We start from the raw sequence: 113164 nt of genomic DNA, 5'->3' as shown, positions 1-113164 counted from the left end.
CCGGCCTCGGTCTGCTGCACCATCTGTCGGAAAACAACTGGGCCGACGTTCACCCGCTCAAACCCCGCACCCGTGCCGCCGCCATCGGCTGGCTGGTGCCGCGTCTCGAGCAGGTCATCACCGAAAACATTGCGATCAAAGAGCAGTTGCCGATGTTCCGGCAGCTCTCCGAGCACCTGTCCGGCCTCGAAGCGGCTTGCGCTGAGCATCTGGGCGATGACTCGCCGTTGCTGCTGCCGATCTCCCGTCGCCTGAAAACCATGATCCAGCGCGCGGCCGACAACCAGCCGGCCCCCGGTGTGGTCGGTGCGGCGGTGGCGCAGGTCAAACAGGCGGCGAGCCAGTTGCTCACCCCCGGCGCACCGATCGACAACGAGCGCGAGGCGCACAAAGCCCTGCGCGCGCAACAGGAAAGTGCCCGTCCGTTGTGCGCCTGGTGGCTCAAGCAGAAAGCCACCGACCTGCGCGCCCTGCGCCTCAATCGCACACTGCTGTGGATGACCATCGACGCGGTGCCGGAGCGCAACGCCGAGCAGATCACCGTGTTGCGTGGTCTGCCGCTGGAAAAACTCAAGCTCTATCAGGACCGTTTCGATCAGGGCAAGTACGCCGACCTGCTGGTGGAACTGGAGGCGAGCCTGGCGAAGGCGCCGTTCTGGTTCGATGGCCAGAGGATGGTCTGGGAATGTCTCCAGAACCTCAACGCCGAGCTGGCAATGCGCGAAGTGGAAATCCACTTCGCGCTTTTGGTTCAACGGCTGCCCGGTATTGTCGAGTTGCGTTTCCATGACGGCGCGCCGTTTGCCGATCCGTCCACCCGGGCGTGGATCGCCGCCAACGTCATGCCGCACCTGCAAAGCGCCAGTGCGCCGCGCAAGGTCGAAAGCGAAAACGTTGAAACCCAGCCAGCCTGGGAAAAGGCCCTCGAAGAAGTTCTGCCGCTGCTGCGCAAGGAAGGCCTGAAGCCTGCCGTGCAGACGCTCAAGCAAGGCTTGCAGTCGGCCCACGGCGGTCGCGAACGCTTCTTCTGGCAGTTCGCCCTCGCGCGCCTGTGCTTCATGGCCAAGAAATACGAACTGGCCAAGAACCAGCTGGAAACCCTCGATCAGACATTACAGGACTCAGGCCTGCACGCCTGGGAGCCCGATCTTGCATTGGAAGTGCTGCATCTACTGCATAGCTGCTGCGAGTTGTTGCCGCAGAACCATGCCGTACGTGAACGCAAGGAAGAGATTTATCGCAGGCTGTGCCACCTCGATCTCGAAGTGGTACTCGAATAGGCCCCAGGGCCACAACCGCAAGGAGAAAAGCCATGGCCAAAGAAGGCTCGGTAGCCCCCAAGGAACGCATCAACGTCACCTTCAAACCCGCCACCGGCGGTGCTCAGGAAGAGATTGAACTGCCGCTGAAGCTGCTGGCAATCGGTGACTACACCCACCGCAAGGACGATCGCAAAATCGAAGATCGCAAGCCGATCAGCATCGACAAGATGACCTTCGACGAAGTGTTGGCCAAGCAAGAACTGGGTCTGACGCTGAGCGTGCCGAACCGTCTGCAGGAAGATGGCGAGGCCGACGAGCTGGCTGTGCAACTGCGCGTCAATTCGATGAAGGACTTCAACCCGGCCAGCCTGGTCGAGCAAGTGCCTGAGCTGAAAAAACTGATGGAACTGCGCGATGCGCTGGTGGCCCTCAAAGGCCCGCTGGGTAACGCACCTGCGTTCCGTAAAGCGATCGAAGGCGTGCTCGCCGACGACGAATCCCGCGGTCGCGTACTCGGTGAGCTGGGCCTGAACGCCGCAGCCCCGGACGCCTGAGACTCCAGCCAAGGAAGCCAACACAATGAGCACTAGCGCAGCACAAGAGAAGAGCGCCGGCAACGGCGAGTACAGCATTCTCGACAGCATCATCGCCGAAACCCGTCTGACTCCGGACGACGAAGCCTACGACATCGCCAAGCGCGGTGTGTCGGCGTTCATCGAAGAACTGCTCAAGCCGCAGAACAACGGTGAGCCGGTCAAGAAGGCCATGGTTGACCGCATGATCGCCGAGATCGATGCCAAGCTCAGCCGTCAGATGGACGAAATCCTGCACCACCCGGATTTCCAGGCGCTGGAATCGTCGTGGCGTGGTCTGCAGTTGCTGGTCGACCGCACCAACTTCCGCGAAAACATCAAAATCGAAATCCTCAACGTCTCGAAAGAAGACCTGCTGGACGATTTCGAAGATTCGCCGGAAGTCATGCAGTCGGGTCTGTACAAGCACATCTACACCGCTGAATACGGCCAGTTCGGTGGTCAGCCGGTGGGCGCGATCATCGCCAACTACTACATGTCGCCAAGCTCGCCAGACGTGAAGCTGATGCAGTACGTGGCCAGCGTTTCCTGCATGTCCCACGCGCCGTTCATCGCTGCTGCCGGCCCGAAATTCTTCGGTCTGGAAAGCTTCACCGGCCTGCCGGATCTGAAAGATCTGAAAGACCACTTCGAAGGCCCGCAATTCGCCAAATGGCAGAGCTTCCGTACTTCGGAAGACTCCCGTTATGTTGGCCTGACCGTGCCACGTTTCCTGCTGCGTAACCCGTACGACCCGGAAGAAAACCCGGTCAAATCGTTCGTGTACAAGGAAACCGTTGCCAACAGCCACGAGCACTACCTGTGGGGCAACACTGCTTACGCATTCGGTACCAAGCTGACCGACAGCTTCGCCAAATTCCGCTGGTGCCCGAACATCATCGGCCCACAGAGCGGTGGCGCGGTTGAAGATCTGCCTCTGCACCATTTCGAAAGCATGGGCGAAATCGAAACCAAGATTCCTACTGAAGTTCTGGTTTCCGACCGTCGTGAATACGAACTGGCCGAGGAAGGCTTCATTTCCCTGACCATGCGTAAAGGCTCCGACAACGCGGCGTTCTTCTCCGCCAGCTCGGTGCAGAAGCCGAAGTTCTTCGGCATCAGCGCAGAAGGCAAGGCGGCAGAGCTGAACTACAAGCTCGGCACTCAACTGCCGTACATGATGATCGTCAACCGCCTGGCTCACTACTTGAAAGTGCTGCAGCGCGAGCAACTGGGTTCGTGGAAAGAGCGTACCGACCTCGAGCTGGAACTGAACAAGTGGATCCGTCAGTACGTTGCCGACCAGGAAAACCCGAGCGCCGAAGTCCGTGGCCGTCGTCCGCTGCGCGCTGCGCAAGTGATCGTCAGCGACGTTGAAGGCGAGCCGGGCTGGTACCGCGTGAGCTTGAACGTGCGTCCGCACTTCAAGTACATGGGTGCCGATTTCACCCTGTCGCTGGTTGGCAAGCTGGACAAAGAGTAAGAGCGACTCATGGACGGATACGGCAGCCTGTTCGAACGCCTCAATGGCGATGCGGAACTACGCAAGGGCAACAGCCTTGAGGCTTGTGCCATGGCGTCAGTGGCTGCCCATCTGGCCAAAATGCTCAGCACCCGGGCCGGCAGCGTGCAAACGCTGGCCGACTACGGGTTGCCCGATCTCAATGACATGCGTCTGAGCCTGCACGACTCCCTGAGTCAGGCCCGTCTGGCCATCGAAAACTTCATCGAAGCCTACGAGCCGCGCCTGAGCAATGTGCGTGTCATTTCCCTGCCGCGTGACCACGATCAGCTTCGCCTCGCCTTCAGCATCGAAGGCCTGCTGGAAGTTGAAGGGTTCAAGCGTCAGGTCAGTTTTTCCGCGCGCCTGGATGGCAGCGGTCAAGTGAAGGTGAATTAGGACCATGCGAGGGAGCGCCGTGAATCCGGGTGCGTTGGCGAAGTGGGGGCGTGGCGTGTTGCTATTTCTCGCCCTGACGGCTGCTGCCCTGGTTTCAGCTGCCTGTTACGTGAAAACGACGGCGGCACGGCTGGCTCACGAGTACTCCACCGACTGGAACGATGCGGGTACGTGCTTCATCCGCTCCTACATTCCGCAGTATTCGGCCCTCGGCATACCGGGAATGATTTTCAAGCTGTTTGCCAGCGAAGCCTTTTTCCGGGTCTACGCAAAAGACGGCACGTTGCTGAAGTCGTCCGAATGGCTGCTCTGGCAGAACGAGTTCACCACCGATGAACGCTCGCAATGGGTATACGGTCACGCGATCTACCCGACAGTTACGGGTTACGAAGGCTGGAATATTCCAGCGTGTGGTCAAGAAATGAACAGTCCTCAAGCCAAGGTCAACTAAGGAGAACCCCGATGTCTGGCAAACCCGCAGCACGTGTATCCGACCCCACCGCTTGCTCGCTCCCCGGCCACGGCACCAATCCGATCGCCGCCGGTTCCGGCGACGTGTTCTTCGACGGCCTCGCGGCCGCCCGCGAAGGTGATGCCTCCGCGTGTGGTGGTGCGATGGTCGGCGGCTTGGCCACGACGGTAAAAATCAACGGCAAGTCTGCTGTCACTGTTGATTCCATAGGCTCCCACGGCAACAAAGTCACCGCCGGTTCCGGGACGGTGATTATCGGCAATTCGCATTCACCAGCGCCGTTTGTGCCGCCGTTGCCGGTGGAGCTCAGTTGGCCTTTTACCCAGCACTTCGTCGCACGCAATCCGAGAACCGGTGCTCCGGTCGCAAACCGTGCCTACACCCTGAGAACGGCCTCTGGCAAAGAGATCAAGGGCGTTACTGATGCACAGGGTAAAACGGCGCCGATTGCTTCCAATTTGGCTGAAAGCGTCACGCTTACCTTCGAACCGCAGTCTTCGCTCGTGATTGCATAGGGTTTATGACATGACCGCACCGGCACCACTCACGACCCAGCTCACGCCTTCTTCTGACAAGACGCCAGTAGAAGTGCCCGTGGACGAATTCCAGATCACAGATATTCCTGGCGCGATGAGAAAAATGGGCTGGGTGCAGGCCGCTCGACTGATGCAGCGCTGGTTCGATGGCAAGCCTTACGAAATGACTATCGACGAAAAAGAAGGGCGTCTTGACGTTAAACAACTCACTCCAGAAAAACTGTTTGATGATCTGGAGTTCGATTGGTTGAACAGTGCGTCACCGCACACAGGTGAAGATGTAAAAGCGTTGCTCGAAAAAGCAGCGTATGCCAGTCAGTACAACGAGCTGATCGGGCGTGCCAAAGGATTGAATCAACTGGCGCCTGGTCTTTTGCAGTTTATGACGCGTCTGAGAGATCTCGGGATTCTTGATCAGGCAAGCATGGATCTGAAAACAGGCGAATATGATTTCAGTTCTATGAGCGCCCAAGAGTTGGAAGTAACATCGCAGTACAATCGCAGGTCTATCGGAACTGATAAGTGGGCAAGAATTACTGATCCACTGGATGATGTTTACGGAACTTTGGGTGGGTTTTCCGTAAAGTTTGCTGTTGCCAAATTTTCAACGGTTTCGAAAACCAAAAAAACACCGGCCACTTTGCATATCGAAGAAATTGGTTGCTACATACGTGATACGTATGAGTTTTTGAATGACAGCAGTAATAATCAGCCGCTTGGATACTGGAGCTTTGAAAGTGGCGTGAAAGGATTTAGTGCGTTGGGTCGAGATACATTTGAGGCCGATGGCCAGTTGTATCACAAGGTAACTAACGATAGCTTCAATCAGTACCGTGCTCTACATGGTAAAGGTGGCGATTTGTTTGTTTATTCAACCGTGAAGAAATTGCCAACATCCATTGACTTTCGTTTCATGAGTGCCGATTTCGGTGAGTTCGTGGCGAGGGCAAAGCCGATGGTAGCGTCATGATCAGTGCTAACAGAAAACGAGGCGTTTATCTGCTGCTGGCTGTGTCATTGCTTCTGGCGATGCTTCTCGCGCTAAAAGTTCACAGTTCTCTGGTTGCAAAGCCATTAAAAACTTATGTGAGTGAATCTGGTAAATGCTACATCGCCAGATATGCAGCTGATTATGGATTTTTGGGAATCGCAGGAAGTTTGTTAGAGCTTTTCAGCAGTCAATCCTTCTATCGGGTCTATTCAATGGATGGGGAACTTCTAAAAACATCTGAGTGGTATCTATGGATGCGAGAGGGAGATCCAGGGGCTGCCCCGGAATTTCATGGCGAGATGATCTTGTATCCGGGTTCTGAAGGCTGGGAAAGTTGGATAATTCCAGAATGTCGGTAATAGGTTTTTTTGGGGCTGAAGGCACGTCCTCATTCCAGAGTGCCGATAAAGCCATGACCGGAGTTGCACATGAATAGCCGTCACGCCATCGGTCTGGCTGTGCACTCGCTAGCCTGTGTGATTTATATCGTTATGAATGGCTATGCGGTTCCTGCCTATAAACAACTGGTCGGTGGATTGACCTCGCACGGTGTCGCCATCGGCATGGCGATGTATCTGATTTTCTATTTTTTCGTTTTCATGAATTTGATTTTGGTCTTCATCCAGCGTCAAGCCATCCAGTTTGGCCTGGTAGTTTTGATGATGTTGACGATTCTGTTTTATCTGCTGCCGCAGTACCCCATTCGTGGCTTGGCCTATTGCGCGCTTACAGGTGGTTTGACGGTTTGCGCCATCCTGCTGACCAACGTCATCCACACGGCTTATACCCGCTGGCGCAAGCACGCGGCACTGCAACCGCTGGAGGCTCAGAAACGTCTAGCATTGCCGCGACTGTTGCTGGCTCCGGCGCTGACCGGTGTGTCCATATGCACCGTCTTGCTGGGGTTGAAGATTTTCGGTGGCTTAACGGCGCAGGCCTTGGCGCGACACTGGAGCGAGTCGGGCGAGTGCTACCTCATCACATACGCACCCGGTTATCCCAAGCTGGGATTGATCGGGCAAGTGTTTGGGATGTTCAGCAGCGGGTACTTTTTTCGGGTGTACACCAAGGACGGCGCGTTGCTCGAATCCTCGGAATGGAATTTCCGGGTGACTGAAATTTTTGCAGTTGCTCCCGAATTCAACGGCTCGACAGTGCTGTATCCCGGCACGCAAGGCTACGAAGACTGGTGGGTGCCGGAATGCGCCTGATCGCCAGAAGCTCTCTCATGCAGAAAACACACGGTATGCAGCATGACGCAATGGATGCGTGTGTTTTCGAGGATGGAGGCTTGCCCGTGATAGGTGTATCGAACGAGATGGCCCTGCTCAGTCGCGCGCAACTCAGTTTTTTCATGGGAGCCTTGTGGACGCCATTCTTGGCTATGCTGGCGTTTTCATCCTATGGCCTGTGGATTGGCGAGTATTCGACATTCGACTCGTCCGAGACCCACTGGGTGTATCTGTTGTGGTTCGGCATGCCCGGGTTGCTGTTGTTTGCGCTATGGGGCTCGCGGGCCGCGAAGAGCCGCAATGAGCAGCAGGCGCTGCGAATGGTCTGGCTGGCGCCGTTGAAAATCATCCCTTTCTACGCGGTGCCCTGGATGCTTTATGGCTTGTGCAGCCTGGTCGCCGGGCCATTCGACAATGCTTTCATGGCCTACGGATGGATCCTGCTCGTGCCCTACCTCCTGATCGCCGGTTACTTCTGTGCCGGTCTGACGGTCGCGCTCTACAGGATATTTTTTTGATGAGTTCCACTACCAGGCAGGTAACCCGTGTCCTTTAACCACTACTACCAAAGCGAACTCACCGCACTGCGCCAACTCGGTCGCCGTTTCGCCGAGCGTAGTCCGGCGCTGGCACCGTATCTGGGGCAGGCCGGGCGGGATCCGGATGTGGAGCGGTTGCTCGAAGGCTTTGCGTTTCTGACTGGGCGTCTGCGCCAGAAGCTCGATGACGAGCTGCCGGAACTCAGCCATTCGCTGATGCAATTGCTGTGGCCCAACTACATGCGCCCGCTGCCGGCGTTCAGCATTTTGCAGTTTGATCCGCTCAAGCGCTCCGGGCCGGCGTTGCGCGTCGAGCGCGATACGCCGATTGAAAGCAAGCCGATCGAAGACGTGCGCTGCCGCTTCCGCACCTGCTACCCGACTGACGTGCTGCCGCTGGATCTGGCTGCGCTGAATTACTCGGTGAAGGGCGACGGCTCGCTGCTCAGCCTGCGTCTGGAAATGAGTGCCGACGGTCACCTCGGTGAGCTGGAACTGAGCAAGCTGCGTCTGCACTTTGCTGGCGAGCGCTACATCAGCCAGATGCTTTACCTGAGCCTGCTGCGTAATCTCGAAGGCATCGAACTGATCCCGCTCGACGGTGCCGGCAAACCTATCGATGGCGTCAGCGGCAAACCGATGGCGTTCAAGATTCCCGGTGATCGGGTCAAACCGGTGGGCTTTGCCGAAGAAGAAGCGTTGATCCCGTATCCGTTGAACACCTTCCGGGGCTATCGCTACCTGCAGGAATACTTCGCCTTCCAGGACAAGTTCCTGTTCGTCGACGTCAACGGTCTGGACATCATCAACGCGCTGCCGGAAGACACGCTCAAGCAGATGCGCGGCCTGGAATTGCGCTTTGATATCCGCAAGAGCGGCATCATGCGCATGCGGCCGACCCTGGATAACGTGAAGCTGTTCTGCACGCCGATTGCCAACCTGTTCGCCCACGACGCGCTGCCGATTCGCCTCGACGGCAAACAGGACGAATACCTGTTGCTGCCGGCGGAATTCGATCTGGAAAACTGCGGCGTGTTCTCGGTGGAAACCGTGACCGGCTGGAAGCCCGGCGGTCTCGGTTATCAGGAATATGTGCCGTTCGAATCCTTCGAGCACGACCCGAGTTTCGACGTGCCCAACAGCCGTCCGCATTACAGCATCCGCCAGCGTTCGTCGTTGTTGCACGACGGCCTCGACACTTACCTGAGCTTCGGCATTCGTCACACCGAAGCCCACGAAACCCTGTCGATCGAGCTGATCTGCACCAACCAGAACCTGCCGCGCAAGCTCAAGCTTGGCGACATCTGCATGGCCTGCGAAGAGACGCCGGAGTTCCTCAGTTTCCGCAACATCACCCCGGCCACTTCCAGCTTCGCGCCGCCGCTGAACCGTGACTTCCTGTGGAAGCTGATCAGCAACATGTCGCTTAACTATCTGTCGCTGGCCGACGTCAATGCGCTGAAGGTGATTCTCGAAACCTACGACTTGCCGCGCTACTACGACCAGCACGCGGAGAAGGTCAGCAAACGCCTGCTCGGCGGCCTCAAGCACATCAAGCATCACCACGTCGACCGCTTGCACCGTGGGTTGCCGGTGCGCGGTTTGCGCACCGAACTCACCATCGACCCGGAAGGGTACATCGGCGAAGGCGACCTGTTCGTTTTCGCTTCGGTTCTTAACGAGTTTTTCGCGCTTTACGCCAGTCTCAATTCATTCCATGAGCTGCGCGTAAAAAGCACACAGGGAGAGGTGTACCAATGGACACCACGTATGGGCCTGCAGCCCCTGCTTTAAGCGGGCTGACCAAGGTAATACGCGAGTACTCGCTGTTTCAGGCCGTGCTGCTGGTGATCGACCGGCTGCGCGAGGCACACCCGCACCTGAGCGAAGACGATCTGTACGACCACGTCGAGTTCCAGGCCAACCCGAGCCTGGGCTTTCCGCGCAGCGACGTCGATCGCGTGGAGTTTTTCGAAGAACACGGGCAGATGCGCGCGCGCATGCGTTTCAACCTGATCGGCCTGGTCGGCTCGGGTTCGCCGTTGCCGGCGTTCTACGGCGAACAAGCCCTGGGCGACAGCGAGGACGGCAACCCGACGCGCAACTTCCTCGACCTGTTCCATCATCGCTTGCAACGGCTGATGCTGCCGATCTGGCGCAAGTACCGCTACCGCGCGAGTTTCCAGAGCGGCGCGCTCGATCCGTTCTCGTCGCAGCTGTTTGCGCTGATCGGCTTGGGCGGCGACGAGATCCGCAAGGCCAAGGAACTCAACTGGAAGCGCTTGCTGCCGTACCTCGGCTTGCTCAGCTTGCGGGCGCACTCGGCAGCGTTGATCGAAGCCGTGCTGCGTTACTACTTCAAGCACGAAGACCTGGTCATCGAGCAGTGCATCGAGCGCCGCGTAGAAATTCTCGAAGAGCAGCGCAATCGTTTGGGCCGCGCCAACAGCCTGCTCGGCGAAGACCTTGTGCTCGGCGAACACGTGCGCGACCGCAGCGGTAAATTCCGCATTCACATCACCGAACTCGACTGGCAGCGATTCCATGAATTCCTGCCGATCGGTTTCGGTTACCAGCCGCTCTGCGCGCTGGTGCGGTTCACCCTGCGTGACCCGCTCGATTACGACATCCGCCTGGTGTTGCGCCAGGAAGAAATCCGCGAACTGCGCATCGGTGAGCAGAACGCCTGTCGCCTCGGTTGGACCAGTTGGCTGGGCCGCGAAAAAGCGGACGGCGTGGTGACCCTGGGCAGCAAAATTCATTAAGGACGTGAGCCATGATCAACGTAGACCTGCAACAACTCATCCAGGCGCTGGACGCCGAAACCCGTCGTGATCTGGAACGTTCGGCCGAGCGTTGCGTGGCCCGTGGCGGCAGCAAGATCCTCGTCGAAGACCTAATGCTCGGCCTGCTCGAGCGTCCGAACGGTTTGCTGTCGCGCGCGCTGCAGGATGCAGACGTCGACGCCGGTGAACTCAGCGCCGCGCTGCAATCGCGGGTCGAGCACAGCGCCTCGCGCAATCCGGTGTTCGCCCCGGAACTGGTGCAGTGGCTGCAAGATGCGCTGCTGGTGGCCAATCTCGAACTGGGCCAGACCCAGGTCGAAGACGCCGCGCTGATCCTTGCGCTGCTGCGCAACCCGATGCGTTACGCCGGCAGCCGTTATCAGCCGCTACTTGCCAAACTGAACATCGATCGCCTGAAGGAATTTGCCCTGTCGCAACAGGAGCAACCGGCTGCCAACGGCAAACCAGCCGCGCAGGGCGAATCGCTGTTGCAGCGCTTCACCCACAACCTGACCCAGCAGGCCCGCGACGGCAAACTCGACCCGGTGCTGTGCCGTGACGGCGCGATCCGCCAGATGGTCGACATCCTTGCTCGTCGCCGCAAAAACAACCCGATCGTGGTCGGTGAGGCCGGTGTCGGCAAGACCGCCATCGTTGAAGGTCTGGCGTCGCGCATCGCCGCCGGTGAAGTGCCGCAAGTGCTCAAGGGCGTTGAACTGCTGTCGCTGGACATGGGCCTGTTGCAGGCCGGCGCCAGCGTCAAAGGTGAATTCGAACGTCGCCTCAAAGGCGTGATCGACGAAGTCAAAGCCTCGCCGAAACCGATCATTCTGTTTATCGACGAAGCCCACACCCTGATCGGCGCGGGCGGCAATGCCGGCGGTTCCGATGCGGCCAACCTGCTGAAGCCAGCGCTGGCCCGTGGTGAACTGCGTACCATCGCGGCAACCACGTGGGCGGAGTACAAGAAATACTTCGAGAAAGACCCGGCGCTGGCCCGTCGTTTCCAGCCGGTGCAACTGCACGAACCGACCGTCAGCGAAGCGGTGACCATCCTCCGTGGTCTGGCCCAGGTTTACGAGAAGAGCCACGGCATCTATCTGCGTGATGACGCGGTGGTCTCGGCCGCTGAACTGTCCGCACGTTATCTGGCTGGCCGGCAACTGCCGGACAAAGCCGTCGACGTACTCGACACCGCGTGCGCCCGCGTACGCATCAGCCTCGCCGCCGCCCCGGAAAGCCTTGAGCGCCTGCGTGGCGAACTGGCTGAAGGTGGCCGTCAGCGCCAAGCCCTGCGCCGCGATGCCGAGGCCGGCCTGCTGATCGATCACGAAGCGCTGGATGCACTGGAAGCACGTCTCGACGAAGCCGAAGACGAAATGGTTGCGCTGGAAACCCTGTGGACTGAGCAGAAGCAACTGGCCGAGCGCCTGCTGGATCTGCGTCAGCAACTGGCCAAGGCTCGCGAAGCTGCGGCGGTCGAGCCGACCGTCAGTGTTGAAGAAGACGCCGAAGGCACCGTGATCGAAACCATCGCTGCCGAGGTGGAAGAAGGCCAGAGCGTCGAAGCGCTGGAAGCCCAGCTCAACGAAACCCACAGCGCGCTGACTGCGGCCCAGGTCAAAGAACGTCTGGTCAGCTTCGAAGTGTGCCCGCGTCTGGTCGCCGAAGTGATCAGCGCCTGGACCGGCGTGCCATTGGCGCAACTGGCCCGCGAACACAACGCCAAAGTCGCCAGCTTCGCCACCGACCTGCGCACGCGCATCCGTGGTCAGGAACAAGCCGTGCACGCACTGGACCGCTCGATGCGCGCCACCGCTGCCGGCCTGAACAAACCGGACGCACCGGTCGGCGTATTTCTGCTGGTCGGCCCGAGCGGCGTCGGTAAAACCGAAACTGCGTTGGCCCTCGCTGACTTGCTGTACGGCGGTGATCGTTTCATCACCACCATCAACATGTCCGAGTTCCAGGAGAAACACACCGTTTCTCGTCTGATCGGCGCGCCACCGGGCTACGTCGGCTACGGCGAGGGCGGCATGCTCACCGAAGCCGTGCGGCAGAAACCGTACTCGGTGGTGCTGCTCGATGAAGTCGAGAAGGCTGACCCGGACGTGCTCAACCTTTTCTACCAAATCTTCGACAAAGGCGTGGCCAACGACGGCGAAGGTCGTGAGATCGACTTCCGCAACACGTTGATCCTGATGACCTCGAACCTCGGTAGCGACCGCATCAGCGACCTCTGCGAAAACGGCGCACGCCCGACCGCCGAAGTCCTCGAAGAAACCATTCGCCCGGTCCTCAGCAAACACTTCAAACCGGCGCTGCTGGCGCGGATGAAAGTGGTGCCGTACTACCCGGTCGGCGGCCCGGTATTGCGCGAGCTGATCGAGATCAAACTCGGTCGCCTCGGCGAACGCCTGAACCGTCGTCAGCTGGATTTCAGCTGGTGCCAGAACCTCGTCGATCACCTGTCCGAGCGTTGCACGCAGAGCGACAGCGGTGCGCGCCTGATCGACCATTTGCTCGATCAGCACGTGCTGCCGCTGGTGGCGGATCGTCTGCTCGACGCCATGGCCACAGGCGAAAGCCTCAAGCGTGTGCATGCCACGCTCGACGGTGAAGCCAGCGTGACGTGCGAGTTCGCCTGAGGTGGGTGTGATGTTCACTCAGGTGCCGCAGCCACTGGTCTATGCCGAAGCGTTGCTGGCGCAGTTCGCCAGTCTGTCGCGTGCGGCGGACGGTGCTGCGTTGCTGGGTGACTTCGTGCGCGGTCTGGCCGAGCTGAGTGGCTGCGAATTGACGCAGCTGTATCTGCTCGACGCCACCCACACCTGCCTGGGGATGAACGCCGAATGCCTCGACGGCGCCTTGCAACCGCGCGAAGCGGCGAGCCTGCCGGCGGATTACAACGGTGAACAACTGCTGCAATTCGCCCTGTGCCAGAACCGCGTGGTGTGCCTCGACGACTTGAGCGGCAGCCTGCACGAAACCAGTTTCCTTCCGGCGGCGACCTCGCCGTGGCAGTCGCTGCTGTGCGTGCCACTGGTCAATCAGCACAAAGCTGTTGAAGGTTTGCTGCTGTGCGCCAGCCGTCGTCGTACCCACCTGCAAGGCTTCGCCGATTCCCTCGGCCAGCTCGGCTCGTTCGTGCTTGGCCAGTTGCATTTGTTGCAACGCCTGCGTCAGCCGCTGGCGGAATCGGCAACAGTGGCGCGCAGCGTGCCGAGCATCAGTGGGTATGGGCTGATCGGCAAAAGCGCGGCGATGCGCCAGACCCATTCGCTGATCAGCAAAGTCCTGCACAGCCCGTACACCGTGTTGTTGCGCGGCGAAACCGGTACTGGCAAGGAAGTCGTCGCGCGGGCGATTCACGATTGCGGCCCGCGTCGTTCTCAGGCGTTCATCGTGCAGAACTGCGCGGCGGTTCCGGAAAATCTGCTGGAAAGCGAGCTGTTCGGCTATCGCAAAGGCGCCTTCACCGGCGCCGATCGCGACCGCGCCGGCCTGTTCGATGCGGCCAATGGCGGCACGCTGTTGCTCGACGAAATCGGCGACATGCCGCTGTCGTTGCAGGCGAAGATCTTACGTGTGTTGCAGGAAGGCGAGATCCGTCCGCTGGGTTCCAACGATACGCACAAGATTGATGTGCGCATCATCGCCGCGACCCACCGCGATCTGTCGACGCTGGTCAGCGAAGGCAAATTCCGCGAGGACTTGTATTACCGCCTCGCGCAATTCCCGATCGAGCTGCCGGCGCTGCGTCAGCGCGAAGGCGACATCCTCGAACTGGCCCAGCACTTCGCCGAGAAGACCTGCACGTATTTGCAGCGCGATCCGGTGCGTTGGTCGAGCGCGGCGTTGGAACATTTGTCCGGCTACAACTTCCCCGGCAATGTGCGTGAACTCAAGGCTTTGGTCGAACGCGCGGTGTTGCTGTGCGAAGGCGGCGAGTTGCTTGCCGAGCATTTCTCCCTGCGCATGGAGGCAATGCCGGAAGACAACAGCCACCTGAATTTGCGCGAGCGTCTGGAGCAGGTCGAACGCACGTTATTGCTCGACTGCCTGCGCAAGAACGACGGCAACCAGACCCTCGCCGCCCGCGAACTGGGCCTGCCACGGCGCACGCTGCTGTATCGCCTCGGTCGCCTGAACATCAATCTGGGAGATTTCGATGGGTAGGCAAAAGGTCATCGATTTTCCCGCAAAACCCCATTTCAGCGCCGCCCGCAAGGGTCGGCGCTTTGTGCTTTGTCTACACCTGGAGACCCTCTGATGTCTGTTCGTCACTGGCAAGCTGCCCTGCTGACCCTCGTCGTTCTATGCGGCCTTGGCGGCTGTAGCGGTAATTACAAATTCAACGACAACGACTATCGCCCGTTGGGTGATCCGCAAGCGGTCAATCGCGGCAAGTGACCGCAAGGAGCATCAAACATGGAATTGGTTTTCGAAATGCTGAACACCAAGCAGTTCGTGCCCACCGAGTTGTGCCAGAAGACCTTTAAACAGGCCGGCGGCGTGATCGGGCGGGGCGAGGACTGCGACTGGATCATCCCTGACCGCAAGCGTCACTTGTCCAATCACCACGCGATTGTCAGCTACCGCGAGGGCACGTTCTTCCTCACCGACAGCAGCAGCAACGGTGTCCAGGATGGCGAGAGCGGTGCACGCCTGAACAAAGGCGAACCGGTGCGCATCGAGCACGGCAGCACCTACGTGCTGGGTGACTTCGAGATTCGCGCGCGGCTGGTGCGCGACCCGGCGACCTTCGACGGTGAAGTCGGCCGCCCGCGAGCTGCTGGCAGCATCATTCCCGATGACGCCTTCCTCGATCTCGACCCGCTCAATGCCCTCGAGCAGCAAGAGCGCGTGTATTCGGAAATCGACGAACTGCTGGCGCCGAACACCAAGCCTGAGGACTCCCGTCAGCGCGCCGACTACGCGCGCATCGACATGGAAAGCCTGATGGTGCCGGAGCTGATCGCCGCCCCCGTCGAACCTGAGCCCGCTCCGGCGCCGAAAGCCGTTGAGCGTCAGAGCGAAGGTTTCTGGGATCACTTCGGTGCAGCCCTTGGCGTCGACGTCAAAGGCCTCAGCCACGACGAACGCGAAGCTTTGGCACTCAATGCTGCGCGCTTGCTGCGGCAGAGCATCGGCGGTTTGCAACAGAGCCTGCGCACCCGTTCCGAGCTGAAAAACGAATTGCGTCTGGTCCAGACCACCGTGCAAGGCACCAACAAGAATCCGCTGAAATTCGCCGTCGATCCGAGCGAAGCCCTGCAGATTCTGTTGCAGCCAAGCAAGCCCGGCCATCTGCCGGCCGAGCAAGCCATCTCCCGCGCGTTCCGCGATCTGCAGGCGCATCAAGTGGCCTTGCTGACCGCCAGCCGCGCCGCTGTGCGTGGCACGTTGGAGCACTTCTCGCCAGAACAACTGACCCTGCGTTTCGAGCGCGACAACAAGCCGTTGATCGCCACCTCGGGCGGACGCTGGAGAGCGTTCGGCCGTTATCACCAGGCGCTGCGTCAGGACGATGACTGGAGCGAGCGTCTGCTGGCCCGCGACTTTGCCCAGGCCTACGAAGAACAGATTCGCCTGATCTCCACCCTCCACACCGACCACCAAGGATGATGCGCATGTCTCGCCGCTCGACCGCTTTTTTCAAGACGCTGACTGCGCTCACCGTGCTGGTGTTGCTCGCCGGTTGCGCGTCGCTGTCGCCATACTCGAAAGTGACCAAGATCAACCTGAAACTGACCGGCAGCGATCAGCTCAATCCGGACCTCAACGGTCGGCCGTCGCCGATCGTCGTGCGCCTGTTCGAACTCAAGCACCCGGTGACCTTCGAGAACGCTGACTTCTTCAGCCTGTACGAACGCGCCAAGGAATCCCTCAACCCGGATCTGGTGGCCAGCGAAGAACTCGAACTGCGCCCAGGTGAAACCGTGGAGATGAAACTCAAGGTGGAAGAGGGCAGCCTTTATGTTGGCGTTCTCGCCGCTTACCGCGACTTGCCGGAAACCCAATGGCGCCACACCGTTCAGATCACTCCGCTGGAAGTCACCGAAGTCGATCTGACTCTGGACCAGACCGGCATCCGCAACACCAATCAAGTGCTCGCCAAGGCGGATGACTGATCATGAATACCCATAAAGTCATTTGGCAGGAAGGCATGCTGCTGCGTCCGCAGCACTTCCAGCACAACGATCGCTATTACGATCACCAGATGAAAACCCGCACGCAATTGCTGGGTGGCTACACCTGGGGTTTCCTCAATCTGGAGATCGACTTGCAGTTCCTCAACATGGGCAAACTGGTGATCAGTGAAGCCTCGGGGATTCTGCCGGACGGCAGCCTGTTCGAACTCGGTGGCAACACCGAGCCGCTGGCGCTGGACGTGCCGCCGAACACCGGTAACACGCCGATCTATCTGGCGCTGCCGCTGGTCACCGGTAACCACATCGAGTCGCGCCGTCCGGAGCAATCCGACGTGCTTGCGCGTTACACCGCGTACGACGCCGAAGTGGCCGACTCCAACGCCGGCGACGATTCCGCCAGCCAGGTCAGCTGCGGTCGCCCGGACTTCAAACTGCTGCTCGGCGAGCAGCAGAGCGATCAGGCCTACGTGAAGCTGAAAATCTGCGACGTGCTCGACACCACGCCGGACGGCGTGATCAGCCTCGACCCGGACTTCGTGCCGACCTACATTCAGGCCCACGCCTCCAGCTACTTGCTGTCGTGCCTGAAAGAAGTCATCAGCATGCTCAACCACCGTGGCGACACGATTGCCGAGCGGATTCGCTCGAACGGCAAGGTTGGCGGCGCGGAGGTTGGCGACTTCATGATGCTGCAACTGATCAACCGCACCGAGTTGCTGCTGCGCCACTACCTCGGCCTGGAGCAAGTGCACCCGGAAGAGTTGTACCGCACGCTGCTGACCATGCTCGGCGATCTGGCGACGTTTTCCGGCGAGAGCAAACGCCCGCGTCTGGACAGCCGCTACTCCCACGCCGATCAGGGCGGCAGCTTCCGCAAACTGATGGAAGCGATTCGTCAGGTGCTGTCGATGGTGCTCGAACAGCACGCCATCGAACTGATCCTGCAAGCACGTCAGTACGGCATCATCGTCTCGCCGTTGCACGACCACAAACTGCTCGGCTCGGCGTCGTTCGTGCTGGCAGCCAGTGCCAACTGCGACTCCGAAGAACTGCGCCACCGCTTGCCGGCGCACCTCAAGGTCGGCCCGGTGGAGCGCATCCGCCAACTGGTCAACCTGCACTTGCCGGGGATCAAGGTCAAACCGTTGCCGGTGGCCCCGCGGCAGATCGCGTTCCATTCGAACAAAACCTATTTCATCCTCGAACTCAGTTCCGAAGACCTGGCACAACTCGAGCGCTCCGGCGGTTTCGCGTTCCATGTGTCCGGCGAATTCGCCGAGCTTGAACTGAAATTCTGGGCCATCAGGAACTGACCGACATGATCAAGGAAACGGATTACAACCAGGACGACAAAACCGTCCTGCTCGATCGTCAGGGCCACGGACCGGCATCGAGTCCGCTGACCGACTTCGCCGCGCCGCCGCGTTTCGAGCAACTGGAAGAACGCATGATCTACGCCGCGCGCCTGCGCCCGGCGGAAGCGTTCAACATCAGCCTCAATTCGCTGGTGGCGGCCTCGTCCGAGCTGCTTTCGGAAGTGGTGCGCCTCAAGCACAGCGAAACCCGCGAAGACTTGTACGCACTCAATGAGCGTCTGACTGCCGGGCTGAAATTGTTTGAAGTACGCGCCCTGCACAATGGCGCCGAAAGCAGCCAGGTGATGGCCGCGCGTTACGTGCTCTGCACCGTGGTCGACGAAGCTGTCGTGACCACGCCGTGGGGCAACGAAAGCGAGTGGTCGCAGATGAGCCTGCTGAGCAGCTTCCACAACGAAACCTTCGGTGGCGAGAAGTTCTTCCAGTTGCTCGATCGCCTGTCGAAGAACCCGGTCAAGCACTTGCCGATGCTCGAGCTGATGTACCTGTGCCTGTCCCTTGGTTTCGAGGGCAAGTACCGCGTACAGGCACGTGGCATGCTCGAACTCGAAGGCATCCGCGACGCCTTGTACCGGCAGATTCGTCAACTGCGTGGCGACGTGCCGCGCGAGTTGTCGCCGCACTGGGAAGGTCTCAACGATCAGCGTCGCAACCTGGTGCGCATCGTGCCGGCGTGGATGGTGGTGTTGTTCACTTTCGTCTGTCTGGTGGTGATGTATTCGGGCTTCGCCTGGGTCTTGGGCGAGCAGCGCGACACCGTTCTGCAACCTTATCAGCCGCTTGATCCGGCCGCGGTGCAACCGCAGTCGCAGCCGTAAACAGGGACGTGTGATGAAAAAGTTTTTCAAGAAAGTCGGCGCCTTCCTGCGCCAGACCTGGGTCTGGACCTTGCTGCTGGTGCTGTTCGTGGCGCTGCTGGTGTGGTTCGTCGGCCCGTTGTTGGCGGTTGATGACTACAAGTTCTGGGAGAGCGCGACCGCGCGCCTACTGACCATCGCTGTGCTGTTCCTGATCTGGGGCCTGACCATGGTCTTCGTCAGCTGGCGCTCGGGTATCCGCAAGAAAGCCGAGGAAGAAAGCGAGGACGGTCAGGATCGTATCCGCCGCGAAGAGCTGATCGACGAAGAGCAGAAAGAGTTGAAGGCGCGCTTCAAAGACGCGCTGAAAACCCTGAAGACCTCGAGCCTGTATCGCGGCCGCAGCGAACGCTGGCGCAGCGACTTGCCGTGGTACCTGCTGATCGGTCCACAGGCCTCGGGCAAGACCAGCCTGCTGGACTTTTCCGGTCTGGAATTCCCGATCAACAAGATCGACCGCAAACTGACCCGCGACACCCTCGGCACCCGTCATTGCGACTGGTACTTCGCCGACCACGGTGTGTTGATCGACACCGCCGGGCGTTACACCACGCAACCGGATGTGGAAGTCGACGGCGGTGCCTGGACGACGTTGCTGGAGCTGCTGCGCAAGCGTCGTCGCGGCCGTCCGTTGAACGGCGTGCTGGTGACCATTCCGGTGGAAACCCTGCTCGGTGGCAGTGAGCAGGACATCGAAACCCTCGCGCGCCAGATTCGTGGCCGTCTGCAAGACGTGCATCAGAAACTGCACGTCGACGTGCCGGTTTATCTGGTCCTGAGCAAGGCTGACAAGCTGCTCGGCTTCGACGAGTTCTTCGATCAACTGACCCGCGAAGAAAGCGATCAGGTACTCGGCACCAGTTTCCGCAAGGATCAGGTCGGCACTGACGTGGCTGTGCTGCGCAACGAGTTCGAAGAACTGCTGCGTCGCCTCAACAGCCAAGTGATCATGCGCATGCACTCCGAGCGCGACACTCAGCGCCGTGGCCGCATCCTCGACTTCCCGCATCAACTGGGGCAGATCGGCGAGCGCCTGTGCCTGTTCGTCGACATGGCGTTCACCGGCAACCGTTATCAGCGTGCCACGCAACTGCGCGGTTTCTACCTGACCAGCGCGCCGCACCTGACCCAAGAGATGGACTCGACCACCGCCGGCATCGGCGCCAGCCTCGGCATGAGCGCCGGTGTGCTGCCGACCCTGCGCAGCGGCCGTTCGCGGTTTATTCATCACTTGTTCAGCCAGGTGATTTTCCCTGAATCCGACTTGGCCGGTCTGGACAGGCGCGAGCGCAGCCGCATTCATTGGGGCCAACGGGCGTTGTACGTTGGCGCACTGGCTGCACTGGCGTTGTTCGGCATGCTTTGGGCGGGCGGATTCTCGGCCAACTACGAGCGCTTGGAAAACCTGCGCAATCTGGCGCAGAACTGGACGCAGCAACGCACGGCACTGTCGCCGCGTGATGACGCCATGGGCGTGCTGAAAACCCTCGACAGCAGCTACGCCGCAACGCAGGTGTTCCCGAAGAAGGGCGACGTTTCGTACCACGAACGCGGTGGTCTGTATCAGGGCGAAGACGTTAATCCAGTGGTCAAAGAGGCTTACGAGCGCGAGCTTGAAAAGCAACTGCTGCCACGGGTTGCGACCATGCTCGAAGGGCAGATCCGCGCCAACATGAAGGACCGCGACCGCCTGCTCAACAGCCTGCGTGCGTACCTGATGCTGAACATGAAAGACCGTCGCGATGCCGCGTGGCTCAAAGACTGGGTCGGCACTGACTGGTCGACGCGCTACACCGGCAACACTGCCGTACAGAACGGTCTGAATGCGCATCTGGAGCGTCTGCTGAAGCAGCCGTTTATCTACCCGCTGAACGATCAATTGGTTACTCAGGCGCGTCAGGTCTTGCGCAGCGAATCGCTGGCCACGGTGGTTTACCGCATGCTCCGAGAGCAGGCGCGCAATCTGCCGGACTATCGTTTCAGCCAACACCTTGGCCCACAAGGCTCGCTGTTTATCGGCACCGAATACGTGATCCCGGGTTTCTACACGCAAACCGGTTATCAGCAGTATTTCTCGGTGCAGGGTTCGGCGCTGGTCACCGACATCCTGCGTGACAACTGGGTACTCGGCGAAGGCGCGGGCATCAGCGACATGGACTTGCGTCGTCTGATGGTCGAGCTGGAGCAGCTGTACTTCCGCGACTACGCCAACTATTGGAGCGAAGCGGTTGGCCAGGTTGCCCTGCCGCCGATCAGCGACGCCGGTGAAGGCGCCGAACAACTGGCGGGCCTGACCTCGGCCAACTCGCCGGTGCTGGCATTGCTCACCGAAGTGCGTGAGAACACCCGTTTCCAGGCGGCAGCAGATCCTGTCGAAGAAGCTGGCGACGCTGCTGATGCGCTGGCCGGGCAGAAAGGCAAACTGGGTAAGGTTGGCAAACTTGCCGCCGCCGCAGCGGACAAGGCTTCGGCCCTGAACGTGGCGAAGACCCTGCCGGACACCGCGAAGAAATCGCTGCAACGCCGCTTCGAACCGCTGCATCGCTTGCTCGATGACAACAACGGCCCGGCGGCGGACCTGACGCCTGCACTGAGCGCGCTCAACGACCTGCAACTGCAACTGGCCGGCCTGGCCCGTTCCAGCACGCCGGAACAAGCCGCGTTCGAAATGGCGAAAACCCGCATGAGCGGCCAGCGTGATGCGCTGACCAACCTGCGCAATGCGTCGAGCCGTCTGCCGCGTCCGCTCAGCGTGTGGTTCAACGTGCTGGCTGAAGACTCGTGGCGTCTGGTGCTTAACGATGCTTACCAATACCTGAACGGCCGTTATCAGAACGAGCTGTACAGCGTGTATGGCAAAACCATCAGCAAGCGTTATCCGTTCAGCGCCAGCAGCACCAGCGACGTGGCGATCAGCGATTTCCGCGAGTTCTTCCGCGCTCAAGGCACCGTCGACCGCTTCTTCGACAGCTACATGCGTCCATTCGTCAGCGGCGATCCGGGCAACTACCGCATGCGCAGCGTCGACGGGCACAGCCTGCCGGTATCGAAAATGTATCTGGACCAGATGGCGGCAGCGCTGACGATTCGTCAGAGCTTCTTCTCGATCAACCCGGCCGAACCGACCGTGCAGTTCAAACTGGAGCCGTACACCCTCGACCCGGCGGTCAGCCGTTCCGAGTTCAAGTTCGGCGACAAGACCATGGAATACCGCCACGGTCCGATCCTGCCAATGTCGTTCAAATGGCCGACCGATGCTGAAGACGGTCGCACCAGTCTGGTCATGGACAAAATGGCCGGTCGTCCGATCGGCATCGAGAAGAACTCCGGCCCATGGTCGCTGTTCCGTCTGTTCGACCTGATGCAGACCGAGTACCTGACCGGTCGCGATGTACTGGTGCTGAAAGCCGACGTAGGTGGCCTGCGCGCCAACTACCTGCTGACCAGCCAGCGCACGCCGAACCCGTTCGACATGGGCGTGCTGCGCACCTTCCGTATGCCGGTGCAGCTCTGATGCTGGTGGCCAGTGCCTGGCGCAGCGCGGCGCGTACCGACCCGGGCAAGGTGCGGGCGCGCAACGAAGATGCTTTCCTCGACTCGCCGCAGCAGGGGCTGTGGGTGGTCGCGGACGGCATGGGCGGTCATCAGGGTGGCGACATCGCCAGCCAGTTGATCGTCGCCAGCCTGGCTGAACTGCCGCAACACGAGGACTTCGACGAACGCCTCAAAGCCATCCGCCAGTGCCTGCACTGGCTGAACCGGCGCTTGGGCCAGGAGTTGACGGTTACCGCCGGGCGTCACGACAGCATCATGGGCAGCACCGTCGTGGCGTTGCTGGTGGAAGGCAATCGCGCGGCCTGCATCTGGGCCGGTGATAGCCGTTGCTATATGTGGCGTGGGCAGCGGCTGTATCAGCTGTCCAAGGACCACTCGTTGCAACAGCAATTGATCGACGAGCAGCAAATGAGCGTCGAACAAGCGGCGGCGCACCCGGCGGCTCAGGCTTTGACTCGAGCCGTCGGCGCCGCTGAACAACTGACCCTGGACGTCCTTGAACTCGAGGTTTATCCGGGCGATGCGTTTTTGCTCTGCAGCGATGGTTTGTATCAGGGCCTGAGCAGCGATGCCCTCGGCAACGCCCTCAGCCTCAGCGCGCCGCACGTGGCGCTGGAACGTTTGTTCGACGGCGCCCTGCGTGGCGCGGCGCGCGACAACCTGACAGCCGTGGTGATCCGCCAATGACTGAAATCGAATCCTCAGTCGACGACTTGCTGATGAGCGAAGAACAGGCCAGCAACCTGACCTACTTCGCCTTCGCCAAGGAAAACAAAGCAGAGCCTTTGCTGGCGCCGACCAAGGCCAGCATCGGTGCACTGCCGGATGTACTCGCCGGTCGCTACCACCTCGAGCGCCTGCTCGGGGCCGGTGGCATGGGCGCCGTTTACCGGGCGCGGGATCTGCTGCACGAACAGTTCGGCGATCCCGACCCTTACATCGCGCTGAAAATCCTCAGCGAAGAATTTGCCGAATCGCCGGACGCCAGTGCCTTGCTCTACAGCGAGTTCGCCCTGACCCGACGCCTGCGCCACGACAACGTCGTGCGTGCACACACCTTTGAAGTAGACACCGACTGCCAGCGGGCCTTCATCACCATGGAATACATGCGTGGCCTGACCCTGGACAAATTGCTCTGCGAGCGGCCCCTCGGCCTGCCGTGGCAAGAACTGCGCGACATCGTCCTGCCGCTGCTCGACACGTTGGCCTACGCCCACGGTCGTGGCGTGCTGCACGGTGACATGAAACCGAGCAACGTCATGCTCAGCGAAGACGGCTTGCGCCTCTTTGACTTCGGCCTCGGTCAGGCAGAGGAGGGCGTGATGCCCGGCCTGCCGCACCTGAGCCGCGAACGCTTCAACGCCTGGACCCCGGGCTACGCCGCCCCCGAACTGCTTGAGGGCCAACCGTTGTCGGCCAGCGCGGACGTGTACGGCGTGGCCTGCGTGATCTACGAACTGGCGGGCGGCAAACACCCGTTCCGCCGCTTGCCCTCGACCCAGGCCCGCGACGAGCACCTGGAGCGCGAACTGCAAGCCCCGGCGAATTTACCGAAACACGGCTGGCCAGCGCTGCGAACCGCGCTGAGCTTCGACCCGGCAGAGCGCACCATCACTGCCCAACAATTGCGTGACGCCTTGGGCGCCACTTCGTCCTGGCTGCAACGTCTGCGACTTCGGGCGTAACGGATGACATTCGAACAGGGAGCACTTTATGTTCAACCCAGCTAACGAAACCCACTTCAGCCTCAAGGTCGAAGACTACGTCGGCGACCTGCAAGTGCTGTCGTTCACCGGCACCGAAGGCATCAGCCAGCCGTATCGTTTCGACCTCGAACTGGTCAGCGAAAACCCGGATCTGGACCTCGAACAACTGCTGCACAAGCAAGCGTTTCTCGCATTCGATCCACAAGGCTCGGGCATCCACGGCCAGATCTACCGCGTCGCCCAAGGCGATGCCGGCAAGCGTCTGACTCGCTACAAAGTGTCGATGGTGCCGCAGTTGCAATACCTGCATCACCGCACCAACCAGCGCATCTACCAGCAGATGTCGGCGCCGAAAATCATCGCGCTGATCCTCGAAGAACACGGCATCAAGGGCAACGCCTACAGCTTCCAGTTGAGCCAGCCGTGCCCGGATCGCGACTACTGCGTGCAATACGACGAAACCGACCTGCACTTCGTCCAGCGCCTGTGCGAAGAGGAAGGGATTCACTACCACTTCCAGCACAGCGACAAAGCCCACCTGCTGGTGTTCGGCGACGACCAGACCGTGTTCCCCGACCTCGGCCAGCCGACCGCGTACGTGCAAGGCAGCGGCATGGTCGCCGAAGAACCGGTGATCAAAGGCTTCAAACTGCGCCTGGAAACCCGCACCAGCCGCACCACGCGCCGTGACTACGACTTCGAAAAGCCGCGTCTGCAAATGGAAGCCGCATATAAGCCGGACGGCGAAAGCACGGAGCCAGATCTCGAAGACTACGACTACCCAGGCCGCTTCATCGACCGCGCCCGTGGCAAGTTCCTCAGCCAACGCGCCCTCGAACGCCATCGCGCCGACTACCGCCAGGCCGAAGGTCGCGGCGACCAGACCAAACTGGTCAGCGGCCACTTCATGGCCATGTCCGACCACCCGCGCAGCGAGTGGAATGACCTGTGGTTGCTCACCGAAATCTTCCACGAAGGCAAGCAGCCGCAAGTCCTCGAAGAAGGCGTGACCAGCGACACCACCGACAACAAAGACGACTTCCACCAAGGCTACCGCAACACCTTCCTCGCCACCCCGTGGGACGTGTTCTACCGCCCGGCCCTCGAACACCCGAAACCGCGCGTCCTCGGCAGCCAGACCGCCATGGTCACTGGCCCCAAAGGCGAAGAAATCCACTGCGACCCATACGGCCGCATCAAAGTCCAGTTCCACTGGGACCGCGAAGGCCGGGCCGACGACAAAACCAGCTGCTGGCTGCGCGTCTCCAGCGCCTGGGCCGGCGACCGCTACGGCGCCATCAGCATCCCGCGCATCGGCATGGAAGTCCTCGTCACCTTCCTCGAAGGCGATCCCGATCAACCGCTGGTGACCGGCTGCCTTTACCACAAGGAAAACCCGGTGCCGTACGCCTTGCCGGCGAACAAGACGCGCAGCGTGTTCAAAACGCTCAGCTCGCCGGGTGGTGGTGGGTACAACGAACTGCGTATTGAAGACAAGAAAGGTGCGGAGCAGATCTACATTCATGCCCAGCGCGATTGGGATGAGAACGTTGAGCACGATCAGAAGATTCGTGTCGGCAATGAACGTCACGACACGGTGGTGAAGAACACCTATACCGAGCTGAAGGCTGAAGAACACCGCACCACTATCAGCGACCGCAAGATTGAAGCGAAGCTGGATGATCACCTGACGATTGGGCAGAACCAGCATGTGAAGCTGGGCACGGCGCAGCTGACCAGCGTGGGGAAAGAGATACACCTCAAGGCTGGGGACAAGATTGTTATTGAGGCCGGGACGGAGCTGACCATTCTTGGGGGTGGGAGCTTTATCAAGCTGGATGGCGGTGGGGTGACGGTGGTTGGGCCGGTGATCAAGATCAATGCGGGTGGTTCTGCGGGATCGGGGACTGGCATCGGGATTAAACCGCCGGTGCTGCCGGGGGCGGCGGATAAGGATAAGGCGGGGAGTTTGATGGATCAGGCGTTGTTGAATGCGCCGCCTGAGAAGGTTAAGCCGAAGGCTTTTTTTGTGTTTTCTGAGTGATCGACATGAATGGAGTTTTGAAGAAGAGCAATGGCATCGCGATCGCGGTTTTCACCGCGTCGCTGTTGAGCCTGTTTCATGGCAGCGCTTATGCGGATGAGTGTCCGTCCGAGGATTTTTCCCGGTTTCTGCCGGCGTTTTCTGCGAATGCCGAAACTCAGCAGCGGTTGACTGCGATGACGGTGAAGTCGCTGGTATTGAAACCGGTTGGTGAGCACGGGGTTTTTGAACCGCAAACGACGGGAGTCAACAGCTCCAATCTGGCGTTTCCGTTAATGGCGCCTGTAGGCATAGAAAAGACTGAAGGCGTTGAGGTTGAAGCGATTGACGAAAGTCATTTCAACGTAGTGGATAAGCGAGCGGGTAATAGCAACATCAAGATTTTTAACTTTTCTCGCCAAGCGTGTTGGGTGCTTGAGGGGGTTGAGGATTGGTCGATCAGTGAGAAAAACCTTTTATTGGCGAGCAAATCTCGCTTGAGCCAAGCAGAGAACTTCTGCTTTCAACGTGCGGAAGCTTTTAGAGGTTTGGGGGGGCTGGAGCAGTATCGACTCACAGGCGAGTTGTTTGAAGCCTCACTGGAAAACTATCTATGCGCAGCAGCTTCGGGTGATCCTCAGGCCAGTCTGAGTGCCGCTAGTTTGAGTCTTTCCGGCATGGCTCCGCAGTTGGAAACCGAAAAAGTTGAGAAGCTATTCAAGGCAGCAGCGACCACTTTGCCGGAGGGGGCGATGAGCCTGTCGTTGTTTTATTGCGACGGTAACAACATTTCTTCTGACGGTCCTTGCCAGCGTCCAGCACAGGCTGAGGAAGCGCTGACGCAAGCTGCCCGTATGGGAAGTGCTTTTGCAACAAATGCACTTGGTCGAGCCTTTGAGACTGGAAAGTTTGTAACAAAGGACATGTCCAGGGCGTTAGCTTGCTACCAACTGGCTGCCAAACACGGCAGTAAAGGGTCGATCGCACATCTAGAACGTTTGGATAAGCAGCCAGCTGGTATTCAAGCCAGTTTTTGCTATTGATTATTGCAGGAAGCAGAAATGACAGAACCACTTGATTTGTCGAGCAACTATACCAGTGCTAACTATAGGTATAAGGAGGGCGGGGATGGTTATGCCGTAGAGAACGGTAAGAAAATTGTCGACTGTTCTCATATGGTTAACCTGTTGCTTACAGGTGCTGGCTACGAAGTTCCTTATCAAAATACAGCGGGCCTCAATAGTTCGGCAGCCCTTCAATACTATGATGTAATTAGCCCTGTTAATGTAAAACGTGGAGATATCGTACTCTGGATTAACAAAACGTCAAATCGGGATAATAAAACCTTAAATCATACGGGTATAGTGGAGTCGTATGACAGTACAGTGGACTCTGAGTTTGGTGAGTTTTTTGGAGCGCAAAGTTCTGGTCCAGCCACTGCGAAATTTGGCTCCTATGATAATGCCCATTTTTGGCCAGTCCCTACAAAATTTTTAAGGGTCAAAGAGTCGACGAGGTCTGCTTCTCCAAGCACTCCGGCAGCAGCTCCGTCAGCTGTTCCAGCGGCGTCACCGTTAATGAGTTTCCAATATCCATTTAGAAAATCAGACGGAAAACAGTTTAATGATTCTAATGAAATATACAAAGCGTTAGAGGCTGAGAAGTCTGGTCATTATCTGTTGGGTAGTAATAAATTCTGGCATGGCGGTATTCATATAAGTGAATTAAGCGCTCCTCAGAGCATTCGCGATCAGCCGATTCAGTGTATGGCGGATGGTGTGGTTGTTGCTTATCGGCTGAATGACAAATATTTGACGTCTCGGTTTGGACAGGATAAGCCGGCAAAGCCCGCAACGGAAAGCACACCTGCGGTGGAGCAGAAGAAGGCTCCAGAGTTAGAGTATTCAAATTCATTCTGCTTAGTTCGGCATGACTATAAGTCCCCTCTGAATCCAGAAGTTGGCGGAAATAAAGACAAATTTAATACGCTGACGTTTTATAGTCTTTATATGCACCTGCTGCCTTTTAATAGTTATCCCTTGGCACCAGAGGAAACACCGAAGGCAAAGGTAAAGATGATTGTCGGTGATTTTCAGGGCCACAGTAGTGCGCCATGGGAGCCTGGAAATGAGCCTCAGGGGAAAATAGCAAAAAATACTGAGCTTGAGATACAGGATCAGAAAACCAATGAAGGAAAGACTTACGCCAAGGGAAGAATCCTCGCTGGAAAAGTCACAAAAAATGGATCAACAACAAAAGGAGTTGGTGACGAAATCTGGTTTGCTTACAAGGAAAATGGAGAGAGTTACAAAAACTCAAAAGGAGATTCAATTTACGTTGAAACCCCAATTCCTGAACGTATTAGACCGGGATATTGGAAAGGGCAGGTTGAAGGGCACGTTAAAGGAGCGGGTTTGCCTCTTTTTAATGCGCCTGCTGTTTTGGAAAATGACTCTGCGGCTGGACCGCCCAAGGGTAGCGCTACTTTATGTGCGGATAGCGTTGTGCAGTTTGATAGCGGAAAAGTTATAAATTTGATGGTCGGCAACACAAAGCGGAGTATGGCTGAGTGTGTATTCGTTCCTGGAGTTATTAGTAGTGCCACGGGGCTTAAAGGGGGCGGTTCCGTCCCCGACATATTCTGGGCGTGCGTTGATGACCCTAACCTATATTGGCATAGTGTCACGCCATTAGACTTCAATAAAGTTGAAGCAGTTAAAACATCGATAAAGGCCGGGGATCCAATTGGCTATTTTGGTTTGAATCAAACAGTTTCTGGGCCGAATGTTGGTGTTAATAGTAAGCGTAGCGTTCATGTGGAAATTTTTTCAGCCGATCCAAAAATTACAGATTTCCTCGACAATAAAGCGCAACTGAAAATTGGCAAACAGTTCTTATATGTTCCCAAGGGGACTGAATTGCGTCTAAAGTCTCCTTTGGTTGGAACTTTAAATCTGAAGGAGGAGCACCACGTAGAATTGAATAAAGCCAAGATATTCAAAGATACTGAAGAATGGTATGACCTAACTCTTGTCGAAAATGGTCAAGCTGTATCAGGATTATTCAAAAAACAAGGTGCTCCAATTATTACTCAGCACGATTGGGCGAAGTTGGGATTCAAGATTGTTAAGGAAGAAAATTCTGAGGCAGATGGGTTTCTTGATCCAGATAATCTTCCGGATTTTTTCAAAGAGATTTACGCGAAAATCGATAGAGATGGAAATGGTGATGTTACAGCTGATGAGCTATCTGACGCTCAGAAAAACCCTGATCTTCGTGAGCGCTGGTCAAGGGTAATCGCATTGCATCCGACAGAGTGGAAGGATGAGTCGGCTTCGCCTAAATGGAGTCGCCTAAAGGATGTCTTAAAAGACTCTCTTGATAACCTAAATCATGAGAGTGAACGCATTGATAATTTAGTTTTTTGGAACGATCTTCCCGCAATAGAAAAAAATGCTCTGTCTAATGGGATGATTTATCATTTCCACCCTGTTGAATTTATTGCGAACGCCAAAGCGCAAAACTCTATGATTATTACTTTGACGATGCTTAAGGCGATTTTCAAAAGTGCTGATGATCCTTCCCAGTTACAGCTATTGGCGGATGAGCTGAATCCGAGGCTTTCGGAGTATAAACTCGATACCCCTTTAAGGTTGAGCCATTTTTTTGCTCAAGTGCGCGTTGAGGTCGGCGATAGTTATGCTCTTGTGGAATCGCTAAAATATCGTCCGCAAGTGTTGATTAATAACTTCGCATATTTTAAAAATAGGCCGGACGAAGCTGATCTCTATGGGTTTAAACCTAATGTGCAAAGTGCGAATCAAGTTGAAATCGCTAATAGAGCATACAATGGTGTTACTGGTAACTCTGATCTAGGCAATGGAAATATTGCAAGCGGAGATGGTTGGAAATATCGAGGTCGTGGGCTGAAGCAGCTAACTGGTCGGTATAACTACAATGATTTCACTAATAAGTATCCAGGGCTTTGGCCGGGCGAAAATTTAAATTTTATAAATAATCCGGCTTTGCTGGAGCAACCTAAGTATGCTGCTAGGTCGGCAGTTTATTTTTGGTTAAAAAATGAGCTGTATAATATTGCGGATAAGGGAGATTCTGAATCCTATGTTAACGATATTACAAAAGTTATAAATCTTCATACGGGTAGTTATGCTGAACGTCGCGCTCAATTTACAAGGATATGGGAAAATGAAAAAATTTTTAGATAGCTTGATTTTTTGCTTGTTTATTTTTAGCTTCGCCGGCAGCGTCAGTGCAGGGGATTATCTCGTTATTAATGCTGACGTGACGGGGGATGGGCAAGCAGACGTCATAAAGTTGACCAAAGGAGGGGCTGATTTCTTTGTTCTTGTGGTCACTTCTGGTGGGAAAGAAATTTTTAAAAATGACAGTCTTGTTCCAACGAAAAAAATGAACAATAGCGGAGGACTGGATGTATCGCATGGCTTATCTGTGGTAGACGGAAATTTGGTGATTCAGTATTACTTCTGTGAACCATCAACCAGTGTTTGCTACAGCAGAAATGTTGTGGGTACTTATAAGGATGGAAGCTTTTTGTTTTCTCGTGAAGAAATTGTCGCTTCAGCTGAAAAAACGATAACGCGTGACGTTTTTTACCAACGCCCTGCCACGCCTCTGAGTGATCTAACCTATCAAAAGTTTCTCGAGAACGATGGCGATGCAAAGAAGTTATTTTCTTCTGCGTTTGGTACGTGTGTTCAAGAGCTAGGAGGGGATTCTCTGATGAAAATTTCCGATGAGTTGGAGAAAGAAAGTCCCGCGGAGTGGGTCCGGAACACTGGTTGTGTGACACCTGCTTTGGTATTTAGTTTACAGGGTCAAGGATTGCTCACTATGGAAGCTGCTTTGCGGTATGTCAGCTCCTTAGCTATTAAGTGAAGCTTATTTAACTGTTGCAGGGGAATGGGAACAGACCACGGTTTGAGTAATTACCCAGAAAACGTGGTCTGTCCCATTTTTTCTACCACGCACAGCCGCCATACAGTCGGTAGCGCGAGCTGGGATATGCCCGATCAGCGACCAATGACGTTGCGAGTCGTCTTTTACCCGGACTTGCACGTCCGTGTCACCGTTTTTTGCGGTGACAAATCAAGGTTAGCGGTGAATGCAAGGGGTGGATAGTTCATGGATGGCTCGGCGTCTTGCGGGAAATGTCCGACGAACATGACATCCGTTTAGCAGTAGATCGAAAGATCGTGACTTCTGTTTAAGTGGTTGCGACACAGTGAGGATCGGTCTGACAACAACGGCCTATCCACGTAACCGACGCCTATCGATGATAGATTTTTTGCTGGAGAAAGCCGGGAGTTAAAGAGCAGTGAACTCGACTCTCATAAGGAAATGAACATGAATAAAACCCTTCTTTTGCTGCCCAGCCTCTTTCCACTGATGGCCCACAGCGCAGTCACCAGCGAATCACTCTGTTTCGAACTCTCCGAAACCAGCCCGGTAAAGTTCGAACTCCGCACTTACTACGACGAAGCCAGCAAATGGTCTGGTGGCTTCGTCAAATACGCCAAGTCAAACGAGCCAATTTCCATTGTGCTGACGGATTCCGAGAACGAAATTCTCGACCCGGACGCCCCTTGGCAGCGCACCAGAACCTGGTCCGAAGTCGTCAACGGCAAGGTCACGGGCACTTATGAGTTGATGACACAAGGCTCACAGATGGTCTCGATGTCTTACACAAAGCAGTCCAACGGTAAGGCTTATAGCTTCGGAATCAGCACCAGCATCGACTCCTCCCTAGAGTCCGGATGCAAGTGGGAATAGGGCAAATACATTCAATTCAAACTCTAGCGGTATCACTGCTCGGCCTGATGTGGACGATCCCGGCGTTAGCCGAAACCACTACATTCAGCCCAACCAAAGGCGTCGACGCGACGCTGGTTCTAGAAGGCTCCAAGCTGAACATCGCGGTTAAAAGCGAAACGCACAGCGAGTCGCGGACAATCGCTTTTGAAGCCGAGAACGAACTCCACATGCAGCTCGACGATTTCAATTTCGACGGCACCAAGGATTTTGCGATCTGGCGGCTTGATGACGGCATGGGTACTTACGATTACTACCGAGTGTTCGTTTATCAAGCGAAAACCGGCACGTTCGAAGAGTTGCAGCCGGACTGCGGCGATGGCTTCGTTAACCTGCGCGTCGACAAAAAACGCAAAGCGTTGCTCAGCACTTACTGGGAAATGAACATACCCAAGCAATGCATCACCCGATTCACCAAACGCAAAACCTGAATGACTCAAGGATGAACACAGTGAACCGTTTTGTTTTAACCCTGCTGGCCGTACTGCTGCCGGCTTCAGCTGCCTACGCGCAGGACGACTGCAGCCATGTCACCTCAAGCCTGGAAATGGTGCCCTGTTCGGAGGCGGCGAAGAAGGCTGCCGATGCGCAGTTGAATGTCAGCTACAAGCAGTTGATGTCGCGACTTGAGTCTGACTATCGAGCAGATCCGGCGTTGGGTGCGGAGTACGCGGCGAAGGTTAAAGAGTCGCAACGTGCGTGGCTGAAATTGCGCGATGCGAATTGTCCGTTGGAGGCGTTCGAGATCGAGGCGGGGATGCCGGCGCATGTGTTCGCCGTTAACTCGTGTATCGCCAGAATGAGTCGCGAACGCTCGGCGTATCTGGACAAGATCGTCCCTGCTCTTGCATCCGACAAGAGCACTTCGACGGCACCCACCAGCGACGCTTGTCCCTCGGAGGAGTTCGCGCCTTTCCTGACGGCGTTTTCCGCCAACAGCGAATCACAGCGCCGTCTGACTGCGATGACAGTGAAGTCGCTGGTCTTGAAACCGGTAGCTGGGAAGGATCGAAGTACATTTGAGCCTTCGACCTCGGGTGTTAGTGGAGCAACGTTCACCTATCCGCTGATGGCTGCAATCACGCCCGGCAAGACAGCAGGAGTCGAGATCGAAGAGGTCGACGACAGTCACGTCCACGTTGTGGATAAAAGGGCAGGCAACAGCAATGTGAAAATCTTCAACTTCTCTCGTCAGGCGTGCTGGGTGCTTGAGGGGATTGAGGATTGGTCGATCAGTGAGAAGGATCTTGTCGCAACACGTAATCCAGGAATGAGCCGCGCCGAGAACTTCTGTGATCAGCGTGCTGAAGCTTTAGGTGGGCTTGGGTTGCTTGAGCAATACCCTCTAACGGTGGAACTGGTTGAAGCGTCCCTAGAAAATTATGTATGTGCTGCGGAGTCAGGTGATGCAGAGGCAAGTCTTTCGGCGGCAAGCCTGAGTCTTTCTCAAATGGCATCCCAGTTGGAAACCAGCAAAGTAGAGGCGCTGTTCAAAGCGGCCTCGAAAATACCGAGTGGCGCGCTGGGCTATGCCACGTTTCTTTGTTCAGGAAACTCCACCGACTATAACGGCCCTTGCCTCCATCCCGAGCAGGCAAAAGAGCAGGTTGTTCGTGCTATTTCCATGGGCTCCACAGACGCGATGAATTATCTGGCCTCTACCTTTGAAGGTGGCGAGCTTGGAACGAAGGATATGTCCCGAGCGTTAGCCTGTTATCAGATGGCGGCTGACAAAGGTAATCAGTTGGGCATCTTCAACGTGGGGCGATTGGAATCGCAGGGCGCTGAACCGATCAAGGCCAGTCACTGCATCTGAAATGCCAGGTCATGTCTGATGCGTTTTCGCAGTCGTTGGGTCTGAATCCGTCCGGTAAAACGTTTAGTTTTTGAGCGTCTGACGACTGCGATTTTCCTTTAAACTCCCCACCCCCAAGGAATGCGCTCAGGACACGGAATGCCAGCCCCCTCTACCTCCCTTCGCCCGGCGTTAGTGCTCTGGCTTTACGCCGCCGCAATCGTGCACATTCTCGCCGGACTCACCCTGACCTGGGCCGGGCATTCCGGTTTACTCGACGGCTATCTTCAAATTCTCGAACTCGCATTCTGGGGTGCCGATGCTGTACCCGCCGCCGGCCACGAACAACAAGTCTGGTGGCTCGCGCTGTTCGGCGCGACGCTGCAAAGTTATTCGTTGTACATGCTCGCGCTGGTGCACTTGGGCAATCGCTTGAAAACCCCGGCAGTGTGGGGCTGGTTGATCGCGGGCATCCTGTTATGGGCGCCGCAGGACATGTGGCTCTCAGCGCAACAGCAGGTCTGGTCGCACCTGTGGCTCGACGGTTTTGCGTTGCTGGTGTTGTTGCCGCCGCTGTTCTGGTTGTATCGGTATGACCGCCGAAAATCCCCTTCAGTAAAGGCACTGAGCCAATCCAACCCGTTTGCCGATGGCGCCTACAAGCGAGTGCTGATCACCGGCGGCACCGGGTTTATCGGTGAAGCCTTGGTCAACCAACTGCTCGACTCAGGCCATTCGGTCAGCGTTCTAACGCGCGATCCATTGAGCGCGGCCAATCTATTCAACGGCCGCGTCCGCTGTGTGCATTCACTCAACGAACTCAGCCACGACGAAGCCTTCGACGTAGTGATCAATCTCGCCGGCGCCCCCGTCGCCGGCCCACGCTGGACTCCCAAACGTCAGGCGCAATTGCTCGCCAGTCGAGTCGGCACCACCGAAGCGCTGATGACCTGGCTGAAGAACACCAAGCACAAACCCACCCTATGGATTCAAGCCTCGGCCATCGGCTTCTACGGCGTGCGCGACGCCAGCGAAAACCTCGACGAACACGCCAACAAGGGCGACGGTTTCATGGCCGAACTCTGCGCGCGCTGGGAAGCCGCCGCGCAACCGCTCACGGAGTTCGGCGTGCGTCAGGTGGTGCTGCGTCTCGGCGTGGTGTTCGGCCCCGGCGGTGCGTTGACGCCGTTGCTGATGCCGTTCCGCCTGGGTTTCGGCGGGCGGATGGGTGACGGTCGGCAAATCATGAGCTGGGTGCATCGCGACGATGTGCTTCAGGTGATCGCGCGGGCTTTCAACGACGAAAATCTGCGTGGCACCTACAACATGGTCGCGCCCGAAACGGTCAGTCAGGCCGCGTTCGCCGAGCAGGCCGGCAAGGTCCTCAAGCGTCCGGTGTGGTTGCACATTCCCGCCGCGCCAGTGCGTGCATTGGCGGGGGAGATGGCGCAGCTGTTTTTCGACGGTCAGCGCGTGGTGCCGCAGCGTTTGACCGAGGCCGGCTACACATTCCGCTATCCAACCCTCGACGCCGCTCTGCGCGATCTGACCTGAGGATCGCTCATGAGCAAGCCGTTGATGTACCTGCTGGCCGGCAACGGCAGCGCCGCCGATTGGTGGGATGACGCACTGCCGCACTTCCAGCGCTACGACGCGGTGCCGCTGGAGTTGCCGGGCTTCGGCACGAATCCGCAGCCGCCTTGCGAGGATCTCGCGGACTATGCGCAGACCTTGTTGGCGATGACGCAGAAGGGCAGCGCGATCATGGCGGTCGGGGTCAATGCCTTGCTTGTATTGCATGCGTTGCAGCGTCGGCCCGGGCACTTTTCCCGCAGCGTTTTGTTGGCGCCGGTGGGGGCGTTTTTGTGGCAGCGGCGGTTACCGGCACTGATGTCGCCACTGCCGATTCGTAAGACCATTCACTGGCTGCTGTCGAACAAACCCACGCTGTTCGCGCGCAAGTTTTCCAACCAGACCTGGACGCCCGCGCAGTACCAGCGCATGGGCGCCGGATATGCGCGCTGCCGTGCGTTTGTGCCGCATTGGGATCTGGTGAGGGCCGACACCGCGTTGCCACTGCTGGAGTGGATCACCGATCCGGTCGAGCTGGTATGGGGCGATCAGGACGCTGTGCTCGGTATCGAGCAAGCGGCGGCATGGTCGGCGATTCTCGCCCGCGCTGATCTGACCATAAGCCTGAAACCCGGCTGGGGTCATTACCCTTGGATCGACTCGCCCGCCGAATTCGCCGAGTGGCTGGAGTCGGGCGAGCGCGGATTTGTTGCGCACACCAAGGGCGGGCGTTTGCGCCTGGCTGAATTGGCGCGGCAAGCGGTGCCGGCAGCGCTGACGCTCAACGATTGTGCCGATCCGCGTCTGCCGGCATTTCTCGCAGCTCAACCTGATGTGACCTGGGCGGTGCGCTCCTCCAGTTATGGCGAAGATCAGGCCGACTCGGCCAACGCCGGTTTGAGCACAACCTATCTGCGCGAGCCAACCGCCAATGTGCCGAAACGTATCGCCGAACTCACGGCCGAAGGCGTCGAGGAAGTGGTGGTGCAACGCTTCATCACCCCGGTAGTGTCCGGCATCGCTTTCGTGCGCCATCTCTCGGTAGAACTTGAATGGGTGGAAGGCCATCTCGAATCGCTTGCCGACGGTCATGTCAGCCCCTCTCGGGCAACGCTTTCGCAGCTCGGCGATGCCTGGCGCAGCGGCACGTTCACGCCGTCCCATGGCTTGACCGAAGACCTGCTCTGGCACTTTCTGCAAGACGTGTTGCGCGTGTTCCACTACGTGCCCGGCGACATCGAATGGGCCTGGGACGGCGCGCAATTGTGGCTGCTGCAATACCGACCGATCAGCGACTACGGCTGGCGCCGGCACCTGACCGCCGCGAACATCGCCGAGATCCTGCCGCCGCAACCGAGCGTTCTGGTGGAATACGCCCAACGCCGCGCAGCAGCGAGTATCCCGGCGATCATGGCGCGTTGGGATGCACGGGTGTTGCAGGACAACGAGCCGTTCACCGCCGTGTTCGGCGGCGCGTCCTACATCAACAATGATCTGTTTCTTGCCCGGCTGGCCGACTGGGGCATCAGCGCGAGTAACTACGCTGGTGAAGTCGGTGGCGCGACTCCGCATCTGCCGTGGCAACCGCTGAAGATGCTGCGTTCGTTGCCGCTGTTTTTGCGTATGCAACGCAAGGCTCGCGGGCATTTGCTGAATCTTGAAAACGGCTTGCAGCGCTTCGATCAGGAACTCGCCGAACTCGTCGCCCAAGGTGCCGATGGCCAACAACTCGCGGACTGGTTCACCCGGTTTTACGTGTTCGTAGTGCAAGGCAATCTGTGCATCGCCACGGCGCTGGCTAGCAGCGGCGGCGACTGGCTTGGGCGCCCGCCGACCGCGTACGACAACCTTGAAAACAGTCCTCACCGCTTGCCGTGGGAAACCGATCCGGCCACGCCTCGGCCCGCGTCGAGCGATCTGCCGCTACAGCCATTCCCGCAATGGTCAGGGCTGATCCGCCTCGCGCATTCGACCGGCCTGCCGGGCCTGCGCGGCTACTACCTGCAGGTGCGCGAGTGGTATCGCGACAACCTCATGCGCATCTTCTTCCGGCTTCATCACGCCATGCCACTGGCGGACCGCGAGCATTGGTTCGCGCCGCATCCCGACGTGCGCACCCGCGACGGCAGCTTCTGGCAGGACGGTCGCAAAGGTGCGGAGTTGGCCACCGGGTTCATGATTTATCCGGGGCAGGTGCAAGGCATCCTCGGCGCCGACATCCTGCTCGAAGACACCCTTGATCCCGGGCGACATGCGCACTATCAAACAGCGCGGGCGGTGATTGCGCGAATGGGCGGGCGCTTGTCGCATGGCTCGACGTTGTTGCGCGAGTTGCGCAAGCCGTCGGCGGTGATGCCGCAGGTAGATCCGGCGTGGGTGGGGTGTGAGGTGTTGTATCGGGATGGTGAGTTGGAATTGATTAATTCGAGGGATACGAAGTGAAACGACTGTTGTTGATTTGTTTGGCCTGGTTGCCGATGGTGAGCATGGCGACGGATCTGTGCAATTCGGAGACCGATACGAAGAACTTTCTCTCGCAATGGGTGGAAAGATCCGATTACGTCTTGGACATACATTCAAGTTTTCAAACTGATGGATTCAGTCTGGAGGAGGGCAAAGTTGTGTATCGCGGCGATCTCAACGGCGACAGTCAGGAGGACTTCATTTTCACCTCCTACTCAAGCCGCGGTTCAGCGGGTGACTCGACCTTCGCCTTTCTCATCCAGTGCCACGGTTACTTGAAGCATGTAGGGGGCGATTATTTCGCCGAGGTCAAGGTTCTGGACGGTCCGCCCAAGAACGGCGGCGATGTAAAAGACATCGAGATCTACTCCTACATCCGCGATAAGCGCGACCAGATCCGCTACAAGGGCAAAGAGGCCATGACCCGACCCCATCTGTGGCAATTCAACCCGCAAACACAGCTTTATGAAGGGCAGTCAGAGTAATGGACGTTGTAAAACGCTGTTTCCTGAGCGGCTTGTTGACTGGTTTTTTTGCGCTTATGCAGGCAGGTCATGCGGGTGCCGCAAGTGACGTAATGGTCGGCAATGCGACAGGTCAATTACCGGTCGTGCAAGGGCCAACCGAGGCCTCGGTCGACATGACCCCTTGTCGTTTTTCCATGACGCTTGCGCAGGATCAATGGTTGCAGTTCAACGCGCCCGATCTGATATTCATCGCCTCCCAACAACTGCCCGATCCCTCCAGCGCACCACACTTATGGCAAGCGCCGAGATCCAGCAGCTATGAATGGAATTTTGAAAACTCGGCCAACATGACCCATCCATGGTTCGGGATCATGTGTGAAAACGTCGGCAGTTTTTCTTCCCTGACGACGCAGCCGCCGGCAGATGACACGATCGAGCTGCAACAGCTGCGTGAGGCCAATGATCGCAAATGTCCGGCGACCCTGACCGAAGTCGGCTGGCGACCAACACCGCTGGCAGGTGACCCGCAAACCTATGCCTTTGAGTCACTGGAAGGGGCGAAGTCGTCAGGGTTTATCATCGGCTACCACCACAAGCATCAACCTCAATTCAGCCGTATCGCCTTCTGCCTGGTTCAGGGCGAGCAGGTGCTGATCGGTGCTGCCGAATCGGGCTCATCCATCCCGTTGGCGATCAGTGCCGAAGGTTTCGAACACATCAAGACCGCCGTGCGCAGCATTGCTTTCCAATGAGCATGCCGGCGATGCCTCACACCGAATGGAGTCACCCCGTGAAAGGATTTGCCGCTGTGTTTGCCAGCCTCCTGGCTGCTTCCACATCCGTGTTCGCTACCGAACCGGCGTTCAAGGACTACAGCGTTTCAGCCGTTTTCAGCGGATCGCACCATGGACTCGTGCCGCAGGAAAACAGCAGCCCGATGATGGACAGCACCCGTGCCAACGCCCTCAAGGGCAAGGTCAATTTCGCCGGTCATTACATCCTGTACCGCTTCGGCTGTGGCGGCGGCGCGCTATGCGGCGAAGTGCTGGATGCCCAGACCGGTGAAGTGGTTGGCGGTCTGCCGAATGCTTACGACGGCAGCACCGTCGGCATGGTTTACCAGCCCGATAGTCGTTTGATTATCGTGTCCGGCATCACGCTCGACGGCGAAGAAGACGCCCAAGGGAATGCACTGGAAAGCGGTAACCGGGACCGTTACTACGAGTTTGTGAACAATGAGTTTCGGCTGCTGAGCATGACCGACGTGGCATCGCCGCCGATGGATGAGGAGTGAGTGGATGAACCGATTTTTCATTCGGCCCGTGCTGATTGCGCTTTCGCTATTACCTCATCCACTGCCCGCGATTGCCAGCGAAGGGAGTTGCTACGGCTACCTTACTGAGCTTGTCAGGAGCAGCGATTTTCCGTTTCGTTATGTCGGCAAGGACAAGGTCAATTTGCTGATCGACGAGGATGACGGTGAAGTAGTGCGCGCTCAGCTGTTTTTCGACACCGACGGCAGCGGCACGATTGGCTGGATCAAATACACCCCGGCTACCCACGAATTGCTCAACACCTCGGCCGAGTTGGATGAACCGGTGGCGTTGTCATTCGACGCCAAGTTTGCGGACGGCTATGCAAAGTGCCTTACAAAACAAAAGGCCGGCTAACGGCGAAAAGGATTAGCTATGGCCAGCCTTAAGTGGGTGTTGATGATCGGCAGCTTGTTCAGCGCTACCAATGTCTTTGCCGTTGACCCGCCAATAGTGGGAGCCGCCGGAAACACAGTGACGTTCCAGGCAAAAAAATGGACATCACCCGTCGTGGAATCTACCACTGCCTGGTTCACCGCGAATGGAAAAACGTTCCCGTTGTTTCATGCCGGCATTGGTGCCCAGGCTTATCCTGAATGGCTCAGCCCTGACAAAAAATTTCTACTGGCGACTGCGGTGGAGTACGGCGTAGTCATAGGTGAGAACGGTGAAGAAATAGCAACATCACAAGGGCATTGCGATGTGATATCGATGGAAACCGGTTGCGTGCTTGCTGAGAGTTACGAGCGGTTTTGTGAGGGTAAATGGGTAGGCAAGCAATGGGTTTCCGAAGAGGGCGGGGTGCTCAATCCTGTCCTGGAGACTAAGCCACCCAAGGACCTGCTGAAATATGCTTCGAGTATCGAGCCGGCACAGTCCCGCGCAGAGTCCATCGAATCGAGCCTGACCTTTCTAAGTCCAGAGTCCTACATGGCGTGCCATCCCCCGGCGCAAAATGTTCGGGTCTACAACGACCTCGGTTTTTATCTGGCCGAGGGCGGTAGAGATGAGCTGGCGCTGAAGTTTTATCGCGGCGTTGAGGCCGTTGGTAAACGCACGGTACTGATGTTGAACATAGCCGACTCGCTCTGGCGCCTTGATCGCAAAGATGAAGCGCAGCGCTATTACAGCCAGTACCGCGACGCGATGAGCGCCGATGGCAAGACGCAGAAAATACCTCAACGTGTCGTTGAGCGATCCGCCATTCAGGGAATGAAAAATTGAACAGGTTTGTGCGTTTTATCGCGTTGTCCTTTGGATGCCTGTTTGCCTTTTTTGCGATGGCCGAGGACGACTGCAAAGAAATCACCGTGAGTGCTCAGGTCGATCGGTGTGTGGAGGCAGCTCGCAAAGAAGCCGACACGCAACTCAATGCCAGCTACAAGAGACTGCTGGGACGGTTTGAGACTCAACAACGGCGTGACCCTGAGCAGGGTAAGGCGGTGGGCGCCATGGCCAGAGAATCCCAGCGCGCCTGGATCAAGCTACGCGACACCACATGCCCGCTTGAAGCCACGGAAATCGAGCCTGGGGTGGCAGCGCATGTCACGACGATCAACAACTGCATGGCCAGAATGAGTCTGGAGCGTGCGGCTTATCTGGACACGATCGTCGCTGATGAGCCGGGTAATGTGGTCGATCTCAACAAGGTGTACCTGTCCGGCTCCCAGCGCTTCGGCGATGTCGTGGCACGTTATGTCAGCACCTTTGGCAGCCCATGTCTGACGTTGCAGATACTGGCGCCCAACGGCGGTTGGAGAGTGCTGTCCTCCAAGCGGTTCTGTAGTTTCGAGGGCAAGGCATTTTGGACAGACTATGCCGATGCCGGGTTTGAGGATCATGTGTTTGCCGAGGATGGGTTGCACGTGACGCTCAGTTTGACGGAGCTCCGTGGGCTCGGAGAGAAGCGCCTTGCTTGTGTGATTCCGATCAAGAACGAGCAAATCAAAGAGCTGAAGTGCGGCGCACCTGAGTCATCGTAAAACCCTCCGCCTAAACATTTGAAGATTGATTAACAGGGAAGTGAGTGGAATTGGCCAGGCTCTTAAGTTGTATGAGTGCGCTCGGATTCGTGGTTGCCTTGTTGGCTCAGCAGGCAATAGCTAGTGACCCACAAACCATCGGTGAGGTGCATCCGCCTGTAGTTGCCTCGCTCGGTGATCAAAAAATCACAGTGTTCTTTTTGAAGAACAACCTCAAAGGTCAGGTGAGGGAAGGGCATGTTCCTTACGCCGAGATCTTCTACACCACCACGAATGCGGTGAAGCCTTCGCTGAATTATGTGTGGAAGGTCGAAGGTGAGCAGATCGCCTCGGTGTTCTTCTTCGAGCGCAAATTCCCGGAGCAAGCGGGGAAGTCCATGTTTGTTCTGATAAAACAAAAAGTCTCGCATAGTCAATTCGAAGGTGATTCCTATTCGGTGCTGGAATTGCCACTGGTTAAGGACGGCGATCAGTTGGCTTTGCGGTTTTTTAGCGGCGACCCACCAGATCCCGAGCTTGAGAACTGCCTCGACGGTCTAAATCTGGCGGATGATGTAAAGGTCGAATGTGCTTACAAGGATGCAGTCAGTATTAAAAAGCGCTTGGCAGATTTGGATGCAAAGATAATTGCGGATTCAAAACTGCATCAGGACAACCGTCAGAATCCACTCAAAGCCAAGGGTGATACGTCTAACGTTGCGTGCCCTTCGACCGACTTTTCAGCGTTCCTCTCAGCTTTCTCCGAACGCGCAGATGTGCAAAAAGCCTTCGTACAACAACCGCTGAAAATGGTCACGACCGTGGGCGGCGATCCCGAACCCGAGATGGAAAAGCGCAGTCTCAGCGGCGATCAACTTAAGTTTCCTGTCATTCCGGATCAAGCAACGCGAGAGGCCCAGGGCCTGACGTTGACCGTCAAGGAACAGCGGGGTGACAAGGCGATCGCGATTCTGCAGAAGCCAGATACCGACTACGTCTTCGAGTATCGGTTTGTCCGTGGACAATGCTGGCAGTTGGAAGAAGTGATGGATTACTCGCTTTAAAACGCAGAGAACTGGGCTGAAGAAAGACGTCTGTTCAATCAGATCCGTAAATCATGAGCAGGGAAGCAAGTTGAAAAGATTAGGCTTGATCGCGTTACTGCTGTGTTCTTTCTCTGTAGTGGCAGGGCCGATGTTCCCGTCACTCGAGTCCTGCATGGCCGCCGACAGCGACTGTGCGCTGGCGCTGAAAGACGATTTCCTGGTGGACGCTAAGTCCGGGCAACGTCTCTCCGAAAGGCCGGTATCGGCCGGAGCGATGAGTGTTTTCTGGCTGTATCGAGATGGCGAGCGCTACATCCTGGAGGAGGAAAACTCCTCACAGGCGAAGTCGCGTCGCTGGCTGGTATTCACCTACGACAGCGGAAAAGTGGTGCTCGACGGCGCTTATGTTTTCTCGATCGACATTGATATGAACACCGGGCCCTATTGGCATGGCTACGACTGCCGAGGTGATGCCAAGCCGTTCGCCGTGCCCACGAAAGATCCGTTCAATGAAGTTGCTTTGGAGGCGTTGTGCGGGGAGGCCGAAGGCTGGGTCGTCTCGGGTCGGGACACCGAGGTGCCGGTGTCTGCCAAAGGGCTGGCCGTCAGTGTTCCCGTTTACCACGCCCGCAACCGTGACGGTTCAGCGACGTACCTGTTTACTGAAAGTGAGGTTCCGGATCTTTCGAAGCTGGTGTGTTTGTCCAATTGCGCCGATGTCACTCAAATACCAGAACGCGTCTCGCAAGAAACAGCGCCATTGCAGGGCGGGCAGGATGGAACGTTGTGTTCAGATGACGAAGACATTTACTTCAGTTGCCCGTTGGAGGGTGGTAAGACGGTTTCCGTTTGTGCACGGGGAAACAACAAGCCCACGGCCGGTTTTGTTCAGTACCGTTACGGCGTGCCGAGCAAAATAGAGATGATCTATCCGAAGACGGCTTTGCCGCCCAAGGGCAAATTCTTTGTCGTGAACGCTTCGGAAGGCAGCGTGAACTTGAACATCATCAAGTTCAAAAACGGTGCTTATACCTACCTCGTTAATCAAGCCTTTCTGAGTTATCTGACGGTGCTCAGGGACGACAAGGCGGTGTTCCGGCAGTATTGTGGTGAGGGAGGGAATGCCTACATAAACCGGGCGGCGCTCCAGGGCTTGGAAGCGCGCCCAAAAAGCGCAGAGGACTTTCGCTAGTTTTTGTTATCGAGATTTAGAAAAGGGGACTTAACGTCCCCTTTTTTCATCCGCAAATCTCGCTACGGCTTGGCTGCCACGCTTCGCACTTCAATCTGGTCGAGTGTCCCTTCCACCATCAATCTCACCCCGTCCGCCATTCTGCTCAGGGCCAGTGCCACCGAGCGGCGGGAGCCGTGGAGGTCGTCGGCGAGGTCGCAGGCGATGACGCTGATGGACAGGAGGTCTTCGGAGGCGTTGGCCATGAGGGCTTCGGCGTCGGTGCCGGGGGAGAGTTTGAAGAGGCCGTTCTCGCGTTTGGGATGTGGATCGACGGCTGGTTTGAAATGGTGGTCGAGGGCGCGCTCGGCGGCTTCGTGGAATTTCTTTGATTCCAGGGTTTCGTAGGGCGAAACGTCTGGGTTTTCTGGGGGATTGGGTGTTGGTTTGATCATTCGGTCTTACTCCAGTTTAAGGAGCCGACACCGTTTCGCTCGCACTTCGAAAGTGGTGGCAGCTGTGCATAGGTGTGCAAGACCGGTGGAGTAACCCGGCAGACCCGAAGGCCTCCCATACACAGCCGCCATAACGATCCGCGAGCATAGGAAAACGCTCGGCGAATTGCCATAACCAATGTGTACTCCAACCGGACTTGCACGTCCGTATCGCCAATCTGCGGCGACACACAGAGCCTATCGATCGTTAGCCAACTCGCCTAGTTCACGCACAGCCCCGCACTTTGCAGGAAATTTCCCATAGATTCGCGGGGCGGAAGATCAAAAGATCGCAGGCTTCGCCCGCTCCTACAGGGATGTGTTTCAACAGGTGTAGGAAAGGTGAGTGGTGAGACGCGGAGCGGCTCGGGATGCATTCCCACGCGGAGCGGGGGAACGATCAGTGGGCGAGCGCTGAACCGTGACTTGGCAGTCATCGTGCGGGAAATGGTCTGCATCCTCTTCCAACAGAGTCAGATACTGGCGTTATCGTCCGAATCCCTTACACTGCCCCGGCCGTTCATTTTCCTTTTGAGGCTGTGCGCATGAAATTTCGTTTTCTTCTGTGGATGATGGGTTTGTTGATGGGTAAGGCCAGCCGGACAAATCCTGCGTTCCAGCAGCAGTTGGGTGACAAGGATCTGGTGTTTCAACTGCAGACGCTGGACGGGAAAGTGGCGCGGCATTTTGTGGTCAAGGATCAGCGCATCACCAGCAAATCCGGCGTGGTGGTGGAGCCGGCGTTTGCGATTGCGTTTAAAGATGCCGGTTATGGCTTTGCCACGATGCAGGCGAAGAACAAGCAGTTGGCATTTATGCAGGGCATTCAGGACAAGTCGATCCAGCTCAAGGGTAATCCGGCGCTGGTGATGTGGTTTCAGGGGTTGATGAAGTATTTGAAGCCGAGGAAGGCCAAGCCTAAGGCGTGAAGCGCCATTTTTTACAACGCGGTCAGTAATTGGTTTGGCTCGATAAGTCGGTAAATTGGCGCGTAATACCACGAACACCTGTCAGAAGTGACAGGTGTTTTTTTTTGGATGTTGAGGCTTCATTGGGGGCGTCCAGTAGTAAAGGGACTTATCCGGATTGGAGAGCTATCAACATGACCTTACAAGCAGGCGAACCTGATTCAACATTCGCCAATGACGGCAAACTCGATTGGGCGTTTCCTGAGTTTGTCAGCATTGCCCCGCAAGTTGTCCTCCCTTTGCCTGACGGTCGGCTGCTCGTTGTGGCGAACGAGGCAGGTGTTTCCCCTGGCTTCGTAGTCGCACGGCTGACTGAAAAGGGGCAGCTTGATGTCGGCACCGGGTTTGGCGAGAACCAGCAAGGTTTTGCGCAGATTTCGACAGGGGAAAAACTTTTATCAGGGAAATGGGGCGCAAGCCTGCTCAGTAATGGTGGTTTGCTGATTACGGTCGATTACATGTCGCAGCCGCCGAGTTATGAAAGTGGTTTCATTGCCATCCAGTTGCTGCCGGACGGTCGACTCAACGATGAGTTTGGTGAGGACGGTGTGGTCACGTTCCCGTACGGTTCAGTACCCGTAACACTCAGTCGAGCGGCCACGGTTGCACGCGCACGCCAAAATGTATCTCGAAATATTAGGCCCGCTGTTCAGAGCAGCGCCAATTCCGGAGCGTCCGGTATCGAGTTGCCAGACGGCAAAATAGCGCTGGTCTCATTTGGCTTTGATCCTGCGGCGCAGCAAACCAAAGGCTTGGTCATGCGACTCAATCCTGATGGCACTTTTGACGACACCTTCAACAAGATCGGTTCGGCCACTGTTGAACTGGCTGAGTTGAGTCCGGCAGGTGATAACGCCGCCCGTGGAGTGGCTGTGCAAGCGGACGGTAGCTTGGTGGTGTATGGCGACTTTCATGATGAAGGCACCTTCGGTACCTATGCCGTGCGCTTCACAAAAGATGGAATGCGCGACGACAAGTTCAAGACGGCCATTGTGTCCTCTGATCGGCTGCCGATTTTTCGCGATATTGCCGTGAGGAAAAAGGACGGAATAATTGCTTTGATAGGAGGCCAGAACGGTGAAGGCTTCCTCGACGGGGAAGGAGTGATTGTCGTACTCAGTGCGGATGGCTCACCTCATCCCCTTTTTAACAATGGCCAACCGTTGCATACCAAAGTTGTGCCTGAGATTGGCCAGAATTGGTCGAGCTGCGCGTTTGGCGATGCGGATGAAAGCAAGTTGATGGTTGCTGGCACCAGTGGTGGCGGGTTTGCTACTGATGAGATGCACGCCGTCTGTGCACGTTATCGCCTTACCGGCGAGCTCGATCCGACGTTCAACGGTAGTGGGTGGGTATCTTTTGATCAGGCAGAGAAACTGGAAAATAGTTTGGATCTGCACGTCACCGCGCAAAATAAAATCGTCATCTGCGGTGAGTATTGGAAAGACCGGTTGAGTTTTGCTACAAGCGGATGGATAGCACGCTTCATTGCCTGATCAATAAACAACGCTCTCATGGCCCGCTCTCACGAATGAAAATGATCTCGTGAGAGCGGGTTTTTTATGCCTGGCTGAACTGCGAGGCCAGTTCGCGCAGCAGAACTTCGGCTTCGAGGACTTTGCTGACCACGTCGTTGGCTTTTTCGCGAGTCAAACCCACACGCTCCAGCAACGCATCCGGAATGTCTTCATCCGGGCCGGAGCCGATGCCGCGGCTGCGCAGCAAGCGCACGGCCAGGCAGACCAGGTTCGGGTATTCGGCGTAGGCGCCGTCGTAGCTTGGGTCGTGCTGGAAGCGCAGGGCGGTGGCCAGTTCGTCGGGCATGTCCCAGTAGCGCATCAGCCACGAGCCGATCTGTTCGCGGCTGATACCGAGCAGGTGTTGCTCGATGTAGCTGTGGCACAGGTGCGGGTTGACCTCCAGGTGGCGGCAGATCAGCGAGAAGTGCGGCGGGAACACGTGGGCCAGCAGCAGGTAACCGAAGTTGTGCAGCAGACCGGCCAGATAGGTCAGGCCGGCTTCCGGGCGCTGGGCGCGCGGCATGGCGCGGGTCAGGCCTTCGATGACCGCGGCGGTGTAGATCGACTGCTGCCAGTACGGCGTGGTGTGTTGCGGGTGGTCTTTCGGCAGGCTCAGGGTTTTGCCGAGGGCCAGGCCCAGCGCGAGATTGATCACCAGATCGAAGCCGAGCACGCGGACGATCGCGTCTTCCACCGAACGAATCTTGCCCGGCGAAGCGTAGTACGGCGACGCGGCCCAGCTCACTACTTGCGCAGCCAGCGCCGGGTCGGTTTCAACGACGCCGGTGATGTCATCGATGGTGGCGTTGGGATCTACGCGCAGTTTGATGATTTTTTGCGCGGTTTCGGCCAGCGGCGGAATCTCGATGGTCGCTTCCAGGCGTTGTTGAATGCGCCGCGCGGTGAACGCTTGCACAGCCTGGGTGATTTCCTCGCGGTCATCGTCCGGGCGGTCGAGGTTCGGGCGGATGCTGCTCAGGGCTTCGCCGAAGTTGGCGGCGCTGGCCTTGGTCAGCATGGTCTTGAAATCTTCGCTGGTGATTTCCAGCAGCAGGCCCGGCTCGCCGGAGTTGATCAGCAACTTCGGTTCGCGCAGCAGGCTCTCTTCGTAGAGGCATGGCGAACTGGTCAGCGCCGGCAGGCCTGGCAACAGGCTCAGGCTGTGTTTGCCGAGCATCTTTTCCAGGCGCTCGGTCGACACGGCAGTCAGACGACGGCCCGTCAGTTCGGCGAGGCGGTTGAGATCCAGCAACTGGCTCTGTGGAAACAGCACCATCAACGCGCCGACGGCGTCGTCCAGCAACACGGCCTGTACCTTGCGCGAGGCATTGAGGCCGTGGTGGTCGAGCACTTCTTCGTAGGCAACGCCCAGCTTGTTGAGCAGCAGCCGAATAACAGACGGAGCGTGCGGAGATTCGGGGGCGAGAGCAGCTTCGGTCATGGTCTGTATCCGTTTTTGAAACAATGGCAGGAGTATAACCAGCTCTGTCGGAACGATCCTTCAGAAACTGCGACGGTGCTCACACTTGGCCGTATTGCTGCCCATGGCGCAGCCAGCGGTCGAGCAATGGACTGACGTGGGTCGGCCAGCGTTCCAGCAAGGCTTGCGCGGCGTCGCGCACGGCGGGCAGCAGGTCGGCGTCGCGCATCAGGTCGGCGACTTTGAATTGCAGCAGACCGGTCTGGCGGGTGCCGAGCATTTCCCCGGGGCCGCGCAGTTCGAGGTCTTTTTCGGCGATGACGAAACCGTCGTTGGTCTCGCGCATGATGCCCAGGCGCTGACGACCGATCTGCGACAGTGGCGGATGGTAGAGCAGCACGCAATGGCTGGCGGCACTGCCCCGACCGACACGGCCGCGCAACTGGTGCAGTTGCGCGAGACCGAGGCGCTCGGGGTTTTCGATGATCATCAGGCTGGCATTGGGCACGTCGACGCCGACTTCGATCACCGTGGTGGCGACCAGCAGTTGCAGATTGCCGGCCTTGAATTCGGCCATGACGGCGGCCTTCTCGACGGGTTTCATGCGCCCGTGGATCAGGCCGACTTTCAGTTCGCCGAGGGCGAGGGTGAGGTCTTCGAAGGTGGTTTCGGCGGCCTGACAGGTCAGCTCTTCCGACTCTTCGATCAGCGTGCACACCCAATAGGCCTGACGGCCCTCGGCGCAGGCGCTGCGCACTCGTTCGATGACTTCGACGCGACGGGTGTCGGTGACCAGCACGGTGTTGACCGGGGTGCGGCCGGGCGGCAGTTCGTCGAGGATCGAGGTGTCGAGGTCGGCGTAGGCGCTCATCGCCAGCGTCCGTGGAATCGGCGTGGCGGTCATGATCAGTTGGTGCGGGCACATGCGCCCGCCGACGCCTTTCTGCCGCAACGCCAGACGCTGCTGTACGCCAAAGCGGTGCTGTTCGTCGATGATCACCAGCGCGAGGTTCTTGAACTGCACTTCGTCCTGGAACAGCGCGTGGGTGCCGACCACCATCGGCGTACCGCTGGCGATCTGTTCCAGCGCGGCGACGCGGTTCTTGCCCTTGAGCTTGCCGGCCAGCCACGCGACTTCAATGCCCAGCGGTTCGAGCCAGCGCTTGAAGGTGATGAAGTGTTGCTCGGCGAGGATCTCGGTCGGCGCCATCAGCGCGACCTGATAACCGGCCTCCAACGCCTGCAACGCAGCTAGGGCGGCGACCACTGTTTTGCCCGCGCCAACGTCGCCCTGAATCAGGCGCAGCATCGGTTCGTGCTGACTGAGGTCGTAGGCGATTTCGTTGCCGACCCGCTGTTGCGCGCCGGTCGGGCTGAAACCGAGGTTGGCCAGGTATTTCGGCGGCAGCTTCGTCGCTTTCGGCATCGCTGGCGCGCGCAAGGAGCGCATGCTTTCGCGCAGACGTTGTTGCGACAGTTGATGGGTCAGCAGTTCTTCGAAGGCCAGGCGATGCTGCGCCCAGTGATGGCCGAGGGCGAGTTCATCGACGTCGGCATCGGCGGGTGGGTTGTGCAGGTAGCGGATCGCATCGGCCAGCGGCGCCAGTTGATAGTCGCGGGCCAGTTCGGTCGGCAGCCAGTCGGGCAGGGTATCCGGCTTGAGCAGGGTCAGCGTCTGCATACACAACTGGCGCAGGCGCTGTTGCGTCAGGCCTTCGGTGAGCGGGTAGACCGGGGTCAGGGTTTCATCCACTGGCGGCGGTTCGTCACCGGTGATGGCGCGGTATTCCGGGTGGTAGATTTCCAGCCCGGAGGCGCCGGGCCGGGCTTCGCCGTAGCAGCGCACCCGCGTGCCGCGCTTGAGGCCTTCTTTCTGCGCGTTGCTGAAATGGTAGAAGCGCAGACTGAGTCCGCCGGTGCCGTCCTGCAAACGCACGACGAGGCTGCGACGGCGCCCCATGACCACGTCGGCGCCGCTGACGGTGCCTTCGACCACGGCGTCCTGCCCCGGTCGCAAATGGCCGATTGGCACCACGCGGGTGCGATCCTGATAGCGCAGCGGCAGGTGGAACAGCACGTCCTGAAGGTTCTCAAGACCCACCTTGGCCAGTTTCTCGGCCATGGCTTCGCCGACACCCTTGAGTGCCGTCACCGACACTTGCGACAGCTCCGTCATGACGCTCGCTTAACCGGCCGTAACCGGTGCCGCTGGCTTGGCCACCGAACACAGGCGAATGGAGTCGGCGAGGATCTCGATGGCTTTCGGCCGCGGGAAACTTGCGCGCCAGGCGATGGCCACGGTGCGGAACGGCACCGGCGGCGACAGTGGACGCACTTCGATCACGCCCGGGGCGTAGTGATGGCTGTCGACGGCCGACAACGGCAGGATCGAGATGCCCAGACCGGACGCAACCATGTGCCGAATGGTTTCCAGCGAGCTGGATTCGACCGTGGTGTGCTTGGCGCCGTCGTTGCCCTTGGTCAGGGTCGGGCAGGCTTCCAGTACTTGATCGCGGAAGCAGTGGCCTTCGCCGAGCAGCAGCAGGCTCTTGTCGTTGAGCAGGCCCGCGTCGATGGTTTCCTTTTGCGTCCACGGGTGCTGGGCCGGCATCAAGACGTAGAACGGCTCGTCGTACAGCGGCAGGGTCAGCACGTCGGCTTCGTTGAACGGCAGGGCGATGATGATCGCGTCGAGCTCACCGTTGCGCAGTTTGTCGCGCAGCACGTGGGTGAAGTTTTCTTCGATGTACAACGGCATCTGCGGGGCGACCCGGTGCAGTTGTGGAATCAGATGCGGGAACAGGTACGGCCCGACGGTGTAGATCGCGCCGACTTTCAGCGGCGCGGTCAGCTGGTTCTTGCCGGCCTGGGCCAGTTCGCGGATGCCTTGCGCTTGCTCCAGCACTTTCTGCGCCTGGGCGACGATGCCTTCGCCGACCGGGGTCAGGCGCACGGCGCTTTTGCTGCGCTCGAAAATCAGCACACCGAGTTCGTCTTCAAGTTTCTTCACGCCCACCGACAGGGTCGGCTGGCTGACGTGGCAACGTTCGGCGGCGTGGCCGAAATGCTGCTCTTGGGCGAGGGTAACGATGTAGCGTAATTCTGTGAGGGTCATAGCAAGCGTCCATGAAGATGCGGGCCAAGCATACCGGCTGCAATCGATAGACGCACGTTATCAGACTGAGCGCTCAATGCGACACCGGGCAATCTCGGTTTGCCGCAGGCAGATACGTAAAAGGCACCTTTCGGTGCCTTTATTTCGATCTAACGTCCAACACATAACCACTGTGGGAGCGAGCCTGCTCGCGAAAGCGGTGGGTCAGACAAGCATGTGCTGACTGACACGACCTCTTCGCGAGCAGGCTCGCTCCCACAGGGTATTGCGGTGTTGCTTAGCGGCGGCGTTCGAGGGAGTAAACAAACGGCGCAACAATTTCGATCGAGCCGTTGTTCAACATGTCGGCCGGTGGCTTGGGCAGCGGCTGTGCGCGGCGGATCATTTCCAGGGTGGCCCGGTCCAGATCAGCGTTGCCAGAGCGGCCCACCAGTTCGAACGACAGCACGTTACCTTCGGCATCCACCACAAAGCGCAGGCGGTTCAAGCCTTCCTTGCCCCGCGCTTGAGCGCTGGCCGGGTACTTTTTGTACTTGGCCAAATGCGCGAGCAGGGTGCCTTGCCAGCTGGCCTTGGCAGCCATTTGAGCTGGCGACGGACCCGGTGCAGGCTGGGCGGATTTCTCCGTCGGTGCCTGAGTCGGTTGCGTATCAGCCGGTTTCTCCTCGGAAGGCTTTTCCTTCGGTGGATCAGGCAGCTTCTTCTCGACCGGCTTCGGCGGTTTAGGCTTTGGCTTCGGCTTGGGTTTCTGCACCGCGATTTCAGCTTTCGGTGCTTCGGCCAGCTTCGGAATCGGCAACTCTTCAACCGGAGCCGGTGGCTGCGGCGGTGTGACGACTTTCGGCGGGGCAGGCGGTGGCGGGGCCGGAACCGGGGCCAGTTCGACCATCATTGCCTGCGGCGGCAATTCGATGGGCGGGCGGGCGGTCCAGTTCAGTGCCAGCGCGATGGCCAGCGCGTGAACGCCCAGCACCACGGCCAGGCTACCGCTGTAACGCGTCAGCTTATGGCGCGTCGTGATCATTTCTTGGCTGCCGTCTCAAGTCCGACCAGACCGACCTTCAGGTAACCGGCGGAGCGCAGTTTGTCCATCACGCTCATGAGGTCGCCGTAATCCACGCCTTTGTCGGCCTGGAAGAAGATGGTGGTGTCTTTCTTGCCCTGAGTCTTGGCGTCGAGCACGGCGCCAAGGGTTTCGGCTTTCACTTCGTCGTCGCCGATGTACAGGCGCTGGTCAGCTTTGACGCTGAGGAACACCGGCTTCTCTGGCCTTGGCGCCGGTTTGGCGGTCGAGGCAGGCAGGTCGACTTTGATGTCCACAGTAGCCAACGGAGCGGCCACCATGAAGATGATCAGCAACACCAGCATCACGTCGATGAACGGCGTGACGTTGATTTCGTGGTTCTCGGCCAGATCGTCGTCTGCGCCTTCTTTCAAATGCAGGCCCATGGCCGATTACCCCACTTTGACCATGTGCGGCTGCGAGCTGCGCTCAGGCTGGTGGTCGAGGTCGCGGCTGACCAGCAGCAGAACTTCTGCCGACGCATCGGAAACCTGCGCCTTGTAACCGGCGATGGAGCGGGCGAAGACGTTGTAGATCACAACGGCCGGGATCGCGGCAACCAGACCCAATGCCGTGGCGAGCAGCGCTTCAGCAATGCCGGGCGCGACGACAGCAAGGTTGGTGGTCTGGGTTTTGGCGATGCCGATGAACGAGTTCATGATGCCCCACACGGTACCGAACAGGCCCACGAACGGTGCAGTGGAACCGATAGTGGCGAGAACGCCGGTGCCGCTGCTCATGTTGCGACCGCAGGCTGCAACCAGACGCTCGAGACGGAAGCTGACGCGTTCCTTGATGCCTTCTTTCTCGCGGCTGTTGACCGACAGGCGCATTTCTTCGAGGGCGTCGTGCACCAGCAGATTGGCGAGGGTGCCTTCTTTGCCGGCGGTGGCGCTGGCTTCTTTAAGGGTGGTGGCTTTTTTCAGGGCAGCGATTTCACCACGCAGACGACGCTTGGCGCCCATTAGCTCGAAGCCTTTGGCGATCCAGATGGTCCAGGTGATGATCGAAGCGATGGCCAGACCGATCATCACGATTTTCACGATGATGTCGGCGTTCTGGTACATGCCCCACGGCGACAGGTCGTGGGCCATGCCCAGGGAATTGTCGGCTTCGAGCACTTCAGGGACGTCGGCAGCGTCGACTGCTTGTACTGGATCGGTCGCAGCCGGAGCAGCGGCAGCAGGTGCGTGCTGTTCGGTCGCGGCCGGTGCGGCTGGCGCCTGGGCGTCGGCGAATGCAGCGGTCGGTGCCAGCATCAGGCTGAGCAACAGAGCCGCCACCGCGCTAAAAGCGCGAGGTCGTTTGGTTGGCGAAGCGGGGATTTGATTACGTGTCATGCTGGCCGGACCTGAGATAGAAAAACGGTGATGCTCTACCAGGCCTCGTGAGGCCGAGAACAAAAGTGGCGTGCATTATTGCAAGTAATTCTTGTTAACAAAAGTAATAGAGTATCTTTTTTTCTACCATTGCTAGCCGTTCGTCCTGTGCCAGAGCTAGTCTGTGCCTTTCCGATAGGAGTTTTTTGATGTCCGCGCCTTCTGTATTGATTGCCGGTTGTGGTGATGTCGGCAGTCGTCTGGCCAAGCAATTGCTGGCGGCTGGCTGGGAAGTTCATGGTCTGCGCCGGGATGTAACGAAGCTGCCGGATGGTGTGATCGGCGTTGCCGGCGACCTGTTCAACGAAGACTGCCCGGCGACCTGGCCGGTGGGGGCGGTTGACTATCTGGTGTATTGCGCGGCAGCCACTGATCACGACGAGGCCGGTTATCGCGCGGCTTACGTGCAGGGTCTGCAGAATGTTCTGAGTTGGCTGGAGGATTACGGTCAAGTGCCGGAGCGGCTGATCTTCGTTTCCAGCAGCAGTGTTTATGGACAGCAGGAGGGTGAGTGGGTCGATGAGAACTCAGAGACCATCGCTGCCGGTTATTCCGGGCGATTGATGCTGGAGGCTGAGCAGGTCGCGCTTAAAAGTGGCATTCCTGCGAGCATTCTTCGTTTGACCGGGATCTACGGGCCGGGCCGTGAATGGCTGCTGACTCAAGTGCGTCGCGGTTATCGCGTGGCGGTCGAACCTCCGTTGTACGGCAACCGGATTCATGCCGATGACGCAGCAGGGTTGTTGGCGTTTCTGCTGGAAAAGGCTCGGCAGGGCGTGAAACTGGACGATTTCTACATCGGTGTCGACGATGCGCCAGCGCCGTTAGCTGAAGTCGTAGGTTGGTTGCGTGAGTATCTGGGCGTTACCGAATGGTCGGAAGACGCCAGCGTGCGCCGCACCGGCAGCAAGCGCTGCAGCAATGCGCGGGCTAAAGCGTTGGGCTGGACGCCAACGTACCCGAGCTACCGCGAAGGCTATGCCGCGATTTTAGAAGGGCGTTGCTGACTTCCAAGCACCACAAAACAACTGTGGGAGCGAGCTTGCTCGCGAAGACGACTTAACATTCAACATCTCTGTTGGCTGTTGCACCGCATTCGCGAGCAAGCTCGCTCCCACATTTGATCTTCACCGGTTTTAGAGGTGGGTTACTGCTTCTCCAGCAACCACTTGCGCTCACCCGCGGTGAACTGCGGTTGTTCATCCGCCAACGCAGCATTCACCGCCTGGAGGATTTCCAGCTCTTTGCCCTTGCGCACAAAGATCCAGTTATTGCCCTGACCGTTCTGCTGCAACCACATGCTGTCGTTGCCGTTGCTCATCGACGCGCAATCACCCGCCAGGCACAACGCATAACGGTCGGCACCCGGTAAGCCGGAGACCTGACCATCCGCCTGAAATTGCACGGTGCTGCCTTCGCCCTGGCCGTTGGTGATTTTCCAGTCACCGCCCAGATAGGCCGAATACAGCGCACGTTCGAAGCTGGCGCCGATCGGTGCGCCTTCCGGCACCGGAATCTGTGCGCGGTCGAATAGCTGCTCCGGCTCATTATCGCTGGCGGCTTGCTGCAGTTGGCCGCCGTCACGCTTCAGCTCACTGGCGGAGCTGCCATAGAAATCGACTTTCCAGGCGCCGGATTTTTCGCCCAGCAGCCGTCCTTCGACGTTCTCAAAACCGTTGGTGTAGCGGGCCTGACTGGCCTTGGTATTGACGTCCCACTCCAGATTCGGGCCGTAAGCCTGAAGCGCTTCGCGCAGGGGGCCGCCCTTGGCTGCGGCATCGATCGCCACCTGGTTAATCCAAGTGCCGCTGATGTCGCGATCGGCAGGGTTGCTGGCGCAGCCGCCGAGGAAAATGGCGAGCAGCGGGAGAGCTAGCGCTTTGCGCATGGTGGAATCCTTTCAAAACCTTTTCTTGCAGCAATCGGCGCGGCGTTTGAAGGCCGCGCCGTGCGCATCACTCGATGACCAGAATGGCATCCATTTCAACCTGCGAACCCTTTGGCAGGGCAGCCACGCCGATGGCGGCGCGAGCCGGGTATGGCTGGTCGAAGTACTTGCCCATGATCTCGTTGACCTTGGCGAAGTGGCTCAGGTCGGTGAGGAAGATGTTCAGTTTGACGATGTCCTTGAACGAACCACCGGCAGCTTCGGCCACGGCTTTGAGGTTCTCGAACACCTGGACGGTCTGGGCTTCGAAGCCTTCAACCAGTTCCATGGTTTTTGGGTCCAGAGGAATCTGGCCCGACATGTAAACGGTGTCGCCTGCCTTGATCGCCTGGGAGTAAGTGCCGATGGCGGCCGGGGCTTTGTCGCTGGTGATTACGGTTTTGGTCATGAATGACTCCTTGTAATAGGCAGGTTATGCACGCATGCGGGTGATGCGGATCACCCCGGTCAAGGCGCGCAGCTTCTTGATCACGCGGGCCAGGTGCACACGGTCGTGGACGCTGACCACCAACTGGACCACGCTGATGCGACCATCGCGTTCGTCCATGCTGATTTTCTCGATATTGCCGTCGGCTGCGTTGACGCTGCTGGCCAGCAACGCGATCAGGCCGCGTTGGTGTTCCAGCTCGACGCGCAGTTCGACGTTGAATTCGCCGGTGACATCCTTGGCCCACGAGAGCTGGATGCATTTTTCCGGGTTGTGCCGGATTTCGCTGATATTGCGGCAGTTGTCCAAGTGCACGACCATGCCTTTGCCCGCCGACAAGTGCCCGACAATCGGGTCGCCCGGGATCGGCGTGCAGCATTTGGCGTAGCTCAGCACAAGACCTTCGGTACCGCGAATCGCCAGCGGGCCTTCAGGACTTGGCAACTGTTCGCCTTCGCCAAGCAGGCGGCGGGCGACGACGTAGGCCATGCGGTTGCCCAGGCCAATGTCTTCAAGCAAATCTTCAATCAGTTCGAGGCGGTACTCGGTGAGCATCGCCTTGACGCGTTCGGCCGGGATCTTCTCCAGCGAACTGTCGAAACCGTTGAGGACTTTGTTCAGCAGGCGTTCGCCGAGGCTGATGGACTCGGAGCGACGCTGCAGTTTCAGCGCGTGGCGGATGTGCGTGCGCGCCTTGCCGGTGACCACGAAGTTGAGCCATGCCGGATTCGGCCGCGCGCCGGGGGCGCTGACGATCTCGACCGTGGAGCCGCTTTGCAGCGGTTCGGACAGCGGTGCGAGACGACGGTTGATCCGGCAGGCAATGCAGCTGTTGCCGACGTCGGTGTGTACCGCGTAGGCAAAGTCGACCGCCGTGGAGCCTTTCGGCAGCTCCATGATCCGGCCTTTTGGCGTGAACACGTAGACCTCGTCCGGGAACAGGTCGATCTTCACGCTCTCGATGAATTCCAGCGAGTTGCCGGCACGTTGCTGCATTTCCAGCACGCCTTTGACCCACTGACGGGCGCGGGCGTGAGTGCCTTTCGGCTGTTCGTCACCGCTGGATTTGTACAGCCAATGGGCAGCGATGCCGTTGTTGGCCATCTCTTCCATTTCGCGGGTACGGATCTGGATCTCGATCGGTACGCCGTGCATGCCGAATAGCGTGGTGTGCAGCGACTGATAGCCGTTGGCCTTGGGGATCGCGATGTAATCCTTGAAGCGCCCCGGCAACGGTTTGTACAAATTATGCACAGCGCCCAGTACGCGGTAGCAGGTATCGACCTTGTCGACGATGATCCGGAACGCATAGACGTCCATGATCTCGTTAAAGGCCCGACGCTTGCCGCGCATTTTCTTGTAGATGCCGTAGAGGTGTTTCTGGCGACCGCTGACTTCACCCTGGATGCCGTCGATAGCGAGGCAATGGCCGAGGGATTCTTCGATCTTGTTGACGATTTCCTTGCGGTTGCCCCGGGCGCGTTTGACTGCCTGGTAGATCCGCGCGGAACGCATCGGGTGCATGGCCTTGAAGCCGAGGTCTTCGAACTCGATGCGGATCGCATGCATGCCCAGCCGGTTGGCGATGGGCGCGTAGATTTCCAGGGTTTCCTTGGCGATCCGGCGGCGTTTTTCGCCGGACAGCACTTCCAGCGTGCGCATGTTGTGCAGGCGGTCGGCGAGTTTGACCAGGATCACGCGAATGTCGCGCGCCATGGCCATGGCCATTTTCTGGAAGTTTTCCGCCTGGGCTTCGGCCTTGGTCTCGAAATTCATCTGGGTCAGTTTGCTGACCCCGTCGACCAGTTCGGCCACGGTTTCACCGAACTGCGCTTGCAGCGCTTCTTTGGCGATACCGGTGTCTTCGATCACGTCATGCAGCATTGCGGCCATCAGGCTCTGATGGTCCATGTGCATGTCGGCAAGAATATTGGCCACGGCAAGAGGATGCGTGACGTACGCCTCGCCACTGCGACGGCGTTGACCGTCATGGGCTTGTTCGGCGTAGAAATACGCTCGGCGGACCAGGTTGACCTGGTCGTTGCCGAGGTAGGTCGATAAGCGATCGGCGAGGGCGTCTATGCTCGGCATGATGACTCCTGCCGTAGGCTGTGTTCCCGCGCCGTGCTACGTCGACCAGGCATAGGCTTAGACGGCCTCGTTGGACTCGTCCTCGAACGCTGCGAACAGCGGCTCATCCTGGACGATTTCCTGCTCGGCGATGAACTCGTAGCTCATCAGGCCTTCAGCGATTTCACGCAGGGCGACAACAGTCGGCTTGTCGTTTTCCCACTGGACCAGTGGCTCTTTGCCGCCGGTGGCCAGTTGACGGGCACGCTTGGTGGACAGCATGACCAGTTCAAAACGGTTTTCCACGTGGTTCAGGCAGTCTTCAACGGTTACGCGGGCCATGGTATTCCTCGGAGCGAATGCAATATGCGCGCTGCCCGGGTGGGCGAGCGGACTGAGCAGTTTAAAAAATCACCAGCGATTAGGGAAGCGCTGATTTTTTGACCAGACCCTTCGACGCGCTGCAAGTACCAATGTAAAGCGCTTGCAGCGGTTTTGGGAAGTGCTGATTAACCGAGCAATTCGGCCAGCAACTTGCCGAAACGTACTTGCTGGCGTTTCTGCTGGAGTTGATTGGCGCGGAAAATCGCCTTCAGATCGTCAAGTGCATGAGCAAAATCGTCGTTGATGATCAGGTAGTCGTACTCGACATAGTGACTCATCTCGCTGACCGCTTCGCGCATCCGGCCGTCAATGATCTCGTCGCTGTCCTGGCCACGGTTGGTCAGGCGCTGGTGCAGTGCCTGAAGCGACGGCGGCAGGATAAAGATCGAGCGTGCTTGCGGCATCAGCTTGCGCACTTGCTCGGCGCCTTGCCAGTCGATTTCCAGAATCAGGTCGTGACCTTCGTCCAGCGTCTGCTGCAGGCGGCTTTGCGAGGTGCCGTAGAAGTTGCCGAAGACTTCGGCGCGTTCGAGGAAGTCGCCGTGCTCGCCCATCTTCACGAACTCTTCGCGGGTCACGAAGTGGTAGTTCACGCCGTCCACTTCACCCGGACGCATGGCGCGGGTGGTGTGGGAAACCGAAACGCGAATTTCCGGTATGGCGTCGGTCAACGCCTTGACCAGACTGCTCTTGCCCGCGCCCGATGGCGCGGAAATGATGTACAGGGTGCCGGTGCTGTGGGTCATGTCGGGGTTGCCTTACTCAATATTCTGCACTTGTTCGCGCATTTGCTCGATCAACACCTTGAGGTTGACGGCGGCCTGGGTGCTGCGCGGGTCGAAGGCCTTGGAGCCCAGTGTGTTGGCTTCGCGGTTGAGCTCCTGCATCAGGAAGTCCAGGCGCCGCCCGGCCGCACCGCCGGATTTGAGCACCCGGCGCACTTCGATGATGTGGGTGCTCAGGCGATCCAGTTCTTCGGCCACGTCGCTCTTTTGCGCGAGGATGACCATTTCCTGTTCGAGACGCTGCGGATCCAGCTCGGCCTTCATGTCGGCGAAGCGGTCGAGGACTTTCTGGCGCTGGGTCGCGAGCATTTGCGGCACCAGTTCACGCAGGGTTACGACGTCCTCTTCGATAGAGGTCAGACGCTCGTTGATCAAACGTGCCAACTCCGCGCCTTCGCGCTCGCGGCCAGCCTTCAACTCTTTCAGACCTTGGTTGAAAAGGGTCAGCGCGTCGGCATTCAGCGCCTGCGGGTCGGTCGCATCGCCCACCAATACGCCGGGCCAGGCCAGCACTTCCAGCGGATTCAATGCGGCAGGATTCTTGATCAGACCAGCGACCGTCTCAGCGGCGGCGACCAACTGCGCGGCGCGCTCGCGATCGATTTGCAGTGCTTTGCCGGTGCTTTCTTCGGTGAAACGCAGGGTGCATTCGAGTTTGCCTCGTGACAGGCCCTGACGCAGCGCTTCACGCACCGCGCCTTCGAGGTCGCGAAACGACTCCGGCAAACGCAGGTGGGGTTCAAGGTAGCGGCTGTTGACCGAGCGCAGCTCCCAGCTCAGGGTGCCCTGGGCGCCGGCTTTTTCGACGCGGGCGAAGGCGGTCATGCTGTGCACCATGGCGGTGACCTCGCAATGCAGATCGGCGCCGCAGGGATGTTCCGCAGGCTCGATATCAATGAATTTAAGCCGACTGGCAGCAAAGGCGCAGGATTGTAGCGCAGTGCGGCGAATGCGCCCAAACACACGGTGTGACAAAGGGCTGCAGCCCGTCGGTAATGAGTGTTTCAGGGCCTTCAATCGTCGCCCGGATTTTTTAACGAGTGCCCAGTCGCGGTGCAGCGCTCTATAATGCTCGGCAGTTTTCCGTCCTCAGTACAGGTATCTCCTATGAAACGTCCAAGTGGTCGCGCTGCCGATCAGCTCCGCTCGATCCGCATTACCCGCAACTACACCAAACACGCCGAAGGATCGGTGCTGGTCGAATTCGGTGATACCAAAGTCATCTGCACCGTCAGCGTCGAAAACGGCGTGCCGCGGTTTCTCAAAGGCCAGGGCCAAGGCTGGCTGACCGCTGAGTACGGCATGCTGCCGCGCGCCACCGGTGAGCGTAACCAGCGTGAAGCGAGCCGTGGCAAGCAGGGCGGCCGCACCCTGGAAATCCAGCGTCTGATCGGTCGTTCCCTGCGCGCTGCGCTGGACATGTCCAAGCTGGGCGATGTGACCCTGTACGTCGACTGCGACGTGATCCAGGCTGACGGCGGCACCCGCACCGCATCCATTACCGGCGCCATGGTTGCTCTGGTTGACGCACTGAAAGTGATCAAGAAGCGCGGCGGCCTGAAAGGCGGCGATCCGCTCAAGCAAATGATCGGTGCGGTATCGGTCGGCATGTATCAGGGCGAGGCCGTGCTGGATCTGGACTATCTTGAAGATTCCGCCGCCGAGACTGACCTCAACGTGGTGATGACCAGTACCGGTGGCTTCATCGAAGTGCAGGGCACGGCCGAAGGCGCGCCGTTCCAGCCTGAAGACCTGAACGCGATGCTGGAACTGGCCAAGCAAGGCATGAACGAAATCTTCGAACTGCAAAAGGCTGCACTGGCCGACTGAGCAGGTTCATAACCGCAAGGAGGACGCGATGAGTGACGAGCAAGAGTTGCTGCCCAAGCCGAGCCAACAGGTTCGCCAATGGGCGATGTTTTGTCACTTGTCCGCCTTGCTGGGGATCTGGATTCCGTTCGGCAATTTGATCGGACCGTTGATCCTGTGGCAGATGAAGCGCGAAACAGATCCGTTCATTGATGCTCAAGGTAAAGAGGCGCTGAATTTTCAGATCACCGTCGCCATCGCCTCGTTGATCTGTTTCCTGCTGATGGTGCTGATCATCGGATTTTTCCTGTTGGGGATACTGGCCATTGGTGCGCTGGTATTGACCATCATTGCGGGAGTGAAGGCTAACGAAGGCTTCCCGTACCGATATCCGTTTACCTGGCGGCTGATCAAATAAACTGCTCGCAAACTTTCAAAATAAATGCCCTGACATATCAGGGCATTTTTTATTTGTGCAACAAAATTAATCTCTGCGGTATGTAGGAATAATCTGGCTGCGATAAGTGGTACATAAAATTCAACATGAAAGTCGCGCTTACACTTTTGGTCACAACTGAGGTGCCTTAGTGTTGAGCTATCTCCTTGGAATCGGGGGTGGCGATTGTTAAAGTTCTCCGACTAGTATTTCTTCTGAAATATCAAGATATATTCAAGCCATCGAAGGCTCTTGAATTCCACAGTAATCAGTGTTGAGACAATCAGCCGGTTCACGAGGCGGGTGCAGGTAAAAATTCGCCTCTGAATATCTAGCCAAGAATAATCCCAATGATTCAGCTCGATTTTTACGGAACACTTGTGGCCGCTTCCTTAGTACTTCTACTTGGGCGCGGGCTCGTTATGCGTGTTGGTTTCATGCGCAGTTACAATATCCCTGAACCTGTTGCGGGCGGCTTGGTAGTTGCCCTGATTTTATTGTTGCTGCGAACGTTCAATATTGAAATTCGTTTCGATACTTCGCTGCAGACACCTTTGATGCTGGCTTTTTTTGCCACGATTGGTCTAAGTGCAGACTTCGCCAGCTTGAAGAAAGGCGGGCGCGTTGTCGGGATATTTCTGTTGGCCGTCACCGGATTGTTGGTGGTACAGAATGCGATGGGGATCGGGCTGGCAACAATGCTCGGGCTCGATCCGCTGATGGGGCTGCTGACCGGATCGATCACCTTGGCGGGCGGTCACGGCACAGGGGCTGCGTGGGGCACGGTATTCAGCGAGAAATACGGTCTGGCCTCCGCTTCCGAACTGGCGATCGCCTCGGCGACGTTTGGTCTGGTGCTGGGTGGTTTGATCGGCGGGCCGGTGGCGCGGTTGCTCATCAAGCGTGTGGAAGTGCCGGGTTGCAATCAGCAGGATGCGCCACGATTGCCTAAAGGTTTTGAGCAGCCGAACAAGGAGCGCTCAATCACGCCTTTTTCGTTTGTCGAAACCCTCGCGTTGATTGCAGTGAGCTTGCTGGCCGGCAACCTGCTGAATGGCCTGCTGCAGGGGACTGCGTTCGAGTTGCCGACGTTCGTTTGTGTGCTGTTTGTCGGCGTGGTGCTGCGCAATGGTCTTTCAGCGCTGGGCTTGTATCAGGTGTTTGAGCGTGAGGTCTCGGTACTGGGCAATGTCAGCCTCTCGCTGTTTCTGGCGATCGCCCTGATGTCGCTCAAGTTATGGGATCTGGCGGCGCTGGCGCTGCCAATCTTCATCATTCTGGCGGTGCAGGCGCTGGTCATGGCGCTGTTCGCGATCTTCGTGACATTCCGGGTGATGGGCCGCAACTACGATGCCGCCGTGCTGGCTGCGGGGCATTGCGGCTTCGGGCTTGGCGCGACGCCGACCGCCATTGCCAACATGCAAGCAGTGACGCAGCGTTACGGGCCCTCGCAGATCGCGTTTCTGGTGGTGCCGATGGTGGGTGCGTTCTTCATCGACATCATTAATGTCGTCGTGATCAAGCTGTACTTAATGTTGCCGTTCTTCGCCGCCGTCTGAGTTTGAATCTGTTTTGAGCCGAGGCATAAAAAATGCCCGTATCTTGCGATACGGGCATTTTTTGTACTGCGAAACGACGCTTAGATGGTCAGCGTCCAGTCGTAGTCGACGATCAGCGGCGCGTGCTGCGAGAACCGTGGTTGACGTGGCAGACGTGCGCTGCGCACGAAGCGCCGCAGGCCCGGGGTCAGGATCTGGTAATCGAAGCGCCAGCCCAGATTGAGCATCTCGGCCTGTTCGTTATCCGGCCACCAGCTGTACTGGTCGCCTTCGCGGCTGACTTCGCGCAACGCATCGACATAGCCCATGTTGCCGACAATCTCGTCCATCCAGGCGCGTTCTGGCGCCAGGAAGCCCGGGGATTGCTGGCTGTCGCGCCAGTTTTTGATGTCGAGCTTCTGCTGCGCCACGTACAGCGAGCCACAATAAATGTACTCGCGACGTTTGCGTCGCTGTTTGTCCAGGTACTTGCCGAAGTCGTCCATGAGCTTGAACTTCTGGTTCAAGTCCTCATCGCCGTTCATCCCCGAAGGGAGCAGCAAGGTGGCAATACTGACTTTGTCGAAATCTGCTTGCAGGTAGCGCCCGTAGCGGTCGGCCGTCTCGAAACCGAGACCGCTGATGACAGCCTTCGGTTGCAACCGCGAATACAAAGCCACGCCACCTTGGGCAGGGACTTCAGCATCGCAGGCATAAAGGAAGTAGCCATCCAGTTGGAAGGCTGGGTCATCCAGTTCAAAGGCGGAGGCACGGGTGTCCTGCAGGCAGATGACGTCGGCATTCTGTGCTTGCAGCCAACTGAGCAAACCACGCTCGACTGCAGCCTGAATACCATTGACGTTCACACTGATGATCCGCATAAATGGCCCCAAAAATCGCGTGCGTGTATGATACACGGCGTCAAGCTAATTAGCTAAATCCGTGGTATTTGGGGTTTTTTTCATGCAAGCGTATCAGCGCGATTTTATTCGTTTTGCCATCGATCGCGGCGTTTTGCGCTTCGGTGAGTTCACCCTGAAGTCCGGGCGCACCAGTCCTTACTTCTTCAATGCCGGCCTGTTCAACTCGGGTTCGGCCCTGGCGCAGCTGGGGCGTTTCTACGCTGCAGCCATTGCCGAAAGCGGCATTCCTTTCGACGTATTGTTCGGCCCGGCCTACAAAGGCATCCCGTTGGCGGCGACCACTGCCGTCGCGCTGGCCGAGCATCACGACCGTGACCTGCCATGGTGCTTCAACCGCAAGGAAGCCAAGGCCCACGGCGAAGGTGGCAGTCTGGTCGGCGCGCCGCTGACCGGCGACGTGCTGATCATCGACGACGTGATCACCGCTGGCACCGCGATCCGTGAAGTGATGCAAATCATCGCTTCCCAGGACGGTGCCAAGGCTGCTGGCGTGCTGATTGCCCTGAACCGTCAGGAGCGTGGCAACGGTGAGTTGTCGGCGATTCAGGAAGTCGAGCGCGACTTCGGTATCCCGGTGATCAGCATTGTTTCGCTGAATCAGGTGTTGGAATTCCTCGCTGACGATCCGCAGCTCAAGCAACACTTGCCAGCCGTGGAAGCCTATCGCGCGCAGTTCGGCGTTTAACCGCAGAGCACTGTGGGAGCGAGCCTACTCGCGAAGAGGCCTTCACATTCAATATTGATGTGATGCAAACACCGCTTTCGCGAGCAGGCTCGCTCCCACAGGGATTGCAGGGCAAAAAAAGACCCCGCTCAGTCAGGCTGAGCGGGGTCTCTTTGTTTGCGCTAGCGCTTAAGGACGCTTGCGATTGCTGATCAGCGTACCCACGCCGGTGTCGGTGAAGATTTCCAGCAGGATCGCATTCGGTACGCGACCGTCGATGATCAACGAGCTGCCCACGCCGCCCTGAACCGCTTCCAGCGCGCAGCGGATCTTCGGCAGCATGCCGCCGTAGATGGTGCCGTCGGCGATCAGATCGTCGACCTGCTGCGTGCTCAGGCCGGTCAACACGGTGCCCGACTTGTCCATCAGGCCAGCGATGTTGGTCAGCAGCATCAGCTTCTCGGCTTTCAGCGCTTCGGCCACTTTACCGGCCACCAAGTCAGCGTTGATGTTGTACGACTCGCCGTTGGCACCGACGCCGATAGGCGCGATCACCGGGATGAAGTCACCTTTGACCAGCAGGTTGAGCAAGTCGGTGTTGATCCCGATGACTTCGCCAACGTGGCCGATGTCGATGATTTCCGGCTGGGTCATTTCCGGGGTCTGGCGGGTGACGGTGAGCTTCTTCGCACGAATCAGCTCGGCGTCTTTACCGGTCAGGCCGATGGCGCTGCCGCCGTGGCGGTTGATCAGGTTGACGATGCTTTTGTTGACCTGGCCGCCGAGGACCATTTCCACCACGTCCATGGTCGCCGCGTCGGTGACGCGCATGCCGTCGACGAAGTGGCTTTCGATCGACAGGCGCTTGAGCAGATCACCGATCTGCGGGCCGCCGCCGTGCACGACCACCGGGTTGATGCCCACGGCTTTCATCAGCACGATGTCGCGGGCGAAGCCGGTTTTCAGCTCCTCGCTTTCCATCGCGTTGCCGCCGTATTTGATCACCAGGGTCTTGCCGACATAGCGTCGGATATAAGGCAGCGCTTCGGACAGGACCTTGGCAGTGTTGGCGGCGGCATCGCGTTCGAGGGTCATTCAGGGCTCCGGGTGGATCAGAACGGTAGTTGGAGATCAGGTGCAACACGTTTCAATTGGGCGTGGAACACGTCCTTGATGCGCTGCAATTCAGCCTCGTCATCGGCCTCGAAGCGCAGCACCAGCACCGGTGTGGTGTTGGACGCGCGCACCAGGCCCCAGCCTTTGGCGTAATCGACTCGCACGCCGTCGATGGTGGTCAGGTCAGCGCCTGCGCCCCACTGTGCGTCGTGCAGTGCATCAATGATGCTGAATTTGCTCTCTTCGGTCACATGGATATTGATTTCCGGCGTAGAAATATCGTTCGGGAAGGTCGCAAACAGCTCTTCCGCGGTGGATTTTTCCTTGCTGAGGATCTCCAGCAGCCGTGCGGCGCTGTAGATACCGTCGTCGAAACCGAACCAGCGTTCCTTGAAGAAGATGTGCCCGCTCATTTCACCGGCCAACAGGGCGCCGGATTGTTTCATTTTCTTTTTGATCAACGAATGACCAGTCTTCCACATTAGCGGCCGACCACCGTATTCCTTGATCAGCGGGACCAGGCGACGTGTGCATTTGACGTCGAAGATGATTTCCGCGTCCGGGTTGCGCGCCACCACATCGCGGGCGAACAACATCAACAGGCGGTCGGGATAAACGATGCTGCCGGTGTTGGTCACCACGCCGACGCGGTCGCCGTCGCCGTCGAAAGCCAGGCCAATGTCGGCGTTGGTCTCTTTAACTTTGGCGATCAGGTCGACGAGGTTTTCAGGCTTGCCCGGGTCCGGGTGGTGGTTCGGGAAGTTGCCGTCGACTTCGCAGAACAGCGGTATGACTTCGCAATTCAGTGCTTCGATCAGTTGCGGGGCGATCACGCCGGCCGCGCCGTTGCCACAATCGACCACGACTTTCAGGCGTCGCGCCAGTTTGATGTCCTGGACGATTTCGGTGTTGTAGCGGTCGAGGATCTCGACCTGGGTGACGCTGCCCGTGCCGCTGCTCAAGTTGTTGGTCTTGAGGCGCTCGTGCAGGGCCTGGATCTGTTCGTTGGCGAGGGTGTCGCCGGCGATGACGATCTTGAAGCCGTTGTAGTTCGACGGATTGTGGCTGCCGGTGAGCATGACCCCGGACTTGCCGGCCAGCACGTTGGCGGCGTAGTACAGCGCCGGCGTCGGCACCAGGCCGACATCGCTGACGTGGCAGCCGCTTTCGGCGATACCGCGGATCAGTTCGGCAACCAGTTCCGGGCCGGACAAGCGGCCGTCGCGACCGACGGACACGTTCGGCTCACCCTGGGCCAGGCTCTGCGAACCGATGGCGCGGCCGATCCAGTAAGCGGTTTCGGCATTGAGGAATTCCGGCACGGTGCCGCGAATGTCATAGGCGCGGAAAATGCTGTCGGGCAGCTTCGGGGCAATCTTGGCTGGGGTGCTCATCTACGGAAATGCTCCATCTCGAAAGTGGCGGGACAGACCGACGAATCGTTCGACGGCAGGCTCAAACTGAAGGGTATGACGGCGTTTTCCACAGAGAGTTCGTGGTATGAAAGGGCCATGACGCCTCGGCTGGCGTGGCTTTCGGCCGGCAAAACCTTGATTTTCGGTGTTAAAACCTGTCGCTGAAACTGCACAAACTTCCCCCGTAGGAGCTGCCGAAGGCTGCGATCTTTTGACTTTGTTTTTTAAGATCAAGATCAAAAGATCGCAGCCTTCGGCAGCTCCTACAGGAGATGTATTCCGTTATTTGGTGCCGGTGTGGCCAAATCCGCCGGTGCCGCGTTCGGTTTCGACGAACTCTTCAACCATTTCGAAGTGCGCTTGCACCACTGGTACCAGCACCAGTTGCGCCAGACGTTCGCCGACGGTCATGGTGAAATCGGTCTGGCCACGGTTCCAGCACGAGACCATCAGCGGGCCCTGGTAGTCGGAGTCGATCAGGCCGACGAGGTTACCCAGCACGATGCCGTGTTTATGGCCCATGCCCGAGCGCGGCAGGATCAGCGCGGCGAGGTTCGGGTCGCCGATGTAAACCGACAGACCGGTGGGGATCAGTACGGTTTCACCCGGTTTGATCACGATGTCCTGTTCCAGCATGGCGCGCAGGTCGAGGCCGGCGGAGCCCGGAGTGGCGTATTGCGGCAGCGGGAAATCAGTGCCGATGCGTGGGTCGAGGATCTTGGCTTGCAAAGCGTGCATGTAAATTAAACCTGGTTCAGACGTTCGGCGATAAAAGTGACCAGTTGGCGAGCGATCTTGCTCTTGCTGGTCTGGGCGAAAACCGTGGCGTGCAGCTCACGGTCAATCACGCTGCAGGCGTTTTCTTCGCTGTTGAAACCGATGCTCGGGTTGGCGACGTCGTTGGCGACGATCAAATCGAGATTCTTGTCCTTCAGCTTGCGTGCAGCGTAGTCGAGCAGGTGTTCGGTCTCGGCGGCAAAGCCGACACTGAACGGACGGTCGGGACGGGTCGCGATGGTGGCCAGGATGTCCGGGTTACGCACCATTTGCAGGACGAAGCCGTCACCGCTCGTAGGATCTTTCTTGAGTTTTTGCGGGGCGACGACTTCCGGGCGGTAGTCCGCAACGGCCGCCGAGGCGATGAACACGTCGCAGGGGATCGCCGACTCGCAAGCGGCGAGCATGTCGCGGGCACTGACCACGTCGATACGCGTGACGCGATCCGGCGTTGGCAGGTGCACCGGGCCGCTGATCAGCGTGACGCGGGCGCCGGCTTCAACCGCAGCTTCTGCGAGGGCAAAGCCCATTTTCCCGGAACTGTGGTTGGTGATGTAGCGCACCGGGTCGATGTTTTCCTGAGTCGGGCCGGCAGTAATCACCACGTGCTTGCCGGTTAGCGCCTGACGCTGGAAGCAGTCCGCCGCGCATTGTGCGAGGTCGGTGGCTTCCATCATGCGGCCCATGCCGACGTCGCCGCAGGCTTGGCTGCCCGAGGCTGGGCCGAAGGTCTTCAGGCCACGGCTTTCGAGGAGTTGCAGGTTGGCCTGGGTCGCCGGATCGCGCCACATCGCCTGATTCATCGCCGGAGCAACGGCGACGACAGCGTCGGTGGCCAGCACCAGCGTGGTCAGCAAATCGTTGGCAATGCCTTGGGCAAGACGGGCGAGCAGGTCGGCGGTGGCCGGGGCGATCAGCACCAGGTCGGCCCATTTGGCCAGCTCGATGTGGCCCATTGCAGCTTCTGCGGCCGGGTCGAGCAGGTCGAGGTGCACCGGGTGGCCGGACAAGGCCTGCATGGTCAGCGGGGTGATGAACTCGGCGCCGCCATGGGTCATGACCACGCGCACTTCGGCGCCCTGGTCGATCAGGCGACGAACCAGATCAGCGCTCTTGTAGGCCGCGATGCCGCCGCCGACGCCCAGAACGATGCGTTTCCGATACAGCCGCTGCATAGGTCTGCCTTTCATTTCGTGGGTGACATACGTGGCGAAACCCCCTCCCCAGGGTGAATTCGCCCGCAAAAAAGATGGGCTAAGATATCACAGCGACCGCTACGGAACAGCGGCGCCCACAGACAGGGAATGTGTATGAGTATTCGCGATTGGCCTGCGGCGGAACGCCCGCGGGAAAGGTTATTGGAGCACGGGGCAGCGAGTCTTTCGGACGCTGAGTTATTGGCGATTTTTTTGCGTACCGGATTGCCTGGATTAAGTGCTGTGGATCTGGCACGCAACCTGTTGACTCAGTTCGGCAGCCTGCGTTTGCTGCTTGAGGCCGATCAGGACGCATTCAGCAAACAATTGGGTCTCGGGCCGGCGAAGTTTGCGCAACTGCAAGCTGCTCAGGAAATGAACAGGCGGCATCTGGCTGAGAAATCACGGCAGAAACCAGCCCTGGAAAACCCTCAGGTGGTTCGCGATTATCTGAAATCGATGCTGCGTCACGAGCCGCATGAGGTGTTTGGTTGCCTGTTTCTCGACTCCAAACATCAAGTATTGAATTTTGAGATACTGTTTCGCGGCTCGATCGACAACACCAGCGTGCATCCTCGGGAAGTCGTTAAGCGTTGTCTGGCCAACAATGCGGCAGCGGTGATCCTGTGCCACAACCACCCGTCGGGGAACACCGACCCCAGTCAGGCAGATCGATTGCTGACCAAGCGTTTGCAGAAGGCGCTGGAGCTGATTGATGTGCGGGTGCTCGATCACTTCATCATCGGTGATGGTGAGCCGCTGTCGATGGCGGAGTGTGGCTGGATGTAAAAAAACAGCGGCCAGCGTCGAGCTACAAGCCGCAAGCTAGAGCCCTGCGCGGACAGCTCTAGCTTGCGGCTTGCGGCTTGCCGCTTATGGCTTGACGCTGGTTTTGGAATAGTCCTGTCGGCCAAACGGGCTCACCGAATAACCCTGCACGTCTTTACGCGTCAATGCGTAAGCCGTCGGGTGCGCCAGCGGCAACCACAGCGCCTGCTGCTGAATCTGCGTCTGCGCCTGCTCATACAGCTTGGTGCGCACACCTTGTTCGCTGGTGGTCTTGCCGGCGCTGATCAACTTGTCGAGATCGGCATTGCAGTAGCGGGCGAAGTTGGTGCCCGACTTGACCGCAGCGCAGGAAAACTGCGGCGTGAGGAAGTTATCCGGATCGCCGTTGTCACCGGCCCAACCCATGAACAGCAGATCATGCTCGCCGGCCTTGGCGCGACGAATCAGTTCGCCCCACTCGATCACGCGGATTTCCGCCTGAATGCCGATTTCCGCCAGATCCGATTGCAGCATTTGCGCACCCAGGCTCGGGTTCGGGTTCAGCAAGCTGCCCGACGGGCGCGTCCAGATTGTGGTCTGAAAACCGTCTTTCAAACCGGCCTTGGCCAGCAGCGCCTTGGCTTTGGCTACGTCGTGCGGGTAACCCGGCAGGTTCTTCGCGTAGCTCCAGGTGTTCGGCGGATAAGGGCCGTTGGCCGCTTCCGCGGTGTCTTCAAACACTGCCTTGATGTAGTTGGCCTTGTCGAACGCGAGGTTGATCGCCTGACGTACCTCTGGCTTGTCCAGCGGCGGATGCTGGCTGTTGATGCCAACGAAAGCGGTCATGAACGCGTCAGTCTTTTCGACTTTCAGCGTCGGCTCTTTCAGTGCGGCCTGTACGTCCAACGGTTTCGGCGACAGAGCGATCTGGCATTCATTGCGCCGCAGTTTTTGCAGGCGCACGTTGGCGTCCGGGGTGATGGCGAAAATCAGCGGGTCAACCGAAGGCTTGCCGCCGAAGTAATCCGGGTTGGCCTTGTAGCGGATCGCCGCATCTTTCTGGAAGCGGCTGAACACAAACGGGCCGGTGCCGATCGGCTGGCTGTTGAGCTTGTCCGTGGCGCCGGCCTTCATCAGTTTGTCGGCGTATTCGGCGGAGTAGATCGAGGCGAAGCCCATGCTCAGGGTCGCCAGGAATGTGGAGTCCGGGTGATCAAGGGTGAAGCGCACGGTCAGCGGATCGAGTGCGTCGATCTTCTTGATCAGCGCTGGCAACTGCATCGATTGCGCATGCGGGAAGCCGCTCTGGGCGACTTTGTGCCACGGGTTGGCCGGGTCGAGCATGCGGTCGAAGCTGAATTTGACGTCTTCAGCAGTCAGCTCGCGGCTCGGCTTGAAGTAATCGGTCGTGTGAAATTTCACCTGCGGATGCAATTTGAAGACGTACGTCAGGCCATCGGTGCTGACTTCCCAGCTATCAGCCAGACTCGGCACGACTTTGCCGCTGGCAGTGTCGAAGTCCACCAGGCGGTTCATCAGCACGTCGGCCGAGGCGTTGGTGGTGGTCAGCGAGTTGTATTGCACCACATCGAACCCTTCCGGGCTGGCCTCGGTGCAGACGCTCAGCGCGGCGGCCTGGGCCAATGGGCTCAGCAGGAGCGGGGCGAGCAACAGGGGTATGGCAGCGAGGCGCATGGTCGGTTTCCTTTTACAGATCGAAGGCCCATCTGCAAGTGCAGTCTGGAAAAGGCCTACCCTAGAGGGCTGGATTACAAATGACTATCCCCTTTTTGCATTTTCGGGGCACAGTGATGGCAGCTTTTCAGACCACGGCGTCACGTTAAAAGTCGGAAACGCCTGCGCAGGCGATTTTCTGCGACGAGTGGTAAAAATCGATATCAGCCTTTATCCAAGGCGTTCGCGGGCTGAAAAAGCGTCTTTTTGTGGATTGATTGCACACCGATTGTTGTTGCTCCGAAGTCTTTCTGGTATAAAGCAGCGCTCTTTTCTAGGGGCCCGGTTCCTTCACTGTAGGTGTAGCCGGTAAGACCTCTAAAGAAACGCGGCGCCTGGCGCCAAATGACTGAGAGATTAAGCGGCCAACCCATGCCGGGTTGGGCATGTGGTTTTAGAGGGCTGAGGCATGTCGAGAGTATGTCAAGTTACCGGTAAGGGTCCGGTGACTGGGAATAACATTTCCCACGCAAACAACAAAACCCGTCGTCGTTTCCTGCCGAACCTGCAGCATCACCGCTTCTGGGTTGAAGAAGAGAAACGTTTTGTGCGTCTGCGCGTATCTGCCAAAGGCATGCGTATCATCGACAAGCGTGGCATCACTGTCGTGCTCGCCGAACTTCGCCGCGATGGCAAGATTTAAGGGAGCTAATCATGCGTGAATTGATTCGTTTGATCTCGAGCGCCGGTACTGGTCACTTCTACACTACCGACAAGAACAAGCGTACTACCCCGGACAAAATCGAGATCAAGAAATATGATCCGGTTGTTCGCAAGCACGTGATCTACAAGGAAGGCAAAATCAAGTAATTGATTTTTCCCGACTTACGAAAAAGGCCCGTATCTCACGATACGGGCCTTTTTTGTTGCCTCGATTTTTGTGTCGCCTGTCCTGACGCCTTCGCGAGCAAGCTCGCTCCCACAGTGGATCGGTGCAGGGCAAAGATTTTTTGTTCACACATACCAATTGTGGGAGCGAGCTTGCTCGCGAAAGGGCCGGATCAGCCGGCGAAAATCCTCAAGCCTTCTGTTCGAAAATCACATAGATCTTGCGGCAAGCCTCAAGCACTTCCCAGGTGCCACGAAACCCTGCCGGAATCACGAACCGGTCGCCTACACGCAGCGTCTTGGCATTGCCATCGCCATCACGCAGCACCGACACACCCTGCAAGATCTCGCAGTATTCATGCTCGGTGTAATTCACCGTCCACTGCCCCACAGCACCTTCCCACACGCCGACGCCCATCTGCCCACAAGGGCTGTCGTATTGATGGAACACCGCTTGTTCAGGATCACCCTTGAGCACTTTCGCCGGGTCCGGGCGATAGCGTTCGGCTTCGCCGCTGGCGAGGTTGATGTCGACGACGTTCTGGATGTTCATTGTTGTTTTCTCCCGTGATGACGGCGCGATGGTTGGAATGGGCGAAAGTCTATGTTTATTAAATTGAACACCGCAAGGCCGTATAGCGCGCTTATGTCAAATATATTGAAACAACCCCGGCCGCTGGTTTAGGGTGGCGGGTGCCTCTGGCCGAAAAACCGGCTGGCCGGGCAGAATTCCTGAGGACGCTGGCGAAGATCGCGCGGCGCTCGTATTCAACAAGCGGAGGACACTCGAAATGACCACCCTGACTCGTGCCGACTGGGAACAACGCGCCCGCGACCTGAAAATCGAAGGCCGCGCCTACCTCAATGGCGAATACACCGACGCGGTCTCCGGCGAGACCTTCGAATGCATCAGCCCGGTCGATGGCCGTCTGCTTGGCAAGATTGCCAGCTGTGACGCCGCCGACGCTCAGCGCGCCGTGGAAAACGCCCGCGCCACCTTCAATTCCGGCGTCTGGTCGCGCCTGGCGCCGACCAAACGCAAAGCCACCATGATCCGTTTTGCCGGTCTGCTGAAGCAGCACGCCGAAGAACTGGCCCTGCTCGAAACGCTCGACATGGGCAAGCCGATCAGCGATTCGCTGTACATCGACGTTCCGGGCGCGGCGCAAGCGCTGAGCTGGAGCGGTGAAGCGATCGACAAGATCTACGACGAAGTCGCGGCTACGCCGCACGACCAACTGGGTCTGGTAACCCGCGAGCCAGTGGGTGTGGTCGGCGCTATCGTGCCGTGGAACTTCCCGTTGATGATGGCGTGCTGGAAGCTCGGCCCGGCGCTGTCGACCGGTAACTCGGTGATCCTCAAACCGTCGGAAAAATCCCCGCTGACCGCCATCCGCATCGCGGCGCTGGCCGTTGAGGCCGGTATTCCGAAAGGCGTGCTCAACGTGCTGCCGGGCTACGGTCACACCGTCGGCAAGGCGCTGGCCTTGCACAACGATGTCGACACGCTGGTGTTCACCGGTTCGACCAAGATCGCCAAGCAACTGATGATCTACTCCGGCGAATCGAACATGAAACGCGTCTGGCTCGAAGCCGGCGGCAAGAGCCCGAACATCGTCTTTGCCGATGCGCCGGATCTGCAGGCTGCGGCTGAATCTGCGGCCAGCGCCATTGCCTTCAACCAAGGCGAAGTGTGCACCGCCGGTTCGCGTCTGTTGGTCGAGCGTTCGATCAAGGACACATTCCTGCCGATGGTGATCGAGGCGCTGAAAACCTGGAAACCGGGCAACCCGCTGGACCCGGCCACCAACGTTGGTGCGCTGGTCGACACTCAGCAGATGAACACCGTGCTGTCGTACATCGAATCCGGTCATACCGATGGCGCCAAACTGGTCGCCGGCGGCAAGCGCATTCTGCAGGAAACCGGTGGCACTTATGTCGAGCCAACGATTTTCGACGGCGTGAGCAACGCGATGAAGATCGCTCAGGAAGAGATCTTCGGCCCAGTGCTGTCGGTGATCGCTTTCGATACGGCTGAAGAAGCGATCCAGATCGCCAACGACACGCCTTACGGTTTGGCCGCCGCAGTCTGGACCCAGGACATCTCCAAGGCCCACCTGACCGCCAAGGCACTGCGTGCTGGTAGCGTCTGGGTCAACCAGTACGACGGCGGCGACATGACCGCGCCGTTTGGCGGCTTCAAGCAATCGGGCAACGGCCGCGACAAGTCGCTGCATGCGTTCGACAAGTACACCGAGCTGAAAGCGACGTGGATCAAGTTGTAAGCCGTTAAGGGAGCCTGATGCAATCAGGCTCCTGAGCCATACAGAGATCCCCTGTGGGAGCGAGCTTGCTCGCGAATGCGGTGTATCAGTCAGCAAATCTGCTGAATGTGAAACCGTATTCGCGAGCAAGCTCGCTCCCACAGTGGTTTTGTGGTGCACATAAAAATTATCCACAGGAGCGTGGACCATGCGTTGGGCGACGTATTTCGCCGTGTTGGCGTCTGTCTTGAGTGTCGGTCTGGCCCTGGGGGTCAGCATGCCGTTGGTGTCGTTGCGCCTGGAAGGCTGGGGTTACGGTTCCTTCGCCATCGGTGTGATGGCAGCGATGCCGGCGATTGGCGTGCTGTTGGGCGCGAAGATTTCCAGCCATCTGGCGGCGCGCTTCGGCACGGCGAACCTGATGCGCCTGTGCCTGTGGGCCGGGGCACTGTCGATCGGCTTGTTGGCACTGTTGCCGAGTTACCCGATCTGGCTGGTGCTGCGCCTGATGATCGGCGTGATCCTGACCATCGTGTTCATCCTCGGCGAGAGCTGGATCAATCAACTGGTGGTCGAAAACTGGCGCGGCCGATTGGTGGCGCTGTATGGCAGCAGCTATGCCTTGAGCCAGCTGTCGGGGCCGTTGCTGTTGGGCGCGCTGGGCACCGAGCATGATTATGGTTTCTGGGTCGGCGTCGGCCTGCTGCTGGTTTCACCGTTGCTGTTACTGGGCCGCAGCGGTGCGCCGAGCAGTGAAGCCAGCAGCGTAACGTTCAAGGAATTGTGGGACTTCGCCCGTGAGTTGCCGGCGATTGCCTGGGCGGTTTCGTTGTTCGCCGCGTTCGAGGCGATGATCCTGACGTTGCTGCCGGTGTATTGCCTGCAACAGGGCTTCACTGCCGAGATCGCGCTGGCGATGGTCAGCACCGTGGTAGTCGGCGATGCGTTGCTGCAACTGCCGATTGGCGCGTTGGCCGATTACCTGTCGCGGCGTACGTTGTTTGCAGGCTGTGCGGTGGTGTTGATGCTGTCGAGTCTGGCGATTCCGCTGTTGCTCGACACACTGCTGATCTGGCCATTGTGGGTGTTGTTTGGCGCCAGTGCCGGAGGCCTGTTTACCTTGTCGCTGATTTTGATTGGCGAGCGCTATCGCGATGATGCACTGGTGCGTGCCAATGCGCACATCGCGCAGTTGTGGGGTGTCGGTTGTCTGGTCGGGCCGCTTGCGGCGGGGGCGGGCAGTCAGTGGATCAGCGGGCATGCGTTGCCGCTGCTGATGGCGATTGGCGCGTTTGGCCTGGTGATTCTGCTGTTGCGACAGGGCGCCTTTGGCACAGTAACCGAGCCCGCATGACCCAGAGTTCCGGGCAATCACTGTCTGATTACAACATGCGTTCCAGGCCGACCGTGGTGCTGAACCACGCATTGAACCGTCGCCACCAGCTCCCCGGTTCTTTGCTCAGCGTGTGCATCTGGCCGTTGTCTTCGGTGACCCAGACAATCTGGCCATCCTGCAATTTCGCCTGATAACTCAATGCGGGCGCCATGCCCTGCAAGGCCAATTCACGCACATGCTCGGCCAGCTCCGGGCTGTCGACCAAGACCCCGACCTCGGTGTTCCACAGCACCGAGCGCGGGTCGAAGTTGAATGAGCCGATAAACGACTTCTGCCGATCAAAGATCATCGCCTTGCTGTGCAGGCTTGAATCCGAGCCGCGAAACGACTTGCTGTAAAACACATGCGGGCCGCTGCCGTAGTTATCCCCAGGCTGGCGGCGTAGCTCATACAGCTTTACGCCGTGCTCCAGCAACGCTTTGCGATACGGCGCATAGCCACCGTGTACCGCTGGCACGTCGGTGGCTTCCAGCGAGTTGGTCAGTAAGCTCACGGACACCCCGGCATCGGCGCGACCGGTCAGGTACACCAGACCCGGTTGGCCCGGTACGAAATACGCCGAAATCATGATCAGCTCTTTGCTGACGCCGCGCAGTTCCGGGCCCAACTGCGTGGTCAGCAGCAATTGCGGATCCGGCTCACCCTTGGCCAAGACCTTGCTCGGCGCGTCCCACAACGCCTGATTCCATGCCCAGATCAGCTCTTTGCGCCAGATATCCATGCGCGGCGCAGTCTTGAACGTCATCAACTGCTGATACAGCGCGTGATTCTGTTTGCGGGTTTCTTCCAGCGATTCTTCCAGACGCGTGCGGGTGTTTTCCAGATCCTTGGCGGTCGGCTGGCTGGTAAGGAATTCGTCGATCGGTTTGCTCAGGGCGCTGTTCCAGTACTGGTCGAAACTGTGCCCAAGCTGCTCGGCCACCGGCCCGACGCTGAGCATGTCGATGTCGGTGAAATTCAGGTTCGGCTCGGCGTCGAAATACTCGTCACCCAGATTGCGCCCGCCGACGATGGCCACACTGTTGTCGGCCAGCCACAGCTTGTTGTGCATGCGCCGGTGTTGCAGCGACAGGTTGAACAAACGGCCCGCCGCGCGGGTGACGCCGGTGCTACGGCCCAGATGCAGCGGGTTGAACAGGCGAATCTGGATCTGCGGATGCGCCGCCAGTGTGGCGATGATCTGGTCCAGACCGTCGCTGGTGGTGTCGTCGAGCAGGATGCGCACGCGCACGCCACGATCGGCAGCCTTGAGCAGTTCCTCCACCAGCATTCGCGTGCTGATGCCGTCATGGACGATGTAGTACTGCAGATCGAGACTGCTCTGGGCGTTGCGGATCAACTCGGCGCGTGCGGTGAACGCCTCGCTGCTGTTGGACAGCAGGCGAAAGCCCGAGCGGCCTTGATAGGGCGCCGCTTGCGCCTGAATCGAACGGCCGAAGCTGGAATCGGATGCCGGCAACGCCTGACTCGGCTCGCGCGGAACATCAAGGCTGGCACAGCCACTCAGGAACGAGGCGAGTAACAGCAAAGCGAACAGGGGCTGTCTGAAGCTCACGTAGGGTCATTCCGAATGGCGGCTAGGGTCGGCATATGGACGCGGTTCTCTGGAAAAAAGTCAGTCGGCTTCGGCCAGCAATCTGACCGCCGTCTCGCCAACCTTGCGCACCGCTTCTTCGATCTGCGCTGTCGGTTTGGCAGCGTAGTTCATCCGCAGGCAATTGCGGTACTTGCCCGAGGCGGAAAAGATGCTGCCGACGGCAATCTGTACGCCTTGGTCGTGCAACTCACGATTGAGTTTCAGGGTGTCGAAACCTTCCGGCAATTCAACCCACAACATGAAACTGCCTTGCGGTCGACTGGCGCGGGTGCCTGCCGGGAAATAGCGGGTCACCCAGTCGATCATCATGTCGCGACTGCGCTGGTATTGCGTGCGCATGCGCCGCAAATGCGGTTCAAAATGGCCGGCCTTGAGAAATTCGGCGATGGCGATCTGCGGCTGCGGTGCGGTCGATCCGGTGCTGATGTATTTCATGTGCAGCACGCGCTCGAGGTATCGGCCCGGTGCGACCCAACCAATGCGCAGCCCCGGCGCCAAGGTCTTGGAAAACGAACTGCAGAGCAGCACGCGGCCGTCTTCGTCGAAGGATTTGATCGTTCGTGGGCGCGGGTAGGTGTAGGCCAGTTCGCCATACACATCGTCTTCGATGATCGCCACGTCGAAGCGCTGCGCGAGGTTGAGCAAGGCACGTTTGCGCGACTCCGGCATGATATAGCCGAGCGGGTTGTTGCAATTCGGGGTGAGCTGAATGACCTTGATCGGCCATTGCTCCAGCGCCAGTTCCAGCGCTTCGAGGCTGATCCCGGTGAGCGGGTCGGTGGGGATTTCCAGGGCCTTCATGCCCAGGCCTTTGAGCGTTTGCATGGCGCCGTGGAAGCTCGGCGAATCCACCGCAACGATATCGCCCGGCTCGCAGATCGCGTGGATGCTGGTGGACAGCGCTTCGTGACAACCGGTGGTGATCACCAGGTCGCTGGCGCTCAACTGGCAGCCGGAGTCGAGCATCAGTCGAGCGATCTGTTCGCGCAGTTCGAGAGTGCCGTGAATGTTGTCGTAATACAGACCGGGCATGTCCTGACGGCGGCTGATCCGTGCCAGTCCGCGCAGCAGCGGTTTCATCGTCGGCGAGCTGATGTCCGGCATGCCGCGACCCAGTTGCACGACATCCTTGCGCGGCACCGCGCGAATCAACTCCAGCACTTGATCCCATTGCGAAATCTCCACCGGCCGCTGGGCCGGGCGGCCAACGGCTGGCAGCTCCGGCAATTCGCGGCCGACCGGCACAAAGTAACCGGACTTGGGTTTCGGCGTGGCCAGGCCACTGTCTTCAAGTACGCGATAGGCCTGCTGCACCGTGCTCAGGCTGACCCCGTGTTCGACGCTCAAGGCGCGCACCGACGGCAGTCGGTCACCCGGACGATAGAAGCCGTTTTCGATGCGCGTGCCGAGCAGTTCGGCGAGGTTTACATAAAGGGTCATGGCGCTGCCTCGGTGCGGTGATTCGATAAACCAGTACAGATGCAGCAAAAATCGACAATTCAGAGGGCAAAGCGGCAAATCTGTATGGATTTAATACAGTCGCTTTGAATCTGTAATGGTTTTGCTCGCCCGCGCATCATGGAATCTCTGGCTACCCAAGTAAACAGGAGCATTGAAAATGAACGGCTTGAGCGATGTGCGGCTGACGTTACACAGTCAGGAACTGGCGGCAGGGCAGAAGGATCGTGCACGCAATGAGATCATGCGTAACGCACCGTCCGACCTGAGTCGCTGGAATCTGTTCTGGCATCGTCTGCACACGCGCAAGGCGTTGCTGGCGCTGACGGCGGACCAGCTCAAGGACATCGGGCTGTCCCGTGAGCAGGCGCTGGAGGAGGGGTTGAAGCCGTTCTGGCGGATCTGACAACCACTGATCGTTCCCACGCTCTGCGTGGGAACGCCGCCCCGGACGCTCCGCGTCCGTTGTGACGCAGAGCGTCACTGGATGCATTCCCACGCAGAGCGTGGGAACGATCAATCAGACCAACTCTTTCATCCGATGCCACAACATCCCCAACGCCAACAACGGCGAGCGCAAATGCTTGCCGCCCGGGAAGGTGATGTGTGGGACCTTTGCGAACAGGTCAAAGCCACCGCTGTGCTGCCCGCTGATTGCTTCGGCGAGCAACTTGCCCGCCAAGTGCGTGGCGTTCACGCCGTGGCCTGAGTAGGCCTGGGCGTAATACACGTTCGGCTGATCGTTGAGCCGGCCAATCTGCGGCAAGCGATTGGCGCCGATGCCGATCATCCCGCCCCACTGAAAATCGATCTTCACCCCGGCCATTTGCGGGAAAACCTTGAGCATCTTCGGCTGCATGTACGCGGCGATGTCTTTCGGGTCACGTCCTGAATAATGGCAGGCACCGCCAAACAGCAGGCGGCGATCGGCCGAGAGCCGGTAGTAATCCAGCGCGACACGCTGGTCGCAGACCGCCATGTTCTGCGGCAGCAGGTTATGTGCCTGTGCTTCGCTCAACGGCTCGGTGGCGATGATGTAGCTGCCGGCCGGCAGGACTTTGCCGCTGAGTTGCGGATTCAGACCATTGAGATAGGCATTGCAGCCGAGGACCAGCGTCTTCGCGCGTACCGAGCCTTGCGCCGTGTGCACCTTCACTTGAGGTCCGTAATCGATACGCGTCACCGACGAATGTTCAAACAGTTTGACGCCCAACTGCTGCGCCGCTGCCGCTTCACCCAGCGCGAGATTCAGCGGATGCAGATGTCCTGAACCCATGTCGATCAAACCGCCGACATAGCGCTTGGAGCCGACCACCGTGTGCATTTCGTTGGCCTGCAGCAAACGGGTTTCGTAGCGATAGCCGAGGCCGCGCAGTTCTTCGGCGTCTTCGGCAAAACCTTCGAGGTCGGACGGTTTGTTGGCGAGGTCGCAGTAGCCCCAGGTCAAATCGCAGGCAATCTGAAAACGCTCCACGCGCTGGCGAACGATTTCCACCGCTTCCAGGCCCATCAGTTTCATCTCGCGCACGCCGTCGGCACCGATGACGTTGGCGAACTGATCGAGACCGTGACCGACGCCGCGAATCAACTGCCCGCCGTTGCGGCCGCTGGCGCCCCAGCCGATCTTGTGCGCCTCGAGCAACACCACGCTGAGGCCGCGTTCAGCCAGTTCCAGCGCGGTGTTCAGCCCGGAAAAGCCACCGCCAACCACGCAGACATCGGCCAGCACTTCACCTTGCAGCACTGGATGATCGGGCTGCGGCAGGCTGCTGGCGGCGTAATAAGAGGCAACGTGGGGTTGGCTCGCGGAAGTGTGGGCGCGGGCGGTCATGGGCGTCATCCAACGGCTAAGGTGTCGAGAAAATTTGACGGAGCATAAGCCGCACGCCCGAACGTGGGCAACACTGGTCGGCCTGCGGTGTCTGGATCACGGCTTTTGCGGCACAATTGCCACCTATTCCACCTTGGTTACCGTTTCGATGAGCTGCAACAGCCAGACAGTCCGCACCTTGCGTCAGCAGATCCCCTCGTTCGAGTGCGTGCCCGGCTGCCACGACTGCTGCGGCCCGGTGACCACTTCGCCGGAAGAAATGGCCCGCCTGCCGCGCAAGACTCGCGCCGAACAGGATGCGGCAATGGAAGAGTTGAACTGTGTGCATCTGGGGCCGAATGGCTGCACGGTGTATGAGGAGCGGCCGTTGATTTGCCGGTTATTCGGTACGACCAAAACCTTGCCTTGCCCGAATGAGCGGCGGCCGGTGGAGCTGATTCATCCGCGAGTTGAAAAGCAGATTTTCGAGTACATGGCGGCGAATCGGCAGGTGTTGGTCTAAAAAGATCGTTCCCACGCTCTGCGTGGGAATGCAGCCCGGGACGCTCTGCGTCCCAAATGCCGAACGCGGAGCTTCCGAAGAGGCATTCCCACGCAGAGCGTGGGAACGATCATCTTAAAAACCTCAATCCGGAATCGGCAGGTTCAGGCTCTCCTTAACCTCTTCCATCACGATATAACTCTTCGACTCCCGCACATGTGGCAGCTTCAACAGAATGTCGCCCAGCAGCTTGCGGTACGAGGCCATCTCGGAAATCCGTGCCTTCACCAGATAGTCGAAATCCCCTGACACCAGATGACATTCCAGCACGTGCGGCAACTTCAGCACCGCGCGTCGGAACTCTTCGAAAGTGTCGCCGGATTTGTAGTCGAGGCTGATCTCGACGAACACCAGCAAGCTACCCTTCAAGTGCTGCGGATTCAGCCGGGCGTTGTAGCCCATGATGATTCCTTCGCGCTCCAGACGCCGCACGCGCTCGGTGCACGGCGTGGTCGACAGCCCGACCTTTTCGCCGAGTTCGGTAAAGGAAATCCGCCCGTCCGCCTGCAGGATCCGCAAGATGTTGCGGTCGATCTTGTCCAGCTCACGTTTGGTCTGAGTGTTGGTACGCATAGGGGATGCGCCTCCGTGAAAAGGGTTTTTGCCGAGAATTGTCGCCAAATATAGGCGCTTATATAGTGAAAAGCACTGGCATTTCTTTTTTACACTGCGCGCATCATTGCTCTAACAACAGACGTGCGCGGCCCTGCCGCGATGAGGGACACAAAATGCGTGTAATGGTCTTGGGTAGCGGCGTCATCGGTACCGCCAGTGCTTACTATCTGGCCCGTGCCGGGTTTGAAGTGGTGGTGGTCGACCGGCAGCCAGCCGCGGCCATGGAGACCAGTTTCGCCAACGCTGGCCAGGTGTCGCCGGGTTATGCCTCGCCGTGGGCTGCGCCGGGCGTACCGCTCAAAGCGATCAAGTGGCTGCTGCAACGCCACGCCCCTCTCGCGATCAAGGCCACCGCCGACATCGATCAGTACCTGTGGATGGCGCAGATGCTGCGCAACTGCACCGCCAACCGCTACGCGGTGAACAAGGAGCGCATGGTGCGTCTGTCCGAGTACAGCCGCGACTGCCTCGACGAACTGCGTGCGGAGACCGGCATTGCCTACGAAGGCCGCAGCCTCGGCACCACTCAGCTGTTCCGCACCCAGGCGCAACTGGATAACGCCGCCAAAGACATCGCCGTGCTGAGAGAATCCGGCGTGCCGTTTGAGGTTCTCGACCGCGCCGGCATTGCCCGCGTCGAACCGGCCCTGGCGGGTGTCACCGACATCCTCGCCGGTGCCCTGCGCCTGCCGAACGACCAGACGGGCGACTGCCAGATCTTCACCACACGCCTCGCCGAAATGGCGGTGAAGCTCGGTGTCGAATTCCGCTTCGGTCAGGACATCCAGAAACTCGACTACGCCGGTGATCGCATCAACGGTGTGTGGATCGATGGCAAACTGGAAACCGCCGACCGCTACGTGCTGGCGCTCGGCAGCTACTCGCCGCAACTGCTCAAGCCGCTCGGCATCAAGGCCCCGGTGTATCCGCTCAAGGGTTACTCGTTGACCGTGCCGATCACCAATCCGGCAATGGCCCCGACGTCGACCATTCTCGACGAGACCTACAAGGTCGCAATCACCCGTTTCGACAACCGCATCCGCGTCGGCGGCATGGCCGAGATCGCCGGTTTTGACCTGTCGCTGAACCCGCGTCGCCGCGAAACCCTGGAGATGATCGTCAACGACCTTTATCCTCAGGGCGGCAATCTGGCCGAGGCGAGTTTCTGGACCGGCCTGCGTCCGACCACCCCGGACGGCACGCCGATCGTTGGCGCCACGCCGTTCAAGAACCTGTTCCTCAACACCGGCCACGGCACGCTCGGTTGGACCATGGCATGCGGTTCCGGTCGTTTGCTGGCCGACCTGATGGCGAAGAAAAAGCCACAGATCAGCGCCGAAGGCCTCGATATTTCCCGTTATGGCAACAAAATTCAGGAGTCCGCAAAACATGTCAATCCAGCGCCAGCTCACCAATGAGCGCATGAGTCAGATCGTCAGCCACAACGGCACCGTGTATCTGGCCGGGCAGGTCGGCGACGACTTTGACGGCGGAATTGAACAGCAGACTCGCGAAGTTCTTGCCAATATCGAGCGTTTGCTCGATCTGGCCGGCACCGACAAACAGCATTTGCTGTCGGCGACGATCTACCTGAACGGCATCGATGAACACTTCGCCGGAATGAACTCGGTGTGGGACCAGTGGCTGCCAAAAGGCGCTGCCCCGGCCCGCGCCACCGTCGAAGCGAAAATGGCCAAGCCGAGCATCCTGGTAGAAATCTCTATCGTCGCCGCGCTGCCGTAACGCGTTGTAAAGATCCCTCTCCCGGCGCTGTTGGCGGTTCACGTCGTCAGTCGGCGCCGGTTTTTCTTCCCATGACCGCCTAGAAGTCTGCCGCCATGCGTCCTGCCCGTGCCCTGATCGACCTTCAAGCCCTGCGCCACAACTACCGAATTGCCCGCGAAGTCACCGGCGCCAAGGCGCTCGCCGTGATCAAAGCCGATGCCTATGGCCATGGCGCGGTGCGTTGCGCGCAGGCGCTGGAAGCCGAGGCCGATGGTTTTGCCGTCGCCTGCATCGAGGAAGCTTTAGAGTTGCGCGCGGCCGGCATCAAGGCCCCGGTATTGTTGCTCGAAGGCATCTTTGAAGCCGATGAGCTGGCGCTGATCGTCGAGCACGATTTCTGGACCGTAGTGCATTCGCTGTGGCAGCTCGAAGCGATCGAACAAGCAGCGCTGAGCAAACCGATTACCGTGTGGCTGAAGCTCGATTCAGGCATGCACCGCGTGGGTCTGCATCCGAAGGATTATGCAGCGGCTTATCAGCGTCTGCTGGACAGCGGCAAAGTGGCGAAGATCGTCTTGATGAGCCACTTCGCCCGCGCCGATGAGCTGCACGCGCAGAGCAGCACCGAGCAAGTTGCGGTGTTTGAAGCGGCGCGTCAGGGCCTGGCGGCGGAAGTCAGCCTGCGCAACTCGCCCGCCGTACTGGGTTGGCCGCAGATCCACAGTGATTGGGTGCGTCCGGGCATCATGCTCTACGGTGCAACGCCGTTCGAAGAAGCCAACGCCGTCGCCGATCGTCTGCAGCCGGTGATGACCCTGGAGTCGAAAGTCATCTGCGTCCGTGAACTGCCCGCCGGCGAGCCGATCGGCTACGGCGCCAAATTCGTCACTGACAAGCCAATGCGCATCGGCGTGGTCGCCATGGGTTATGCCGATGGCTACCCGCGGCAGGCGCCGACTGGTACGCCAGTGTTGGTGGCGGGTAAGCGCAGTCGCATTCTCGGTCGTGTGTCGATGGACATGCTTTGCATTGACCTCACTGACGTGCCGGAAGCCGACCTCGGTTCGACCGTCGAACTGTGGGGCAAAAACATCCTCGCCAGCGAAGTGGCGCAGTGGGCCGACACCATCCCGTACCAGATCTTCTGCAACCTGCGCCGGGTGCCAAGGCTCTATTCCGAGGGTTGACGCCGCTGCGGGGGCCAAGTGTTGTAAATACTGAACGCTGTCGCCATGATAACGCTCAATATTCTTACAACATCAGGAGGCTCGCGCCTTGGACGTCGGTGAACGACTGCAATCGATCCGCAAGCTCAAAGGGCTTTCCCAGCGTGAACTCGCCAAACGCGCGGGCGTCACCAACAGCACCATTTCGATGATCGAAAAGAACAGCGTCAGCCCTTCGATCAGTTCGCTGAGAAAGGTACTGGGCGGGATTCCCATGTCCATGGTCGAGTTCTTTTCCGAAGAAATCCTGCAGGAAGTCCCGACCCAGATCGTCTACAAGGCCAACGAGCTGATCGACATTTCCGACGGTGCGGTGACCATGAAACTGGTCGGCCGCGCGCACCCCAGCCGCGCCATTGCGTTTCTCAATGAAATCTACCCGCCAGGCGCTGACACCGGTGAAGAAATGCTCACCCATGAAGGTGAGGAAACCGGAATTCTGGTGGAAGGTCGTCTGGAACTGGTGGTGGGTCTGGAAACTTTTATTCTCGAAGCCGGCGACAGCTACTACTTTGAAAGTACCAAGCCGCATCGTTTCCGTAATCCGTTCGACGCGCCTGCGCGACTAATCAGCGCAGCCACGCCAGCGAATTTTTAACAAAGAGGTGCCAAGCCATTACGGCAAAGGCACCCGGACAGTTTTTCTACCGTGCGGTATAACCCCTTCGACTATGGGGTTGTTTCAGTGTGACGGGCTACCCGCTATACTTCCGCCCGCCTGCGAACCGTGGCCGCAGGCGTGAATAGCCACCATTGAGGGTGAACGCGTGAACCTAATTATGAAAATGCTGGCCGCACCAGCAACCGTACTGGCCCTCTGGGCTGTCAGCGCTCAAGCTGCGACGAATGACGACATTGCCAAACGCCTCGAGCCGGTCGGCCAGGTGTGTGTGCAAGGGCAGGAGTGCAAGGGGATGGAAGTGGCGGCAACTGCCGGCGGCGGTGGCGGCGCGAAAACCCCGGATGAAGTGATTGCCAAGCACTGCAACGCTTGCCACGGTACCGGCCTGTTGGGTGCGCCGAAAATTGGTGACACGGCCGCGTGGAAAGAACGTGCCGATCACCAGGGCGGCCTCGACGGCATCCTTGCCAAAGCCATCACCGGTATCAACTCGATGCCGCCAAAAGGCACTTGCGCCGATTGCTCGGATGCCGAGCTCAAAGGTGCAATCGAGAAGATGTCCGGCCTGAAATAAGCCGCGCTTCTGACGAAAAAAACCGTCTTCGGACGGTTTTTTTGTGCCTGCGATTCAAGAGCCCCTCACCCCAGCCCTCTCCCGGAGGGAGAGGGAGCCGACCGAGGTGTCTGGCGCTTTACATCGACCTGAAAGACCTTAGCGATTATGGATTCAGCAAAGCTATTTCAAGTCGGCGTATCTCCCCAATATCCCCCATTCAGTCCCCTCTCCCTCCGGGAGAGGGTTAGGGTGAGGGCAATCTGACGCTGTTCTTTGCAGCAAACTCAAGGCAATCTCGGTCTACCCCTATTCACGGAACGGGCAGGAGGCTTCAGATGGTGCAGTTGTGTTCGATCGAACAGGCAGTGGACGACGTGCTGGCGCGGTTGCCGGCGCATATCCACATGGGCATGCCGCTGGGCCTGGGCAAACCCAATCACTTCGTCAACGCGCTGTACCGGCGGATCAAAGACCTGCCCGAGCGGCACCTGACGATCTACACCGCACTGTGCCTCGGCCGGCCGAATCTGGGCGACGGTTTGCAAAAGCGCTTTATCGAACCCTTCGTCGAGCGGGTCTTCGGTGATTACCCGGAGTTCGATTTCCTCGCCGACCTGCACCGCGACAGCCTGCCCGCCAACATCCGCATCGAACAGTTTTTCATGCAACCCGGCAGCCTGCTCAACAGCGCGCCGGCCCAGCAGGATTACGTCAGCAGCAACTACAGCCACGCCGCCCGCGACATCAACGCCGCCGGCCTCAATCTGGTGGCGCAGTTATTGGCCAGCAGTAGCGAACACCCAGATCGCCTGAGCCTGAGCTGCAACCCGGACATCACCCTCGACCTGTTGCCGATGATCGCCAAACGCCGCGACGCCGGGGAGACCATTTTGCTGGTCGGCCAGGTTCACACCGATCTGCCGTACATGCCGGGCGATGCCGAAGTCGATATCGACACCTTCGACCTGCTGATCGATGCAAAGGACAGCAGCACGCTGTTTTCCACGCCGAACATGCCGGTTGGGTTTCAGGATCATTTCATCGGTGTGCACGCCAGTACGCTGGTGCGCGACGGCGGCACGCTGCAGATCGGCATCGGTTCGATGGGTGATGCGCTGACTGCCGCATTGCTGGCGCGTCAGGCGGATAACGCCGGTTATAAAGCGTTGCTCGACGACATCAACCTCAGCCAGTGGGCGCAATTGATCGCACGCGAGGGCGGCACGGGGCCGTTCGCAAAAGGCCTTTACGGTTGCAGCGAAATGTTCGTCAACGGCCTGCTGGTGCTGGCGGATGCCGGAATAATCCGGCGCAAGGTTTACCCCGATGTACCGACGCAGGAACAGGCCAACGCCGGCACCCTCGACGAGACCGCGCAAACTGACGGTATTTCCGTGCACGGCGGATTCTTCCTGGGCCCGCGCAGTTTCTACGAGCGCCTGCGCGAGTTGCCGCAGAGCAAACGCCTCGAATTCAACATGACCCGCATCAGTTACATCAACGAGTTGTATGGGCAGGAAGAGCTCAAGCGCTTGCAGCGTCTCGACGCGCGATTCATCAATACCGTGTTCACCATGACTCTGCTTGGCGCTGGCGTGGCGGATCAACTGGAAGACGGGCGGGTGCTCAGCGGTGTCGGCGGGCAGTACAACTTCGTCGCGCAGGGCCATGCGTTGCACGATGCGCGCTCGATTCTGATCCTGCGCAGTTGGCGTGAATCCGGCGGCGACGTCAGCTCCAACATCGTCTGGGAATACGGCCACTGCACGATCCCACGGCATCTGCGTGACATCGTCGTGACCGAATACGGCATCGCCGACCTGCGCGGTAAGTCCGACGCAGTGGTAATCGAATCGCTGCTGAACATCAGCGATTCACGCTTCCAGCAGGGCCTGATCGAACAAGCGCAAAAGGTCGGCAAGCTGCCAAAGGATTTCCGTCTCGATCCACGCTTTGCCGACAACACCCCGCAGCGTTTGCAGGCCATCGCCGCGCGCCATCCGAAGCTGTTTCCGGAGTATCCGCTGGGCTGTGATTTCACCGCGATCGAACGGGATCTGCTGCGGGCGCTGAACTGGCTGAAGAGCAAGTTCAAACTTACCGAAATCCTCGAACTCGGCAAAGCAGCCCTCGACGCCCCCGAGGCATCGCTCTACCCCGAACACCTCGAACGCATGCAACTCACAAACCCGGAAGGCCTGAGAGAAGACCTCTTCCAGCGCTTGCTCCTCACCGGCCTCAAAGCCACCGCGCAGTAACTGCACACCGCAAAACCCACTGTGGGAGCGAGCCTGCTCGCGAAAGCGGTGTATCAGTCGACCAAGATGTCGACTGACCCAAAGCATTCGCGAGCAGGCTCGCTCCCACAGGGTATTGCGGTGTGGCTGGTTTACTCGATGAAGGTAACGACGCCACCCGTCAGCGATTTCACCCGAGCCAGCGATTCAACGCGGTAGCCCTGCGAGTCAAGTTCGGCGCGGCCGCCCTGGAATGACTTCTCGATGACGATGCCCAGACCGGCAACGGTGGCGCCGGCCTGTTTGATGATCGAGATCAGCGCTTGCGAGGCCTTACCGTTGGCCAAAAAGTCGTCGATGATCAGCACGCGGTCGCTGCTGGTCAGGTGGCGCGGGGAGATGGCCACGGTGCTTTCGGTCTTTTTGGTGAACGAGTAAACGGTCGCCGACAGCAGGTTTTCCGTCAGGGTCAGGGACTGTTGCTTGCGGGCGAAAATCACCGGCACGCCGAGGTTCAGACCGGTCATGATCGCCGGGGCGATGCCCGAGGCTTCGATGGTGACGATCTTGGTGATGCCGGAATCCTTGAACAGCGCGGCGAATTCGTCGCCGATCAGCTTCATCAGGGCCGGGTCGATCTGGTGGTTCAGGAAGGCGTCGACCTTCAGGACCTGGTCGGAAAGCACAATGCCTTGTTCGCGGATTTTCTGCTGCAATGCTTCCATGAAGCTGTCCTCTTTTGGCGCTTTGTGCGCCGAAGGTCTAGTAAAAAAAGTGGTCAATTCTAGCGCTTTAACATCGCGCGTATATCAGCCAATGCGCTGTTGCCGCGCACGACTTTGACTTCGGTCGGTGTGTCGTCGTTGCCTTCCCATGCCAGATCGTCCGGCGGCAGCTCATCGAGGAAGCGGCTCGGCGCGCAGTCGATGATCTCGCCGTACTGCTTGCGCTTGGCGGCGAAGGTGAACGCCAGGGTCTGGCGCGCGCGGGTGATGCCCACGTAGGCCAGGCGGCGTTCCTCTTCGATGGTGTCGGCTTCGATGCTGGAACGGTGCGGGAGGATTTCCTCTTCCATGCCCATGATGAACACGTAAGGGAATTCCAGACCCTTGGACGCATGCAGGGTCATCATCTGCACGCCTTCGGCGCCGTCTTCCTCTTCCTGCTGACGTTCGAGCATGTCGCGCAGGACCAGTTTGCCGATGGCGTCCTCGACGGTCATTTCGCCTTCTTCGTCCTTCTCGAGGGTGTTTTTCAACGCCTCGATCAGGAACCAGACGTTGCTCATCCGGTAATCGGCAGCCTTGTCGCTGGAGCTGTTGGTGCGCAGCCAGTTCTCGTAGTCGATGTCCATGACCATGCTGCGCAGTGCCGAGATCGGGTCTTCGCCGGCGCACTGCTCGCGGACCTTGTCCATGAAGCGCTTGAAGCGCGACAGGCGATCGGTGAAGCGGCTGTCCAGATGCTCGCCCAGACCGATTTCATCGGTGGCAGCGTACATCGAGATTTTGCGTTCAGTGGCGTAGTTGCCGAGTTTTTCCAGCGTGGTCGAGCCGATTTCCCGGCGCGGCACGTTGATCACCCGCAGGAAGGCGTTGTCGTCATCCGGGTTGACGATCAGGCGGAAGTAGGCCATCAGGTCTTTCACTTCCTGACGGCCGAAGAAGCTGTTGCCACCGCTCAGGCGATACGGCACCTGATGATGCTGCAATTTCAGCTCGATCAGCTTGGCCTGATAGTTACCGCGATAAAGGATCGCGAAATCGCTGTACGGACGGTCGGTGCGCAAGTGCAGGCTGAGGATTTCCATGGCCACGCGCTCGGCTTCGGCGTCTTCGTTGCGGCAGCGGATCACGCGGATCTCGTCGCCGTGGCCCATCTCGCTCCACAGCTGCTTTTCGAATTCGTGCGGGTTGTTCGAGATCAGCACGTTGGCGCAACGCAGGATACGACTGGTTGAGCGGTAGTTCTGCTCGAGCATCACCACTTTCAGCGATGGATAGTCGTCCTTGAGCAGCATCAGGTTTTCCGGTCGCGCGCCGCGCCAGGCGTAGATCGACTGGTCGTCGTCGCCTACCACGGTGAACTGGTTGCGCTTGCCGATAAGCATTTTCACCAGCAGGTATTGGCTGGCGTTGGTGTCCTGGTATTCGTCGACCAGCAGGTAACGGACCTTGTTCTGCCACTTTTCGAGGATGTCGGCATGTTCTTCGAAGAGTTTGACCGGCAGCAGGATCAGGTCGTCGAAGTCCACTGCGTTGAACGCTTTCAGCGTGCGCTGATAGTGGGTGTAGACGATGGCGGCAGTCTGTTCCTTGGGATTACGCGCGTTCTCCAGCGCCTGAGGCGGCAGGATCAGGTCGTTTTTCCAGGCGCCGATCATGTTCTTGATCTCGTCGACGCCGTCTTCGCCCGCGTATTCCTTCTGCATGATGTCGGTCATCAGGGCTTTGACATCGGTCTCGTCGAAAATCGAGAAACCGGGTTTGTAGCCCAGCCGCGCGTGTTCCTTGCGGATGATGTTGAGACCGAGGTTGTGGAAGGTGCAGACGGTCAGGCCACGCCCTTCGCCGGCGCGCAGCAGGGTGCCGACCCGCTCTTTCATCTCGCGCGCGGCCTTGTTGGTAAAGGTCATGGCGACGATGTACTGGGCGCGGATGCCGCAGTTCTGGATCAGGTGCGCGATTTTGCGCGTGATCACGCTGGTCTTGCCGGAGCCAGCACCGGCGAGCACCAATAGAGGGCCGCCGACGTAGTTCACGGCTTCTTGCTGCCGGGGATTGAGTCGGGACATACGAAAATTCGGGAGTCGTTGACGAAATGGGCCGGCATTTTAACAGGCTCAGCGATTTGTGCTGCTCTCTCCGACTTGTGACGTACCACGCGATTCAAATTTGCCGGTTTTGTTACTTTCGCGGAGGATGCGCGGTGATTTTGCGGCTAATGTTCTCATTCGTGACACAAAATAACGTTTTGATAACCGTTGTCATTTGGTCATTGAACGGCGCAACGGCATAATGCCCCGCCCACATCTTTGCAGAGTCTAGGGAGCTAGCTTGTCTACGCCTGTCGAACCCTTGCGTTTGCTGCTACTGGCCGAAGAGCCAGCGTGGACAGCGTTATTGCGTGAGTGTCTGGCTCCGATGGGAAGCGCGGCGGTGCTGATCAGCGCGCCGAGCTGGGAGTCGGTCAGCAGTTTGTTCGAAGACAATCGCCACGCGGTGTTGTTGACCCTTCCTGCGTTGCAACCGGCACCCGGCCGCTGCAGCCTGCCGACGGTATTGTTGCTGGAACACGAACCGGACACCGCGCCGGTTGGCGTCAGTGACTGGCTGGTGTTCGACGCCCTCGACCCCGGCATGCTGCGCCGTTGCCTGCGCCATGTGCGCGAACGCGGCGTTCTCGAAAACACCCTGCAACGCCTCGCCGAACAGGATCCGCTGACCGGCATTGCCAACCGTCAGGGTTTCCAGACCTTGCTGACGGCGCGCCTCGCAGAAAACGACGGTCGCGGCCTGGCCCTCGGGCATCTTGATCTCGACAACTTCCGCCACGCTAACGACGCCCTCGGTCATCAGGCGGGCGATCGTTTGATCCTGCAAGTCGTCGCGCGGCTGAAAAGTCAGCTGGAGGCCGGTGATCAACTGGCGCGGCTGGGCAGCGACGAATTCGCTCTGCTGATCGACACCCGCCGTGCGCCGCAACGCGCCGAGTGGATGGCCGAACGCATCACCGAAGCGCTCGCCGAACCTTATTGGGTCGATGGCGAAAGCCTGTTGATCGGCTCCAGCCTCGGCATCGCCCACGCCCGTGCGCAGGGCGGTGCCGATCCGCTGATGTGGCATGCACACATCGCCATGCAGCAGGCCAAGAGCACGCAAGGCTGCACCTTTCATATCTTCAACGAACGCATCAACCGCAACGCGCGGAGCATGGCTGATCTGGAAAGCGAGCTGCGCCGAGCCTTGCGTCGCGATGAACTGGAGCTGCATTACCAGCCCCGTCTGAACATGCAGGATGGCCAGATTGTTGGCCTCGAAGCCTTGGTGCGCTGGCGTCACAGCGAGCGCGGCCTACTGCCGCCGAGCGAGTTCGTGCCACTGGCCGAGCAGAGCGGCTTGATTGTGCCGTTGGGTTACTGGGTGATTTCCCGGGCCCTGCGCGATATGCAGGCGTTGCGCGAGCGCGGTTTGCCGGCGCTGCACATGGCGATCAACCTGTCGTTCCGCCAGTTTCAGGACAGTCAGTTGTTACCGACATTGAGCCGCTTGATCGCTGAGCGCGGCGTTGAAGCGCAGTGGCTGGAATTCGAACTGACGGAAACGGCGGTGATGCGCCGCAGCGATCTGGTCAAGCAGACCATGGACGCCCTCGGCCGCCTCGGTGTGCGTTTCTCGCTGGATGATTTCGGTACCGGGTTCTCCTCGTTTGTGCACCTCAACAGCCTGCCGATTACCTTGCTGAAGATCGACAAGAGCTTTGTCGGTGGCATGGAGCAGCGCGAGGAGAACCGCAAACTGGTGCACGCGATGATCAATCTCGCGCACAACCTGCATCTGGAAGTGGTGGCGGAAGGGGTCGAGACCCCGGAGCAACTGGAGCTGCTGCGCGGGTTTGGCTGCGATCAGGTGCAGGGTTATCTGATCAGCCGGCCGTTGCCGTTGGCGGAATTGGTTGAATACCTGACGTTTGGCTCAAGCCAACAGGTTTCTGTGGAGGCCGTTTAAAAGATCGCAGCCTGCGGCAGCTCCTACACCGATCCCTGTAGGAGCTGCCGTTTTGTTCTTAATCCGCGCCAACGACCTCAAAGCGTGATGTAGCAGGCTCCAACCGAATCATCCGCTTCATTTTCCATTCAAACGCCAGCGTCAAACTCACCGCCGCACACGCCAGGCCTAGCGCCAAACCCCACCAGACGCCTGTCGGCCCCCAGTTCAAGTGGAACGCCATCCACCACGCTGCCGGCGCACCAATCAGCCAATAGCAACCAAGCCCGACCAGAAACGTGGTTTTCGCATCCTTGAGCCCACGAATGCAGCCCATGGCAATCGTCTGCGTGCCATCAAACAACTCGAACCATGCCGCCACTGCCAACAGGCTCACCGCCAGACGAATCACCTCGGCAAACGCCGGATCGTTGTGATCGAGAAACAACCCGACCAACTGATTTGGCAGCAACCAGAACACCATGGCGAAGACCAGCATGACCACCGCACCAAAGACGATCCCGACCCGCCCGGACATCCGTGCATCGCTCAGTTGCCCGGCGCCGTAATGCTGGCCGACGCGCATGGTGATTGCGTACGACATCCCCGCGGGCACCATGAACGCTACCGAAACGATTTGCAGGGCGATCTGGTGCGCGCCCAATTGCGTGCTGCCCATCGTGCCCATGCACAACGCGGCAAATGCGAACAGACCAACTTCCACCGCGTAGGTGCCGCCGATTGGCAGGCCGAGGCGCCATAATTCTTTCAGATACTGCCGATTCGGCCGCGACAGGCCCGCGCGCAGCGGGTACGCGTCATAGGCCGGATGCCGACGGATGTGCCAGGCCAATGCCAACGCCATGCAATTAGCGACAATCGCCGTGACCAGACCGATCCCCGTCAGGCCCATTTTCGGCAGACCGAACATGCCTGTGATCAGCGCGTAATTGAGCAGGAAGTTCGCCACCGTACCGGCCAGGCTGATAACCATCACCGGCGTTGCCCGGCCAATCGCGCTGGTAAAACCGCGCAGGGCCATGAAGCTCAAGTAGCCGGGCAGGGCGAAGGGCAGGGCGATGAGGAATTGCCCGGCGGCGTTGACGTTGGTTTCGGTCTGGCCGAACAACAGCAGCACCGGTTTCAGATTCCACAGCAACAACCCGGCGCCTAATGCCATCAGCCACGCCAGCCACAGCCCGGCCTGAGTCAGCCGTGCGGCGCCAATGATGTCGCCGGCGCCTTTGCGAATCGCCACCAGCGTGCCGACTGCCGCAATCACGCCGATGCAGAAAATCGACACGAACGAATAGGTTGCTGCACCCAGCCCGCCGCCGGCCAGCGCTTCCGGACTTAAGCGCGCCATCATCAGGGTGTCAGTCAGCACCATCAACATGTGCGCCAACTGTGAAGCGATCAACGGCCCTGCCAGCCGCAGGATGGCCCAGAGTTCGGTACGCACAGGATGCTGCATGGTCATCACCACTCGATTTCAGAGGGAACAGGAGACCGTCGATTCTCTGCGCTTGGCAGGCTTTGCACAAAGGGATAAAAAGGATGGGTGGCATGATTAAAACTCATCCTGCGCAGTTTTTGTCAGTTTGGCTGCATCCCGCTATAGGAGCTTTCTGCATGTCTCGTCGTCTTCCTCCCTTGTATGCCCTGCGCGCATTTGAAGCGGCGGCACGACATAGCTCGTTCACCCGTGCGGCTGAAGAGTTGTCGATCACCCAGAGCGCAGTCAGTCGGCATATTCGAACGCTGGAAGATCACTTTGCCTGCCGGCTGTTTCATCGCAGCGGGCGCAATTTGCAACTGACTGAAGCCGCGCGTTTGCTACTGCCGGGAATCCGCGAAGGCTTCGGTGCGCTTGAGCGGGCCTGCAATACCTTGCGCGCCGAGGACGACATCTTGCGTATGAAGGCCCCGTCGACTCTGACCATGCGCTGGCTGCTGGCGCGACTCAGTCGCTTCCGCCACTTGCAGCCGGGCAACGAAGTACAGCTGACCAGCGCCTGGATGGATGTGGATTCGGTGGACTTCAATGATGAGCCGTTCGACTGCGCCGTGCTGTTGAGCGACGGGCATTTTCCGCCGGATTGGGAGGCGAGTTTATTGTTTCCCGAAGAGCTGATTCCGGTGGGTGCACCCAACCTGTTGAATGATCAGCCGTGGGATCTGGCTCGGCTGGCCTGTACCGAATTACTTCACCCAACGCCGGACCGCCGCGATTGGCGCAGTTGGCTGGAGCACATGGGGCTGTCCGATCAGGTGTCGCTCAAGGGCGGGCAGGTGTTCGACACTCTGGAATTGGGCATGATCGCGGCGGCACGCGGTTACGGCGTATCGATGGGCGACCTGTTGATGGTCGCCGAAGATGTGGCGCAGGGAAGACTGAGCCTGCCGTGGCCAACCGCCGTCGCCAGCGGACTGAATTATTACCTGGTGTGGCCAAAGACCCGTCCGGGAGGTGAACGTTTGCGCCGCCTCAGCGACTTCCTGCAAGGCGAAGTCCGCGCCATGGAACTGCCGGCGGTTGCGCGCTTGAGCTGAAACGTTCGAGCCGCCACAATGGCGGCCTTGCGCCATACCCTCGTTGCGCGCTCAAGTATTCGGTTTTACTGCCGACTATGAGCAAGTGGAACCGTCGTGCCGGTCTCCACGATTCACCCCCACTATTAGAAAATTATCCGAGTCGAGATCAAGGAGGATCCCGTGGCTCGGCCAGGAGCTGTCCATGTCTCAACCTCGCGCTCGGATCGCCTCGCAGCTGGGCCTCGCGCTCGCTGTGATACTGGCGATAGTTATCAGTGGCAGTACGGTGTTCGCCCTGCGTTCGCTGGACTCGGCCAACCTCGCCACCCGTGAAGAGCATCTGGCCAGTGAGGCGCGGCTGCTGGCCGACCAACTGAGCACCTTCCACGGCACGCTGCGTGAAAGCACCCAGCGCCTGAGCGGGTTGTTCGAGAAACGCTTCAGCGCGGGTTTGAGCATTCACCCGAGTGAGCCGGTGACGGTTGCGGGCACCCAGACCCCGGGCCTGCATCTGGGTAGCGAAGTGTTGAACAACAACTTCAAGGAAGTCGACGAGTTCAAGCAGATGACGGCTGGCGTCGCCACGCTGTTCGTGCGCAGCGGCGAAGACTTTGTGCGGGTCAGCACCTCGCTGACCAAGCAGGACGGCACTCGCGCCATCGGCACCTTGCTCGATCACGCGCACCCGGCCTACGCGAAGCTGATGGCAGGGCAGAGCTACGTCGGTCGCGCCTTGTTGTTCGAGCGTTCCTACATGACCCAATACACCCCGGTGCGCGATGGCAGCGGCAAGGTGATTGCGGTGCTGTTCGTTGGTTTCGATTACACCGACGCGCAGAACGCCCAGTTCGACAACCTCAAGCGTTTCCGTATTGGCCAGACAGGCTCCCTGGCACTGCTGGATGAGCAGAACAAATGGCTGGTCCCGCCGGCGGGCGTGCAGGCTCTGGATCAAGCGATTCCGGTAATCAGCGGCCTGGCGAAAACGCCGGGCAAAGGTCAGTTCTGGGGCGACAAGTCCGAAGATTTCTACAGCGTTGCCGTGCCGTTCGACGGTGGCCCGTGGTCGGTAGTGGCGAGCATGCCGAAAGCCGAGATCCGCGCAGTGACCTGGAGCGTCGGTACGCAACTGGCGATCGGCAGTCTGTTGGCGATGCTGTTGGCGGTCGGTTCCGTGGTCTGGTTGCTGCGCAGCAAACTGGCGCCGCTGAGCGATCTGGTGCGTCAGGCGGAAGCCTTGGGTGCCGGCGATCTCAGCGTGCGCCTGAACGTGTCGAGCAACGACGAAATCGGTCAGCTGTCCCGCGCGTTCAACCAGATGAGTCAGGCGCTGTCGACCATGGTCGAGCACATCCGTCGCTCTTCGGAAGAGGTCAACAGCCGTGCGCAAGCCTTGTCCGGCCTGTCCGGCGGCGCGTACGAAGGCATGGAGCAGCAGTCCGGCGAAATCACCAGCATGGCCGGCGCGGTGGAAGAGTTCAGCGCGACCTCGTTGAACATCGCCGACAACATGGGCGCGACCCAGCGTCTGGCGCAGGAAAACGCGCAGCAAACGCAGATTGGTCGCAGCTCGATGGAAGAAGCGTCGTCCTCGCTGGAGCAAATCGCTGGCGCCCTGAACAGCACCGCCACCGTGATCAATACCCTCGGTCAGCGTTCGCAGGAGATCGGCGGCATCGTTGGGGTGATTACTTCGATTGCCGAGCAAACCAACTTGTTGGCGCTCAACGCGGCCATCGAAGCGGCGCGTGCCGGCGAACAAGGTCGCGGCTTCGCCGTAGTGGCCGATGAGGTGCGCAGCCTGGCCTCGCGTACCCGCCAGGCGACTGATGAAATTTCCAGCATGATCCACAGCATCCAGCAGGAAACCGGCAACGCGATCAGCACCATGGAGCAGGGCAATGTGCTGATGCAGGAAGGCTTGTCGCGTAACGCCAATGTGGCGTCGGCGCTGGCGCGTATTGACGAGCAGAGCCGTTCGGCTGGGCAGCAGTTTGCCGCGATTACCACGGCGACTCAGGAACAGAGCAGCACCGCGACGTTGTTGAGCAGCAATTTGCAGAGCATTGCGTTGGCCAACAGTGAGCAGCGTGAGGTTGTGTCGAACCTGGCGGTGACGGCTAAAGAGCTGGAAAAATTGGCGGCGGACTTGCGTTCCGAGGTTGATCGCTTCCGTTGATGCGCCTTTGAAATAGCTTTCGCGAGCAGGCTCGCTCCCACAGTGTTCGGTGTGATTCACAGATTTTGTGAACACCCGAGACCCCTGTGGGAGCGAGCTTGCTCGCGAATGCATCACTGAAGATCTTCGGCAGAACATGCGATCTGTCGATCTAATACACTTGCTGAAACGTTTCCGCAGCGCTATAAAAATGGCACAACTCCAATAAAGGCTGCTGCCATGACCCCGCTCAAACTCGCCGTCGCCCTCGGCGCATTCTCTGCTGCTTCCCACGCCATGGCCTGGGATTACGTCCTCCTCGACACCAACAAGTCCGCGCAAAACTGGAGCATCACCAGTGAGCAACTCGGCGTGAAAACCGACAAACCCTTCTCCGTAAGCCTGCGTACCTTGCACGGTGGGCGGCAGGAAGGCGTCAGCATCGTCGATATCGATAACGGCACGATGAAACTCTCGGTGGTGCCGACCCGAGGCATGAATGTCTTGCAGGCCTCCGTCGGCGACGTGCGCATGGGTTGGGAGTCGCCGGTCAAGGACGTGGTCAACCCGGCCTTCATCGAACTCAACGGACGCGGTGGACTGGGCTGGCTGGAAGGCTTCAACGAGCTGGTCGCCCGCTGCGGTTACGAATGGGTTGGCCATCCCGGCATCGACAATGGCGAACTGCTGACCTTGCACGGCCGCGCTGCCAACATCCCGGCCAGTACCGTCACGCTGCACATCGACGAAAAGCCACCCTACGCCATCAGTCTGCGCGGTGAGCTGAAAGAGCAGGCCTTCAAGAAGGTCGATTTCTCCGTCGTTACTGAATTGGTCACCGAACCCGGCAGCACGCGCTTCGCACTCAACGATACGCTGACCAACAACGGCGACTATCCGAAGGAATACCAGGCGCTGTATCACAGCAATTTCAGTACGCCGTTCCTCGAGCAGGGCGCCCGTTTTGCTGCGCCGGTAAAACAGGTTTCGCCGTTCAACGACAAGGCCAAGGGCGACCTGGCCGACTGGCAGACCTATCGCGCGCCGACCAAGGACTACGACGAAACCGTCTACAACGTCGTGCCCTATGCCGACGCCAAAGGCGAAACCCTGACTGTTTTGCACAATAAGGCGGGCAGCCTGGGTGTTTCTGTTGGCTTCAACACCCAGCAGTTGCCGGTGTTTTCCCTGTGGAAAAACACTGACACTCAAGGCCAGGGCTATGTCACCGGGCTGGAGCCGGGCACCAGTTTTTCTTACAACCGCCGCTATCAGCGTCCGCTGAATCTGGTGCCGACCATTGCACCGAAAGAACACAAACAGTTCCAGATCAGCTACAGCCTGCTTGCGGACAAGGGGGCAGTGGATAACGCGTTGAAGCGCGTGACCGAGATACAGGCCGGACGCGACACCGAAGTGCGGCAGACGCCGCTGGTGGATCTGACCGAGCATTAAGGTGTCGCCGGCCGATATTGCAGCGCCTCGGCCAAGTGCTCGCGTTTGATTGCATCGACTTGCTCAAGGTCTGCCAGTGTCCGGGCGACCTTGAGTAGCCGATGCGCGGAGCGCAGAGACAACGTCAGCCGTTCACAGGCTGACTCCAGCCATTTCTCATCGGTTGTGGATAACTTGCAGTGTTTTTTCAGTCCTGGCAGATCGAGAAACGCGTTGGCGCAGCCTTGACGCTTTTGCTGGCGCTCGCGAGCCTCGGCTACCAGTGCTGCGGCGCTGGCGCTGTCCTCTCCCGGCTTCAACTGCGGGTTCAACGCTGTCGCTTCCCGCGCCACGGTCAGGTGCAGATCAATCCGATCCAGCAAAGGCCCCGATAGCTTGTTGCGATAGCGCTGCACCATGTCTGGTGTGCACGAGCACTTGCCGCTCGGCTCGCCAAGATATCCACAGGGGCAGGGGTTCATCGCCGCCACCAACTGGAAGCGTGCCGGAAAACGTACGCGATCCTTCGCTCGGGCGATGACGATATGTCCGGACTCCAAAGGCTCGCGTAAAACCTCCAATACCTTGCGATCAAACTCCGGCAGCTCATCGAGAAACAGCACGCCATGGTGGGCGAGGGTAATCTCACCGGGTTGCGGTTTCGAACTGCCGCCGACCAGGGCCGGTCCGGATGCCGAGTGGTGCGGTTGACGAAAGGGACGCTGCGGCCAATGGGTCAGCGGCGCGCCACTGGCGACCGACTGAATCGCCGCAACCTCCAGCGCTTCACTCTCGGCCAGCGGCGGCAACAGTCCCGGCAATCGGCTGGCCAGCAATGTCTTACCCGTTCCCGGCGGCCCACTGAACAGCAAGTTATGGGCACCCGCAGCAGCAATCAGCAACGCTCGTTTCGCCGCCACTTGCCCCTGCACTTCATTCAAGTCGGGATAAGGCTTGCTGGCATGCATCAGCCCGTCGGAGACATAGGGTTCAACCGGCGTATGCCCATTGAAATGCGCCACCGCCTCCAGCAAATGATCCACCGCAAACACCTTCAACCCCGAAGCCAGGCACGCCTCCTCGGCATTCGCCCGCGGCACCACCAGCGCACGACCCGCTTTGCGCGCCGCCAACGCTGCCGGCAACACCCCGCGCACCGCTCGTACTGCGCCGGACAACGCCAGCTCCCCCAGACATTCCACATCATCCAGCGTCAGACACGGCACCTGCACACTCGCCGACAGAATCCCCAAGGCAATCGCCAGATCAAACCGCCCGCCATCCTTGGGCAAATCCGCCGGCGCCAGATTCAAGGTGATCCGCCGCGCCGGAAACTGCAGCCCGGAATTGATGATCGCGCTGCGCACCCGATCCTTGCTCTCCTTCACCGCCGCCTCGGGCAGCCCGACCATGGTCAGCGACGGCAGGCCGTTGGCCAGATGGACTTCGACAGTGACAGCGGGGGCTTCCACGCCAATCTGGGCGCGGCTGTGGACGATGGAGAGGGACATGGTCGTTCCTTGAGCTGAATCGGGAGCCGCTTCCTGCGGGTTTTTGAAGCGTAGTCTGGGGAGAGGGCGTTGGTCGGACAGTTTTAAGGGCGAACTTTCACTGGATGTTGCTGAAGGCACTAATCCTCAGGCATAAAAAAACCGCCTGTTTGGCGGTCATTTTTGCAGTACTCAGGTTCCACCACCGGCGAGCCAGCCATCGGGCTCCATTTCCTTGCCATAGGTCGCGGCCACTTTCAGAAAATGCCGCTGACTGGCTGAAACTCTGTCCGGCAAACCGAGTGTCTCGGTACCTGGTTTGGAAACCCGTGCCGGTTGGGTTTTCTGCTTCTTCTGCTTCATAAACACCTCACGTGCCGGGATGCTTGATTCGATCTTATTGGTCGTCCAATGGAAAGACAAGGCGGCCGGTTGTATCAAAATAAAATCCCAGCGTTTGATAGTAAGGGATGGCGCCTGAGTCTGGCTCTTGTACTTCGATTTGCGTGCACCCCAGCTTCCGGGCGTAGAATTCTGTTGTCAGCAATGCCATCGGAGCGATCCAGCCCCGCAAGGTATTTGTCTTGCAGGTGTGTCCCTGCAAAAGGACGATTTTCATGCAGATCGTGCTTCTTCGCGGCGTTGCGTAGCACAGTCCGCACAGTTCTTCTTCGTACCAGAACGCCAAGTCCAGCCCTTTTGCATCTTTGCTCTTCCAGTCCAACACAGCGTCCCATGGATACCCAACGGGGCCGGTCCACTGGTGGAATGCGTTGATTGCTACTGGAGTAATCGGATCGATCCTGAGTGATAGAGCATCAACTCCAGCCGCCAGGGCTTCTGGGTCCATGGACATTGTTTGATGTGCGAGTTTTCGGGATTCAGATTTGAGTGTCTGATTTCGAAGTTCGGTACCTTTGCCTTTTCTTCGCATCGTTTTGTTCTGTGGGATCAATCTGCAAACGATATCGAAGGCATTGATGCTTACGTAATCAGACGTAGGGGACGGTCCTTGTAGGATTGTGCTTGCGTTAGTGAAGGACGTTGGAGATGGTCAGTTCAGGGTGTGAGAGGGCGGAGAGGCAATACTTTATGTCGGGATGGATGAGGGTTTTGCGCTGCTCTCGATCGTAAATGAGCTTTGACTCCTGAGCGGTACTGAAGGATCCTCCCGATCGAGGACTGCAACTGCGCATTCGTCGGGATTGGGCACCAGCAAAAGCTCCCCCGCATTTTTGGCAGCAGAGAAAGCTGGTTTCTCTGAAGTAGTGACGACGGGCTAGCCCTGTCGGATTCTGAACCCAAGGCCGCAAAGCCAGGAGCTAAAGAATCGCTGCGACTATTCCTCCGAGCAAAAAAAGGCGTCCTATGGACGCCTTTTTTTATTTTTCACTCAGGACCTTCTACCGGCCAGCGCGCCGCTTGGCTCAAGCGCTGGCCCACATGTAACAGCAACTTCAATAAATCGCCGTTGGTTGGCTGACATATCCCCAGCCAAACGGAGTGCTTCGAGGTGCAAATCAACAATCTGAAATAGCTTTTCCTTCCTCTTCTTATCCTTCACAGATACCTCCATCTTGATGGGTGTATTTCGTTTGCCAATGTAATGACATGCGTAAGGGCTGCGTAATTGGGCGCAGACGCTGATGTTTGTAGGGCTATGCCCTAATAGTTGTAGGACGCCGGTGAAAGGGGGGTGAAGGTCTTGTATCCGGGAGTCGGATGCTCCAGTTTGGCCGTTCAATGCAGCCTCTGGAGGCGAAAAATGGACCGCAATGGTATGCGCCCGATTCATCCGGGCGAGGTTCTGAATAAGGAATTCATTGGAGCCGTTGGGCATGACTGTCATGGATCTGGCCATGCCCACGAACTGGCCCGAAAGTGAGATCGAAAAGCTTGTGAAATGCCAGCTCGGGATCTGCGCCGATCTGGCAATCAGCCTTGCCACTTATCTCAACACTACGCCTGAGTTCTGGATGAATCTGCAATCGACTTACGATTTGCGCAGGGCCCAGCTCCGGCATGCGGGTTTATAGCGATTGCAGCATTCGCGAAGCTCTTTTCCACCATGGCCCCGTCATTGGGCGCTTGGTCTGTTCCCGTTCCACCATCATCTGCGGCACATCGTGTAACCGTATCCACGGCTGGTTATTCCAGTGCAACAAACTCAATGTCATGTCCGGCCAACTGAGCAGGCTCAGGTGTGGGCGTTCGCTTGTGCTGGGGTGTTGGGCGTCGCGCAGGGTGGGGATGACTTGGTGGGTGAGCCATTCGCGCAGCGCTCGGTATTCGGGGCAGTAGTGGTAGACGAGGAGGGCGTAGATGCCGGATTCGCTGATCAGCAGGGTGTTTTCGATCTGGTTGTGGATGAGGGTTTTGCGGGTTTGGTATTGGTCGGGGTCGAGTTTTCGCAGCATGCGTTCGTTGAGGTAAATGTGCAGCAGGCGACTCAGGTCTCGGGCGCAGAACCAGGGTTGGTTCTGGATGAGGAGGGCGTGGAGGGGGAGTTTGTGGCGGGTGAAAATGTGCGGGGTCAGATAAGTCTCTTCTTGATTCATTGAGCAGTTCCTCTTGCTTAAGGGGCTGCCCTCAATCGTCGCCAAACGATTGGGTGGCAGTTGTACGCGGGTTGGCGAACCGGAGCAAAAGGAACCCGGCAGACCCGAAGGTCTCCCACGCACAACCGCCATGAAACGATGTGGCGGTAATGTAGCCGCCATCATGGTTGTCGTGCGCCTTAAGCTGTTCGGGTCGCCAAACCCGGTGCTGAACATTCAGCATCGGGTGAGCTTAGAAACCTGGGCTTTTCGGCGCAATCGGACGGCGGTGGTGCAGGTTGTAGGACGTTGCCGGGGTGGTTGAAGGGCTGAGGATCAAAAGATCGCAGCCTTCGGCAGCTCCTACAGGTGGATGCGTTATTCGGCTGGCGGTGTCAGCTTCGCTTCCATCTCGGCAACTTTCGCTTCGAGACTTTCGAGGCGAGCGCGAGTACGCGCCAACACAACCATCTGACTATCAAATTCTTCACGGCTGACCAGGTCGAGTTTGCTGAAGGCGCTCTGCAGCAGCATCTTGAACTGGCTTTCGATTTCGGCTTTCGGCAGCGGGGTGTCGCCGCTGAAGAGGCGGGAGGCGGTGCCGCTCAGGGCGTCGAGGAAGTCTTTGGGCGCGAGCATGGTGGATGTCCTGGAAACAATGGCCGGCAGTGTATCACGCAGTGTCTATAGTCAATCTCGCGGTCAGGGATGCACGCTTTTCGCGCAGGCGGACGGACGGCGACGCACCGTTGTTGTGCGTATCCGGATGGCGTTTCGCGCGCATTGCGTTGCGACAGCGGCCAAGGGATTGAAATCAGGGGATTTTGGCGAGATGGCAAGCTTTCTGCTTAGTCACCTTCGACCCATGCACTGATGCAGTCGCTGTGACGAATGCAGTGCGGCAGACGGAGCGGGGAGTTTCGTCGGCAGCGGTTAGCTGGCGTCAGTCGGGCAGGTACGGCCGACGATGCGTTACAAAGCCAGGCACTGCGCTTAGACTTGAGTCGGGTTTGTTTTCCTGGGGCAAGTCCACCAATTCGGGAGAGAGTTTTCATGAAGCTAGTCACTGCCATCATCAAGCCGTTCAAGTTGGACGACGTGCGCGAGTCGCTGTCCGAAATCGGCGTGCAGGGCATTACCGTTACTGAAGTCAAAGGCTTCGGCCGGCAGAAGGGTCACACCGAGCTGTATCGCGGCGCGGAATATGTGGTCGATTTTCTGCCCAAGGTGAAAATCGACGTGGCCATCGACGACAAGGATCTGGATCGGGTTATCGAGGCGATAACCAAAGCGGCCAACACCGGCAAGATCGGTGACGGCAAGATCTTCGTGGTCAATCTGGAACAGGCGATTCGCATCCGTACCGGCGAAACCGATACCGACGCGATCTAAGCGCCGCCACAAACCCCAACGCCCCAGGAGAAAACAATATGACTCTGCGTAAATTCGCAGGGCTAGGAGCCCTGTTGTCTATCGTAATGCCAAGCCTTGCAATGGCGGCAGACGAAGTGGCGGCCCCAGTCCTCAATTCCGGCGACACTGCCTGGATGCTCACCTCGACAGCCCTCGTGCTGTTCATGACCATCCCCGGCCTGGCGCTGTTCTACGGCGGCATGGTTCGCTCGAAAAACATTCTTTCCGTGATGATGCAGTGCTTCGCCATTACCGGTCTGATCAGCATCCTGTGGGTCATTTATGGCTACAGCATTGCGTTCGACACCACCGGCATGGAGCAGGGCGTCGTCAACTTCAACTCGTTCTTCGGCGGCATGGGCAAGGCGTTCCTCGCCGGTGTCACGCCTTCGAGCCTGACCGGCCCAGCGGCTTTGTTCCCTGAGGCGGTGTTCATCACCTTCCAGATGACCTTCGCGATCATCACCCCGGCGCTGATCGTCGGTGCGTTCGCCGAGCGGATGAAATTTTCCGCGATGCTGATCTTCATGGGCATCTGGTTCACTCTGGTTTATGCACCGATCGCCCACATGGTCTGGTCCGGCAACGGCGGCCTGATGTGGGACTGGGGCGTGCTCGATTTCGCGGGCGGCACCGTGGTGCACATCAACGCCGGTGTCGCCGGTCTGATTGCCTGCCTGGTATTGGGCAAGCGTAAAGGCTTCCCGACCACCCCGATGGCTCCGCACAACCTCGGTTACACCCTGATGGGCGCGGCGATGCTGTGGGTCGGCTGGTTCGGCTTCAACGCCGGTTCCGCTGCGGCGGCCAACGGCACCGCCGGCATGGCGATGCTGGTCACTCAGATCGCTACCGCTGCTGCCGCGCTGGGCTGGATGTTTGCCGAGTGGGTCACTCACGGCAAGCCAAGCGCACTGGGCATTGCTTCGGGTGTGGTTGCCGGTCTGGTCGCGATCACTCCGGCTGCCGGCACCGTGGGCCCGATGGGCGCACTGGTGATCGGTCTGGCCGCAGGCGTGGTGTGCTTCTTCTGCGCCACCACCCTGAAACGCAAACTCGGTTATGACGACTCCCTGGACGCCTTCGGCGTACACGGTATCGGCGGTATTCTCGGCGCGATCCTCACCGGTGTGTTCGCTGCGCCGGCACTGGGTGGCTTCGGCACCGTCACCGATATCGGTGCGCAAGTGTGGATTCAGGTCAAAGGCGTCGGCTTCACGGTGATCTACACCGCGATCGTCACCTTCATTATCCTCAAGGTCCTGGACGCCGTGATGGGTCTGCGTGTGACCGAGGAAGAAGAGTCGGTTGGCCTCGATCTGGCACAACACAACGAACGCGGCTACAACCTGTAAGTACGCGCACTGAAAAAAATTGCCCGGTTCGCCGGGCATTTTTTTGTCCGGGATTTGTCATTAAGCGACAGGCTGAAAGGATTTTTCGTACGTCTTTAGTAGTGTTTACGACGGGCGTTTTTCTGCGGCCAATGGCTTACATCATTGCAGGAATATTAGGGCCTTTGTTTTTTCCCAGAGCGCGCTAGAATGCGCCCCGAACGTGCGGAGAACTGTATGTGGCAACAGACTCTGATAACCCTGCGGGCACGGCCCCGGGGCTTTCATCTGGTAACGGACGAGTTACTCGCGGGGCTGCCTGAACTCAGGGAGTGCCGGGTCGGTCTGTTGCATTTGTGGCTGCAGCATACCTCGGCGTCGTTGACCATCAACGAGAACGCCGATCCGGCGGTACGTCGCGACTTCGAACGATTTTTCAATCGTCTGATCCCACAAGGAACAGACGGCTATGAGCATAACGACGAAGGCCTGGACGACCTCCCGGCGCACTTCAAGGCCAGCGTGCTTGGCTGCCAGATCAGTCTGCCGGTTTCGGCAGGTCGGTTGGCACTGGGGACCTGGCAAGGCGTTTATCTGGGCGAGCACCGTGATCATGGCGGTGCCCGAAAAGTCCTCGCCACCTTGCACGGTGAAGGGGCGTAAACCGTTGGTCACCAATGGTTACTGATTTTTTAACGGCGACTTTCGACAGTTGCCAAAGCTGGTCTATAACTAATCTGCTTTTCGCAAGTCATGAGGTAGAACATGAGCGACGATGATCTGGAAAACGACGACCTCGAAGTAGGCGACGAAGACGAGGCCGAGGAAGGTCTGGAAGCAGCAGCGGAAGACGTTGCTGACGACGATGGCGGCGACGATACGCCGGCCCCGGCTGCCAAAGGCAAAGCCAAGGCTGCGGTGTCGGTAGATGAGTTGCCGAGCATTGAAGCCAAGAACAAGGAACGCGACGCCCTGGCCAAGGCCATGGAAGAGTTCCTGTCGCGCGGCGGCAAGGTTCAGGAAGTGGAGGCCAATGTGGTCGCCGATCCGCCGAAGAAGCCGGACAACAAGTACGGCAGCCGCCCTATCTGAGGCGTGCCGCTTGCTTGCTGAAAAAGCCCGCCGTCGCTGCGGGCTTTTTCATGCCTGGAATAAAGCTATCGAAGTGAACGCAATTCCCCTGTGGGAGCGAGCTTGCTCGCGAATGCGATAGGTCGTACAGCATCGCAGTGACTGACCTGACGCTTTCGCGAGCAAGCTCGCTCCCACAGGGTTTGTGGATTATTTCGAGATGGCATTCCAGCGCGCGAGAACGGCTGGCAGGTCGGTCAGGCTGCGAATTTCGGCATCCGGTAGACGATCCGCTTCCCACGGTTTGCCCGCCGGGTTAAACCAGATCGCTCGCAACCCCGCCTGCTGCGCCCCGGCAATGTCATCGCCCGGATGATCGCCGATATGTACGGCGGTTTCGGCCGTAGCGCCGCCGCGCTGCAAAGCCTCATGAAACAACCGTGCATCCGGTTTGGCGATGCCGATATCTTCGGCGCACAACGCAAACTTGAAGTAGTCCGCCAGACCCAATCGACGCACATCAGCATTGCCATTGGTAACCACGCCAAGCGCATAGTGATTGGCGAGGATCTCCAGCACCGGCTCGACTTCAGGAAAAACTTCGATCTGATGCCGGGCATGCAGAAATACTTCAAAACCCTTGTCTGCCAGGTCGGTGGCTTCGCCATGGGCGTATCCAGCGTCTTCCATCGCATGAAACAAAACACGTCGACGTAGCGCGCTGATCCGATGCTTGAGCCCCGGTTCGTTAGCCAATACACGCTCGCGAATCGCCCACAGATGCTCGACCGGCACCGCGCCCAGGTTCGGCGCATGTTCGCTCAGCCATTCACGCAATACCGCTTCGGCGCTGACGATCACTGGCGCGGTGTCCCACAGGGTGTCGTCGAGGTCGAAGGTGATCAACTGGATGCTCATGAATCATCGCCTTTCATGCGTTTGGCCCGTGGGTGGGCGCTGTCGTAGACCGCCGCCAGGTGCTGGAAGTCCAGGTGGGTGTAGATCTGCGTGGTCTTGATGTCCGAGTGGCCAAGTAATTCCTGCACCGCGCGCAAGTCCTGCGAGGATTCCAGCAAGTGGCTGGCGAAAGAGTGCCGCAGCATGTGCGGGTGCAGGTTTTGCCCCAGTTCGCGTTCGCCGGCGAGTTTGACTCGCACCTGAATCGCTCGCGGGCCAAGGCGTCGGCCTTGCTGGCTGACGAACACGGCGTCGTCCGCCGGGTTGGTCATCGCGCGCAGCGGCAGCCATTGTTCGATCGCTTCGCGGGCCTTTTTACCGACCGGCAGCAGGCGGGTTTTGCTGCCTTTGCCGAGCACTTGAACCATGCCGTCGGCGAGGTCGAGTTGATCGAGGTTGAGCCCGGTCAGTTCGGATAGACGCAGGCCGGAGGAATAGAACAACTCCAGAATCGCCTGATCGCGCCGCGCCAGAAAATCATCTTCGACCGCACCTTCAAGCAATTGCAGCGCACGGTCAGTGTCGAGGGTTTTCGGCAGGCGACGCTCACCTTTCGGCGGCGCCAGACCGGTCGCCGGATCATGGTCGCAAAGGCCTTCGCGATTCAGATAGTGATAGAGCCCGCGCACCGCCGAGAGCAACCGGGCGAGGCTGCGCGAGGACTGGCCTTGCGCATGCAAACGGGCGATCAGGCTGCGCAGGCGCTGAATATCCAGCGCCGCCCAACTGCCGATGTTTTGCTTCACGCACCAGCCAAGGACTTTATCGAGGTCGCGGCGGTAGGCCGAGAGCGTGTGCGGCGACACCTGTCGCTCACTGCGCAGGTGTTCGCAGTAAGCGTCCAGTTGTCGTTCCATGGTCAACGTACCGAGCGCAGGGAGCTGTTGACCCGTGGCAGCACGCGGCCCATGACTTCGGCGATGTAGCTGAGGAACAGCGTACCGACCGAGCTCTTGTAGTGCTGCGGATCACGGCTGGCGATTGCCAGAATACCGTGGATACCTTGATGGCTGACGGCGACTACAGCGGTGGAGCCGATCTGCTTGCGCTGTTCTTCGCCGAAGAGGAAATCCAGTTCGTGTTCACGCAGGCTGCCGCTGACGCTTTTGCCTTCGGTGAGCAGGCCGCCGATGGCGACTTGGGCATCCGCATGAGTAACCCAGCGACCGACCGGTGCCGGGTTGTCGCCAAGCAGGATCAGGCTGACGAAGGGCACTTGGAAATCTTGACGCAGACTGTCTTCGACGCTGATCACCACGTCTTCCAGGCTGCTGGCATCCATCAAGGAAAGAATGAGGCGGCGAGTCTTGTCGAACAGGCGATCGTTGTCGCGGGCAACGTCCATCAACTGCGAGAGGCGGTGACGCATCTCGATGTTGCGGTCGCGCAGGATAGTCATCTGCCGCTCGACCAGCGAAACGGTGTCGCCGCGCTGGTGCGGAATGCGCAGGGCGGGCAACAGTTCTTCGTGCTCGACGAAGAAGTCCGGATGCGCCTCAAGGTACGCAGCAACCGCTGCCGCCTCCAGGCTCTCGGACGCTGATTCGTCGGACTGTCGGGCGGGTACCTGAGGCTTATCGGTCATGGTTTTTGCTCACTCAAAGACGCACTTGTCCTTCGTATACACGCACTGCCGGACCGGTCATCAGTACCGGTTGGCCAGGGCCTGCCCATTCAATGGACAGACGCCCGCCGGGCAGGTCGATCAATAGCGGCGAATCCATCCACCCCTGGCTGATCGCAGCGACAGCCGCTGCACACGCGCCGGTACCGCAGGCCTGGGTTTCCCCGGCGCCACGTTCCCACACGCGCAACTGCGCGCGGTTGCGGTCGATGACCTGGAGAAAACCGACATTCACTCGCGCGGGGAAGCGCGGGTGGTGTTCGATTTTCGGCCCCAGCTCATGCACCGGTGCGCTGTTGATGTCCTGCACGCGCAATACCGCATGAGGGTTGCCCATCGACACGGCGGCCAGTTCGACCGTGGTGCCGTCGACTTCCAGCTGATAACTGCTGGCCTGCGCTGGCGCTTCGAACGGAATGTCCGCCGGCACCAGACGCGGGGCGCCCATGTTCACGCCGATCTGGCCGTCGTTACGCACGTCCAGTTCGATGATGCCGCCCTTGGTCTCGACGCGAATCTGCCGTTTGGCGGTCAGACGCTTGTCGAGCACGAAGCGCGCAAAGCAGCGCGCGCCGTTGCCGCATTGCTCAACTTCCGAGCCGTCGGAATTGAAGATCCGATAGCGGAAATCCACGTCCGGGTTGCTTGGCGCCTCGACGATCAGCAATTGGTCGAAACCAATGCCAGTGTGGCGGTCGCCCCATTGCTTGGCGTGCTTTGGCTGAATATGCGCGTGCTGGCTGACCAGGTCGAGAACCATGAAGTCATTGCCCAAGCCGTGCATTTTGGTAAAACGCAGCAGCATGGGTTACTCCGGCAGCAGGCTTTCGCCGGCAAACAGCTCGGCCACGGTCTCGCGGCGACGCACTTCAAAAGCCTGATCACCGTCTACCAACACTTCAGCGGCACGGCCACGGGTGTTGTAGTTGGAGCTCATCACAAAACCGTAGGCACCGGCCGAATGCACGGCCAGCAGATCGCCTTCGGCCAGGGCCAGTTCGCGATCCTTGGCGAGGAAGTCGCCGGTTTCGCAGATCGGGCCGACGATGTCGTATTTGCGCGCAGCGGTGTCACGCGGTTTGACCGCGGTGACGTCCATCCATGCCTGATACAGCGCTGGGCGGATCAGGTCGTTCATCGCCGCGTCGACGATGGCGAAGTCTTTGTGTTCGGTGTGCTTGAGGTATTCGACTTGGGTCAGTAGCACGCCGGCGTTGGCAACGATGAAACGGCCCGGCTCGAACACCAGCGCCAGATCACGACCGTTGAGGCGCTCGCGCACTGCTTTGATGTAGTCGGCAGCCAATGGCGGCTCTTCATCGCGATAACGCACGCCCAAACCACCACCGAGATCGATGTGGCGCAGGTGAATGCCGCAATCACCGAGGCGATCGACCAGATCCAGCAGACGATCAAGCGCGTCAAGAAATGGCGGCAGCGTGGTCAGTTGCGAACCGATGTGGCAGTCAACGCCAACCACTTCCAGGTTTGGCAGATGCGCGGCACGCACGTACACGTCTTCGGCGTCGGCAATGGCGATGCCGAACTTGTTCTCTTTGAGACCGGTGGAAATGTACGGATGGGTGCCAGCATCGACGTCCGGGTTCACACGCAGCGACACCGGTGCGCGAACACCCAGTTCGGCGGCAACCACTTGCAGGCGCTCAAGCTCGTCGGTGGACTCGACGTTGAAGCAGTGCACGCCGACTTCGAGGGCGCGACGCATGTCGTCACGGGTTTTGCCGACACCGGAGAAGACGATCTTGTCAGGGCTGCCGCCTGCGGCCAGTACACGCTCCAGTTCGCCACGGGAGACGATGTCGAAACCGGCGCCGAGGCGGGCCAGGACATTCAGCACGCCGAGGTTGGAGTTGGCTTTGACGGCAAAGCAGACCAGGTGCGGCATGCCGGCCAGCGCATCGGCGTAGGCCAGATACTGGGCTTCGATGTGCGCGCGCGAGTAAACATAAGTGGGCGTGCCGAAGCGGTCGGCGATGGCGGACAGCGCCACACCTTCCGCGAACAGCTCCCCGCCACGGTAGTTAAAAGCGTCCATGGCGATCCCTTATTGGTAAACGTCGTGCTTGTGTGCTTTGGACGGCTGCTTTTGCGAAGACTGGGCTTGTTCGGCCGGGTCCTGATCGTCATCCGGCAGGTACAGCGGGCCTTTTTGACCACAGGCCGAAACGAGGCAGGCAACCGCGACGAGCGCAGCAAGGGAAGAGATCAGGCGCTTCATGGCGAAATCCTTGAAAATGCGTTAATTGCGCCGGAGTATACCGGCCACCCGGCGGCTTGCCTATGTGATGGGGTTCCCGTCCGGCGGGGCTCTCTAAATGCACCAATATCCCTGTGGGAGCGAGCCTGCTCGCGATTGCAGCGGGCCAGCCAGCAATAACGTCGAATCTGCCGGCCATTCGCGAGCAGGCTCGCTCCCACTGGGTTGGGTGTTCGATGCCCTGACCGGTGCTTGGTCGTTAATCTTTGCAATCGGCCGGAAGCGTCCGTATCTTTCGGCGCTTGAGCCTGATCAGAACATTTTTTGAGGTTGCCGCAATGAGTTTGTCCGAAGCCCGTTTTCACGATCTGGTCGATGAAACCCAGGAAAAACTGGAAGACATCTTTGACGAAAGCGATCTGGATATCGACCTGGAGAGCTCGGCGGGTGTCTTGACCGTCAAGTTCGAAAACGGCTCGCAGCTGATCTTCAGCCGTCAGGAGCCGCTGCGTCAGCTGTGGCTGGCGGCAGTGTCCGGTGGTTTTCATTTCGACTACGACGAAGAAAGCGAACGCTGGATGTGCGACAAGAGCGAAGAGCAACTGGGCGAAATGCTCGAACGCATCGTCAAACAGCAGGCTGGCGCTGAATTCGATTTCGAAGGTCTGTGATTCCGTGACTGACACCGCTCCTGTTCGTCCACCGAAGCCGCTTTACAGCAACATCAGCCCGGCGGTGCCTTCGCCGTGCAGCGGTGTGTGCCGACTGGATGAGAAGGTCTGCCTCGGCTGCTTCCGGCATGTCGAAGATATTCGCGAATGGCGCTCGGCAGATGACGAGCGGCGGCGAGTGATTTGCGCGCAGGCGTCGCAGCGCAAACAGTGCGGCGGGGCGTGACTTGTATATTTTTTGAGCTGTGATAGTGTCCGAACACGCCTCAACCCATCGAGGCCTGGTGAAAACCCCGTCTTTTTTGGCGGGGTTTTGCTTTTTTTGTGTGCAGAAGAAAGGAGTCTGCCCGGATCATGACCGCACCTTCCATCACCCTTACCCGTCTGGACGTGCAACGTCTGGAGCGCCTGATCGACAACCTGAACGAGAAAGACCAGGCTGCGCCGGGCGTGATTGCGCTGCAAACCGAGCTGGACCGCGCCGACACCGTGGTCGGCCACGATGAAGTGCCCGCCGATGTCGTGACGATGAATTCCCGTGTGCACTGCCGCGAAGAAGGCAGTGGCAAGG

At 58.8% G+C, this 113164-nt stretch carries 107 protein-coding genes and 2 pseudogenes (2 of these 109 cut by a window edge); 71 read left to right on the top strand and 38 right to left on the bottom strand.

Going from position 1 to position 113164, the window contains the following annotated elements; translation table 11 throughout:
* The 39 genes from tssA to ACZZ0G_RS10965 form a co-directional block, all read left to right on the top strand.
* Positions 1 to 1280, top strand: the 3' portion of a protein-coding gene (gene tssA / locus ACZZ0G_RS11155; RefSeq protein ID WP_463398312.1) for a type VI secretion system protein TssA. Its footprint begins 283 nt before the window's first position; the window shows 1280 of its 1563 coding nt (coding positions 284–1563); its start codon lies off the left edge, out of view; it ends in the stop codon at positions 1278 to 1280.
* Positions 1281 to 1312: 32 nt separating this feature from the next.
* Entirely contained in the window at positions 1313 to 1816 is a 504-nt protein-coding gene (gene tssB / locus ACZZ0G_RS11150; protein ID WP_003229587.1) for a type VI secretion system contractile sheath small subunit, read from the top strand.
* 25 nt (positions 1817 to 1841) lie between these two features.
* Entirely contained in the window at positions 1842 to 3317 is a 1476-nt protein-coding gene (gene tssC, locus ACZZ0G_RS11145; RefSeq protein WP_007920272.1) for a type VI secretion system contractile sheath large subunit, read from the top strand.
* A 9-nt stretch (positions 3318 to 3326) separates the two neighbouring features.
* Positions 3327 to 3734: a type VI secretion system baseplate subunit TssE gene (gene tssE, locus ACZZ0G_RS11140; protein ID WP_463556163.1), complete on the top strand. Its 408-nt coding sequence runs from the start codon at positions 3327 to 3329 to the stop codon at positions 3732 to 3734.
* A gap of 4 nt (positions 3735 to 3738) precedes the next feature.
* Complete coding sequence (locus ACZZ0G_RS11135) at positions 3739 to 4185, top strand: hypothetical protein (protein ID WP_052392120.1); 447 nt, start codon at positions 3739 to 3741, stop codon at positions 4183 to 4185.
* Positions 4186 to 4196: 11 nt separating this feature from the next.
* Positions 4197 to 4721 (top strand): PAAR domain-containing protein, encoded by a 525-nt coding sequence (locus ACZZ0G_RS11130; RefSeq protein ID WP_463398314.1) that lies wholly within the window; start codon positions 4197 to 4199, stop codon positions 4719 to 4721.
* A 10-nt stretch (positions 4722 to 4731) separates the two neighbouring features.
* Positions 4732 to 5712 carry a DUF6402 family protein gene (locus ACZZ0G_RS11125; protein ID WP_463556162.1) on the top strand — a complete coding sequence of 327 codons (981 nt, stop codon included), beginning with the start codon at positions 4732 to 4734 and terminating at the stop codon, positions 5710 to 5712.
* Positions 5709 to 6092, top strand: coding sequence for a hypothetical protein (locus ACZZ0G_RS11120; protein WP_163019576.1), 384 nt, complete (start codon positions 5709 to 5711; stop codon positions 6090 to 6092). Before ACZZ0G_RS11125 ends, ACZZ0G_RS11120 begins: the two co-directional genes overlap by 4 nt.
* A 69-nt stretch (positions 6093 to 6161) precedes the next feature.
* Complete coding sequence (locus tag ACZZ0G_RS11115; protein ID WP_463556161.1) at positions 6162 to 6944, top strand: hypothetical protein; 783 nt, start codon at positions 6162 to 6164, stop codon at positions 6942 to 6944.
* Between the two features lie 107 nt (positions 6945 to 7051).
* Positions 7052 to 7483 (top strand): hypothetical protein, encoded by a 432-nt coding sequence (locus ACZZ0G_RS11110; RefSeq protein ID WP_186620433.1) that lies wholly within the window; start codon positions 7052 to 7054, stop codon positions 7481 to 7483.
* Positions 7484 to 7510: 27 nt separating this feature from the next.
* Positions 7511 to 9298, top strand: a complete 1788-nt coding sequence (tssF, locus tag ACZZ0G_RS11105) for a type VI secretion system baseplate subunit TssF (protein ID WP_463556160.1) — start codon at positions 7511 to 7513, stop codon at positions 9296 to 9298.
* Positions 9262 to 10269, top strand: coding sequence for a type VI secretion system baseplate subunit TssG (tssG, locus tag ACZZ0G_RS11100; protein WP_397483749.1), 1008 nt, complete (start codon positions 9262 to 9264; stop codon positions 10267 to 10269). Before tssF ends, tssG begins: the two co-directional genes overlap by 37 nt.
* Before the next feature lie 11 nt (positions 10270 to 10280).
* On the top strand, positions 10281 to 12938 hold the full coding sequence (gene tssH / locus ACZZ0G_RS11095; RefSeq protein ID WP_463556159.1) for a type VI secretion system ATPase TssH: 2658 nt from the start codon (positions 10281 to 10283) through the stop codon (positions 12936 to 12938).
* Positions 12939 to 12948: 10 nt separating this feature from the next.
* Positions 12949 to 14469, top strand: coding sequence for a sigma-54 interaction domain-containing protein (locus ACZZ0G_RS11090; RefSeq protein WP_095113199.1), 1521 nt, complete (start codon positions 12949 to 12951; stop codon positions 14467 to 14469).
* 93 nt (positions 14470 to 14562) lie between these two features.
* Positions 14563 to 14703: a hypothetical protein gene (locus ACZZ0G_RS11085; protein ID WP_034152084.1), complete on the top strand. Its 141-nt coding sequence runs from the start codon at positions 14563 to 14565 to the stop codon at positions 14701 to 14703.
* 18 nt (positions 14704 to 14721) lie between these two features.
* On the top strand, positions 14722 to 15918 hold the full coding sequence (gene tagH / locus ACZZ0G_RS11080; RefSeq protein WP_463556158.1) for a type VI secretion system-associated FHA domain protein TagH: 1197 nt from the start codon (positions 14722 to 14724) through the stop codon (positions 15916 to 15918).
* 5 nt (positions 15919 to 15923) lie between these two features.
* Positions 15924 to 16424: a type VI secretion system lipoprotein TssJ gene (gene tssJ, locus ACZZ0G_RS11075; protein WP_463556157.1), complete on the top strand. Its 501-nt coding sequence runs from the start codon at positions 15924 to 15926 to the stop codon at positions 16422 to 16424.
* A 2-nt stretch (positions 16425 to 16426) separates the two neighbouring features.
* A complete protein-coding gene (gene tssK, locus ACZZ0G_RS11070; protein WP_007920300.1) occupies positions 16427 to 17758 on the top strand; it encodes a type VI secretion system baseplate subunit TssK in 1332 nt (443 codons plus the stop codon).
* A 5-nt stretch (positions 17759 to 17763) separates the two neighbouring features.
* Positions 17764 to 18639 (top strand): type IVB secretion system protein IcmH/DotU, encoded by an 876-nt coding sequence (gene icmH / locus ACZZ0G_RS11065; protein ID WP_016985783.1) that lies wholly within the window; start codon positions 17764 to 17766, stop codon positions 18637 to 18639.
* Between the two features lie 13 nt (positions 18640 to 18652).
* On the top strand, positions 18653 to 22192 hold the full coding sequence (tssM, locus tag ACZZ0G_RS11060; protein WP_463556156.1) for a type VI secretion system membrane subunit TssM: 3540 nt from the start codon (positions 18653 to 18655) through the stop codon (positions 22190 to 22192).
* Positions 22192 to 22920, top strand: coding sequence for a PP2C family protein-serine/threonine phosphatase (locus tag ACZZ0G_RS11055; protein WP_038359322.1), 729 nt, complete (start codon positions 22192 to 22194; stop codon positions 22918 to 22920). The genes tssM and ACZZ0G_RS11055 overlap by 1 nt, the downstream gene beginning before the upstream one ends.
* Positions 22917 to 23918: a serine/threonine-protein kinase gene (locus tag ACZZ0G_RS11050; protein WP_186613298.1), complete on the top strand. Its 1002-nt coding sequence runs from the start codon at positions 22917 to 22919 to the stop codon at positions 23916 to 23918. The genes ACZZ0G_RS11055 and ACZZ0G_RS11050 overlap by 4 nt, the downstream gene beginning before the upstream one ends.
* A gap of 28 nt (positions 23919 to 23946) precedes the next feature.
* Positions 23947 to 25983, top strand: coding sequence for a type VI secretion system Vgr family protein (locus ACZZ0G_RS11045; RefSeq protein WP_463556155.1), 2037 nt, complete (start codon positions 23947 to 23949; stop codon positions 25981 to 25983).
* Between the two features lie 5 nt (positions 25984 to 25988).
* Positions 25989 to 27005 carry a tetratricopeptide repeat protein gene (locus ACZZ0G_RS11040; protein WP_463556154.1) on the top strand — a complete coding sequence of 339 codons (1017 nt, stop codon included), beginning with the start codon at positions 25989 to 25991 and terminating at the stop codon, positions 27003 to 27005.
* Between the two features lie 18 nt (positions 27006 to 27023).
* Positions 27024 to 30188: a glycoside hydrolase family 19 protein gene (locus ACZZ0G_RS11035; protein ID WP_463556153.1), complete on the top strand. Its 3165-nt coding sequence runs from the start codon at positions 27024 to 27026 to the stop codon at positions 30186 to 30188.
* Positions 30169 to 30879, top strand: coding sequence for a hypothetical protein (locus ACZZ0G_RS11030; protein WP_463556152.1), 711 nt, complete (start codon positions 30169 to 30171; stop codon positions 30877 to 30879). The genes ACZZ0G_RS11035 and ACZZ0G_RS11030 overlap by 20 nt, the downstream gene beginning before the upstream one ends.
* 468 nt (positions 30880 to 31347) lie before the next feature.
* Entirely contained in the window at positions 31348 to 31773 is a 426-nt protein-coding gene (locus ACZZ0G_RS11025; protein ID WP_463556151.1) for a hypothetical protein, read from the top strand.
* Positions 31774 to 31982: 209 nt separating this feature from the next.
* Entirely contained in the window at positions 31983 to 32243 is a 261-nt protein-coding gene (locus tag ACZZ0G_RS11020; protein WP_463556150.1) for an XAC2610-related protein, read from the top strand.
* A gap of 20 nt (positions 32244 to 32263) precedes the next feature.
* Positions 32264 to 33628 carry a lysozyme inhibitor LprI family protein gene (locus ACZZ0G_RS11015; protein WP_463556149.1) on the top strand — a complete coding sequence of 455 codons (1365 nt, stop codon included), beginning with the start codon at positions 32264 to 32266 and terminating at the stop codon, positions 33626 to 33628.
* 138 nt (positions 33629 to 33766) lie between these two features.
* Positions 33767 to 35161, top strand: coding sequence for a TIGR01777 family oxidoreductase (locus tag ACZZ0G_RS11010; protein WP_463556148.1), 1395 nt, complete (start codon positions 33767 to 33769; stop codon positions 35159 to 35161).
* 9 nt (positions 35162 to 35170) lie between these two features.
* Positions 35171 to 37621, top strand: a complete 2451-nt coding sequence (locus tag ACZZ0G_RS11005; RefSeq protein ID WP_463556147.1) for an alpha/beta hydrolase — start codon at positions 35171 to 35173, stop codon at positions 37619 to 37621.
* Positions 37618 to 38127 carry a hypothetical protein gene (locus tag ACZZ0G_RS11000; RefSeq protein ID WP_463556146.1) on the top strand — a complete coding sequence of 170 codons (510 nt, stop codon included), beginning with the start codon at positions 37618 to 37620 and terminating at the stop codon, positions 38125 to 38127. The genes ACZZ0G_RS11005 and ACZZ0G_RS11000 overlap by 4 nt, the downstream gene beginning before the upstream one ends.
* Positions 38127 to 38861 (top strand): hypothetical protein, encoded by a 735-nt coding sequence (locus ACZZ0G_RS10995; protein ID WP_463398332.1) that lies wholly within the window; start codon positions 38127 to 38129, stop codon positions 38859 to 38861. Before ACZZ0G_RS11000 ends, ACZZ0G_RS10995 begins: the two co-directional genes overlap by 1 nt.
* Positions 38862 to 38872: 11 nt before the next feature.
* On the top strand, positions 38873 to 39403 hold the full coding sequence (locus tag ACZZ0G_RS10990) for a hypothetical protein (protein ID WP_463556145.1): 531 nt from the start codon (positions 38873 to 38875) through the stop codon (positions 39401 to 39403).
* Positions 39404 to 39407: 4 nt separating this feature from the next.
* Entirely contained in the window at positions 39408 to 39779 is a 372-nt protein-coding gene (locus tag ACZZ0G_RS10985; protein ID WP_463556144.1) for a hypothetical protein, read from the top strand.
* Between the two features lie 18 nt (positions 39780 to 39797).
* A complete protein-coding gene (locus tag ACZZ0G_RS10980; RefSeq protein WP_463556143.1) occupies positions 39798 to 40646 on the top strand; it encodes a tetratricopeptide repeat protein in 849 nt (282 codons plus the stop codon).
* A 56-nt stretch (positions 40647 to 40702) separates the two neighbouring features.
* The gene (locus ACZZ0G_RS10975) at positions 40703 to 41404 is read left to right on the top strand and encodes a lysozyme inhibitor LprI family protein (RefSeq protein ID WP_463558841.1); all 702 of its coding nucleotides are present in this window, start codon (positions 40703 to 40705) and stop codon (positions 41402 to 41404) included.
* Positions 41405 to 41475: 71 nt separating this feature from the next.
* Positions 41476 to 42447 carry a hypothetical protein gene (locus ACZZ0G_RS10970; RefSeq protein WP_463556142.1) on the top strand — a complete coding sequence of 324 codons (972 nt, stop codon included), beginning with the start codon at positions 41476 to 41478 and terminating at the stop codon, positions 42445 to 42447.
* Between the two features lie 154 nt (positions 42448 to 42601).
* Positions 42602 to 43621, top strand: a complete 1020-nt coding sequence (locus tag ACZZ0G_RS10965; protein WP_463556141.1) for a hypothetical protein — start codon at positions 42602 to 42604, stop codon at positions 43619 to 43621.
* A gap of 62 nt (positions 43622 to 43683) precedes the next feature.
* Here the strand turns inward: ACZZ0G_RS10965 and ACZZ0G_RS10960 are convergent, their stop codons facing one another.
* Positions 43684 to 44055, bottom strand: a complete 372-nt coding sequence (locus ACZZ0G_RS10960; protein ID WP_123376100.1) for a DUF6124 family protein — start codon at positions 44053 to 44055, stop codon at positions 43684 to 43686.
* Between the two features lie 584 nt (positions 44056 to 44639).
* Here ACZZ0G_RS10960 and ACZZ0G_RS10955 point away from each other — a divergent pair.
* Together ACZZ0G_RS10955 and ACZZ0G_RS10950 are read left to right on the top strand one after the other, a co-directional pair.
* The gene (locus ACZZ0G_RS10955) at positions 44640 to 45023 is read left to right on the top strand and encodes a helicase (protein ID WP_463556140.1); all 384 of its coding nucleotides are present in this window, start codon (positions 44640 to 44642) and stop codon (positions 45021 to 45023) included.
* 173 nt (positions 45024 to 45196) lie between these two features.
* Positions 45197 to 46558: an NHL repeat-containing protein gene (locus ACZZ0G_RS10950; protein WP_463556139.1), complete on the top strand. Its 1362-nt coding sequence runs from the start codon at positions 45197 to 45199 to the stop codon at positions 46556 to 46558.
* Positions 46559 to 46622: 64 nt separating this feature from the next.
* Here the strand turns inward: ACZZ0G_RS10950 and ACZZ0G_RS10945 are convergent, their stop codons facing one another.
* From ACZZ0G_RS10945 to exbB, 6 genes are all read right to left on the bottom strand, one after another.
* Positions 46623 to 48023, bottom strand: a complete 1401-nt coding sequence (locus ACZZ0G_RS10945; RefSeq protein ID WP_463556138.1) for an aminoacyl-tRNA deacylase and HDOD domain-containing protein — start codon at positions 48021 to 48023, stop codon at positions 46623 to 46625.
* Positions 48024 to 48102: 79 nt separating this feature from the next.
* Positions 48103 to 50178: an ATP-dependent DNA helicase RecG gene (gene recG, locus ACZZ0G_RS10940; protein WP_463556137.1), complete on the bottom strand. Its 2076-nt coding sequence runs from the start codon at positions 50176 to 50178 to the stop codon at positions 48103 to 48105.
* 9 nt (positions 50179 to 50187) lie between these two features.
* Positions 50188 to 51117: a hydrogen peroxide-inducible genes activator gene (locus ACZZ0G_RS10935; protein WP_007920331.1), complete on the bottom strand. Its 930-nt coding sequence runs from the start codon at positions 51115 to 51117 to the stop codon at positions 50188 to 50190.
* Positions 51118 to 51394: 277 nt separating this feature from the next.
* Positions 51395 to 52141 carry a TonB family protein gene (locus tag ACZZ0G_RS10930; RefSeq protein WP_038359287.1) on the bottom strand — a complete coding sequence of 249 codons (747 nt, stop codon included), beginning with the start codon at positions 52139 to 52141 and terminating at the stop codon, positions 51395 to 51397.
* Complete coding sequence (exbD, locus tag ACZZ0G_RS10925; protein WP_007920333.1) at positions 52138 to 52566, bottom strand: TonB system transport protein ExbD; 429 nt, start codon at positions 52564 to 52566, stop codon at positions 52138 to 52140. The genes ACZZ0G_RS10930 and exbD overlap by 4 nt, the downstream gene beginning before the upstream one ends.
* Before the next feature lie 6 nt (positions 52567 to 52572).
* Positions 52573 to 53520: a tonB-system energizer ExbB gene (gene exbB / locus ACZZ0G_RS10920; protein ID WP_463556136.1), complete on the bottom strand. Its 948-nt coding sequence runs from the start codon at positions 53518 to 53520 to the stop codon at positions 52573 to 52575.
* A gap of 188 nt (positions 53521 to 53708) precedes the next feature.
* Between exbB and ACZZ0G_RS10915 the strand changes: the two genes are divergently transcribed.
* A complete protein-coding gene (locus ACZZ0G_RS10915) occupies positions 53709 to 54566 on the top strand; it encodes an SDR family oxidoreductase (RefSeq protein WP_463556135.1) in 858 nt (285 codons plus the stop codon).
* Positions 54567 to 54706: 140 nt separating this feature from the next.
* Here ACZZ0G_RS10915 and ACZZ0G_RS10910 read toward each other — a convergent pair whose 3' ends face one another.
* The 6 genes from ACZZ0G_RS10910 to ACZZ0G_RS10885 all read right to left on the bottom strand — a co-directional run bounded on the left by ACZZ0G_RS10910 (position 54707) and on the right by ACZZ0G_RS10885 (position 60010).
* Positions 54707 to 55447: a hypothetical protein gene (locus ACZZ0G_RS10910; protein WP_463556134.1), complete on the bottom strand. Its 741-nt coding sequence runs from the start codon at positions 55445 to 55447 to the stop codon at positions 54707 to 54709.
* A gap of 67 nt (positions 55448 to 55514) precedes the next feature.
* Entirely contained in the window at positions 55515 to 55895 is a 381-nt protein-coding gene (locus ACZZ0G_RS10905; RefSeq protein ID WP_463556133.1) for a RidA family protein, read from the bottom strand.
* 24 nt (positions 55896 to 55919) lie between these two features.
* Positions 55920 to 58025 (bottom strand): bifunctional GTP diphosphokinase/guanosine-3',5'-bis pyrophosphate 3'-pyrophosphohydrolase, encoded by a 2106-nt coding sequence (gene spoT, locus ACZZ0G_RS10900; protein ID WP_007920338.1) that lies wholly within the window; start codon positions 58023 to 58025, stop codon positions 55920 to 55922.
* Between the two features lie 57 nt (positions 58026 to 58082).
* Entirely contained in the window at positions 58083 to 58346 is a 264-nt protein-coding gene (gene rpoZ / locus ACZZ0G_RS10895) for a DNA-directed RNA polymerase subunit omega (protein ID WP_016985812.1), read from the bottom strand.
* 167 nt (positions 58347 to 58513) lie between these two features.
* On the bottom strand, positions 58514 to 59134 hold the full coding sequence (gene gmk / locus ACZZ0G_RS10890; protein ID WP_008078609.1) for a guanylate kinase: 621 nt from the start codon (positions 59132 to 59134) through the stop codon (positions 58514 to 58516).
* 12 nt (positions 59135 to 59146) lie between these two features.
* Positions 59147 to 60010 carry a YicC/YloC family endoribonuclease gene (locus ACZZ0G_RS10885; RefSeq protein ID WP_463556132.1) on the bottom strand — a complete coding sequence of 288 codons (864 nt, stop codon included), beginning with the start codon at positions 60008 to 60010 and terminating at the stop codon, positions 59147 to 59149.
* 270 nt (positions 60011 to 60280) lie between these two features.
* On the opposite strand from ACZZ0G_RS10885, the gene rph reads away from it, so the two are divergent.
* From rph to gltS, 3 genes are all read left to right on the top strand, one after another.
* Positions 60281 to 61003 (top strand): ribonuclease PH, encoded by a 723-nt coding sequence (gene rph, locus ACZZ0G_RS10880; protein WP_016985814.1) that lies wholly within the window; start codon positions 60281 to 60283, stop codon positions 61001 to 61003.
* Positions 61004 to 61031: 28 nt separating this feature from the next.
* On the top strand, positions 61032 to 61400 hold the full coding sequence (locus ACZZ0G_RS10875; protein ID WP_463398346.1) for a DUF4870 domain-containing protein: 369 nt from the start codon (positions 61032 to 61034) through the stop codon (positions 61398 to 61400).
* Positions 61401 to 61768: 368 nt separating this feature from the next.
* Complete coding sequence (gene gltS / locus ACZZ0G_RS10870; RefSeq protein WP_463398347.1) at positions 61769 to 62977, top strand: sodium/glutamate symporter; 1209 nt, start codon at positions 61769 to 61771, stop codon at positions 62975 to 62977.
* Positions 62978 to 63057: 80 nt separating this feature from the next.
* Here the strand turns inward: gltS and ACZZ0G_RS10865 are convergent, their stop codons facing one another.
* On the bottom strand, positions 63058 to 63837 hold the full coding sequence (locus ACZZ0G_RS10865) for an exodeoxyribonuclease III (protein WP_007920349.1): 780 nt from the start codon (positions 63835 to 63837) through the stop codon (positions 63058 to 63060).
* An 82-nt stretch (positions 63838 to 63919) separates the two neighbouring features.
* Here ACZZ0G_RS10865 and pyrE point away from each other — a divergent pair, with 82 nt between their 5' ends.
* A complete protein-coding gene (gene pyrE / locus ACZZ0G_RS10860) occupies positions 63920 to 64564 on the top strand; it encodes an orotate phosphoribosyltransferase (RefSeq protein WP_008078597.1) in 645 nt (214 codons plus the stop codon).
* 168 nt (positions 64565 to 64732) lie between these two features.
* On the opposite strand, the gene argB is transcribed toward pyrE, so the two are convergent.
* The 4 genes and pseudogenes from argB to coaBC all read right to left on the bottom strand — a co-directional run bounded on the left by argB (position 64733) and on the right by coaBC (position 69026).
* On the bottom strand, positions 64733 to 65638 hold the full coding sequence (gene argB, locus ACZZ0G_RS10855) for an acetylglutamate kinase (protein ID WP_064389560.1): 906 nt from the start codon (positions 65636 to 65638) through the stop codon (positions 64733 to 64735).
* A gap of 17 nt (positions 65639 to 65655) precedes the next feature.
* Positions 65656 to 67032, bottom strand: a pseudogene (locus tag ACZZ0G_RS10850) (phosphomannomutase/phosphoglucomutase); the annotation flags it as partial.
* A 324-nt stretch (positions 67033 to 67356) separates the two neighbouring features.
* The gene (gene dut, locus ACZZ0G_RS10845) at positions 67357 to 67812 is read right to left on the bottom strand and encodes a dUTP diphosphatase (protein ID WP_064116430.1); all 456 of its coding nucleotides are present in this window, start codon (positions 67810 to 67812) and stop codon (positions 67357 to 67359) included.
* A 5-nt stretch (positions 67813 to 67817) separates the two neighbouring features.
* Positions 67818 to 69026, bottom strand: coding sequence for a bifunctional phosphopantothenoylcysteine decarboxylase/phosphopantothenate--cysteine ligase CoaBC (gene coaBC / locus ACZZ0G_RS10840; RefSeq protein ID WP_122604565.1), 1209 nt, complete (start codon positions 69024 to 69026; stop codon positions 67818 to 67820).
* A gap of 135 nt (positions 69027 to 69161) precedes the next feature.
* On the opposite strand from coaBC, the gene radC reads away from it, so the two are divergent.
* A complete protein-coding gene (radC, locus tag ACZZ0G_RS10835) occupies positions 69162 to 69836 on the top strand; it encodes a RadC family protein (RefSeq protein ID WP_463398348.1) in 675 nt (224 codons plus the stop codon).
* A gap of 84 nt (positions 69837 to 69920) precedes the next feature.
* Here radC and ACZZ0G_RS10830 read toward each other — a convergent pair whose 3' ends face one another.
* Complete coding sequence (locus ACZZ0G_RS10830; RefSeq protein ID WP_463556131.1) at positions 69921 to 71510, bottom strand: ABC transporter substrate-binding protein; 1590 nt, start codon at positions 71508 to 71510, stop codon at positions 69921 to 69923.
* Between the two features lie 448 nt (positions 71511 to 71958).
* Here ACZZ0G_RS10830 and rpmB point away from each other — a divergent pair, with 448 nt between their 5' ends.
* Both rpmB and rpmG read left to right on the top strand, forming a co-directional pair.
* Positions 71959 to 72192 carry a 50S ribosomal protein L28 gene (gene rpmB / locus ACZZ0G_RS10825; RefSeq protein WP_007920377.1) on the top strand — a complete coding sequence of 78 codons (234 nt, stop codon included), beginning with the start codon at positions 71959 to 71961 and terminating at the stop codon, positions 72190 to 72192.
* A gap of 11 nt (positions 72193 to 72203) precedes the next feature.
* Positions 72204 to 72359 carry a 50S ribosomal protein L33 gene (rpmG, locus tag ACZZ0G_RS10820; RefSeq protein ID WP_003177274.1) on the top strand — a complete coding sequence of 52 codons (156 nt, stop codon included), beginning with the start codon at positions 72204 to 72206 and terminating at the stop codon, positions 72357 to 72359.
* A 208-nt stretch (positions 72360 to 72567) separates the two neighbouring features.
* Here the strand turns inward: rpmG and ACZZ0G_RS10815 are convergent, their stop codons facing one another.
* The gene (locus ACZZ0G_RS10815; protein WP_122596716.1) at positions 72568 to 72930 is read right to left on the bottom strand and encodes a cupin domain-containing protein; all 363 of its coding nucleotides are present in this window, start codon (positions 72928 to 72930) and stop codon (positions 72568 to 72570) included.
* 238 nt (positions 72931 to 73168) lie between these two features.
* Here ACZZ0G_RS10815 and ACZZ0G_RS10810 point away from each other — a divergent pair, with 238 nt between their 5' ends.
* Together ACZZ0G_RS10810 and ACZZ0G_RS10805 are read left to right on the top strand one after the other, a co-directional pair.
* The gene (locus tag ACZZ0G_RS10810; protein ID WP_016985821.1) at positions 73169 to 74662 is read left to right on the top strand and encodes an aldehyde dehydrogenase; all 1494 of its coding nucleotides are present in this window, start codon (positions 73169 to 73171) and stop codon (positions 74660 to 74662) included.
* 187 nt (positions 74663 to 74849) lie between these two features.
* Positions 74850 to 75995 carry an MFS transporter gene (locus ACZZ0G_RS10805; protein ID WP_463556130.1) on the top strand — a complete coding sequence of 382 codons (1146 nt, stop codon included), beginning with the start codon at positions 74850 to 74852 and terminating at the stop codon, positions 75993 to 75995.
* A gap of 28 nt (positions 75996 to 76023) precedes the next feature.
* On the opposite strand, the gene ACZZ0G_RS10800 is transcribed toward ACZZ0G_RS10805, so the two are convergent.
* Complete coding sequence (locus ACZZ0G_RS10800) at positions 76024 to 77592, bottom strand: phospholipase D family protein (protein ID WP_463556129.1); 1569 nt, start codon at positions 77590 to 77592, stop codon at positions 76024 to 76026.
* A 60-nt stretch (positions 77593 to 77652) separates the two neighbouring features.
* Positions 77653 to 79074: an aminotransferase-like domain-containing protein gene (locus tag ACZZ0G_RS10795; protein ID WP_463556128.1), complete on the bottom strand. Its 1422-nt coding sequence runs from the start codon at positions 79072 to 79074 to the stop codon at positions 77653 to 77655.
* 178 nt (positions 79075 to 79252) lie between these two features.
* On the opposite strand from ACZZ0G_RS10795, the gene ACZZ0G_RS10790 reads away from it, so the two are divergent.
* Complete coding sequence (locus ACZZ0G_RS10790) at positions 79253 to 79498, top strand: DUF1127 domain-containing protein (RefSeq protein ID WP_463556127.1); 246 nt, start codon at positions 79253 to 79255, stop codon at positions 79496 to 79498.
* 114 nt (positions 79499 to 79612) lie between these two features.
* Here the strand turns inward: ACZZ0G_RS10790 and ACZZ0G_RS10785 are convergent, their stop codons facing one another.
* Positions 79613 to 80923: an NAD(P)/FAD-dependent oxidoreductase gene (locus ACZZ0G_RS10785; RefSeq protein WP_463556126.1), complete on the bottom strand. Its 1311-nt coding sequence runs from the start codon at positions 80921 to 80923 to the stop codon at positions 79613 to 79615.
* Positions 80924 to 81071: 148 nt separating this feature from the next.
* On the opposite strand from ACZZ0G_RS10785, the gene ACZZ0G_RS10780 reads away from it, so the two are divergent.
* Complete coding sequence (locus tag ACZZ0G_RS10780; protein ID WP_038359217.1) at positions 81072 to 81425, top strand: YkgJ family cysteine cluster protein; 354 nt, start codon at positions 81072 to 81074, stop codon at positions 81423 to 81425.
* A gap of 123 nt (positions 81426 to 81548) precedes the next feature.
* On the opposite strand, the gene ACZZ0G_RS10775 is transcribed toward ACZZ0G_RS10780, so the two are convergent.
* Positions 81549 to 82037, bottom strand: a complete 489-nt coding sequence (locus ACZZ0G_RS10775; RefSeq protein WP_003206849.1) for an Lrp/AsnC ligand binding domain-containing protein — start codon at positions 82035 to 82037, stop codon at positions 81549 to 81551.
* A gap of 155 nt (positions 82038 to 82192) precedes the next feature.
* Here ACZZ0G_RS10775 and dadA point away from each other — a divergent pair, with 155 nt between their 5' ends.
* From dadA to ACZZ0G_RS10745, 6 genes are all read left to right on the top strand, one after another.
* A complete protein-coding gene (gene dadA / locus ACZZ0G_RS10770) occupies positions 82193 to 83497 on the top strand; it encodes a D-amino acid dehydrogenase (RefSeq protein ID WP_463556125.1) in 1305 nt (434 codons plus the stop codon).
* Positions 83469 to 83822, top strand: a complete 354-nt coding sequence (locus ACZZ0G_RS10765) for a RidA family protein (RefSeq protein ID WP_463556124.1) — start codon at positions 83469 to 83471, stop codon at positions 83820 to 83822. The genes dadA and ACZZ0G_RS10765 overlap by 29 nt, the downstream gene beginning before the upstream one ends.
* Positions 83823 to 83917: 95 nt before the next feature.
* Positions 83918 to 84991, top strand: a complete 1074-nt coding sequence (gene alr, locus ACZZ0G_RS10760; RefSeq protein WP_463556123.1) for an alanine racemase — start codon at positions 83918 to 83920, stop codon at positions 84989 to 84991.
* 88 nt (positions 84992 to 85079) lie between these two features.
* Positions 85080 to 85628, top strand: a complete 549-nt coding sequence (locus ACZZ0G_RS10755; protein WP_007920393.1) for a cupin domain-containing protein — start codon at positions 85080 to 85082, stop codon at positions 85626 to 85628.
* Between the two features lie 181 nt (positions 85629 to 85809).
* On the top strand, positions 85810 to 86226 hold the full coding sequence (locus ACZZ0G_RS10750; protein WP_430948063.1) for a c-type cytochrome: 417 nt from the start codon (positions 85810 to 85812) through the stop codon (positions 86224 to 86226).
* 317 nt (positions 86227 to 86543) lie between these two features.
* Positions 86544 to 88466 (top strand): acetyl-CoA hydrolase/transferase C-terminal domain-containing protein, encoded by a 1923-nt coding sequence (locus ACZZ0G_RS10745; RefSeq protein ID WP_463556122.1) that lies wholly within the window; start codon positions 86544 to 86546, stop codon positions 88464 to 88466.
* A 131-nt stretch (positions 88467 to 88597) separates the two neighbouring features.
* Here ACZZ0G_RS10745 and ACZZ0G_RS10740 read toward each other — a convergent pair whose 3' ends face one another.
* Complete coding sequence (locus ACZZ0G_RS10740) at positions 88598 to 89170, bottom strand: xanthine phosphoribosyltransferase (RefSeq protein WP_397484117.1); 573 nt, start codon at positions 89168 to 89170, stop codon at positions 88598 to 88600.
* Positions 89171 to 89229: 59 nt separating this feature from the next.
* Positions 89230 to 91239 (bottom strand): DNA helicase Rep, encoded by a 2010-nt coding sequence (rep, locus tag ACZZ0G_RS10735; RefSeq protein ID WP_064116415.1) that lies wholly within the window; start codon positions 91237 to 91239, stop codon positions 89230 to 89232.
* A gap of 262 nt (positions 91240 to 91501) precedes the next feature.
* Between rep and ACZZ0G_RS10730 the strand changes: the two genes are divergently transcribed.
* A complete protein-coding gene (locus ACZZ0G_RS10730) occupies positions 91502 to 93172 on the top strand; it encodes a putative bifunctional diguanylate cyclase/phosphodiesterase (protein WP_463556121.1) in 1671 nt (556 codons plus the stop codon).
* Between the two features lie 58 nt (positions 93173 to 93230).
* On the opposite strand, the gene ACZZ0G_RS10725 is transcribed toward ACZZ0G_RS10730, so the two are convergent.
* Positions 93231 to 94625, bottom strand: coding sequence for a NorM family multidrug efflux MATE transporter (locus ACZZ0G_RS10725; protein ID WP_463556120.1), 1395 nt, complete (start codon positions 94623 to 94625; stop codon positions 93231 to 93233).
* Between the two features lie 158 nt (positions 94626 to 94783).
* Here ACZZ0G_RS10725 and ACZZ0G_RS10720 point away from each other — a divergent pair, with 158 nt between their 5' ends.
* The 3 genes from ACZZ0G_RS10720 to ACZZ0G_RS10710 all read left to right on the top strand — a co-directional run bounded on the left by ACZZ0G_RS10720 (position 94784) and on the right by ACZZ0G_RS10710 (position 99299).
* Positions 94784 to 95704, top strand: a complete 921-nt coding sequence (locus ACZZ0G_RS10720; protein WP_463556119.1) for a LysR substrate-binding domain-containing protein — start codon at positions 94784 to 94786, stop codon at positions 95702 to 95704.
* A gap of 184 nt (positions 95705 to 95888) precedes the next feature.
* Positions 95889 to 97865, top strand: a complete 1977-nt coding sequence (locus ACZZ0G_RS10715; protein WP_463398363.1) for a methyl-accepting chemotaxis protein — start codon at positions 95889 to 95891, stop codon at positions 97863 to 97865.
* 219 nt (positions 97866 to 98084) lie between these two features.
* Positions 98085 to 99299, top strand: a complete 1215-nt coding sequence (locus ACZZ0G_RS10710) for an aldose 1-epimerase family protein (protein ID WP_463556118.1) — start codon at positions 98085 to 98087, stop codon at positions 99297 to 99299.
* Here ACZZ0G_RS10710 and ACZZ0G_RS10705 read toward each other — a convergent pair.
* The 3 genes from ACZZ0G_RS10705 to ACZZ0G_RS10695 form a co-directional block, all read right to left on the bottom strand.
* Entirely contained in the window at positions 99296 to 100789 is a 1494-nt protein-coding gene (locus ACZZ0G_RS10705) for a YifB family Mg chelatase-like AAA ATPase (protein WP_463556117.1), read from the bottom strand. The two genes, ACZZ0G_RS10710 and ACZZ0G_RS10705, sit on opposite strands and share 4 nt — an antisense overlap.
* 171 nt (positions 100790 to 100960) lie before the next feature.
* On the bottom strand, positions 100961 to 101131 hold the full coding sequence (locus ACZZ0G_RS10700) for a hypothetical protein (protein WP_167351291.1): 171 nt from the start codon (positions 101129 to 101131) through the stop codon (positions 100961 to 100963).
* Between the two features lie 34 nt (positions 101132 to 101165).
* Positions 101166 to 101618 carry an N-acetyltransferase gene (locus ACZZ0G_RS10695; protein WP_463556116.1) on the bottom strand — a complete coding sequence of 151 codons (453 nt, stop codon included), beginning with the start codon at positions 101616 to 101618 and terminating at the stop codon, positions 101166 to 101168.
* 915 nt (positions 101619 to 102533) lie between these two features.
* On the opposite strand from ACZZ0G_RS10695, the pseudogene ACZZ0G_RS10690 reads away from it, so the two are divergent.
* Positions 102534 to 102804, top strand: a pseudogene (locus ACZZ0G_RS10690) (HigA family addiction module antitoxin).
* Here the strand turns inward: ACZZ0G_RS10690 and ACZZ0G_RS10685 are convergent.
* Positions 102799 to 103326 carry a BRO-N domain-containing protein gene (locus tag ACZZ0G_RS10685; protein WP_463556115.1) on the bottom strand — a complete coding sequence of 176 codons (528 nt, stop codon included), beginning with the start codon at positions 103324 to 103326 and terminating at the stop codon, positions 102799 to 102801. The pseudogene ACZZ0G_RS10690 and the gene ACZZ0G_RS10685 overlap by 6 nt on opposite strands.
* A gap of 357 nt (positions 103327 to 103683) precedes the next feature.
* Positions 103684 to 103944, bottom strand: a complete 261-nt coding sequence (locus tag ACZZ0G_RS10680) for an accessory factor UbiK family protein (protein ID WP_007920416.1) — start codon at positions 103942 to 103944, stop codon at positions 103684 to 103686.
* Between the two features lie 414 nt (positions 103945 to 104358).
* On the opposite strand from ACZZ0G_RS10680, the gene glnK reads away from it, so the two are divergent.
* The 4 genes from glnK to sutA all read left to right on the top strand — a co-directional run bounded on the left by glnK (position 104359) and on the right by sutA (position 107144).
* Entirely contained in the window at positions 104359 to 104697 is a 339-nt protein-coding gene (gene glnK / locus ACZZ0G_RS10675; protein ID WP_002555808.1) for a P-II family nitrogen regulator, read from the top strand.
* Between the two features lie 38 nt (positions 104698 to 104735).
* Positions 104736 to 106073 carry an ammonium transporter gene (locus ACZZ0G_RS10670; protein ID WP_007920417.1) on the top strand — a complete coding sequence of 446 codons (1338 nt, stop codon included), beginning with the start codon at positions 104736 to 104738 and terminating at the stop codon, positions 106071 to 106073.
* Between the two features lie 216 nt (positions 106074 to 106289).
* On the top strand, positions 106290 to 106715 hold the full coding sequence (locus ACZZ0G_RS10665) for a secondary thiamine-phosphate synthase enzyme YjbQ (protein WP_007920418.1): 426 nt from the start codon (positions 106290 to 106292) through the stop codon (positions 106713 to 106715).
* A gap of 102 nt (positions 106716 to 106817) precedes the next feature.
* Positions 106818 to 107144 (top strand): transcriptional regulator SutA, encoded by a 327-nt coding sequence (gene sutA, locus ACZZ0G_RS10660; RefSeq protein WP_007920420.1) that lies wholly within the window; start codon positions 106818 to 106820, stop codon positions 107142 to 107144.
* A gap of 189 nt (positions 107145 to 107333) precedes the next feature.
* Here sutA and ACZZ0G_RS10655 read toward each other — a convergent pair whose 3' ends face one another.
* From ACZZ0G_RS10655 to lptM, 6 genes are read right to left on the bottom strand one after another with little or no spacing between them, the layout of a single operon-like run.
* Entirely contained in the window at positions 107334 to 108041 is a 708-nt protein-coding gene (locus ACZZ0G_RS10655) for an HAD family hydrolase (RefSeq protein ID WP_463556114.1), read from the bottom strand.
* Complete coding sequence (gene xerC / locus ACZZ0G_RS10650; RefSeq protein WP_034152032.1) at positions 108038 to 108937, bottom strand: tyrosine recombinase XerC; 900 nt, start codon at positions 108935 to 108937, stop codon at positions 108038 to 108040. The genes ACZZ0G_RS10655 and xerC overlap by 4 nt, the downstream gene beginning before the upstream one ends.
* A gap of 2 nt (positions 108938 to 108939) precedes the next feature.
* The gene (locus ACZZ0G_RS10645; protein WP_053124974.1) at positions 108940 to 109665 is read right to left on the bottom strand and encodes a DUF484 family protein; all 726 of its coding nucleotides are present in this window, start codon (positions 109663 to 109665) and stop codon (positions 108940 to 108942) included.
* 13 nt (positions 109666 to 109678) lie between these two features.
* A complete protein-coding gene (dapF, locus tag ACZZ0G_RS10640) occupies positions 109679 to 110509 on the bottom strand; it encodes a diaminopimelate epimerase (protein ID WP_095119833.1) in 831 nt (276 codons plus the stop codon).
* Positions 110510 to 110512: 3 nt separating this feature from the next.
* Complete coding sequence (lysA, locus tag ACZZ0G_RS10635; RefSeq protein WP_122594557.1) at positions 110513 to 111760, bottom strand: diaminopimelate decarboxylase; 1248 nt, start codon at positions 111758 to 111760, stop codon at positions 110513 to 110515.
* 9 nt (positions 111761 to 111769) lie between these two features.
* Positions 111770 to 111943 carry an LPS translocon maturation chaperone LptM gene (gene lptM / locus ACZZ0G_RS10630; protein WP_007911098.1) on the bottom strand — a complete coding sequence of 58 codons (174 nt, stop codon included), beginning with the start codon at positions 111941 to 111943 and terminating at the stop codon, positions 111770 to 111772.
* Positions 111944 to 112260: 317 nt separating this feature from the next.
* On the opposite strand from lptM, the gene cyaY reads away from it, so the two are divergent.
* The 3 genes from cyaY to rnk form a co-directional block, all read left to right on the top strand.
* Positions 112261 to 112593: an iron donor protein CyaY gene (gene cyaY / locus ACZZ0G_RS10625; RefSeq protein WP_077575013.1), complete on the top strand. Its 333-nt coding sequence runs from the start codon at positions 112261 to 112263 to the stop codon at positions 112591 to 112593.
* 4 nt (positions 112594 to 112597) lie between these two features.
* Positions 112598 to 112819: a DUF1289 domain-containing protein gene (locus tag ACZZ0G_RS10620; protein ID WP_463556113.1), complete on the top strand. Its 222-nt coding sequence runs from the start codon at positions 112598 to 112600 to the stop codon at positions 112817 to 112819.
* Positions 112820 to 112947: 128 nt separating this feature from the next.
* Positions 112948 to 113164 carry the 5' portion of a nucleoside diphosphate kinase regulator gene (gene rnk, locus ACZZ0G_RS10615; protein WP_038359156.1) on the top strand. Its footprint extends 203 nt past the window's final position, so the window shows 217 of its 420 coding nt (coding positions 1–217); its start codon is at positions 112948 to 112950; its stop codon lies beyond the right edge, outside the window.

It is taken from the genome of Pseudomonas sp. AC169 (genome assembly GCF_979258515.1).
This window is presented reverse-complemented; position numbering and strand designations above follow the sequence as displayed.

Coding starts and splice junctions, on each gene's coding strand:
- tssB (WP_003229587.1), top strand. CDS start 1,313: ATGGCCAAAGAAGGCTCGGTAGCCCCCAAGGAACGCATCAACGTCACC.
- tssC (WP_007920272.1), top strand. CDS start 1,842: ATGAGCACTAGCGCAGCACAAGAGAAGAGCGCCGGCAACGGCGAGTAC.
- tssE (WP_463556163.1), top strand. CDS start 3,327: ATGGACGGATACGGCAGCCTGTTCGAACGCCTCAATGGCGATGCGGAA.
- ACZZ0G_RS11135 (WP_052392120.1), top strand. CDS start 3,739: ATGCGAGGGAGCGCCGTGAATCCGGGTGCGTTGGCGAAGTGGGGGCGT.
- ACZZ0G_RS11130 (WP_463398314.1), top strand. CDS start 4,197: ATGTCTGGCAAACCCGCAGCACGTGTATCCGACCCCACCGCTTGCTCG.
- ACZZ0G_RS11125 (WP_463556162.1), top strand. CDS start 4,732: ATGACCGCACCGGCACCACTCACGACCCAGCTCACGCCTTCTTCTGAC.
- ACZZ0G_RS11120 (WP_163019576.1), top strand. CDS start 5,709: ATGATCAGTGCTAACAGAAAACGAGGCGTTTATCTGCTGCTGGCTGTG.
- ACZZ0G_RS11115 (WP_463556161.1), top strand. CDS start 6,162: ATGAATAGCCGTCACGCCATCGGTCTGGCTGTGCACTCGCTAGCCTGT.
- ACZZ0G_RS11110 (WP_186620433.1), top strand. CDS start 7,052: ATGGCCCTGCTCAGTCGCGCGCAACTCAGTTTTTTCATGGGAGCCTTG.
- tssG (WP_397483749.1), top strand. CDS start 9,262: ATGGACACCACGTATGGGCCTGCAGCCCCTGCTTTAAGCGGGCTGACC.
- tssH (WP_463556159.1), top strand. CDS start 10,281: ATGATCAACGTAGACCTGCAACAACTCATCCAGGCGCTGGACGCCGAA.
- ACZZ0G_RS11090 (WP_095113199.1), top strand. CDS start 12,949: ATGTTCACTCAGGTGCCGCAGCCACTGGTCTATGCCGAAGCGTTGCTG.
- ACZZ0G_RS11085 (WP_034152084.1), top strand. CDS start 14,563: ATGTCTGTTCGTCACTGGCAAGCTGCCCTGCTGACCCTCGTCGTTCTA.
- tagH (WP_463556158.1), top strand. CDS start 14,722: ATGGAATTGGTTTTCGAAATGCTGAACACCAAGCAGTTCGTGCCCACC.
- tssJ (WP_463556157.1), top strand. CDS start 15,924: ATGTCTCGCCGCTCGACCGCTTTTTTCAAGACGCTGACTGCGCTCACC.
- tssK (WP_007920300.1), top strand. CDS start 16,427: ATGAATACCCATAAAGTCATTTGGCAGGAAGGCATGCTGCTGCGTCCG.
- icmH (WP_016985783.1), top strand. CDS start 17,764: ATGATCAAGGAAACGGATTACAACCAGGACGACAAAACCGTCCTGCTC.
- tssM (WP_463556156.1), top strand. CDS start 18,653: ATGAAAAAGTTTTTCAAGAAAGTCGGCGCCTTCCTGCGCCAGACCTGG.
- ACZZ0G_RS11055 (WP_038359322.1), top strand. CDS start 22,192: ATGCTGGTGGCCAGTGCCTGGCGCAGCGCGGCGCGTACCGACCCGGGC.
- ACZZ0G_RS11050 (WP_186613298.1), top strand. CDS start 22,917: ATGACTGAAATCGAATCCTCAGTCGACGACTTGCTGATGAGCGAAGAA.
- ACZZ0G_RS11045 (WP_463556155.1), top strand. CDS start 23,947: ATGTTCAACCCAGCTAACGAAACCCACTTCAGCCTCAAGGTCGAAGAC.
- ACZZ0G_RS11040 (WP_463556154.1), top strand. CDS start 25,989: ATGAATGGAGTTTTGAAGAAGAGCAATGGCATCGCGATCGCGGTTTTC.
- ACZZ0G_RS11035 (WP_463556153.1), top strand. CDS start 27,024: ATGACAGAACCACTTGATTTGTCGAGCAACTATACCAGTGCTAACTAT.
- ACZZ0G_RS11030 (WP_463556152.1), top strand. CDS start 30,169: ATGAAAAAATTTTTAGATAGCTTGATTTTTTGCTTGTTTATTTTTAGC.
- ACZZ0G_RS11025 (WP_463556151.1), top strand. CDS start 31,348: ATGAATAAAACCCTTCTTTTGCTGCCCAGCCTCTTTCCACTGATGGCC.
- ACZZ0G_RS11020 (WP_463556150.1), top strand. CDS start 31,983: ATGCAGCTCGACGATTTCAATTTCGACGGCACCAAGGATTTTGCGATC.
- ACZZ0G_RS11010 (WP_463556148.1), top strand. CDS start 33,767: ATGCCAGCCCCCTCTACCTCCCTTCGCCCGGCGTTAGTGCTCTGGCTT.
- ACZZ0G_RS11005 (WP_463556147.1), top strand. CDS start 35,171: ATGAGCAAGCCGTTGATGTACCTGCTGGCCGGCAACGGCAGCGCCGCC.
- ACZZ0G_RS10995 (WP_463398332.1), top strand. CDS start 38,127: ATGGACGTTGTAAAACGCTGTTTCCTGAGCGGCTTGTTGACTGGTTTT.
- ACZZ0G_RS10990 (WP_463556145.1), top strand. CDS start 38,873: ATGCCTCACACCGAATGGAGTCACCCCGTGAAAGGATTTGCCGCTGTG.
- ACZZ0G_RS10985 (WP_463556144.1), top strand. CDS start 39,408: ATGAACCGATTTTTCATTCGGCCCGTGCTGATTGCGCTTTCGCTATTA.
- ACZZ0G_RS10980 (WP_463556143.1), top strand. CDS start 39,798: ATGGCCAGCCTTAAGTGGGTGTTGATGATCGGCAGCTTGTTCAGCGCT.
- ACZZ0G_RS10975 (WP_463558841.1), top strand. CDS start 40,703: ATGGCCGAGGACGACTGCAAAGAAATCACCGTGAGTGCTCAGGTCGAT.
- ACZZ0G_RS10970 (WP_463556142.1), top strand. CDS start 41,476: ATGAGTGCGCTCGGATTCGTGGTTGCCTTGTTGGCTCAGCAGGCAATA.
- ACZZ0G_RS10965 (WP_463556141.1), top strand. CDS start 42,602: ATGGCCGCCGACAGCGACTGTGCGCTGGCGCTGAAAGACGATTTCCTG.
- ACZZ0G_RS10960 (WP_123376100.1), bottom strand. CDS start 44,055: ATGATCAAACCAACACCCAATCCCCCAGAAAACCCAGACGTTTCGCCC.
- ACZZ0G_RS10955 (WP_463556140.1), top strand. CDS start 44,640: ATGAAATTTCGTTTTCTTCTGTGGATGATGGGTTTGTTGATGGGTAAG.
- ACZZ0G_RS10950 (WP_463556139.1), top strand. CDS start 45,197: ATGACCTTACAAGCAGGCGAACCTGATTCAACATTCGCCAATGACGGC.
- ACZZ0G_RS10945 (WP_463556138.1), bottom strand. CDS start 48,023: ATGACCGAAGCTGCTCTCGCCCCCGAATCTCCGCACGCTCCGTCTGTT.
- recG (WP_463556137.1), bottom strand. CDS start 50,178: ATGACGGAGCTGTCGCAAGTGTCGGTGACGGCACTCAAGGGTGTCGGC.
- ACZZ0G_RS10935 (WP_007920331.1), bottom strand. CDS start 51,117: ATGACCCTCACAGAATTACGCTACATCGTTACCCTCGCCCAAGAGCAG.
- ACZZ0G_RS10930 (WP_038359287.1), bottom strand. CDS start 52,141: ATGATCACGACGCGCCATAAGCTGACGCGTTACAGCGGTAGCCTGGCC.
- exbD (WP_007920333.1), bottom strand. CDS start 52,566: ATGGGCCTGCATTTGAAAGAAGGCGCAGACGACGATCTGGCCGAGAAC.
- exbB (WP_463556136.1), bottom strand. CDS start 53,520: ATGACACGTAATCAAATCCCCGCTTCGCCAACCAAACGACCTCGCGCT.
- ACZZ0G_RS10915 (WP_463556135.1), top strand. CDS start 53,709: ATGTCCGCGCCTTCTGTATTGATTGCCGGTTGTGGTGATGTCGGCAGT.
- ACZZ0G_RS10910 (WP_463556134.1), bottom strand. CDS start 55,447: ATGCGCAAAGCGCTAGCTCTCCCGCTGCTCGCCATTTTCCTCGGCGGC.
- ACZZ0G_RS10905 (WP_463556133.1), bottom strand. CDS start 55,895: ATGACCAAAACCGTAATCACCAGCGACAAAGCCCCGGCCGCCATCGGC.
- spoT (WP_007920338.1), bottom strand. CDS start 58,025: ATGCCGAGCATAGACGCCCTCGCCGATCGCTTATCGACCTACCTCGGC.
- rpoZ (WP_016985812.1), bottom strand. CDS start 58,346: ATGGCCCGCGTAACCGTTGAAGACTGCCTGAACCACGTGGAAAACCGT.
- gmk (WP_008078609.1), bottom strand. CDS start 59,134: ATGACCCACAGCACCGGCACCCTGTACATCATTTCCGCGCCATCGGGC.
- ACZZ0G_RS10885 (WP_463556132.1), bottom strand. CDS start 60,010: ATGGTGCACAGCATGACCGCCTTCGCCCGCGTCGAAAAAGCCGGCGCC.
- rph (WP_016985814.1), top strand. CDS start 60,281: ATGAAACGTCCAAGTGGTCGCGCTGCCGATCAGCTCCGCTCGATCCGC.
- ACZZ0G_RS10875 (WP_463398346.1), top strand. CDS start 61,032: ATGAGTGACGAGCAAGAGTTGCTGCCCAAGCCGAGCCAACAGGTTCGC.
- gltS (WP_463398347.1), top strand. CDS start 61,769: ATGATTCAGCTCGATTTTTACGGAACACTTGTGGCCGCTTCCTTAGTA.
- ACZZ0G_RS10865 (WP_007920349.1), bottom strand. CDS start 63,837: ATGCGGATCATCAGTGTGAACGTCAATGGTATTCAGGCTGCAGTCGAG.
- pyrE (WP_008078597.1), top strand. CDS start 63,920: ATGCAAGCGTATCAGCGCGATTTTATTCGTTTTGCCATCGATCGCGGC.
- argB (WP_064389560.1), bottom strand. CDS start 65,638: ATGACCCTCGAACGCGATGCCGCCGCCAACACTGCCAAGGTCCTGTCC.
- dut (WP_064116430.1), bottom strand. CDS start 67,812: ATGCACGCTTTGCAAGCCAAGATCCTCGACCCACGCATCGGCACTGAT.
- coaBC (WP_122604565.1), bottom strand. CDS start 69,026: ATGCAGCGGCTGTATCGGAAACGCATCGTTCTGGGCGTCGGCGGCGGC.
- radC (WP_463398348.1), top strand. CDS start 69,162: ATGAGTATTCGCGATTGGCCTGCGGCGGAACGCCCGCGGGAAAGGTTA.
- ACZZ0G_RS10830 (WP_463556131.1), bottom strand. CDS start 71,510: ATGCGCCTCGCTGCCATACCCCTGTTGCTCGCCCCGCTCCTGCTGAGC.
- rpmB (WP_007920377.1), top strand. CDS start 71,959: ATGTCGAGAGTATGTCAAGTTACCGGTAAGGGTCCGGTGACTGGGAAT.
- rpmG (WP_003177274.1), top strand. CDS start 72,204: ATGCGTGAATTGATTCGTTTGATCTCGAGCGCCGGTACTGGTCACTTC.
- ACZZ0G_RS10815 (WP_122596716.1), bottom strand. CDS start 72,930: ATGAACATCCAGAACGTCGTCGACATCAACCTCGCCAGCGGCGAAGCC.
- ACZZ0G_RS10810 (WP_016985821.1), top strand. CDS start 73,169: ATGACCACCCTGACTCGTGCCGACTGGGAACAACGCGCCCGCGACCTG.
- ACZZ0G_RS10805 (WP_463556130.1), top strand. CDS start 74,850: ATGCGTTGGGCGACGTATTTCGCCGTGTTGGCGTCTGTCTTGAGTGTC.
- ACZZ0G_RS10795 (WP_463556128.1), bottom strand. CDS start 79,074: ATGACCCTTTATGTAAACCTCGCCGAACTGCTCGGCACGCGCATCGAA.
- ACZZ0G_RS10790 (WP_463556127.1), top strand. CDS start 79,253: ATGAACGGCTTGAGCGATGTGCGGCTGACGTTACACAGTCAGGAACTG.
- ACZZ0G_RS10785 (WP_463556126.1), bottom strand. CDS start 80,923: ATGACCGCCCGCGCCCACACTTCCGCGAGCCAACCCCACGTTGCCTCT.
- ACZZ0G_RS10780 (WP_038359217.1), top strand. CDS start 81,072: ATGAGCTGCAACAGCCAGACAGTCCGCACCTTGCGTCAGCAGATCCCC.
- ACZZ0G_RS10775 (WP_003206849.1), bottom strand. CDS start 82,037: ATGCGTACCAACACTCAGACCAAACGTGAGCTGGACAAGATCGACCGC.
- dadA (WP_463556125.1), top strand. CDS start 82,193: ATGCGTGTAATGGTCTTGGGTAGCGGCGTCATCGGTACCGCCAGTGCT.
- ACZZ0G_RS10765 (WP_463556124.1), top strand. CDS start 83,469: ATGTCAATCCAGCGCCAGCTCACCAATGAGCGCATGAGTCAGATCGTC.
- alr (WP_463556123.1), top strand. CDS start 83,918: ATGCGTCCTGCCCGTGCCCTGATCGACCTTCAAGCCCTGCGCCACAAC.
- ACZZ0G_RS10750 (WP_430948063.1), top strand. CDS start 85,810: ATGAAAATGCTGGCCGCACCAGCAACCGTACTGGCCCTCTGGGCTGTC.
- ACZZ0G_RS10745 (WP_463556122.1), top strand. CDS start 86,544: ATGGTGCAGTTGTGTTCGATCGAACAGGCAGTGGACGACGTGCTGGCG.
- ACZZ0G_RS10740 (WP_397484117.1), bottom strand. CDS start 89,170: ATGGAAGCATTGCAGCAGAAAATCCGCGAACAAGGCATTGTGCTTTCC.
- rep (WP_064116415.1), bottom strand. CDS start 91,239: ATGTCCCGACTCAATCCCCGGCAGCAAGAAGCCGTGAACTACGTCGGC.
- ACZZ0G_RS10725 (WP_463556120.1), bottom strand. CDS start 94,625: ATGCAGCATCCTGTGCGTACCGAACTCTGGGCCATCCTGCGGCTGGCA.
- ACZZ0G_RS10720 (WP_463556119.1), top strand. CDS start 94,784: ATGTCTCGTCGTCTTCCTCCCTTGTATGCCCTGCGCGCATTTGAAGCG.
- ACZZ0G_RS10715 (WP_463398363.1), top strand. CDS start 95,889: ATGTCTCAACCTCGCGCTCGGATCGCCTCGCAGCTGGGCCTCGCGCTC.
- ACZZ0G_RS10710 (WP_463556118.1), top strand. CDS start 98,085: ATGACCCCGCTCAAACTCGCCGTCGCCCTCGGCGCATTCTCTGCTGCT.
- ACZZ0G_RS10705 (WP_463556117.1), bottom strand. CDS start 100,789: ATGTCCCTCTCCATCGTCCACAGCCGCGCCCAGATTGGCGTGGAAGCC.
- ACZZ0G_RS10700 (WP_167351291.1), bottom strand. CDS start 101,131: ATGAAGCAGAAGAAGCAGAAAACCCAACCGGCACGGGTTTCCAAACCA.
- ACZZ0G_RS10695 (WP_463556116.1), bottom strand. CDS start 101,618: ATGGACCCAGAAGCCCTGGCGGCTGGAGTTGATGCTCTATCACTCAGG.
- ACZZ0G_RS10685 (WP_463556115.1), bottom strand. CDS start 103,326: ATGAATCAAGAAGAGACTTATCTGACCCCGCACATTTTCACCCGCCAC.
- ACZZ0G_RS10680 (WP_007920416.1), bottom strand. CDS start 103,944: ATGCTCGCGCCCAAAGACTTCCTCGACGCCCTGAGCGGCACCGCCTCC.
- glnK (WP_002555808.1), top strand. CDS start 104,359: ATGAAGCTAGTCACTGCCATCATCAAGCCGTTCAAGTTGGACGACGTG.
- ACZZ0G_RS10670 (WP_007920417.1), top strand. CDS start 104,736: ATGACTCTGCGTAAATTCGCAGGGCTAGGAGCCCTGTTGTCTATCGTA.
- ACZZ0G_RS10665 (WP_007920418.1), top strand. CDS start 106,290: ATGTGGCAACAGACTCTGATAACCCTGCGGGCACGGCCCCGGGGCTTT.
- sutA (WP_007920420.1), top strand. CDS start 106,818: ATGAGCGACGATGATCTGGAAAACGACGACCTCGAAGTAGGCGACGAA.
- ACZZ0G_RS10655 (WP_463556114.1), bottom strand. CDS start 108,041: ATGAGCATCCAGTTGATCACCTTCGACCTCGACGACACCCTGTGGGAC.
- xerC (WP_034152032.1), bottom strand. CDS start 108,937: ATGGAACGACAACTGGACGCTTACTGCGAACACCTGCGCAGTGAGCGA.
- ACZZ0G_RS10645 (WP_053124974.1), bottom strand. CDS start 109,665: ATGACCGATAAGCCTCAGGTACCCGCCCGACAGTCCGACGAATCAGCG.
- dapF (WP_095119833.1), bottom strand. CDS start 110,509: ATGCTGCTGCGTTTTACCAAAATGCACGGCTTGGGCAATGACTTCATG.
- lysA (WP_122594557.1), bottom strand. CDS start 111,760: ATGGACGCTTTTAACTACCGTGGCGGGGAGCTGTTCGCGGAAGGTGTG.
- lptM (WP_007911098.1), bottom strand. CDS start 111,943: ATGAAGCGCCTGATCTCTTCCCTTGCTGCGCTCGTCGCGGTTGCCTGC.
- cyaY (WP_077575013.1), top strand. CDS start 112,261: ATGAGTTTGTCCGAAGCCCGTTTTCACGATCTGGTCGATGAAACCCAG.